The organism is Streptomyces sp. NPDC002787, from assembly GCF_053592095.1.
The window spans coordinates 1-113859 of the sequence record NZ_JBSFVC010000016.1 but is presented as its reverse complement, the minus strand read 5'-3'; the positions used below and the strand labels follow the sequence as shown (position 1 = coordinate 113859).

Here is a 113859-nt window from a genome sequence, read left to right as displayed (position 1 = left end):
GAGGTCATGCCCCACCTGTAACGGGGTCAGCGCCTCCGGGCCGTCGGCCGCGCCGGGGCCGGGCCGTGTGTGCGTCCGTACGCCCTTACGGCTCCCCGGCGCCCGGGGCACGCGCCTCAGCGCGCCGGTTCACGGCTTGCGCGCGGGTTCCCGGGTCGCGGTGAGGTGGGCGAAGACGACGACGTTGCTGGCGTAGCCCTTCCGCCGGTCGTACACCCCGCCGCAGGTGATCAGACGCAGCTCGGGCCGATTGCGGTGGCCGTACACCTCCTTGTCGGGGAAGCGGTCCTTCTCGTACGTCTTCACGGCGTCCACCGTGTAGACGGCGATGCGTCCGTCGGCCCGCCGGACCTCCACGGTGCGGCCGGGCTTGATCATCCCCAGCGCGGCGAAGACGGCGGGACCGGTCCGGGTGTCCCGGTGACCGACGACGACCGCGGTGCCGGGCCCCCCGGGCGCGGGCCCCTCCGCGTACCAGCCGACCGTCTTGGGCTTGTCGTCCGGGGGCGCGGGCAGCCGCCGCCGGCTGTCGAGGTGGAGTTCCATCACCGGGGCCTTGATACCGAGGTACGGGACGGTGACGGTCTTCGCCGGGGAGGACGGGAGCGTACGGGGCCCGGCGGGCCGCTTCGGCTCGATCGGCCTGGTGGGCGCGGGTCTCACGGGGTCGGCGGGCGTCGACCTGGCGGGAGACGTGGGCGTGGGTCGCGTGGGCTCGGCGGGCACCGGCCTCGTGGGGCCGGTGACGTCCGGTGCCGTGGGGCCGGTGGGGTTCGGCGCCGTGAGGTCGGTGGGATCCAGTGCCGTGGGGCCGAAAGGTGTGGACCGCGTCGGCCGGGCGGGCGTCGGGCTCGCCCAGCCGGTCCGCCCCGGCCACTCGCTCGGGTCCGTCCACCGCCTCGGCTCCATCCGCTCACTCGGCTCCGTCCGTTCCGTCCGCTCGGCAGGGGTGGCCGGTTCGGCAGGTGTCGTCGTCGGGGCGGCGGTACGGGAGGGTGCCTCGGGAGACGGCGGTGAGAAGTACTGGGCCGCCGGGTCGCGTGGTGCCCCCGCACCACGCGACCCGGCGTCGGCCCAGGCGGAGCCGGCCTCGGCGGAATCGGTCCGCTCGTCGTCCTCCGCCAGATGGACGCCGCCCACCACCAGGGCCACGGTCATCACGACCGTCCGCGTCAGGCGGTAGGCGCGCGTCCGGTACCAGGGCCTCGGCCGGCGTCTACGCCGCGCCATCGGCGCGACGCCGGCGCAGCCGCAGGTAGGTCACTCCCCCGACCGCGACGAGGCCCACGGCGGCCGCGCCGGCGACCGGCGAGAAGTCCTGGGTGAGGGCGAGACCGCCGCCGCCGGCCGGGACAGCGCCTTCGGGACCGGCGAGCGGGCAGTTGACGTTGAGGGTCCGGGTCCCTTCGTCCAGCGGCGCCCCGACCGTCCTCCAGGTCAGCACATAGTCCCCGTTGGGAAGCCGCGCCGCGTTCTCGGGCGCCACGGGCGTACTGTGCCCGCTGCCGTTCTCCTCGAGCGTGATCTCACCGGAGGCGATCGGGTCGGTGGCCCGTGAAGGGGGCTGCCTGTCGATCGTCCAGCTGATGCGCCCCGGCGGCGTGTCGGGTGTGGGGAAGTTGAAGGCGGCGAGGTAGAAGTCGCAGACCAGCGGCTGGTTGAGCTGGTTGTCGAACGGGAAGCCCACCTTGTGGATCACGACGTCGGGGTCGCCCGGGGCGGCGACGGCGGCCGGTGCCGTGATCAGGCTGGCTCCCGTGACGGTGAGTGCCGCGAGGACGGCGGCGGCACTCGCGCGCACTCCGGCGGGGCGCGGGCGGGACGAGGTGGACATGCAGAACCTCCGAGTCAGACGATTTTCACACAAATCGCTCTTTCGCCTGACTCTCTGTCACATCACACCGGGTCCGGGGGGAGCCGCGCCCGACGCCCCGTCAGATATCCCCCTTACGGCCCAGGGAGACCCCGGGCTGCGGACTCTCGCCCTGCGTCTTCTCCGGCTCGCCGCTCCCCCGCCCCGGCTGCGCCGGCGAGCGCAGGGCGATGCCCGACGACACCAGCAGCAGGACGCCGAGCATCACGAACGGCGCGGCCACGCCCGCGACACCGGCGATCAGTCCCGCGGCGGCCGGTGCCCCGGCCTGCCCCAGCCGGTTTCCCGTGAGCCTCAGCGCGAGGGCGGTGGAACGGGCGTCGGCCGGCGCGGCCTGCACCACCGTCGTCATGGACAGCGGCTGCCCGGCCCCGAGGCAGAACCCGAGGGCGGCGAGGATCAGGGCCAGCGCCCACACCGGCACGGGCAGCGCGATCCCGGCGCACAGCACGGCGCCCAGCGCACAGGTGACGGTGAGCAGTGCGGTCCGGCCGAGCAGCCGCAGCATGGGCGTCATCACCAGACGGCACGCGATGGTGGCCGCCGCGCGCAGGCTCAGCAGGAGACCGATCACCGAGGGAGCGATGCCCCGGTGCTCGCCGACCACCGGCAGATACGCGGTGAGGATGTCGGTCGCCGACAGCACGGCGAGGCTGATGAAGATGCCTCCCGGCACTCCCCTGGTGCGGAGTATGCGGTGTACGGGCACCCGCTTGCCCTGCGCCGTACGGGACTTGGGCTCAACCGGCCGCTCTATCCGCCACAGCGAGGTGAACGCGACCGCCGCGCCCGCGCCCGCGACCACCAGCGCCAGGGCGCTCGTACGGGCCATGTCCGGGCCGCCGATCAGGGCGCCCGCGGCGATCGGGCCGACCAGTTGGCCGAGGGAGGCGCCGATGGTGAAGTGGCCGAAGTTGCGGTCGTGTTCGTGCGGGGCGGACTGGCGGGCGACCAGGGACTGGGCGCCGATCACGAAGGAGAGGTGGCCGAGGCCCATCACACCGCTCCACAGGGCCATCGCCACCAGGGAGTTCGCGAGGCCGCTCAGCACACAGCCGCCCGCTATGAGGACGACGCCCACGGGCAGCAGGGGCGCGCATCGGCCCTGGTCGGTTCGGCGGCCGAGCGGGACGGCGGCGAACAGCGGGAGCAGGGCGTAGACCCCCGCGATCACGCCGACCGCCCGCTCGTCGGCGCCCAACGCGAGGGCCCGGTAGGACACGGCGGGCCGTGCCATCGACACCGCCCCCTGCGCGAAGCTGAAGGCGATGACGAGGCGGAGCAGCCAGCCGCGGTTCCTACCGGGCCTCACGATGCGGGTCCTCCTTGAGGAAGTTCACGCCGGTGCGAGCGAACTTCGCTCCGGGGCGGGGGAGTCGGGCTCCACGGTTCAGATGATGCCGAACAGTACGCCCGCCGCGAGGATGATCAGCGAGGTCGCGGCCGCCCACTTCACCACGAACTTGGTGTGGTCGCCGAACTCGACCTTCGCCATACCCACCAGCACGTACACGGCCGGCACGAGCGGGCTCGACATGTGCAGCGGCTGACCGACGAGGGAGGCGCGGGCGATCTCCAGCGGCGAGACCCCGTGCGCGGCGCCCGCCTCGGCGAGGACCGGCAGGACACCGAAGTAGAAACCGTCGTTGGACATGAAGTAGGTGAGCGGCAGGCTCAGGAAGCCGGTGACGAGGGCCATGTGCGGGCCCATGCCGGAGGGGATGCCGTCGACGATCCACTTGGCCATCGAGTCGACCATGCCGGTGCCCTGGAGGACGCCGGTGAAGACGGCGGCGGCGAAGACCATGCCGGAGACGTTGAGGACGTTGTCGGCGTGGGCGGCCAACCGGGCCTTCTGGTCGGGGATGTTCGGGAAGTTCACCGTCAGGGCGAGCGCGGCACCGAGGATGAACAGCACCGGGATCGGCAGCAGTTCCATGATCATGGCGGTGAGCAGCGCGACCGTGAGCAGCGCGTTGAACCAGTACAGCTTGGGGCGCAGCGTCGGGCGGTTGGGGTCCAGGCCCTGGAGACGGACGTCGTCCGCGTCGTCGTCCGCCGGGTCCTCGGCGTCGGTGCCGGATCCCGCGCCGCCGGTGGTCTTCGTCGTACGGGCCTTGTCGTCACCGGAGCCGGCGGCGGAGGCGGACGAGGCGCCCGCGCCGACGAGGACGGTCTCCTCGGTCTCCGACTTCTCCTCGTCCTTGACGATCTTCTCCTGCTCCAGCACCTCGTCGAGGCTCAGCACACCGAGGCGCTTGCGCTCCCGCAGGCCGAGGCCGTAGGCGAGGATGAAGACGAAGAGCAGGCCGACGAGGAGCGCGGGGATCATCGGGACGAAGATGTCGCCGGCGTCGAGCTTGAGCGCGGTGGCGGCGCGGGCGGTCGGACCGCCCCAGGGCAGCGTGTTCATCACGCCGTTGGCGGTGGCGGCGACACCGGTCATGACGACCAGGCTCATCTTCAGGCGCTTGTACAGCGGATACATCGCCGAGACGGTGATCATGAAGGTGGTCGAACCGTCACCGTCCAGCGAGACGATCGCGGCGAGCAGGGCCGTGCCGACGACGATGCGCAGCGGGTCGGCCTTGCAGAACTTCAGGATGCCCCGGACGATCGGGTCGAAGAGACCGACGTCGATCATGAGGCCGAAGTAGACGATGGCGAACATCAGCATCGCGGCGGTGGGCGCGAGGTTGCCCACCCCCTCGATGACGTAGTCGCCGAGATGGGCTCCCTTTCCGACGAACACGCAGAAGAGTGCCGGGATCAGCACGAGCGCCGCGATCGGCGACATCTTCTTCATCATGATCAGGACCAGGAAGGTCGCGATCATGGCGAAGCCGAGGATGGTCAACATGTGGATACCTAACGTTCGCCCTTGAACTCCCACCAGGGCACCGGCGGTGCGACGACGTTAGGGCGGCTCCACAAGCGTTAACAAGACGTTGACATGCGAGCAATAAGCGCAGAACTCCAGGTCACAGCGTTGCGCCTGCTCGGGACAGCTCCACGGATATGCCATTGAGGACCGCGTTGCCGGACAGCGGGTCGAGCAGGGAGCCGTCGAGGAGCTGGTTGACGTTCACCCCCGGGTCGATCGCGGCATGGCTCATCCGGGTGCCGGGACGGTCGTGTCCCCAGCCGTGCGGAAGGCTCACGACACCGCGTCGTACGACGTCGGTGACCTCGGCGGGGGCGGTGACCTCTCCCCCGGCGCCCTTGATCCGTACGGCGTCCCCGTCGGCGATGCCGAGGCGTTCGGCGTCGTCGGGGTGGAGGTGCAGGGTGCAACGGTTGGTGCCGCCGGTGAGAGCGGGGATGTTGTGCAGCCAGCTGTTGTTGGACCGCAGATGCCGGCGGCCGATGAGGACGAGGCCGTCCGGGCGCTCCCGCAGGGCGGCGCGCAGCCTCGGCAGATCGTCGACGATCGGCCCCGGCAGCAGTTCGATCCTGCCGCTGACCGTCTTCAGCGGCTGGGGCAGACGCGGCTTCAGCGGCCCGAGGTCGATGCCGTGCGGGTGGGCGAGGAGCTTCTCCAGAGTCAGCCCGTCCTGATCGGCGCCGAATCCGTCGCCGTACGGGCCGAGGCGCAGCATCATGTCGAGCCGGCGCTCGGGGCCGGTGTCGCCGAGGAGTTGGGCGGCGAGTTCCTTCGGGTCGCGGCCGTGGACGGGTGAGTGGGGCTCCTTCACGGCCTTGCCCAGGGTCTGGCCGATGACCAGGTCGTCCACGGCGGACGGGTCGGCGCCGTGCATGCCGGTGGCGGCGAGGGTCAGCCGTGCGAGGATCTCCGTCTCGGACATGCGCCCGTCCTCCAGGGGGACGGCGGCGCGGTTGTAGCGGACCTGGTTGTGCACGGCGAAGGCGTTGAACGCGAAGTCGAAGTGCGGGGCCTGGGAGGGCGGGGGCGGCGGCAGGACGACGTCGGCGTGGCGGGCGGTCTCGCCCAGGTAGGGGTCGACGCTGACCATGAAGTCCAGCGAGTCGAGCGCCTTGTCGAGGCGGTCGCCGTCCGGTGCGGAGAGCACGGGGTTGGCGGCGACGGTGATGAGGGCACGGATCGGGCTGCCCTCGGGAGTGGCGGTGTCGATCTCCTCGGCGAGCGCGGACAGCGGCAGTTCGCCCTTGGCCTCGGGGTGGCCGCTGACCCGGCTGTGCCACCGGCCGAGCGCGAAGCCGCGGCCGGGCCCGGCGGGCCGGGGCGTCTTGTCGGTCGCCGACTGCGGGAAGAGGGCGCCGCCGGGCCGGTCGAGGTTGCCGGTGAGGATGTTGAGCACATCGACCAGCCAGCTGGCGAGGGTGCCGTGCGGGACGGTGCAGCTGCCGATGCGGCCGTAGACGGCGGCGGTGGGCGCGGCGGCCAGCTCGCGGGCCATCCCACGGATCGTGTCGGCGTCCACGTCACAGGCGTCGGCGACTCCCTCGGGCGTGAAGTCCCTTACGGTGGCGGCCAGTTCCTCGACGCCCCGCACATGTGGGGCGAGGTTCCCGAGGTCGACGAGGTCCTCCTCGAAGAGGACGTACGCCATCGCCGCGAGCAGCAGCGCGTCCGTGCCGGGGCGGATCGCCACGTGCCGGTCGGCGAGCTTGGCCGTACGGGTCAGGCGCGGGTCGACGACCGTGAGGGTGCCGCCGCGTGCCTTGAGGGCCTTGAGCTTGCCGGGGAAGTCGGGGGCGGTGCACAGACTGCCGTTGGACTCCAGGGGGTTGGCGCCGAGGAGCAGAAGGTGGTCGGTGCGGTCGAGGTCGGGCACGGGGATGGCGTGGGCGTCGCCGTAGAGCAGTCCGCTGGAGACGTGCTTGGGCATCTGGTCGACGGTGGAGGCGGTGAACAGGCTGCGGGTGCCGAGGCCGGCGAGGAGGACGGGCGGGTAGAGGGCGCCGGCCATGGTGTGGACGTTCGGGTTGCCGAGGACGACACCGACGGCGTGCGGTCCGTGCGCCTCGACGACGGGCCCGAGGCCGGCGGCGACGGCGTCGAAGGCCTCCTCCCAGGTGGCCTCCCGGAGCTCCCCGTCCTTGCGGACCAGTGGGGTGCGCAGCCGGTCGGGGTCCCCGTCGGCCGCCCCGAACGAGGCGCCCTTCGGGCAGATGAACCCCTTGCTGAACACATCGTCCCGGTCGCCGCGGGCCCCGGTCACCCGGGTCCCCTCGATGGTGAGGGTGAGCCCGCAGGTCGCCTCGCAGAGCGGGCAGACGCGCAGGGCGGTGCGGGAGTCGGTGGTGGTGGACACGGGTCCTCCCGGAGGGGCGGCGGCGACGGTGACGCTCGGACTGGGCCGCGTGCGTCACGGCACGCGGCACCGGGGCCGAGCATACCGACCGGTATGCACCGCGGGGAGGCCCCGCCGGGGGTCAAGTCGGGAAATCGCGGGGACCGGCGGCTCCGGCGTCAGTCCAGCACGCGTGCCAGATAGGCCCGGAGCAGTTCCCGCATCTCCTGGATGATCCGCTCGTCACCGTCCGGGGAGACCCGGAAGGCGAGATGGACGAGGGTGTCGGCGGTCTCGACGGCGATGAGGAACGTACGGCGCAGATCCTCGTCGGGGGTACGGTCGATGAACGCCGAGAGCAGTTCCGACAGTCGGTCGGCGACACGGTGGTTGGGTTCCTGGCGGCTGCCGCCGACGGGGATCTGGTTGCCGAAGTCGATGAGGGCGAAGCCGGGGGCGTTGCGCTTCATGTCGAGGTACTCGTCGAGGACGGCGTCCATCGCGGTGCGCCAGTCCCGTCCGCCCGTCGCCTCCAGGCGGCGGGTGACGCGGTCGGTGAAACGGTCCAGGTTGCGTTCGGCGAGCGCGTCGGCCATCGCGCGCTTGTTGCCGAAGAAGCGGTAGACGGAGCCGATGGGCACACCCGCGCGCAGCGCGACCGCGCGGGTGCTCAGCGCGTCGTAGCCCACCTCGTCGAGGAGGTCGGCGCAGGCGTCGAGGATCCTGGTCAGTCGTTCGGCACTGCGCCGCTGCACGGGTGCGCGGCGCAAGGAGGTCGCCTGGGACACGGGCTTCATGATGCCTTTCCGCCGAGGTCCGATGAGCTTCCGAATATCAGTACGGGCGGTACCGCCGCTCCCGCTCAGCCGTGGACGGACGAACGGCGCACATCCGCACGTCCACAGCCTGTCGGGAGAGTAGAGCACCGCACTGACAAGACGGATCCCCTCCCGGTCCGGTTCTCCCGCTCCGCCCGATGCACCCGATCTGTCGACGGCCTGCCGACGTCCGGTTGGCGTCCTGTCCCGTTCCGGTTGTCGTCCTGTCCCGTTCCGGTCGTCGACCTGTCCCCTTGCGCCCGCGCCGACCGAATCCTACGGTGAAGCATAGGAATCAGGATCGCGAGGGAGCGGGCATGAGCGGGGACGCGAGGAAGACGGCCGAGGGGCTGGAGTACCTCTCCGGATTCGGCAACGAGCACGCCTCGGAGGCGGTCCCGGGCGCGTTGCCGCAGGGCCGCAACTCGCCGCAGCGCGCCCCGCTCGGCCTGTACGCGGAGCAGCTCAGCGGCACGGCGTTCACCGAACCGAGGGCCCACAACCGCCGCTCCTGGCTCTACCGGATCCGCCCGTCGGCCGCCCACCCCGCCTTCACGCGCACGGACAACGGCACCCTGGCCACGGCCCCCTTCACCGAGACGGTCCCCGACCCCAACCGCCTCCGCTGGAACCCGCTCCCCGATCCCCCGGCAGGCACCGACTTCGTCGATGGCCTTTGGACGCTCGGCGGCAACGGCGACGCGGCCCAGCGGACGGGCATGGCGGTGCACCTGTATCACGCCAATTCGTCGATGCGGCGTGTGTTCAGCGACGCGGACGGCGAGCTGCTGATCGTCCCGGAGCGCGGCGGCCTCCTCCTGCGCACGGAGTTCGGCCTGCTGCGCGCGGAGCCCGGCGAGGTCGCCCTGATCCCCCGGGGCGTCCGCTTCCGCGTCGACCTCCTGGACGCCGCGTCCGAGGCCGGGCAGAGCCCGACCGCCCGCGGCTACGTCTGCGAGAACTACGGCGCCCCCTTCCGCCTCCCCGACCTGGGGCCCATCGGCGCCAACGGCCTCGCCAACCCGCGTGACTTCCGGGCGCCGGTGGCCGCGTACGAGGACGTCGAGGGCTCGGTGGAGGTACTGAACAAGTTCTGCGGCAACCTCTGGACGGCCACCTACGACCATTCCCCCCTCGACGTGGTCGCCTGGCACGGCAACCACACGCCGTACGTCTACGACCTGCGCCGTTTCAACGTCATCGGGACGATCTCGTACGACCACCCGGACCCGTCGATCTTCACGGTGCTGACATCGCCGTCGGACACCCCCGGGCTTGCCGGGGTGGACTTCGTGGTCTTCGCGCCGCGCTGGCTGGTGGGCGAGGACACGTTCCGGCCGCCGTACTTCCACCGGAACGTGATGAGCGAGTACATGGGCCTGATCGAGGGGGCGTACGACGCGAAGGCGGAGGGCTTCGTGCCCGGGGGCGGCTCGCTGCACAACATGATGTCGGCGCACGGTCCGGACCGGGAGACCTTCGACAGGGCGAGTGATGCGGAGTTGCGGCCGCAGCGGGTCGACGACGGGCTGGCCTTCATGTTCGAGACGCGCTGGCCGATCCTCACGACCGCGCGGGCGGCCCGGGCGGAGCATCTGCAGCGGGGATACGACGACGTGTGGTCCGGGCTGCGCCGCCACTTCGTCCCGTTGCACTGAACGCGCCGTGCCGGGTACGGATACCGTCGTGACCTCCTTCGCTCCGGACTCGATCGTCCTGAACCGCAAACTGCCGCTCTGGTACCAGGTGTCGCAGTCCCTGCGCGCCTCCATACTCGGCCGGTCTCCCCAGGCCCCCCTGCGACTGCCCACCGAGGAGCAGTTGGCGGGGCACTACGGGGTGAGCGTGCTGACCATGCGGCAGGCGCTGAAGGAGCTGGAGGACGAGGGGCTGATCACCCGGCACCGCCGGCGCGGCACGTTCATCGAGCCGAGCGCCCAGCGGGGCTCCCCCGTCCGCCTGCTCGGCTCGGTGGACGCGATCGTGGCCCAGCAGTCGGGCATGACGACCGAGCTGCTGGACCAGGGCAGCACCCCTCTGTCGGGTGAACTCATCGAGTACTTCCCGGACTTGACGGAGGTGGCCACGTACCACCGGCTGCGCGGCGACGAGAGGACGGGCGAACCCACCAACCACGCCCGCAACTACGTCCGCCCCGAGCTGGCCGAACGCATCGACCGAAACGACCTGCTGCGCTGGCCGATGACGAAGGTCCTCCGCGATGTCGTGGGCGTGGCCATCGGCCGTATCACCGACACGGTCGAGGCCCGCATCGCCGACCCGGAGACCGCCCGTCTCCTCCAGGTGCCCCTGCTCAGCCCGATCCTCCACTACACGGGCGTGACCTACGACGAGTCCGGCCGCGTCCTCGACGTGGCGGTCATCCACTACCGCGGCGACCGTTTCTCGTTCACGGTCACCCTCGACGCGCATTGACCGGGGAGCGTGCCGCACGGGACCTGCGGCACACCCCCCGGGGTCGTACGATGCCCAGCGTGACGCCCGACGCTCCGCTGCTCGCGGACCTCATGCCGTGGTCCGTCGCACCGCCACGGCTGGGCCGGGGGTGGCCGACGGCCCCCGACGCGGCATCCCTGAAAGCCCGCTGGGACGCCCTGGTGAAGGCCGACGGCCCGGACCGCGAGGCCCTGTTCGCCCCCACCCGCTCCCGTACCCTCACCTCGGCGGTGCCCCAACTGCCGGGACAGTCCACCGGCACCGGCCGGCTGGCCCGCGAATCGGGTCCCTGCCCCGAGCCCGTCCGCGTCCTGGCCGCCCCCTTCGACGAGCAGTGGCTCATCCCCGACCACCGCCTGATCGACGCCGCCCGCCCCGAACTGTGGCGCGTGGCGGACGACCACCAGGTCTTCGTGGTCGAGCAGACGGTCGCGCCGGATTCCACCGGCCCCCTCCTCCTCGCGTCGTCCGTACTCCCGCTCGCCCCGCTCCACGGCCCCCGCGTCGGCCGCGTCCACCCGCTGTACCGCCGCCCGGGCGCCCTCGAACCGAATCTGGCACCCGGCCTGCGGGAGTACCTCGGTGAGCGCCTCGCCACCGGCCCCGTGGACCCCCTCGACGTCCTCGCCTGGATCCTGGTGGCCGCACGTCCCGGCCCCAACCGCGTCGAGGTCCCCCTCACTTCGGACCCCGGAGTCTGGTCGCGAGGCGTCGAGCTGGGCCGCCGCACCCTCTGGCTGATGCGCCGCGACGGCGACCGCCCCAAACTCCCGGGCGGCCGCCGCCCCTACGTCCGCGCCCCGCTCCCCTCCCGCCCCGTGGCATGCGTCTACGACCGCGACGAGGAGGCCCTTTTCATCGACGAGGGGCGTATCTCCCCCGTACCGGCCGAGGCCTGGGACTTCCACGTGGGCGGGGTCCGCGTCCTGGAGGAGTGGTTCACCCGCCGCACGACAGCCGCGGAACCGGGCACGCTGGAGGCGGTACGTCCGACGACCTGGCCACAGCCATGGACGTCGGAGCTGCTGGAACTGATCACCGTGCTGGCGCTCCTGGCGGAACTCGGCCCGAGGCAAGCCGACTTGACGGTCCAGGAACCGATCACCGCCACCGACCTGCGCGAGGCCGGCGTACTCCCGGTCCCGGAGGCGGCCCGCAAGCCCGCCTCGGTCCTGGACCACCACGAGGAGGGCCCGGAGGGCCAGTTCACCCTGCTGTGAGGAGGGGCGACCTCACGCACTTCGCGGACTTGCCGAACTTCGCGAACTTCGCGGGCATCACGAACTTCGCGGCTCCGCGAACATGCTTCACGGGCGGGTGTCGACACCGGGCCTCATCAGCAACAGGTCCTCGCCCCAGGCATCCAGGGTGGACCCGTGGCCGGCCTCTCGTGCCGCGGTTTCAACCTGGCGGAAGAGCTGTCGTTGCAGGGTCGTGTCCGCGCTCTCCGTGATCCGCCCGATGGTGTCGAGCAGGACCGCCGTCTCCCATCCGGGCAGCGGAAACCTCTCCAGTTCCCACTCCAGGTACTTGTTGTAGGGACGCGGACGGTCGTCGACGGCGAACAAGAACTCCAGCAGGAAGCGCGTGCTGTCGGCCGCGTCGAGCCGGGCGGCGAGGAGATGGCCGTCGCGGGCGTTCTTGACGGACCGGTAGAGGGAGTTGGCGTAGGCGTCCAGCCAGTCGGCGGCCTCCCGGAACGCCTCGCCGGAGGCGCGCCGCCCCTTGGCGGAGACGATCTCGGCGATCCCGCCGTCGAGTCGGTCGAGCAGCACCCGGGCGCGGGCGAGGGCGTAGCGCTCGAATCCGTCGAGCCGGCGGAACGCGTCGAGCGTGGTGACGACCAGGTCGAGGTCTGCGGAGCGGTGACCGTGGAGGCCGATGAGGTCTGTGTCCGCGCCCTCTTCGAGGATGACGTACACATCGTGGTCGGAGTGCTCGGTTGCCATGCCGTCATGGGCATGGGAGCCCTTGAGGACGAGCCCGACGACATCGGGATCGGCAGCGGCGGTGGCGAGGAACGCCTCATAAGTGAGCGCGGGCTTGGGGGCCATGGGTGATCTCCGGGAGGTTCGGAAGTCGAACAGGTCGGATCGCCCTCGCCGTCGGACCGACGGGAGGACAGTCACACCGTCCGCGACAGCTGTGATGCCATCGCCGGGGAGATCAACACACGTCCACCACGCTATCCGGCCCGGTCGGTCCCTCGCGACCTTTTCACCCCTCCTACGGCTCGAACGAATCCAGCACCCGCCCTAGCAACCACTCGAACGCGGCCTCCAGATCGATCGGCCCCGAGTCCTCCATGAACGCCTCCGCCAGCCGCGGGTACGCCCCGCTCGCGATCTGCCCCCCGAGGTAGGCGATCCGCACCTCGTTCTCCCGCTCCTCCGACCACGGCAGTGACCGCACCCGCTCAGCCGTCGCCAGCTCGTTCGCGACGTACGTCGTCACACACCCGTTCACCATCGCGAGGAGCTGCATCTTCGTCCCGTACGGCGCGTCGAGCGAGTCCATGCAGGTCATGCAGTGCTCCAGATACCGCAGACCGTTGGGGCTGAACCCGTAGACCGGCGACATCAGCCGCGGCAGCCAGGGATGCCGGTGCATGAGCTCGCGCGTCTGATACGCCACCCGGCGCATGTCGGCCCGCCAGTCCCCGCTCGGCTCCCAGAGCTCGTGCTCCCCGCCGACCGCGTCGACCATCAGCTCGTACAGGTCTTCCTTGCGCGGCACGTAGTTGTACAGCGACATCGTGCCGCAGCCCAGCTCGGCCGCGACGTGCCGCATGGACACGGCGTCCAGTCCGCCCGCGTCGGCGAGCCGCACGGCCGCCGCCGCGATGTCCGCACGGCTGAACGCGGGCCTCGGGCCTCGGCCGGTGCGCTCGGGGCGCGCCCAGATCACTTGGGGTACGGCCGGTCGGCCAGCCATCGATCATCACCTCGGGCACCATCCTAGTTACGTACAGCGTACGTAATGCGCTATGGTCGAGCCATGACTTCTACGTACGCTGTACTTAGTGAGGGTCTGGAGAGGCGTTTCGGGGATGTCCATGCCGTCCGTGGCCTCGATCTGGCCGTGTCGGAGGGCACTGTGGTCGGGATGCTCGGCCCGAACGGGGCGGGCAAGACGACGGCCGTACGGCTGCTGACGACGCTGCTGCGGCCGGACGCGGGCTCGGCCCGGGTGGCAGGGCACGACCTGGTGCGGGAGCCCGGCGCGGTCCGGCGGGTGATCGGGGTGACCGGGCAGTACGCGTCGGTGGACGGCGATCTCACCGGGCGCCAGAACCTGCGGCTGTTCGCCCGGCTGCACCGCGTCCGCGACGCGGCCGCCCGCGCCGGCGAACTCCTCGACCGCTTCGGCCTGACCGAGGCCGCCGACCGGCCGGCCTCGACCTACTCGGGCGGCATGCGCCGCCGGCTCGACCTGGCGGCCAGCCTCATCCGGCACCCGGCGGTGCTCTTCCTCGACGAGCCCACCACCGGGCTCGACCCGGTCAGCCGCAGCCAGATCTGGGACGCCGTGCGCGCCCTGAAGGCGGAGGGGACGACCGTGCTGCTGACGACGCAGTATCTGGAGGAGGCCGACCAACTCGCTGACCAGATCGTGCTGATGGACCGGGGCCGCATCGCGCACAGCGGCTCGCCGCCCCAGCTCAAGGCGCTGATCGGCTCCTACGCCGAGGTCGTCGTCGCCCACGCGGACGCGATGACCGGGGCGGCCGGTGTCCTCGACCAACTCACGGGCGCCGAGCCCTCGTTCGACCACGGGCGGCACGCGGTCGGCGCGGTCACCGTCGACCCGACGCTGACCCTCCCCCGGCTCGTCCGTGAACTCGACGCGGCGGGCGTGCCGCTGGTCGACGTGAGCCTGCGCCCGCCGACCCTCGACGACGTGTTCCTCCGCCTCACCGAGGGGACCCCCGTCGACCTGACCGACCTCAAGGAGCCTGCGGCATGAGCGCGTTGGCGTACGACGGCACGGCGATGCTGGGCCGGCAGTTGCGGCGGGTCCGGAACAACCCGGGGCTGCTGATCCTCACCCAGACCATGCCCATCTCGATGCTGCTGTTCTTCGGGTACGTCTTCGGCAGCGCCCTCGCGGTGCCGGGCGAGGAGTACCGGCGGTTCCTGGTGCCCGGTCTGCTGGTGGCGACCGCCGCCGGCGGGATCATGACCGGCATGTTCCAGGCCGCCGGGGACACGCACCGGGGCGTGATGGACCGCTTCCGGACACTGCCGATGAGCCGGGCGGCCGTGCCGTTGGGCCAGGCGATGGCGGACGTGGTCGTCACGGCCGCCGGGACGGTGCCGTTCCTGCTGGTCGGGCTCGCGGTGGGCTGGCGGATCGAGGGGAGCGCCCTGGCGGCGGTCGGCGCGTTCGGGCTGTTGCTGCTGTTCCGGTTCGCGGCCGTGTGGATCGGCATCTTCCTGGGCCTGCTGACCCGGAGCGAGGAGGCGGCCGGTCAGCTGGGCGGCGCGACGTTCCTGCTGCCGTTGCTGTCCAACGCGTACATCCCGGCCGAGGGTCTGCCGGGCTGGCTGCGCACGGTCGCCGAGTGGAACCCGATCAGCGCCGTGACCACGGCCCTGCGCGACCTCTTCGGCAACGCGCCGGTGCCCGACGGCGCCGCCTGGCCGGTGGCCCACCCCGTCGCCGGCTCGCTGGCCTGGTGCGCCGTGCTGCTCGCGGTGTTCGTCCCGCTCGCCGTCCGCACGTACGCGGCCGGCCCCAAGTGACCTCCGGCCCGTTCGGGGGACGGGCCGGAGGCGGAGGAGCCGGGGCGCGGAACAGAACAGGGGCACGTGCCGCTCGGCACGCCCTGATGACGACCGCGCCCCGGCGGGAAAATGATGGGGCCCTCGCCGGTGGGCGGAAGGACTGGGAGTCGGCGGCGGCTCGCCGAACAGGTGCCGGAACGACCGGCGGTCGGCGGCGGCTCATGAACAGGTTCCGTGGCGGCCGGGGTTGGCGGCCCGGGACCGGTGGCGGGAAGCGGGTTCACCGGTGGGGCCGCTCAGGGCACTGCTGCCACCCTCCCCCATCGCTGCCGGGCGGGGACGAGGCGCGGATGGGTGCGGTGCCCGCGCTCGGGGAGCACACCGGGTCGCTGCCGCGTGCCGTTGGGGATGACGGACGACGAGATCGCAGCGCTGCGCCGGGACGGTGTGGTCGGCTGAGCGCGGGCCCTCAGCGGGGAAAGCCCTTGGTGCTGTGGTGCTAGCGGCTGCCGAACAGCGAGCGGCGCAGCCTCTTCAGGGGTGCGAACAGCGAGACCCTGCCGACGCGCGTGTCCTTGCGGCCGCTGCGCTCCTGCGGGGAGCGTGACGTTATCTCACGCATCAGCGACGTCGCCTCGGCCGCCTCGCGCTGCGGCACGGCGGGGCCGCTCAGCACCGAGAGATGGCGGTCCAGACGCGAACTGGTCGCGCTGCTCCCGCAGGTGATCGCAGGGACCCGTGCCCTGCGCACTGTTATCTGTTCCATGTCACTCCCCACCCGTACGAGTCCACCCGGCCCGGGCAGCGTAACCATATCGCCCCACCCAAGCACTCGGGAATCACGGTCCTGGTATTCACCTACCCCGTAAGGGCGTTGTTGACTACTCTCCGAATCCGACCGATTTCAGGGCGAGTTGGACAACCGGCTGGCTGGTGGGCTGTGGTGATCCGCCGTCGGGTTCGACGGTCACGGCGAGTGACGTCGCGTCGGTGTTCATTCCGCTCGTGACCAAGGGCGTGTCGCCGTCGAACAGTCCCAGGGAGCGCGGCTGCACGTCGGGGCGCATGAGCCAGAGCTGATGCACCTGGTCGCCCGGGAGGTCCTCGAATCCGCTGAGGGTCACGATCGCGCTCCCCTCCTCGGCGGAAGCGATCACTCCGATTTGATGGCCCTCCGTGTCCCGGTCGCTGGTCGCGCGGGCGTCCGGCGCGGCGAGAACGTGGGCGATCTCACTCGCCTGCGCGCGCTCCGCGTCCAGTTGGTCCCGGGTGCGGTCGGCCTGCACGGCGAAGAGGGACGCGACGACGAGCGCGGCGGCGGCCGTGGCGGTGGCCAGCGGCGCGAACAGCGAGCGCATCCGGGGCGCACGGGCACGCGCCTTCGGCGGCGGCGCGGTGCCCCACACATGCGGCGGCAGATGCTGCTGGGGCCGCGCCTGGGCCGGAGCCTCCTGGGGTGTGCCGCGTACGGCGGCGAAGACCCGGTCGCGCATCGCCGCCGGTGCCGGGGCGGCCGTCGACCAGGCGAGGCGGACCGCGTCCTCGGACAGGGCGCGCACCTCGGCCGGACAGTGGTCGCAGCGCTCCAGGTGCTTCTCGAAGCGGCGCCGCTCGGCGGGCTCCAGGGCGTCGAGCGCGTAGGGAGCGGCGAGCGAGTGGAGGTCCTCGCGGCGGAACAGGCTCATGCCGCACCCCCCTCGGGCACGCGCGCCCCGCGCACCGCCGAACCGAACGGGACCTCATGTGCCATGAGGCCGGTCAAGGCGCTCATGCGACTCCTCCCAGGCATTCGCGCAGCCGTGTGAGTCCGTCGCGCATACGGGTCTTGACCGTGCCGAGCGGCAGGGAGAGCCGCTCGGCCACTTCACGGTAGGTGTAGCCGTCGTAGTAGGCGAGGGTGACGGACTCGCGCTGGAGTGTGGTGAGCCTCTCCAGGCAGTGGCGCACCCACTGGCGTTCGAGTCCGGCCTCGACCTCCTCGGCGACCTGGTCGAAGGCGGGGTGGTGGTTGCGTCGCCCTTCCCGCTGTTCGCGCTCGGTGGCGGCGCGGGCGCTGCGCACCCGGTCGACCGCGCGCCGGTGCGCGAGGGTGAGTATCCAGGACAGGGCGCTGCCGCGGGCGGGGTCGAACCGGGCGGCTGAGCGCCAGAGTTCGAGCAGCACCTCCTGAGCCACCTCCTCCGACTGTGCGGGGTCCCGCACGACGCGGCGGACCAGCCCGAACACCGGGCCGGACACGAGTGCGTACAGCTCCTCGAACGCTCGTTGGTCGCCTCCGGCCACCCGGACCAGAAGCTTGTCCGCCTCCACTCGCTCCCCCTCGCCTCCGGCCGAGCACGGCCATCCCCGCGCGTAAGGCATTCGCAACGAACCCACCTCCGGATGGGGTTACGGATCAGCCTGCCCAAAACGCGGGTCGTCGGTCGACGGATCCGAACGTGTGGGTTCACGGATCGGATCACGGATCGGATCAACTAATCGCGCTCTCCGCTGAAACAACCTTTCAAACGCGCCGTAAGAACGTTTGGGATTCGACCAATCCACCCTGCCGACCGCTCCGAATGGCGTTCGTCAGGCAAGTTGGGACAGAGGACGGACGGCATGACGACACCTACTTCCAGGAGCGGCGCGGGGCGGCGGAGCATCGCGTCCCTCATCTGTGCTTCGCTGGCCGCCGGAGGGCTCGCAGCCGCCGGCGTGACCGTGCTGGAACCGAAGGCGGCCTCCGCCTCCAGCCACCGCGAGGCCCCGCTCATCTCGGGCGAACCGCAGTTCGACAACACGGACGTGTACGCGTTCGTCAGCCCGGACAAGCCGGACACCACGACGATCATCGCGAACTGGATCCCCTTCGAGGAGCCGGCGGGCGGCCCGAACTTCTTCCCGTTCTCCGAGGAGGCCCAGTACGACATCCGCGTCGACCAGGACGGCGACGCGCAGGAAGACCTCATCTTCCGCTACACGTTCAAGACGAAGACGAAGAACGACAAGACCTTCCTGTACAACACGGGCGTCGTGGAGAGCCTCGACGACCCCGACCTCAACATCACGCAGACGTACGACATCGAGCTCATCCAGCTGAAGAACCGCAAGGCGGTCTCCAAGACGCAGCTCGCGGACGACGTGTGGGTGGCACCGTCGAACGTCGGCAAGGCGTCGATGCCGGACTTCAAGAAGCTGCGCGACGAGGCCGTCTACAAGACCGCGAGCGGGGTGACGACGTACGCCGGACAGGCCGACGACCCCTTCTTCCTGGACCTGCGCGTCTTCGACCTGCTGTACGGCGGTGACCTCTCCGAGGTCGGGCGGGACACCCTCAAGGGCTACAACGTCAACTCCATCGCCCTGCAGGTGCCGAGCGACGCGCTCGTCCAGTCCAAGGACCAGCCGATCGTCGGCATCTGGTCGACGACCCAGCGCCAGGGCGCCGACGGCCAGTACCACCAGGTCTCGCGTCTGGGCATGCCGCTGGTGAACGAGGTCGTCAACCCCATCAAGGACAAGGACAAGTTCAACGCGTCCTCGCCCGTGGACGACGCCCAGTTCCTGAACAACGTCACCGAGCCCGAGCTGCCCAAGCTCATCGAGGCGATCTACAAGATCCCGGCGCCGAAGACACCGCGCAACGACCTCGTCGACGTCTTCCTGAAGGGTGTCGAGGGCCTCAACCAGCCGCCGCACGTGACCCCGTCGGAGCAGCTGCGCCTCAACACCTCCATCGAGCCCACCGCGAAGCCGAAGCGGCTCGGTGTGCTCGACGGCGACAACCAGGGCTTCCCGAACGGGCGCCGGCTCACCGACGACGTGATCGACATCGCGCTGCAGGTCGTCGAGGGCGAACTGGTCGACGCGCCGAACGACCTGGGTGACGCGGTCGACAAGAACGACAAGAAGTTCGGCAAGTCCTTCCCGTACGTCGGTCTGCCGACGGCCGGTTCGCGCGGCAAGACCGTCCAGGGCAACACGACGAACAACGTCCGCAGCGCGATCGGCGGCAGTGTCACCGAGAGCGGCATGGACGACACGTCGCTGATCGCGGCCTCGGCCGGTGCCGGCGCGGCCGGTGTCCTGCTCATCGGCACGGGTCTGCTGTGGTGGCGCCGTCGGAACGACCGCGCGTACTACTAGCCGACCCCGACCGGGCCCTCCCCCACGGGCCCGGTCCCTCGACCGGCGCGGCCCGCTCGTATCCATCCCCCACGGCGCGGGCCGCGCCTCACGATCGCAACCACCGCACTCGGCAAGGACGTTGAGGAGAGGGCATGTCCCCGCGTACGAACGACAGCGCGTCGGAGGACGGGCGTCCGCGCCCCGACGAGGGGGCTCCCGAGGCCGACCGGCGCGACACCGCCGCGCCGGGCCCCACGTCCGACGACGACCGCGACACCGCCCAGTCCGGCCCCACAGCCGACGACCGGCACGACACCGCCGAGTCCGGCCACGCTTCCGATGCCGGACCCCGTCCGGTGTCCGCTGCCGAGGGCGGCCGTCGGTCGGGGCACGAGCCGGTCCGGCGGCGGCTGTTGCGGGTCACCGCGTGCGCGGCCGCGCTGGCCGTCGCGTTCACCGGGTTCGCGGTGGCGCTGGGCGCCCGGGACGACGACCGGACGGTGGCCATGTCGAGCTCGCCCGGCGTCTCGGCGGCCCAGCTCGCCGGGGGTGACCTCGACACGGCGGTCAAGGCTCTCCAGGCCCATCTCAAGGAACAGCCCAAGGACTTCGGCTCCTGGTCCACGCTCGGTCTCGCCTATGTCGAGCAGGCCCGCGTCAAGGGCGACCCCTCCCGCTACCCGCAGGCCGAGAAGGCCCTGAACCGTTCGCTGGAGCTGCGTCCCGACAACGACCCGGCGCTAGCCGGTCTCGCCGCCCTCGCCGCCGCACGCCACGAGTTCGAGGACGCGCTGCGCCACGCGGACCGGGCGCTGAAGGAGAACCCCTACAGCGAACGGGCGTTGTGCAGCCGGATCGACGCGCTCGTCGAACTCGGCCGCTACGACGAGGCGTTGGAGGCGGTGCGGCTCGCCGACACCCGACGCCCCGGCATCCCCGTCTTCACGCGGTACGCCTACGTGCACGAGCTGCGCGGCGACGTGAAGACCGCCCGGCGCGTGCTGGAGAGGGCCCTCGCCTCGGCGGTGACCCGGGGCGACATCGCCTACGTGGCCACCCAGCTCGGCCAACTCGCCTGGAAACAGGGCGACTACGAGACTTCGCTCGACCACTACGCCCGCGCACTCGGCGCCGACGACACCTACCTCCCCGCACTGGAGGGCCGCGCCCGCGCCCAGGCGGCGAGCGGCGACACCGCGGACGCGATCCGCGGTCTGGAGCAGGTCGTCTCCGCCTACCCGCTGCCGGGACCGCTCGTCGTGCTCGGCGAGCTGTACGAGGCGAAGGGCGACAGGACCAAGGCGGGCGACCAGTACACCCTGGTGGACGCCTACACCGCCATCGCCCGCGCCAACGGCGTCAACGCCGACCTGGACACCGCGCTCGCCGCCGCCGACCACGGCGACAGGAAGGCCGCGCTGCGGGCGGCCGAGGCCGAGTGGAAGCGCCGGGAGACGGTGCACACGGCGGACGCCCTCGCCTGGGCACTGCACGTCAACGGCCGCGACGACGAGGCCCTGCCGTACTCCCGCCGGGCGACCGCCACCGGGTACAAGGACGCGACGTTCCTGTACCACCGGGGCATGGTCGAGTACGCGGCCGGCGACAAGAAGGAGGCCAAGGCCTCACTGCGGGCGGCGCTCGACCTCAACGCCGGCTTCTCGCCCCTCGGCGCGGCCGAGGCCCGCAGGACCCTGAAGGCTCTGGAGGCCGCCAAGTGACGTCCCCCCGGCGCGTGTTCGCCTCCGCCACAGCGGTCTTCCTGGCCGTCTGCGCGCTCGTCCTGGTCCCCACCGGGTCGGCGAGCGCCCACCCGCTCGGCAACTTCACCGTCAACCGGTACGACGGTCTGGTGGCCGCCCCCGGACAGCTGAAGATCTTCCATGTCGAGGACCTCGCGGAGATCCCGGCGACCCAGGCCGCGCCCGCCATCGAGCGGCAGGGGAGGGAGAGTTGGGCCCGGGAGCGGTGCGAGACGGCCACCGAGGGCAGCGAGGTCACGGTCGACGGACGTGCCGTCGGGGTGACCCTCAAGTCGAGCCGGGCCGAGATGCGCCCGGGCCAGGCGGGCCTGAAGACGCTGCGTGTGGAGTGCCGGCTGACCGCTCCGCTGCCGGACCGGGCCACCGACGTACGCTTCCACGCCGCCGTCGACTCCGGTCCCGGCTGGCGCGAGGTCACCGCCCGGGGCGACCGGATGACACTGACCGGGTCGGACGTGCCCGAGGAGTCGATCTCCGACCAACTCACCAGCTACCCGGCGGAGTTGCTGCAGTCGCCGGAGCAGACCGCGACGGCCTCCCTGCAGGTGGAGCCCGGCGGCCCCGCACTGGCCGAGCAGAAGAGCGACGCGCCCGGCGCCTCGATCCTGCCGCGCGGCGCCGACCGCTGGACCAGGGCCCTCGACGACCTGGTCTCCAGCCAGGACCTCAGCCTCGGCTTCGGCGCCCTCGCCTTCGGTATCGCCATGTTCCTGGGTGCCATGCACGCCCTCGGCCCGGGCCACGGCAAGACCCTGATGGCCGCGACGGCCGCCGCGCGCGACCGGGCCCGGATGCGCGACGTCCTCCCCATGGCCGCGTCCGTGACGGTCACCCACACCCTGGGCGTCGTCGCCCTCGGCCTCCTCGTCCTCGCCGGTTCCGCCGCCGCCCCGGCCGTGATCACCTGGCTGGGCATCGCCAGCGGCCTCTTCGTGATGGCGGCGGGGGTGACACTCGCCCGACGCGCCTGGCTGAACCACAAGCTGGCACGCACACACGGACACGGGCACGCTCATGGGCATGGGCATGGGCACGGAGACGGGCACACGCACGACCACAGCCTCGATCATGACCACGAGCACCACCACGACCACGGTCACGACCACAAGCACGGCCACAGCCACGGCCACGGCCACGGCCACGAGGACGGCCACTCCCACACGCACGACCACGCGCCCGAGCCCAGCCGAGAGCTCGTACTCGCCCACGCCCAGGCGCCCACCCACACCCACACGCACGGCGAGGCCCACGCATCGGTCGCGGCCCACACCCATGAGCCCGCACCAGCGAAGGCCCACGACCACAGCCACAGCCACAGCCACAAGCACGGCCATGACCACGAGCACCACCACGACCACGACCACGACCACAGCCACGACCACCAGCACAGCGACGCCCACGCCCCCGACCAGAAGCGCTCCCTCTTCGGCGGCGGTATCACCCACACCCACGGCGGCTTCACCCACACGCACCCCACCGCGCCCACCCTGCGCGGCACGATCCTGCTCGGCTTCGCGGGCGGAATGGTGCCGAGCCCCTCGGCCGTGGTCGTGCTGGTCGGCGCCGCGGCGCTGGGCAAGGCGTGGTTCGGGCTGCTGCTCGTGCTGGCGTACGGCATCGGGCTGGCGCTCACGCTGACGGCGGCCGGGTACGCCGTGGTGAAGGCGGGCGGCTGGGTGACGCGGGTGATGGACAAGGGCGAGGGCCGGCTCGGCGGCCCGACGGCGGCGCTGGTGCGCCGTACCGTGCCGCTGGCGTCGGCTCTGCTGGTCGTCGCGCTGGGGGCCGCCCTGGTGTTCAGGGGGGCAACATCCGCACTCGGCTGAGCTACTTTTGGGAAGAAATCACACGGAGTGGAGATTTCAGGCGGATACGAGTGACGGGGGATGGCCGTGTCCGAAGACCCGGGCAGTGAACGTGTGATCGCGGGCCGCTACCGGCTGCTGTCCCCGCTGGGCGAGGGCGGCATGGGAACCGTGTGGCGGGCCCGGGACGAGGTGCTGCACCGTGAGGTCGCCGTCAAGGAGGTGCGGGCGCCGGGCGGGATCGCGGTGTCCGACGTCGAGCGGATGTACGCCCGACTGGAGCGGGAGGCATGGGCGGCCGCGCGGGTCGACAGCCGCAATGTGGTCACGGTGTACGACGTGGCCATGGAGGACGGCCGCCCGTGGATCGTGATGGAGCTGGTGCGCGGTATCTCCCTCGCCGATCTCCTGGACGCCGAGGGCCCCCTCCCCCCGCAGCGCGCCGCGCACATCGGCGCCGAGGTGCTGTCCGCGCTGCGCGCCGCGCACGAGGCCGGGGTGCTGCACCGGGACGTGAAACCGGCCAACGTGCTCATGTCCAACGACGGCCGTGTCGTCCTCACCGACTTCGGCATCGCCACGGTGGAGGGCAGCTCCGCGCTGACCATGACCGGCGAGGTCATCGGCTCCCCCGAGTTCCTCGCCCCCGAGCGCGCGCTCGGCCGTGCCTTCGGCCCCGAGTCGGACCTGTGGTCGCTCGGCGTGCTGCTGTACGCGGCGGTCGAGGGCAACTCCCCCTTCCGGCAGACCACTCCGCTGAGCACCCTGCGCGCGGTCGTCGACGAGGAGCTCCCGCCGCCGCGCCGGGCGGGCCCGTTGGCCCCGGTGATCGAGGGGCTGCTGCGCAAGGACCCGGCCGAGCGGACCCCCGCCGAGCAGGCCGAGCAGGACCTGCGGATCATCGGCGCCGGGGGCACCCCCTCCGGGGGAGGCACCTTGCGCACGGACACGGCCGCTTCGGCCCCGTACAGCCCGACGGTGGCAGCCTTCCCCGGCCCGGGTGCGCGCACGGGCCCGGGGCCCGGCACGAACCGGTTCGGGCCGCCGACCCCGCCGCACCCCGCCCCGGCCGCCGCGACCCACCCCTCCCCGGTGCCCGCCGCCGAGCCGGCTCGCAACCGTCGCGCCCTCGTCTTCCTGATCGCCGGTATCGCGGCGATCGCCTTCGCCATCGCCGGTCTGACGTACGCCCTGGTCAACCGCGACGACGGCGGGAACAACGGCAACCCCACCAACGGGACGGGCACGGTGGGCGGCACCAACGACCAGACGGGCGACGGCGGTACGGGCGAGGAGCCCGGCGGGGGCACCACGAGCGACGAGGGTGACACTCCCTCGGACACGCCCTCCGACGAGGGACCGTCCAGTGAACCTCCCCCACAGTCCGTCGAGGTGACGGTCGAGGGCGCGAACACCGACTACTCCGGTACCTGCCCGCCGTCGGACGCCGAGGCGCCCACCTTCACCGCCACGTTCACCGTGGGCAGTGTCCCCGTCGACGTCGACTACCGCTGGGTGGCGAAGAGCGGCGAGGTCGAGGATCCCGGCTGGAAGACGCTGTCGTTCACGTCGGGCGGGGAGCGGACCAAGCAGGACCAGGTCGTCGTCTCCACGAACGGGAGCCACGCGGACGAGATCGGTGTCGAGGTCCGGGGGCCGGTGGACACCAGGTCCAACTCCGTGGCGTTCTCGGTGACGTGCGAGTCGGAGGGGGAGGACCCGACCACGGGCGGGACCTCGCCCTCCGACTCGGAGAACCCTGACGACAACAGCGACTACGAGAACGAGGCCCGAGACCTCGGCGGGGCCGTCAGGCCACGTTCCTGAACACCGGCAGATATCCGCCCGACTGCCCGGCGGCCTTGGGGTGGTACGACTCGCCGACGTTCAGCAGGTTGAGGCTGTGCAGCCACGCGCTGCCCGAGCACAGTTCGTGCCCGGTGAAGGCGGAGCGGACGTCGCCGAAGGTGAAGCCGTGGTCGGCGGCGCGTTTGGCGATCGCGGTGTTCAGGTAGTCCGCCGCGTTGTTGATGGCGGACCGCTTGGCCTGGGACAGGCCGGGGCAGGTGCCGCCGAGCTGGTAGAAGCGGGGATAGCCGAGCACGACCACATGGGCGGCCGGTGCCTTCGCGCTGATCGCCGAGTAGACCTTGTCGAGTTGGCCGGGGAGCGTCGAATCGACGTACGTCTTCGCCGTGTTGATGCGGGAGACGCAGGCGCTGTCGGACTGCAGGACACAGGTGGTCATCACGTCGGCGAACCCGGCGTCGTTGCCGCCGACGGTGATCGAGACCAGCCCGGTACTCGGGCCCAGCGGCCCGAGTTGACTCGCCAGAACATCACCCGTTCGGGCGCCCGAGCAGGCCGTGAAGTCGAAGGACGAGGGGGCGTTGGCGGCCGCCCAGAGGTGCGGGAAGGCCTTCGTGCTGCGCTTGCAGTCGCCGCTGGAGGAGATGTAGCTCCCCGCGCCGACACCGGAGGAATAGGAGTCGCCGAGGGCCACATAGCCGGTGGCGGCGGCCTGTTGGGACGCCTGCGCCGTCGTGGCCCCGGTGAGGGCGACGCCGACGGCGAGGAGGAACGAGGTCATGCATGCCGCGAGTCGGGAACGTCTCATGGAACCTCCCTTTAGCAGGATCTCTGCCTCATTCGTCGTAGCAACTACGCGCATTGATCGGAAGTGTTCATGTCAATACTTTCCCGCTCTCAACACCACGTATCCGCCGCGTTCAACCGCCGTTCGATTACGTACGTGTGACAGAAACATGACAAGGGTTCAACTCTCTTGAGCTACACCCGTAGATCACCCAGTCTGCTTACAGCCACGAGCGGAACGCGACGCTCCCGGCCGTGAGTGCGATCCCGCACGCACCCCCCACAGACGCGCACCCCACCCAGGCGCGCGCCGCCAATGAGGAGGAATACCTCGTAATGGCACACCTGCGTATCAAGAACTTCCGTGTCGCCGCCGTCACCACACTGGCGACCACCGCCCTGCTCGGCGGCCTCACCGCGCTCCCCGCCCAGGCCGCGCCGGCCGAGGGCAAGGTGCTCGCGGCGGACTCCCCCACCGCCGTCAAGGACAGCTACATCGTCACGCTCAAGAAGGGCGCGGGCCTCAAGGCCGCGTCGAGCGCCGGCAAGGACCTGGTCGAGGAGTACGGCGGCACGGTGAAGCGGACCTACAAGTCCGCGCTCAACGGCTACTCGGCCGAACTCTCCGCCACCGAGGCGAAGAGACTCGCGGCCGACCCGGCGGTCGCCTCCGTCGAGCAGAACCAGGTCTTCACCGTGGACGCCACGCAGTCCAACGCCCCGTGGGGCCTGGACCGCTCCGACCAGGCGTCGCTGCCGCTCTCCGGCACGTACACCTACCCGGACAGCGCGGGCAGCGGTGTGACGGCATACGTCATCGACACCGGCGTACGCATCTCGCACGCCCAGTTCGGCGGCCGGGCCTTCAACGGCTACGACGCCGTCTCCAACGACAACGTGGCGCAGGACGGCAACGGCCACGGCACGCACGTCGCCTCCACCATCGCGGGCTCGACCTACGGCATCGCCAAGCAGGCGAAGATCGTGGCCGTCCGTGTGCTGAACAACTCCGGCTCGGGCACCACGGCCGGTGTCGTCGCGGGCATCGACTGGGTGACCGCGAACCACAGCGGCCCCTCGGTCGCCAACATGTCGCTCGGCGGCGGCGCCTCCACCGCCATCGACACCGCCGTCCGCAACTCCATATCCAGCGGTGTGACCTACGCCGTCGCGGCCGGCAACAGCAGCGCCAACGCCTCCTCGTACTCCCCCGCCCGCGTCACCGAGGCGATCACGGTCGGCGCCACCACCAACACGGACGCCCGGGCGAGCTACTCCAACTACGGCTCGGTCCTGGACATCTTCGCCCCGGGCTCGTCGATCACGGCCGGCTGGCACACCAGCGACACCGCGACCAACACCATCTCGGGCACCTCGATGGCCACCCCGCACGTCGCGGGCGCGGCCGCCGTCTACCTGGCCGGCCACACCTCGGCCACCCCGGCCCAGGTCGCCTCGGCCCTGACCGCCGGCGCCGTCACCGGCAAGGTCACCAGCCCGGGCACCGGTTCCCCGAACCGTCTGCTGCAGATCGTCCCGTAAGCACCCCGAAGGCAACTGCCCTTCTGCGAACGGAAGTTTCCCTGGAGGCACTGTGCGCCTCCAGGGATTCTTCGTACAGGGCGGCGCAATCCTTTGCCGACGCATGACAAATGAACGTCCGGTCGCGTTCCGCGTCTTGACGCCCCCGCGCCCCCTGAGCGACATTGAAGCCCGGCATCCGGCGCTTCAGGGGGCAAAGTCGCCAATGCAGACCATAGGTATCAAGCCATCTCTGTCCGGCGGTGGCGGACCACTGCTCGCGGGCGTGGCCGTGGCCGTGGCGGGGGTCGGCGCGGTACTGGCGTTCGCCGACGCGGACTCGGTGCTGCGCGGCCCGTTCACCCTGTTCTTCCTCCTCTTCGCGCCAGGAGCCGCCATCGGGGCCGTGCTGCGCGGGCTGGAGCCGTTCGGCCGTGTCGTGGCAGCCCTCGCGGGCGCCGTCGCGGTGAACCTCCTCGTCGCCCAGGGCATGATCGCCACCCATTCGTGGTCGGCGCCCGGTGGGATCACGGCCGTGACCGTGATCAGCTCGCTCGTCCTCCTGCCGAGTCTGGTACGGCGCCTGCGGGGCCGTACGGAGAGAAGACGGACCTGAGACGTGGACATCAGTGTGTACCGCCCCGGCGAACTGACCGCCGCCGACCGGGCGGCCTGGACCGCTCTGCAGTCGAAGGCCCATCTCCACGGCGCGCCCGAGCTGGCGAACCCGTTCCTGTCCCCCGAGTTCGCCCTCGCGGTGGGCCACTGCCGCGGCGGCGTACGCATCGCCGTCGCACGGGAGAACGGCGAAGCGGCGGCCTTCTTCCCGTACCAGAGAACCGCCCTCGGGGTGGGCAGAGCCGTCGGCCTCGGCCTCTCCGACTGCCAGGGCGTGGTCCACCGCCCCGGCTTCACCTGGGACGCCCAGGCGCTGCTGCGGGCCTGCGGGCTCGCCGTGTGGGAGTTCGACCATCTGGCGGAGGGCCAGACGCCGTTCGCGGCCCACATCACCGGTACCTTCCCGTCCCCGGTCATGGATCTCGAACAGGGCTACGAGGCCTATCTCGGCCAACTTCGCGCCGACTCAGCGAAGTTCGTCCGGTCGACGTTCGCCAAGGAGCGCAGGCTCGGCCGCGCGGTGAACGAGGTGCGCTATGTGCACGACGAACGCGACCCGAAGGTCCTGCGCACACTGATGGCCTGGAAGTCGGCCCAGTACCGCAGGACGGGCCGCAGCGACCGCTTCGCGCACCCGTGGATCACCCGGCTCGTGCAGCGGCTCTTCCACACCCGCTCCGACTCCTTCGCCGGCCAGCTGTCGGTGCTCTACGCCGACGGCAAGCCGGTCGCGGCCCACTTCGGGCTGCGCTCCGAGCGGGTGCTGACGTGCTGGTTCCCGGCGTACGACCCGGCGTTCGCGAGGTTCTCGCCGGGGCTGCTCCTGCATCTGCACATGGCCGAGGAGGGCGCCGCCGACGGGATCGCGTACCTGGACCTGGGCAGGGGGCAGAAGCAGTACAAGGATTCCCTGAAGACACGGGAGATCTCCGTGTCGGAGGGGTGGGTCACCCGGCGCCATCCGGTGGCACTCGGGCACCGGGCTCGCCGAGCCCCGGTCCGGGCGCTGCGCAACACGGTGCTGGCGCGGCCGGAGCTGTTCGAACCGGCCGACAGGCTACTGAAACGGATGGGAAGAATCCGGTCGGGAGGACAGGTAACGGACACAACAACAAAAACGTGAGGCCTAGGAATAGGCCTTGCCATACGGGCTCAACCATCAATACCGTCTTACATCGTTGTACATCTACCCGCATCGGTACGTCGGCACATGCTCCAAGGGGAGGGCTCGAGGAGCGCGACGGTCCCGGCGCGGGGCGCGGTAGGGGGGTGCCGTGCTCGGTGACCGCACCATTTGCCGAGTCGTGCCGCGCGACCGACTGCCGAGTCGCGACAGTCGGCCGGCTTTGCCAGCTCACCCGGCATGCACAGAAGATCGATACGGAGATCGATCTCGCATGCCGTGAGTGAGAACCCCCCTTTCGAACCGGACCATGGCCGGACCACCCAGGGGCGGGTGGTTCACCGGACGAGAGGGACCAGACTCATGAGCTCAGTTCTGCGCCCGGCGGTATCCGAATCCGAAGCTGAATCCGATACGAAGAGCGCCGGGACGCCGGCGCTCGCGAAGTACCGGCCGATCTCCAACCACCTGGCCATCGCGCCACCGGTGAGTGTGGTGATCCCCGCCATGAACGAGGCGGAGAACCTTCCGTACGTCTTCAAGACGCTGCCCGGCTGGATCCACGAAGTGGTCCTGGTCGACGGCAACTCCACCGACGACACCGTCGAGGTGGCCCGCGAGCTGTGGCCGGACGTCAAGGTCGTCCCGCAGCAGGGCAGGGGCAAGGGGGACGCCCTGATCACCGGCTTCGAGGCGTGCACCGGCGACATCATCGTGATGGTCGACGCGGACGGCTCGGCCGACGGCCACGAGATCGTGTCGTACGTCTCCGCCCTCGTCTCGGGCGCGGACTTCGCCAAGGGCTCCCGCTTCGCCAACGGCGGCGGCACCGACGACATGACCCTGATCCGCAAGCTCGGCAACTGGGCGCTGTGCACCACCGTGAACCGCAAGTTCGGCGCCCGCTACACCGACCTGTGCTACGGCTACAACGCGTTCTGGCGGCACTGCCTGGACAAGATCGACCTCGACTGCACCGGCTTCGAGGTGGAGACCCTGATGAACATCCGGGTCGTCAAGGCGGGCCTGAAGGTGCAGGAGATCCCCAGCCACGAGTACCTGCGCATCCACGGCGCGAGCAATCTGCGGGCCGTGCGCGACGGGCTGCGCGTGCTGAAGGTGATCCTGAAGGAACGCTCCAACCGGCGTGCGCTGCGCCGCCGTTCGCATTCCCCGATGCTCATCTCGGGTCGAGGAGAGGCGTCTTGAGCGAGCCGGCCGTCTCGGTCGTGATCTGTGTGTACACCGAGGACCGCTGGGAGGACATCCTCGCGGCGGTCGCCTCGGTGCGCGCACAGTCCCGGCCGGCCCTGGAGACGCTCCTGGTGGTGGACCACAACCAGGCCCTGCTGGAGCGTCTCACCAGGGAGTACAAGGAACACCAACAGAGCGGTGAGGTCCGGGTGCTCGCCAACGCGGGCCCCCGCGGCCTGTCCGCGGGCCGCAACACGGGCATCGCCGCCTCGTACGGGGAGATCATCGCCTTCCTCGACGACGACGCCGTCGCCGAGCGCGACTGGCTGCGGTACTTCGTCGAGGGGTACAGCGACCCCCGGGTCATGGCCGTCGGTGGCCGTACGGTGCCCATCTGGGCGTCCGGCCGCCGCCCGGCCTGGTTCCCGGAGGAGTTCGACTGGGTGGTGGGCTGCGCCTACAAGGGCCTGCCCGGCGGTGTCGCCGAGGTCCGCAACGTGCTCGGCGGCAACGCCTCGTTCCGTCGCAGCGCCTTCGACGCGGCCGGGGGCTTCGCCACCGGCATCGGCCGCGACGGGGACAAGCGCCCGCTGGGCTGCGAGGAGACGGAACTGTGCATCCGTCTCTCCCGGGCCCGACCGGACGCGGTCCTGCTGCTCGACGACCGTGCCGTGATCCACCACCGGGTGCCCGACGCACGGGAGCGCTTCGGGTACTTCCGCACGCGTACGTACGCCGAGGGCCTGTCGAAGGCGCTGGTGGCGCGGAGCGTCGGCGCCGGCAAGGGGCTGGAGTCGGAGCGCCGGTACACCACCCGGGTGCTGCCCGCCGGGGTGGCGCGCGGCCTGCGCGACGCGCTGCTCGGCCGCCAGGGGGGCGCGGGACGCGCGGGCGCGATCGTCGCGGGGGTGGCGGCGGCGGCCGGAGGGTACGTTGTCGGGAGCGTCCGGGCCCGCAGGGGTGACGTCACGTTCTCCGTCGGCGAACTCACCGACGGCACCGTCGGCGCGGCCGGCAAGGGGGGCGAGGGGGGCTCGTCATGACCGAGACGACGGAGACGGCGGGGACGACGGGGACCAGGTGTGCGACGCACACGACGGATCCAGCCGTACCGATCCTGATGTACCACGCGGTGTCCAGCGCGCCGAACGACGCCACCCGGGACCTGTCGGTGACCCCGCGGGCCTTCGCGGAGCAGATGGCGCTCATCGACGAGCTGGGCTTCACCCCGGTCGACACGGCCGAGCTGGCGGCGAGTTGGCGGCTGGGGCGTCCGCTGCCGGCCCGACCCGTGCTGGTCACCTTCGACGACGGGTACGAGGGCGTGCACCGCCACGCCCTGCCCGTCCTCGTCAAGCACGGCTTCGCGGCCTCGCTGTTCGTCACCACGGGCTGGATCAAGGGCCCGTACGACGACGGCGGCGCCCTCGACACCATGCTCGACTGGAACCAGGTGCGGGAACTCGCCGACAGCGGCGTGGAGATCGGCGGGCACAGTCACACCCACCCGCAGCTCGACATGCTGGACGACGACCGGCTCCGGTTCGAGCTGCGGCGCTGCCGCCAGATCGTCGCCGACGAACTGGGCACCCGGCCCGTCTCGTTCGCCTACCCGTACGGCTACTCCAGCCGCCGGGTGCGCGTCGCGGTGCGGGAGACGGGGTTCGCCCAGGCGCTCGCGGTCGGCAACGCGCTCGCCCGGCGCCGGCAGGGCCCGTACGCGCTGCGACGGGTCACCGTGCGGCGCTCCACCGGGGCCGCGGAGTTCGAGCGGCTGATCGAGGGCCGCGCGATCGCCCGCGACTTCGCCCGGGACCGTGCCCTCACCAAGGGGTACGCCATGGTCCGAAGAGCACGACAGGTCCGGAAGGCCATCCGTTCCCGTGTCTGACACGACGACCACCACGGCCGGGCAGGCCGGGACCACCACGACCGAGGAGACCGAGCAGCAGTCCGGTGCCGGCCGCAGGCTGCGGCTGCCCGGCCTGGGCAAGGGGGCGGGGGGCGACCAGCTGTTCCGCAACGCCTACGCCCTGATGCTGAACACCGGTATCTCGGCCGTGCTGGGCCTCGGCTTCTGGCTGGCCGCCGCCCGCTACTACACCGAGGCCTCGGTCGGCCAGGGCTCCGCCGCGATCGCCGCGATGAAGCTCCTCGCCGGGCTCACCGCGCTGACGCTGACCGGTGCCCTGGCCCGGTTCATCCCGGTCGCGGGGCGCGGCACCGGTCGGCTGATCTTCCGTACGTACGCGGGCAGTTCGGTGGTCGTGGCGCTCGCGGCGGGCGTGTTCCTGCTGACGCTGGGCCTGTGGGGGTCGTCGTACAGTTTCCTGCACGATCCGGTCAACGCCGTGTTCTTCGTGCTCGCGGTGGTCGCCTGGTCGGTGCTGACGCTCCAGGACGGGGTGCTCACCGGGCTGCGCAGCGCGGTGTGGGTGCCGGTCGGCAACACCGTGTTCTCGGCGGTGAAGCTGGTGCTGCTGGTGGTGTTCGCCGCCGCCGTCCCGACCATGGGCGTGTTCGTGTCCTGGGTCGCGGCGATCGCGATGTCCGTGCTGCCGCTGGGCTGGCTGGTGTTCCGGCGGCTGATCCCGAAGCATGTGAAGGCCACCGAGGACCACGCGCGCCCGCCGTCGTGGAGGGAGATCGGCCGCTTCCTCGCGGGCGACTACACCGGCTCGCTGTTCTCTCTCGCGGTGGTCTACCTGGTCCCGGTGATCGTCGCCGCCCAGGTCAGCTCCGCCGACAACGCGTACTTCTACATCACCACCACCATCGGCGGCACGGTCAATCTGCTCGCCATCAACATGGGTGCCTCGCTGACCGTGGAGGGCGCGCACGACCCGGCCCGCCTCGCCTCCAACACCCGGGCCGCGCTGAAGCGGATGGCGCGGATCATGCTGCCGGTGTGCGCGGTGCTGTTCTTCGGGGCGCCCTGGATCCTGGCCGTCTTCGGTCAGGGCTACGCGGACGCGGCGACCCCGCTGCTGCGCTGGTTCGCGGTCGGCGCGGTGCTGCGGGTCGTGATGGAGACGTACTTCGCGGTGCTGCGCGCCCAGAGCCGTACGGCCGGACTGGCCTGGCTGCAGGGCCTGCTGTGTGCCCTGGTCCTCGGCCTGACCCTGCTGCTGCTCCCCCGCATGGGTCTGACCGGAGCCGGTGTCGCCGAGATCTCCAGCCTCGCGGTGATCGTGCTGATCGCCGCGCCCCGGCTGTACCGGATCCTGCGCACCGCCGGGCCCGCCGAGGTGCCCTCGGGAGCGGCGCCGGACGGGGACCTCGCCGACCTGGGCCGGGTGGCCTCCGCCGCGAAGAAGCAGAGCGGCGCCTGGTCCCGGCGGCTCGACTCCGACACCCTCGCGCTCGGCGTCCACGTCGACTTCGACCATCTGGAGCGCCGCCCGGACGTACGGCCCGGCCCCGGCACCCCGCCCACCGGAACCGCGTCCGTGAGCAAGGACCACCGGCCGACCTGGGCGCAGGACCGGCCGACCCGTCCGCTCGGGATGCCACTCGCGTTCGGGCTGCCCGTGGAAGAGCGCGAGCCGGGATCGGAGTCCTCCCTGGGCCCGGCGGAGGTCCCGGAGGTGGACGCCCCGTTCGAGGAGGCCGTACGGGAAGCGGCCCAGGTACGAGAGGCCGGGGACCTGGAGAAGCCTGTACGGGAGCCGGTGAAGCCGCCGGTCCACGAGGTGCCGTCCGCCGAGGAGGCACCGCGTGTGACCCTGCGGGAACGGCTGTCGCGCCCCACGATCACCGGTGTGGTCCTCGGCTTCCTGCTGCTGTCCGCGCTCCTGCTCTACTGGGTGCCCGCGCTCGCGCTGGACGACTCCGACCTGGACCGCATGGGTGGCCTCGGTCTGATCTCCGTGCTGCCCACGCCGACGCTGGTCGGGGCGGCGCTGCTGGCCACGGTGTTCGCCTCGCTGCTGTGGCCGGCCCGTGAGCACCGGGGGCTGCTGCTGATCACGCTGCTGGCCACCGTGTTCTCCTTACACGCGCTGCCCGCCGTGATCGAGACGGAGCCCCGGTTCGCGACGGCCTGGCAGCACCTGGGCTTCATCGACTACATCGACCGCACCGGCTCGGCCGTACCCGACCTGGACGCCCGCTGGAGCTGGCCGGGCTTCTTCGCGGCGGCCACGTTCGCCGCCCAGGCCTGCGGGATCACGGACTTCACCGAGATCATCCGCTGGTGGCCGACGGCCGTCCAACTCCTGTACCTGCCCCCGCTGTTCCTCCTCACCCGCCATATGCGGGCGGGCTGGCGGGCCAAGTGGACGGGCATCTGGATCTTCGTCCTCAGCGGCTGGGTGGGCCAGGACTACTTCTCCCCGCAGGGCTTCACCTACCTCCTCTATCTGGCGTTCGTGGCGATCCTCCTGGTCTGGTTCCGCGCCCCGCACATGCTGTGGGGCAAGGTGCGCCCGGGCGAGGCCGAGGTGGAACCCACGGACCGCCGGCAGCGAGCCGTGCTGCTGATGGTCCTGATCGCGCTGTACGCGGCGACGGTCCCGGCCCACCAGCTCACCCCGTTCGTGATGCTGGGCGTCCTCGCGGTCCTCGTCCTGATCGGCCGCTGCGAACTGCGCGGCCTGCCCATCCTGTTCGCGGTCATGGTCGCCGTCTGGGTGGGCTTCCTCGCCGAGCCCTACTGGTCCGGCCACTTCGACGAGCTCTTCGGCGGCGTCGGCGGGGTGGGCGGGAACGTCACGTCCTCGGTCTCCGGCCGGATCGGTGAGGGCAGTTCGACCCACAAACTCGTGCTGTACGCCCGTGTCGCCCTCGCCGGCCTGGTCATGCTCCTGGCCTGCTACGGCTTCCTGCGCCGCCGCGAGAACAAATACCGCGAACGCTCCCTGCTGGTTTTGACCTTCGTGCCGTTCCTGGGCTTCGGCATGCAGTCGTACGGCGGTGAGATGGCCCTGCGGGTCTTCATGTTCGCGCTTCCGGGCGCTGCCCTGCTGGCCGGTCTCGCCCTCTTCCCGCGCACCGGCGCCACCGCCGAGGAACGCGACAAGGACCGGGTGAGCCTCGCCCCGCTGGCCGCGCTCATGGCCGGCCTGGTCCTCGTCGGCGGCTTCCTGGTCGCCCGCTGGGGCAACGAGCCCTTCGAGCGCGTCCGCCCGGGCGAGGTCGCCGCCATGGAGTACGTCTACGCCCACGACGACCCGACCGTACGGCTGCTCTGGCTCAGCGACGACCCGGTGAACAACGTGACGCCCGCGATGCCGTGGGGTGCCCGGGACATGGAGAAGGTCGAGTACGTGCCGACGCTCGCGCCGAGCGACCCGGTCCTGGTCTCCGGTGTGGCCAAGGCGCTGAAGGACGCCGGCGCCAACTCGTATCTGATCATCAACCGCAGCCAGGTCACCAACCTCCAGATGGACGCCGGTTACTCCAGGAACTGGGAGTCGCGCCTCATCCAGAACCTGGACAAGCGCGACGACCTCAGGCAGGTCTTCTCCAACGCCGACGCCACGATCTTCGCCCTGCGCGACCAGACCGGAACGGCCCCCGAGCCCGACCCCGGCCCGATCGGCCCCCAGGTCACCTGGACCCCGTGGTCGGTCGTGGGCGGCCTCGCCGCGATCGCGCTGATCGTGCTGCTGAGCGTCCGCGAGGTCGTCCGGGTGGCGGTGCGGCCCAGCGTCCGCCAACTCCGTTGGCTCCAGAGCAGTTTCTGGTTCAGTCTGCCCCTGCTGGCGCTGCTGCTGGCGTCGCTGGTGCAGAGGTTCCTGACGATGGGCTCGTCGTGAGGATCACCTCTTCAGCCACTTCACCTCGTACGCGCCCATCTCGAACTTCTCGCCGTCGATGTCCGCACTGATCCGGCGGTCGAGCGTGTTGACCACCAGCACGGCCCTGTCGTCCGCGAGCACCCGCACGTTGGGCTTGTCGTCGGCGGCGACGGCGACCGTCTCGTACCTCGTCCCCGGCGGGAACTCCTCGCCGAACCGGGACAGCAGCCCGTACATGGGCAACTCCTGCCCACCGTCGCTCTTGTCGGTCGGGGTCCACAGACACCCGGGGCACTCCCCGCTCTTCTCCTCCGGATTCCAGTAGAACCCGGAGGTCGCCCCGCCCTTGGCCATCCCGATCAGCCCGGAGGCCTGGACGGCGACCCGCCGGGTCTCGGACCAGCCGTGCCGGTTGTCGTCGCCGTCGGCGGGCTCGACGTAGTACTCGGCCCACCACAGCGGCAGACCGGCGGAGCGTTCCCGCACCCATTCGCCCACGGCCGTGAACTTCTCCGTGGCCGCGAACTCGTCGGGGATCAGCTCGTCGTCCTTGCTGTAGCTGGACCCGTCCACCACCACGAAGTCCGCGCCGGCCTTGTTCTTGTTCCAGTAGTCGAAGGCGTCGAGAACCCGCTGGTCCATGGCCCCCCAGGGACCCTTCAGCGACGTCGACGCGTCCTGCTTCTGCCGTGGGTCGAGACTGTCCATGACCAGATACGGCCCGCCGACCATGATGTCCTCGTCGACCTTCTTCAGGGCCTTGTAGACGAGGTTGTACAGCTCGGTGTACCCCTCGTAGTCCCAGCGGGCCTCCGCGTTGTTCCAGAAGCCCTTGAACTCGTTCCAGACGATGAAGTGCCGTACGTCGGGGTACCGCTTGGCGACCGTCGCGGCGAGGGCGGCGTAGTCCGCGAAGTGCTCGGGCTCGGGCGCGGTCTCCAGCGCGGCCTGGCTCCAGTCGGTGTTGTCGGCGCCGGACCTGCCGCCCTTCATCCAGTCGGGCGCGCAGCACAGGGTGACGACGGGGGTGCCGCCGGTGGCGCGGACGAAGTCGACGCGCCGGTCCATCTCCTCGAAGTCGTAACGCCCCTCGACGGGTTCGGGGTTGCCGGCGCCCCAGCCCATGATGTGCTGGATCTGCGGCAGGGGCCGCTCACCGAGACGTTTCTCGACGCGCTCTACGGCCGCCCCGCTGCCCTCGTCGGCGCTGAACTGGGTGTGGGTGAAGCCCCAGCCCACGTCGGGGCCGGTGTCCTCGGACGGGGTGGCGGGTGTGCCGTGCACCTTGTCGCCGTCACGTGTGGTGCCGGCGGTGCTGCCGCCGCCTCCGGGAAGTGTGTGGAACAAGGTCACGACGAGGGCAAGAGCCGCCGCCCCCACGCCGAGAAGCGCGGTGAGCCGCCACCGCCGGTCCCCCGAATTCCACCCATGACGTCCCATCATGGGCAACAGTAACCGCGCGGACGGGCGGTAGGGGAGCTTCCGCCGTGAAGTCCTGGGCAATCGGACCGACCGTGTGGACGGGAAGCACGGACGGCGGTGGACACGGCCGGCGCGGCACGGAACGGGGCAGGGACGGACACGACCGGCACACTACGGAAAGCGGATGCACGGGGCGCCCTCGGTGACGGATCATGGCGGCATGTCTGCCAACCCACACGACGCACTGCCGATCCGGCTCAACGTCGACGACAGCGACTCCCCGTCCGATGTCGTCGACGCGCTGTTCCTCGGCCGTTTCGCGACGGGCGAGCAGCCGTACGCGCACGCGGCGAACATCGACCGGGTACGGTCCGGGGCCACCCTGCTGCCGCCGGGCGCCCGGGTGCTGCGCTCCGCACGGGACGACGACCGCAGCGCGACCCTCGCCGAGGGCGACGGCTGGACCGTGCTGATCTCCCGCTGGAACCGCGGCGCCGACGTCACGGTCACCGCGACCACCGCCGAGCTCGCGGAGAAGGTGCTCGGCCAGGCCACCGACGGCGCGGCCGACGAGCCCGAGCCGCAGCCGGAGAACGTGACGATGGGCTTCTGGTACGTCTCGCCGCGCCGGGGCCCGCACCGTACGACCCGGCAGATCTCGGCGGGCACCTGGGAAGAGGTACGGCCGAACTACACGGCGCCGGTGGCGGACGCGATGGACCGCCTGATGAAGACGACCCCCGAGGACATCGCGGGCCGCCTCCTGCTGCTGCACGGCCCGCCCGGCACCGGCAAGACCTCCGCGCTGCGTACGCTGGCCCGTTCCTGGCGGGACTGGTGCCAGGTCGACTGCGTCCTGGACCCCGAGCGGCTCTTCTCCGACGTCGGGTATCTGATGGACATCGCGATCGGCGAGGAGGACGCGGCGGGCAAGGGCCGCTGGCGGCTGCTGCTCCTGGAGGACTGCGACGAGCTGATCCGCGGGGAGGCCAAGCACACGGCGGGCCAGGCGCTCTCCCGCCTGCTGAACCTGACGGACGGCCTGCTCGGCCAGGGGCGCAACGTCCTGGTCGGCGTCACCACCAACGAGGACCTGGAGCGCCTGCACCCCGCCGTGGTCCGCCCCGGCCGCTGCCTCGCCCGGATCGAGGTGGGCGCCCTGACCCGCGCGGAGGCGGTGAACTGGCTCGGCACGGACGAGGGCGTCGGCCGCGAGGGCGCGACGCTCGCCGAGCTGTACGCGCTGCGTCGCGGCACGTCACCGACGTCACTGCCGGAGCCGCGGGGCGGAGCGGACGCGGGTCTGTACCTGTAGTGCTTTGATAGCCGTATGACCCTGTTCGTCGGCACGTCGGGGTGGCAGTACAAGGACTGGCGGGGCGCCCTCTACCCGGAGGGCTGCCCCACCCGGCTCTGGCTGGAGGAGTACGCGGCGCGGTTCGCGACGGTCGAGCTCAACAACGCGTTCTACCGGCTGCCCACGCGGGAGAACTTCGAGGCGTGGCGGGCACGGGTGCCGGAGGACTTCGTGGTCGCGGTGAAGGCGAGCCGGTATCTGACCCACATCAAGCGGCTGCAGGACCCCGAGGAGCCGGTGCACCGGCTCCTGAGCCACGCGGAGGGGCTGGGTGACCGTCTGGGGCCGGTCCTGCTCCAGCTGCCGCCGACGCTACGGGCCGACGCGGGGCTCCTGGACACCTGCCTCGGCTGCTTCCGCCCACGCACCCGGATCGCGGTCGAGCCCCGCCATGACTCCTGGTGGACGCCGGAGGTCCGCGAGGTCCTGGAGTCCCGCGGTGCGGCCCTGTGCTGGGCCGACGTACGGGCCCGCCCGGCCACACCGCTGTGGCGCACCACCGACTGGGGCTACCTCCGCCTCCACCAGGGCCGAGCACGTCCCTGGCCCCGCTACGGCCGTCAGTCCCTCACCACCTGGGCCGTCCGCATCGCCGACACCTGGCCCGCCGACGCCGACACCTACGTGTACTTCAACAACGACCCCCACGCGGCGGCGGTGGAGGACGCGATGACGTTCGCACGGGCGGCGAAGAAGACGGGCCTGAACCCGACCCGCGTCCCGGACCACTTGTCCCGGACGTGACCGCTCACCTGTGTCCACCGCGACGACGCTCAGCCACAGCGGCGCGTTTCGGTGGTGCCGAACCCGCCTCAGCCCCCGGTGGCCCTCTCTACTGCGCGTACGCCGCCCGCAGGGCATCGCGGGCCACCGCCAGGGCCTCCGCCTCGCTCAGCCCCAGCCGGTGCGCCCTCTCCGCGTACGCCGCTGCCCCTGCCGCGGCCTCGCGCTCCGCAGCCGAGCCGGCGGCAGCCACGAACGTCCCGTTGCGCCCCCGCGTCTCGATCACCCCGTCCGTCTCCAGCGCCCGATACGCCTTGGCGACGGTGTTGGCGGCGAGCCCGAGCTGCTCGGCGAGCCCCCGTACGGTGGGCAGCCGGTACCCCACGGGGAGCGCCCCCGAGCGGGCCTGTTCGGAGATCTGGGCGCGCACCTGCTCGTAGGGCGCGGCCCCCTCCACGATGCGAATCTTCAAGGTCACGCGGTGATTGTCCCGTACCCGCCGGAAATTCGGAGGCAGCCGCCGTGCGCCCCGCGTAGCGTGCGCTCCCATGACACTGATCGTGCGCGACCTCCGCGCCGCCGACACCGCGGACGCCGAGGCCTTCGTCGAGGTACGACGGCTGGCCCTGCCCTTCATGGTCAGCACCGCCGAGTCCCTCCTCCACGACGCCACGCACGCGACTGCCGATGCCCACTACCAGCAGCTGGTCGCCGAGGCGGACGGCGAGGTGATCGGCACCGTACAGATGGGCATCGCCGACGACAGCCCCGTACCGGGCCAGGGCTACCTGAACGTGTACGTGCACCCGGAGCATCTGCGCCGGGGTGCCGGCGCCCTGCTGGTGCGCACCGCCGAGCAGCGGCTGACGGCGGTGGGGGCGAAGCGGCTGCTGTCGTGGGTGCTGGACACTCCGGCGAACCGCGCGTTCGCCGAGCGGCGCGGCTACACTCCCAGCCGCTCCGCCCACTTCCTCCGCCTGGACCTGGCGCACGGCGCCCTCCCTCCGCTGCAGCCCCCGCCGGAGGGCGTCGAGCTGCGCACGGCCGCCGACTTCGCCGAGGACCCGCGCCCCCTGTTCGACTTGGACGCGGAGGCCTCGGCGGACGAACCCGGCGACCTCGACGCGGAGTTCGACGACTACCGGCTGTGGCTCGCGGAGACCTTTCGCCACCCGCTGCTGGACCACGGACTGAGCACGGTGGTCGTCGTGGACGGCACGCCCGTCGCGTTCACCGCCGTCCGCACGGACGGCCGGGACCGCTACTTCACCGGCATGACCGGCACCGCCCGCGCATTCCGCGGCCGGGGCCTCGCCAAGCTCGCCAAGAACGACTCCCTGCACCGAGCCCGCGCCGCCGGCTACAGGGAGGCGTTCACCGGCAACGACAGCGGCAACGGGCCGATGCTCGCGGTCAACAAGTGGTTCGGTTACGAGGTGTGCGCCACGGAGGTGCGGTATGTCCGAGAACTCGGCTGAGTCCCTGGAGGAGTTGGACGTCGTCCTGCTCAAGGCGGGCCGTACGAAGATCCGTTATCCCGCGCGGCTGTTGAGCGACGACGGCACCCGGATCGCGGTCCGCGCCTCCTGGGCGAGCGACGGCGTACGGGACTTCGGCTTCGTACGGTTCGAGCCCGGTGACGTCTTCACCGAGTACTACTGGCGCGACCGGTGGTACGCCGTGAAGGAGGTCCGGGACGCGCGCGGCCGGCTGAAGGGCTGGTACTGCGACATCACCCGCCCGGCGACGCTCTCCGGCGGGGAACTCGTCGTCGAGGACCTCGACCTGGACCTGTGGCGCTCCGCCGACGGCACGACCGTACTGCGGCTGGACGAGGACGAGTTCGCGGAGAGCGGGCTCGCGGAGAGCGACCCCGAGGCCGCCGGGGCCGCCGTCACCGCCCTCGACGAACTGGAAGTGTTCGCCACCGTCGATGGGGGCCTGGAGTCGCTCCTGGCGTAGACCGAGCCGGGAGCTGGCGGACGGTGCCGACATGGACGGTGTCGGCGTGGACGGTGCCGACATGGACGGTGTCGGCGCGGGCGGTACGCGGGTGGGCGCTCAGAGACGGGCCAGCACCGCGTACCGCTCGTCCTCGACCTCCTTGCCCCACAGGGGCGAGTCGTCCCCCAGCCACTCCACCACCGCCTCGGGCACGAGCGGCGCGACCAGCGCGTGCAGCCGCTCGGCGGGTATGCCGACCGGGCTGACCGTGCCCCAGACACCCTCGACCAGCACGAGCCGTCCTCCGGGCCGGAGCAGTCCGCACCAGCGGCGCAGGACGCGCCCCGGCTCGGGCAGGGTCCACAGGACATGGCGGACGAGGATCACGTCGAACCGCTCCTCCCCCACGGGCGGTGCCGCCGCGTCGCCGACGAGGAACACGGCGGGACGCCCGGCGAGTTTGGCGCGGGCGAGGGCGACCATGGCCGGCGAGGAGTCGACTCCGGTCACCCGGTGCCCCTGCTCGGTCGCGAGGAGTGACAGGCTGCCCGTGCCGCAGCCGAGGTCGAGGACGTCGGAGGCGCGACTCGGCAACCAGTCCCGCAACCGGGCCTCCCAGGCCTCCCGGACGACAGGTTCCCGCAGGCCATGATCGGGTTCGTCGTCGAAAGCGGCGGCTTCCGCGTCCCAGTCGACGGCCGCCGGGGCGTCATCCGCCGCCGCGTTCTTCGCTGTTTCAGGGGCTCGGGAGGTTTCACCGTCGTCGATGTTGGTCATGCCGCCAGAGTGACACCTGCCACTGACAGTCCCGATGGTGACAGCCGCCACTGACAGAGCACGAACGATGAGGAACGCTCCCGGAACATGTCTATCTCCGTGAAACCGCGGAACACGGTAGACGCAAGGAGGCAGCCATGCGCCGTACGACCGTGCAGAAGCCCCTGAGGAAGTCCACGTCCCGCCGCGTGCGGGACGAGGCAGAGGAACGCCCCGTCGAGCGCCGGGAAGTGCGGAAGGACATCGCGCGCACCTGGTGGCCGGACGGCTGAGCACACGCTGCTGGGCCGCCCGACCGGCGTCGTGAGCGGGCTACCGCAGGGTGCGGTCCAGCAGGTCCAGCAGGGCGGCCCAGTGGCGTTCCGCCGCGTCGGCGTCGTAGGAGGCGGTGTCGGCCTGGGTGTAGCCGTGGGGTGCGCCCGTGTAGACCTCGGTGCGGTGGCGGACGCCCGCCGCGGTGAGGGCCTTGTCGAGCAGCTCGATCTGCTCCGGAGGCAGGGACGGGTCCTGGTCGGCGTGACCGAGGTACACCTCGCCGGTGATCCGGCCGCCGCGAGGTGCGGGCTGTCCGGGTCTTCGGTCGCCAGGCGGCCACCGTGGAAGCCGGCCGCCGCGGCCACCCTCTCCGGGAAGGCACCGGCGGTGTACAGCGCCAGCCGGGCGCCCATGCAGTAGCCGGTGATCCCGACGGGCCCGTCGGCGGCCCGCGGGTTCTCGGCCAGCCACCCCAGGTACGCCGCCGCGTCCCGCTGCGCGAGTTCCGGCGTGAGCGTCAGCATGACCGGCAGGATCTGGTCCCACAGCTCCGGACGTACTGCAGGGTCGATGAACTCGGGCAGGTCGAACACCGGGGTACGTCTTGAGCGGTAGAAGACATTGGGTACGAGGACCGTGTACCCGGCACCGGCCAACCGGTCGGCCATGGCCTTCAGATGCGGTCGCAGCCCGAACGCGTCCATGTACAACAGGACCGCCGGATGCGAGGCGTCGTCGTCGGGATGGACGAGATAGGCGTCGGCCGTACCGTCCTCGGTGGCGATGTCCACGGATGTTCCACGCACGGCGGTCATGGCCGCTCCTCTTCTTCTCGCTCTTCTCACCGGCTGATCGTTCCGATCGCTCAACCCATCACCAACTGACGTGAACGGGCGCATTGTTCCGCGCCCAGGTAAGAATCGGATCACCGGCCGGTACGGGACCCCGCTTTCCTGAGCCCTCGGTTAGCCCCTCCTTAACGCGACCATAAGGATCTCCCGCACCGGCCCTCAGTAGGCGATTTCACGGTTCCTCGGGGCTAGTTTGCTGATCGCCCCCGGCGCCCGGGTCCGATCCGGTGCCGTCCAGGACCGCTTCGAGGAGTGCCCCCATGCCCGCTGCCCGCCGCAAGGCCGCCGCGGCCGCCGGTGCCGTCGGTGTCGCCCCGCTCGCCCTGACCGCGTTCGCCGCCGGGCCCGCCGTGGCGCACGGTTCGCTGGGCGACCCGGTGAGCCGGGTGGCGCAGTGCTACGCGGAGGGCCCCGAGAGCCCCAGGTCGGCGGCCTGCCGGGCGGCGGTCGCGGCCGGCGGCACGCAGGCGCTGTACGACTGGAACGGCGTACGGATCGGTGACGCGGCCGGCCGCCACCGGGAGCTGATCCCGGACGGCAAGCTGTGCGCCGCCGGCAACGAGGCGTTCAAGGGCCTCGACCTGGCCCGCGCGGACTGGCCGGCGACGAGTGTGCGCGCCGGGTCGCACACCTTCAAGTTCCGGGTGACCGCCCCGCACAAGGGCACTTTCACGGTGTACGTCACCAAGGCCGGCCACGACCCGTCCCAGCCGCTCGCCTGGGACGACCTCGACCTCGCGGACCCGGTCGCGACGGCCACCGCCCCGGCCGCGTCGGGTGGCTTCTACACGTTCTCCGGCACCCTCCCGCAGCGCTCCGGCAGGCATCTGCTGTACGCGGTCTGGCAGCGCTCGGACAGCCCGGAGGCGTTCTACTCCTGTTCGGACGTCACCTTCGGCGGCGGCGGTGCGGGCGACGGCAGCGCCTCCGCGCCCTCCGAGGAGCAGATCGAGGACGGTGCCGACGAGTCGACCGTCGAGCACGGCGGCCACGGCGACGACGACGCGGACACGACGACGGGCCCGACCCCGAAGGCGTCGGAGAAGGCGACGGAGAAGCCGTCGGCACAGGCGTCCGCCGACACGACCTCCGCCGACGTGTCACCTACCGCGAAGTCGACGACGGCCGACGGGTCGACCGCGGGTACCGGCCTCGCGGAACCCGCCGGCGGCAAGGAGGGCCTCGCGGACACCGGTGGCGACGGCGGGACCGCGTACCTGGCCCTCGGCGGCGCGGCCGTCCTGGCGGCCGGTTCCTCCCTCCTCTTCGCCGCGGCCCGCCGCCGTGCGACGAGCGGCGGGCGGCACGGCCGCTGACGACTTCCGGGGCCTGCCCGGCGGCTCAGGCCGGACAGGCCCCGGCGGAACGTACCGGCACGTGTCAGCCGACGGCCGAGAGACAGGTCGTCGGGGTGGCGCGGGCCGGGTCGAGGGCGTTGGCGACCTCGTGGAACGCGATGCGGTCGAGGAGGCCGATCGCCGCGTGCTCGGAGAGGTCGAGCGAGCAGAGGTCCTGGATGAGGATGTTGCGGACGTTCGGCCCGTCGAGGAACTGGGTCCGGTACGGCGTGACCACCTCGTCGTACTTGGTGGCGAGGACCGTGTAGGCGACGCCGGGCACGGTGTCGCCGCCGGCGTTGAGCTTGGTCATGAAGGCGGACCCGGCCACCTGGTCGGCGAGGGCCGGTGTGGCGCCGGACAGGAGGTCACCGGCGCCGGGGAAGTACTCCAGGAGTTCGGTGAGACCGTTCAGGGTGGTGCCGTGGTTGGAGGGCGCGATGCCGACGAGGGCGTTCACCTCCGCGGCGCCGCCGAGGAACTTGAGGTAGTAGCGGGGCATCATGCCGCCCTGCGAGTGGCCGACGAGATCGGCCTCGGCGGCGCCGGTCGCGGCGAGCACCTTGTCGACGAAGGCGTCCAGTTGTTCCGCCGACTTGTCGATGGGGCCGAGCCCGTTGAAGAAGGCGACGCCGGGGAGTTGTCCGTAGTCGAGGGAGTAGACGCAGTAGCCGCGGTGGACGAGGTACGGCGCGAGGCCCAGCCAGTTGTCGACGGAGTTGGCGAAGGTCCCGTGGACGAGGACGACGGGGCGGGGGTGGGCGCTGGAGGGCTCGCAGGTGTAGTCGTTCCAGCCACGGCTGGGCGCGGCGGCCGTGTCGGCGGCCTGGGCGGCGGTGACGGGGACGAGGGTCGCGGCGGCGGCCAGACACAGGGCGGCCAAGGGTCTGAGCAGGCGCTTCCAGGGCAGCATCGGGTGATCTCCTTGCGGCTCAAGGGACGTGCGACGACGTTCGCCCTGTGATCCGGATCACGAGGATGCTGTTCTTCTTCGCCAAGTTACGGGCGAGTAGAAAAAGTGGGAAGTTACGCGTCAGTAAAAACTTCAAGTGATGCCCGTGGCCCACTGACACGTGACGCCGAACCGTCACCAGACGGTTGGCGTCACGCGGCCAGCGTCCCCGGCATCACCGCGTGGGGGCCGAACTTGGCGCGAGCCAGGTCGGCGATCTCCTCGATACGGCGGAGCTTCTCGTCGACGGGGTCGAAGGCGAGCTGATGGGAGGCCTGGTCGGCGGGGATGAGGCCCTCGGCGCGCAGGGCTATCGCGCGCACGCGGGCGCGCTGGAGGCCGAGGGCGTCGTACATGGCGTAGGCCGCCGCCGTCAGCGCCGGGGAGTGGGCGGTCGGTTCCTTGAGCGTGCGGGTGCGGATCGTCGAAGAACGGTCGGCGTAGCGCACGGTGAGGGTCAGGGTGCTGCAGACCTTCTCCAGGGCGCGCAGCCGGGAGCCCAGTTCCTCGGTGCCGGCGAGCAGCGCACGGCGGTGCCGGTCCGGGTTCAACTCGTCGTGGAGGAAGGGCTGTTCGGTGGCGAGGGCGCGGGAGACGGCGTTCGGTACGACCCGGCCGCGGTCGACGCCGTTCGCCTTCTCGTGCAGCTCACGGCCGGTCCTCGCGCCGACCAGGCGCTGGAGTGTGGACAGGGGCGCGCCGGCGACCCCGCCGAGGGTGTCGAGGCCGTACTCGCACAGCGTGCGGGCGGTCGCGGTGCCGACGCCGGGCAGCGCGGCGACCGGCAGTTCGGCGAGGAAGTCCACGACGAGGTCCTCGGGGACCGCGCACGGCGATCCGGGCATCGCCGCCCCCAGCGCGAGCCGCGCCAGCAGCGGTCCGGGCCCGGCGCCGATCACACAGTCGACGCCGTACAGCGCGAGGGCGCGGACCCGGATCAGCCGGGCCAGTTCCTCGGCGTCCCGGCCGAAGTACCGCTCGGCGCCCCGCAGATCGGCCAGCGCCCCGTCCGGCGGCAGCGCCTCCACGACCGGGGTGAAGTCCTCGAGCAGACCCAGCAGTCCGGGCAGGGCCGCCTCGTACCCCGGCGGCAGCTGGAAACGTACACAGAGGATGGTCATCCCGCACTCCCTGGGCTCTGGTGCCACAACTTCCGTACTCGTGAGGGGCCTTGTGAAGGCTCTTCGCCCGCGGGCCGCAGATCGGCCCACGGGTGCATCTCGTAACCGGTGGACATGTGGATACGGCGGCCGGTGTCGCCGCCTCGTCCGCCATCGGGGGCGCTGCCGGTGTCGCCGCTCGCCGGAACGCCATCGGTGTCGCCGTCCGCCGCGCCCCCGGCGCCCACGCGCTCCGCCAGCCGGGGCGCCACCGCGTCGAGGCCGCCCTCGCGCCGCAGCTCCACCAGTTCGGCGAGGTTCCAGGCGGCCGCGCCCACCACGCTGAGGCTGCGCGGGCCGCGCCGCTGCACCACCCCGCGCACCAGCAGCAGCCAGGAGTGGAAGACGGTGTGGGCGCACGCGTCGTGGGAGTCGTCGAAGAAGGCGAGGTCGACCAGGCCCGTGCCGTCGTCGAGGGTGGTGAAGATGACCCGTTTGCCGGAGCGGATCGGCGGGGTCTGGGTCGCCACCCGGGCGCCCGCGACCAGCACCGTCTCCCCGTGCCGCGCCTCGCGCAGCCGCCGGGCCGACACCACGCCCAGCTCGTCGAGGAACACCCGGTGGTCGTCCATCAGATTGCGCGAGACGTCCATCGAGAGCACGCCCAGCTCGGCGCTGAGCCGCTCGGCGGAGGACAGGTCCGGCAGACCGGCCGACGCGGTCCGCCGCCCGCCCGCCAACGGCAGCTGACCGCCGCCCGCACCCCGGCCACCCCGGTGCAGCTCGGTCAAGTGCAGTTGCAGATCACGCCGGTTGGCCCCGAACGCGTCCAACGCGCCCACCTGTGCCAGCCGTTGAGCGAGCGGCCGACTCGGCCGGGCCCGCTCCCAGAAGTCCAGCAGCGAGGCGTACGGCTGCCCGTCCGCGATCCGCGCCGCCTCGGCCTCGCTGATGCCGTGCACATCGGAGAGAGCCAGCCGCAGCCCCCAGACCTTGGTCCCCGTTGCCCCTTCCGTCCTCGCCCCTTCCCGCCCCGGTCCTTCCGACCCCTCCGACTCCCCCGATTCAGACACCAGTTCGATACGGTGAGCGACCGCCGACCGGTTCACATCCAACGGCAGGATCGGCACCCCGCGCCGCCGCGCGTCCGCCAGCAGCAGCCGCTTCGGGTACATGCCGGGGTCGTGCGTGAGCAACCCGGCGTAGAACGCCGCCGGATGATGCGCCTTCAGCCACGCCGACTGGTACGTCGGCACCGCGAAGGCCACCGCGTGCGCCTTGCAGAAGCCGTACGACCCGAAGGCCTCGACGATCTCCCAGGTCCGGGCGATCGTCTCGGTGTCGTACCCCTTCGCGGCCGCGTGCTGCGCGAACCAGACCCGGATCCGCCCCTGCGACTCGGGGTCGGAGAGCCCGCGCCGCACCTGGTCCGCCTCGTCCCGGCCGCAGCCCGTCATGAGGTGCACGATGTCGATGATCTGCTCGTGGAAGACGACCACGCCGTACGTCTCCCGCAGCGGCTCCGCCAGGTCGGCGTGCGGATAGCGGACCGGCGCCCGCCCGTGCCGGGCCGCGATGAACGGCCGCACCATGTCGGCGGCGACCGGACCGGGCCGGAAGAGGGAGATGTCGACCACGAGGTCGTGGAAGGTGGCCGGCTGGAGCCGCCCCACCAGGTCCCGCTGCCCCGGCGACTCGATCTGGAAGCAGCCCAACGTCTCGGTGGAACGGATGAGTCGATACGTCGCCGGGTCGCCGGCCCCGCGCTCGAAGTCGAGCGCGTCCAGGTCGACCCGCTCCCCCGTCGCCCTCGCCACCTCCGCCACCGCGTGCGCCATCGCCGACTGCATCCGCACCCCCAGCACATCGAGCTTGAGCAGCCCGAGGTCCTCGACGTCGTCCTTGTCGAACTGGGACATGGGGAACCCCTCGCCGCTGGTCGGCATCACCGGCGTACGGGCGAGGAGGGAGGCGTCGGAGAGGAGCACCCCGCACGGGTGCATGGCGACTCCGCGCGGGAGGGCATCGAGGGACTCGACCAGCTCCCACAGTCGGCCGTACTTCTCCTTCTCGCCCGCCAGCCGACGCAGTTCGGGCAGCTCCTCGAGCGCCGCCCGCGCGTCCCGGGCCCGGATGTGCGGGAAGGACTTGGCGATCCGGTCGATGTCGGCGGGATCCAGGGAGAGGGCCGCGCCCACGTCGCGGACGGCGTGGCGGACACGGTACGTCTCCGGCATCGCGACGGTCGCGACCCGCTCGGTGCCGAACCGGTCGATGATCGCGCGGTAGACCTCCAGGCGGCGTGCGGACTCCACGTCGATGTCGATGTCGGGCAGCGCGACCCGCCGCTTGGACAGGAACCGCTCCATCAGCAGCCCGTGTTCGACGGGGTCGGCGTGGGCGATGCCGAGGAGGTGGTTGACGAGGGAGCCGGCGCCGGAACCGCGCGCGGCGACCCTGATCCCCATCTTCCGTACGTCGTCGACGACTTGAGCGACCGTCAGGAAGTAGGACGCGAAGCCGTGGTGGGCGATGACGTCCAGTTCCCGGTGCATCCGGTCCCAGTACGCGCGCCGGGTGTCGTAGCCGTGCGACAGCATTCCGGCCGCCGCCCGGGAAGCCAGCGCCCGCTGGGCGGTACGGCGGTCCGCGCCGACGAGGTGCGGCTCGGGGAAGTGGACGGTGCCGAGGCCGAGGTCGTCCTCGGGGTCGACCAGGCACTCGGCGGCCGTGGCCCGGGTCTGCTCCAGCAGCCGGTGCGCGGTGTCGCGGCGGTAGCCGGCGGCCTCGACGACCCGCTCGGCGACGGCCAGCATGGCGTCCCCGCCCTTGAGCCAGGCCTCACCGGAGTCCAGCTCGCCCCGGGGGTCGACGGGGACGAGCCGCCGCGCCGCGTCCAGGACGTCGGCGACCGGGCCCATGCCGGGGTCGGCGTACCGGACCGCGTTGCTGAGCACGGGCCGTACCCGCTGCTCGGCGGCGAAGCCGACGGTCCGGGCGGCCAGCCGCAGCGAACCGGGGCCGGTGCCCTCGCGGCCGTGCCACACCGCTTCGAGGCGCAGGGCGTCGCCGTAGATCTCCCGCCAGGGCGCGAGGAGCTTCGCGGCGCGGTCGGGGCGCCCGGCGGCCAGCGCGCGCCCCACGTCGGAGGCGGGGCCGAGGAGCACGGTCAAACCCTCGGAGGCGCACTCCGCCCAGGGCAGCAGCGGCGGTGCGGTGCTTCTCACCGCACCCTCACCGTCCCCCGCATGCGCCGCCGAAACGATTCTGCACAGCCCGGCCCAGCCCTTGGCGCCGTCCCGGGCGAGGAACACCACCCGGGGTGTCGACTCATCGATGAAGGCACCCCCGCGCACGGGAGTACGCCGCCGCGCAGTCCGCCCCACGGAGGGTGTGGGCGTCTCCACCGCCAGCTCCGCCCCGAACAGCGGGCGGACCCCCGCCTTAGCGCAGGCCTTGGCGAACCGGACGGAGCCCGCGAGGGTGTCCCGGTCGGTGAGGGCGAGGGCGTCCATGCCCCGTTCGGAGGCGCGCTCGGCCAGCCGCTCCGGGTGCGAGGCGCCGTAGCGCAGGGAGAACCCGGAGGCGGTGTGCAGATGTGTGAACGCCGACACCCACACCTCCCACCTTCGGTCAACCACTCGGCTCGAACATCAGTTCACAACCTTCCCGCCTCCACCATAGACCACTTTTCGAACTTCTGTACGATCACTGTTCGGCCCCGTCCCACCTGCGCAAACGCCCTCCGACCCGGACCGCGGGGACATGACACAGACGGCCGGCCCCGCTCCCCGCTCCCTCCTTCGGCGAGCTCAAGGACGGCGTCACCCCACGGGCCACGCTGCTCGCCATCGGGGTGCTCGCCCTGCAGTTGCTCTTCATCGCCTCGTACGTGGGGGCGCTGCACAGTCCGAAGCTCAGGGACGTACCGTTCGGTGTGGTCGCGCCGCGGGCGGCGGCCGAGGAGGCGGTGGCCCGGCTGGAGCGACTGCCGGGTGAGCCGCTGGACCCGCGCACGGTGGCCGACGCGGCGGCGGCTCGCGAGCGCATCAAGGACCGGGAGATCGACGGCGCCCTGCTGATCGACCCGGCCGGCACCACCGACACCCTGCTGGTCGCCTCTGGTGGCGGCCGCACCCTCGCGGGCGCGCTGACCACGCTCGTCGCCGCGCTGGAGAAGTCCGAGGGCCGCACGCTGCGGACGGTGGACGTGGCCCCGGCCGACACCGGTGACGCCAACGGGCTCACGTCCTTCTATCTGGTCGTGGGGTGGTGCGTGGGCGGCTATCTGTGTGCGTCGGCGCTGGCCATGAGCGCGGGGGCGCGACCCACCAACATCCGGCGCGGGGTGATCCGGCTCGGCGCCCTGGCGCTGTTCGCGATCGTCGGCGGCCTCGGCGGCGCGGTCATCGCCGGGCCGGTCCTGGGCGCCCTGCCGGGGAGCGTGGCGGCCCTGTGGGGGCTGGGGGCGCTGGTCGTCTTCGCGGTGGGCGCGGCCACACTGGCGCTCCAGTGCGTCTTCGGGATCGCCTGCATCGGAGTGGCCGTGCTGCTGGTGGTGATCGCGGGCAACCCGAGCGCGGGCGGCGCACTGCCGCCACCGCTGCTGCCGCCGTTCTGGGCGGCGATCGGCCCGGCACTGCCACCGGGCGCGGGTGTGTGGGTGGCCCGCTCGATCGCCTACTTCGAGGGCGACGACACCACCGGGCCGCTACTGGTGCTCTCCGCCTGGGCAGCGGCGGGGGCCGCCATCACCGTGGTGATGGCGGCCCTGAGGAAGAAACCGGAGCGCCGGCCCGCCGAAGCCTGAGGGCGATCAGCCGATCTGCGTACCGGTCGCCGACAGTGCCTCGGTGACGGGCTGGAAGAAGGTCTCGCCGCCCGAGGTGCAGTCGCCGCTGCCGCCGGAGGTGAGACCGATGGCCTTGTCGCCCGAGAAGAGCGAGCCGCCGCTGTCGCCGGGCTCGGCGCAGACGTCGGTCTGGATGAGGCCGTTGACGATGTCGCCGCTGCCGTAGTTCACGGTGGCGTCGAGGCCGGTGACCGTGCCGCTGTGGACCTGGGTGGTCGAGCCGCTGCGGGTGACCTTCATACCGACGGTCGCCTCGGCGGCCCCGGAGATGGCCTGGGTGGAGCCGTTGTAGAGGTTCACCTCGCTGGGGTGGTCGACGTCCGCGGTGTACTTGACCAGGCCGTAGTCGTCGCCCGGGAAGCTGGAGGCCTCGTTCTCGCCGATGACCTGGCCGCCGGCCGACCAGGTGGAGATGCCCTCGGTGCAGTGACCGGCCGTCAGGAAGAACGGCTCACCGCCCTTGACCACGTTGAAGCCGAGGGAGCAGCGGCCACTGCCGCCGGTGATGGCGTCGCCGCCCGCGACGAAGGGCTTGTACTCGCCCTTGGTGCGCTTGAGTTCGGCCTTCGTACCGAGGCCGTCGACGACCTTGGTGAGTCTCGCCAGCTCGGTCGCGGAGACGGTGCGGTCCGCGGTGACGACGACCTTGTTGGTCGTCGGGTCGGTGGCCCAGGCGGTGCCGGGGATGGTGGCGTCCTCCTTGAGGGTCGCCCTGGCGCTCTTCAGCTCGGCGAGGGAGTTCTCGACGATGCGGGCCTTGGCGCCGGCCGCCTCGACCGTCTCGGCGGCGGCCTCGTCGAGGACGTTCACGACGAGGAGCTTGCTCTTCGCGTCGTAATACGTTCCCGCGGCGTCGGCGCCGAGGTCCGCGTCGAGAGTCAGGGCGAGCTTTCCGGCCGCCGTGATGGAGAGCGCTTTCGGCTCGGGGGTCGGCGCGGTCTCGCTCGCGTTCGCAGTCTGGAAGGTCACTCCCGCGGCGACCAGCGCGGCGATGCCCGCACCCGTCACGACGGCACGGCGCCTGGGTATACGTCGGTGCTTCAACTCACGTCCTCCTGTGGGGGTTGGACGAAGAGGGCCGTGGGGACCCCCTTCGACCGGAAGGCGTACGGGCAAGGAGGCGGCGGACGAGAAAAAACGCCGCGTCCATGCCAACTGTGCGGCGCCAACTATTCCTAGGCGCACAGGGGGCACACAAGGTCGAGTTCAGGCCGAGCACACAACGCGGGCGCACGCCCCCTATGTCATTACCGTCCGGTAACGCCCCACCTGACGGTCCCTGGAATTCGCACTGCAAACACAGGAAGCAACGACCCCTTCAGCAACGGGTGAGGTCTAGTCCTGTCTGAAACTCGCCCCAGGGAGGTCCGGATGCAAACGTGCCCCGTGGGGCGGGAGTTGCTTCCGCATCGGCTTTGCCCTCGAGTGCGGGTTCGGTGAGGGCTTCTCGCGCAGTTCCCCGTGCCTCTCAATGCCTGCGCCCTCAAGGCCCGCGCCCCCGAAGGCCCGCGCCCCTCAGGCCCGCGGCCCTTCGGGGCGAAAAAGCACGGGCGGGCGGTGGGCGCGGGGAAGCCGAACGAGGGCGAGCCCCCGCACATCATGCGTGCGGGGGCTCGCCTGCTGCTGGCCGCAGCTGAGTGGGACCGGCGCCGGGGGGAAGTGCGCCGGTTTCCCATTCGACCTGTTGGACGGGTTGGACGTGTTGGACCTGTGAGGCCATTGGACCTGTTCCGCTGTTCTGCCTCTCAGGCCTGTTCGGGCCTCGCAGACCTGTTCGACCTAGTAGACCGCGACGCCGTACGCGCTCAGGGCCTCGGTGACCGGCTGGAAGAAGGTCGTGCCGCCGGAGGTGCAGTTGCCGCTGCCGCCGGAGGTGAGACCGTACGCCACACCGTTGCTGCCGTAGAGCGGACCGCCGGAGTCGCCGGGCTCGGCGCAGACCGTGGTCTGGATCATGCCGTAGACGATGTCGCCGCCGCCGTAGTTCACGGTCGCGTTGAGGGCGGTCACCCGTCCGGTGCGCGTACCGGTGGTGGAGCCGGTACGGATGACGTTGGTGCCCACGCTCGGGGTGGCGGCGCTGGTGATGTCCACGCTGCCGGCGGTGCCGTCCTTGGCGATGGACGTGTTGCTGTAGCGCACGATGCCGTAGTCGTTGGTCGGGAAGCTCGACCCGGTGGTCGGGCCGAGGACCGTGGTGCGGCCGGAGTTGGAGTACCAGGTGCCCGCGCCGTCGGTGCAGTGACCGGCGGTCAGGAAGTAGTAGGTGCTCCCGCTGCGAACGTTGAAGCCGAGGGAGCAGCGCCAGCTACTCGCATAGATGGCGTCGCCACCCTTGATCAGCTTGTTGAACTTGCCGGGGGTCCGCTTGATCGTCAGGGCGCCGGCGTTCTCGCCCGCCGCCTCCTGGATCTTCGCGAGCTCGGCCTGGGAGACGGTACTGTCGATGGTGACGACGACCTTGTCCGTCGCCGGGTCGATCGCCCAGGCGGTGCCGGGGATGTCGGCCTTGAGCACCGAGGAGCTGGCGCTCTTCAGTTCGGAGGCGCTGAACGTCTGGGTGTTCGCCGCGCTGGCGGTGGGGACGGTGGCGGCGGCCGCGGCCACGAGTCCGGTGGTCACGGCGATCAGCCGGGTCCGTCTCGCTATGCCGCTGCGGGGGGTGGTGCGCTTGATCCTCACTGTTCGTTCCCTCCAAAGGGAAGTCGGGGGCCCGCGTGGGGTCGGGGCCCGTGAGGCGCAGATCAGGGGCATCGGTCCGGATTCCGAACACGCCGTGCCCCTGACAAGGCGCTGGGGGGAAGTATTCGGCCGTACCGCCGACCCACGCAAGAGTGCCTTTCGGCCTCTCGGAATCCAACCGGCGTGCCGTCCACGACAGTTGATCCCACCAGGCCATATGTGCGGGTTATGTGTGAATGTTGAGCGCCCCTCAGAGAGACCGGCGAACGGGTCGTCGGAGCAGGCCGCAAGACCCGCGAGCACCGACCACCATCATCATCGGCCGGTACTCCCCGCACCCCTCGAGGCAGCCGCTCGGAGTACCCGACTGGGCCACCCGGGGGTGTCCTGAACCCATTCGTCGGGTTGTCCAGGCTCCCCGGGGCCAGGAGTCGTCAGCAGTCGCAGCCGCAGTCACAGCAGTCGCAGCAGTCGCAGTCCCGGCAGCAGCCCTCCCTCTTCTTCCGCGACCAGGGACCTTCGTACTCCTTCGCACAGCACAACTGGCAGGTGCAGCACAACAGCCAGAACATCCCGCACCCCGCCCAGAACCCCCGCCGCCTCGGCGGCTGCGGCGCCGGCACCCCACCGAAGCCGCCACCCCCGCCACCGCCACCGAACGGATTCCCACCACCGCCGGCATACGGATTCCCCCCGCTCCCGCTCCCCTCATATGGAATCCCGCCGCCCGCCGCATACGGATTGCCCGGCACCGGTCCACCGCCGCCCGACTTATGGGACGAGCACACCGGCACGGTCCCGAACGCCCGGTCCACCGACCTGCGCAGTTCGTGCACGAGCAGCAGATGGGCCAGCTTGCCGTCCACGAAGTCGGTCTCGCGCAGGGCGAGCCGGATGCCGTGCAGGGCGTCGTCGGCGAGCCGCCGGGCCTCGGCCAGGGAGGTCCCCGTGGCGGTCAGCGGGTTCCACGCGCCGGAGGCGGCGTCGGCGGCCTGGTCCTCCACGGCGTCCAGCAGATGGGCGAGCCGCCCGAAGAGCCGGCCGGCCTCGGCGAGCGGTTCGGCGTTCCCCGGCCGTCCGGCCAGTGTCGCGGTGTACGCGAAGGCCGCCGCGGTCGCCGTCTCGGTCGGCTCGGTGACCGTCAGCAGCGGAGTGCCGAGACCGGCGAGCGCCTCGATGCCGACCTGCCGGTCCACGGCGTCGACCAGCACCGCCGTGTCGAACCCGACGTCCGCTCCCGTACGCGCCCCGGCGCGTCCCCAGTTCGTCGCGACCCGGCGCGCGGCGCGCGCCACCGGCTTGCGCGCCAGCAGTCCGTCCCCGTCGGCCACGTGGTCGCGCACCTTGGCCGAGGCGAGCACCAGCGAGACGGCGGCGGCGAGCCGCGCGCCCTCCCCCTGTGCCACGGAGGCGGTGCGCATCCCGCGCAGCGGGCAGGGCCCGGCGGTCCGCCGCCAGTCGGTGCTCCGCTCGGCCTGAGCCTCTGTCAGAACCGAGACCAGCAAACCGTCATAATTGGTGACGACCCGGGCGAACTGCCCGTGGTCTCCGCGCAGCGCGAGACAGAGCCCGCACAGATGTGCCATCCACTGCGTCCGAAGCCCTTCACCAAGCCGATGGCTACAGGGCCTGACTATTCCGAACACGACACTCCCCCGTGTCTCCGTGCGCTCGTCGATCGTGCCGCATCGTAGCCGCCGGAACGTTCACCCGGACGCACCGCCACTCACCCAAACGCCGCGAACAATATTATTTCACTCCCCGTCAGCAGGTGTGTACAGCGAAGCCCTTGGGGCACATGGACTCTCGACGAATTCGTTCTGCACCAGTACCGTCACGAAACCCCCGTGCGGCGTCTATCCACTTGGCGAGACATCCGCATCATGGACGACGATAGGGATGCGGAAAGCACGAAAGACCGCTGCGAGAGGAGGCGTCCATGGGATCGGTGCGCAAGGCGAGTGCCTGGCTTGGCCTCGTCGACGACAACGATGACGAGCGTTACTACGACGACGACTACGCCGATGAGCGGGAGTCCGGCTCCGGCGAGGCCTGGGTCACCGACCCTCGCGTCAAGGTCGCGTCCGAGTCCGCGCAGGAGCAGGGCCGCCGGATCGGCACGGTCACACCGGACAGCTTCCGTGACGCCCGGCACATCGGCGAGCTCTTCCGGGACGGCGTCCCGGTGATCATGAACCTGACGAACATGGAGGCCGCCGACGCCAAGCGTGTCGTCGACTTCGCGGCCGGCCTGATCTTCGGGCTGCGCGGTTCCATCGAGCGGGTGTCCAACCGCGTGTTCCTGCTGACCCCCGCCGACACGGAGATCGTCAGCGGCGAGGTCGCGAGCCGTCCGGTCGACGGCTTCTTCAACCAGAGCTGAGGCAGGGCCGCTCGCCGGCCCCGTCTTCCGGTGCGCGGGTCATGCGGCGCGGCTCACCGGAAGGCGTCGACACCGGTGAGCGCCTTGCCCAGCACAGTTGGTGCAGACCCCGATCGCCTCGCGGCCCAGCACAGTTGGTGCCGGCAGACCCCGATCGCCTCGGGACGTTGTGCGTCTTGCCGAAGTTGATCTGCTCGGGACGGAGCCGTCCCGCGTCCATTCGCCGCCCCCGTTGGTGGGCGAGCAGAATCCCCTTGTGCAACTCGGTTGCCGCGTCGGCGAGTTCGGCCCGAGTGAGCTGGAAACCACCGATCGGATTTCCGAACTGCCCCGCGTCTGCGCGTATTCGACGGCCGCCTCGAATATCACCCGCGCGCCCCCGTCGAGCCCCACACGATTCCGCAGCGGGCGCGCGAAGGACAACTCAGCGGTCCTTTCCGCCCCGTGACCTCCGGCATACCTTCCGCCCGCCCACCCCACCCATCGCCGTGCCCACCCTGCCCAACTGCGGGCAGTCGTGCCGCTGGGACGATGGGGGCACCTCCCGCTCGAGCGAAACCGAGAGTGGGGGAGGGTGGTCGCAGCGGCACCCGGCAAGCGCCGGTGAGCGAAACCCCGGCCGGCCCCAGCACCAGCAGAGGGCGCCGGACACACTTCAGCGCACCGACTCCGCCCGCACCGGCGTGGCCGCCTTGGCCTCCCGCGGCCCCGGAACCTCCGCCCCGCACTCCATCCCCCGCGGCAGCCGCAGGGCCATCACCGCGCCGAGCACGAGCAGCGCCGCACTCACCAGCAGCGTCACATGCAGCCCATGGACGAAGGAGTCGCGGGCGGCGTGCCGGAGGGCCTCACCCGAGGACCCGCCCAGCCGGTCGGCGACCTCGTACGCCTCCCCGAGCGAATGCCCGGCGGCGGCGGACGCCGAGCCGGGAACCCCCGGCACGGACGACAGCCCGGGCGCGTACGCCGCGTTCATCACGCTGCCGAGGAGGGCGATCCCGATGCCGGCGCCCAGCTGGTAGGACGTCTCACCGATCGCGGCCGCCCCGCCCGCCGAGGACGCGGGCGCCTCGCTCAGCATCGACTCGTACGCCCCGAAGAGCGTCGTCTCCAGACCGAAGCCCAGCAGGACGAACCCGGCGAGGAGCAGCCCCGCGTTGTCATGGCGCCCCATCGCCGTGAGCAGGACGACGGCGAAGGCGGTGAGGCAGAAGCCGAGGGACACCATGCGGCGCGGCCCGAAGCGCTGCAGCATGTGGGAGCCGACGAGCCCGGCCGCCATCGCGGCGATGGTCAGCGGCAGGAGTCGCAGACCCGTCTCCAGGGGGGACAGCCCGAGGACCAGTTGCAGATACTGCGCGGCGATCAGCTCCAGGCCCACCAGCGCGAGCATCGCGAGGACGATGCAGCCGACGGACGTGCTGAACGCGGGGCGCGCGAACATCCGCAGGTCGACCAGTGGATGCGTCCGGCGCCGCTGCCGTCGTACGAACGCGATCAGCAGCCCGCCGCCGACGAGGAGCGCCGACGCCGCGCCGGGGTCGAACGGCGGGTGTCCGCCGCCGAGCCGCTTCACGCCGAAGACGATGCCGAAGAGGCCGACGGCGGCCATCAGGGCACCGATCACGTCCCACGGACCGTCGCGGTCGCCCGTCGACTCGGGCAGCAGCAGCCGTCCGATCGGCAGGCTGACCAGCATCAGCGGGATGTTGACCAGGAAGACCGAACCCCACCAGAAGTGCTCCAGCAGGAACCCGCCGAGCAGCGGCCCGACGGCCGCGCCCACGGCGGCGACCGCGCTCCAGACACCGATGGCGAGCGCCCGCTCGCGCCGGTCGGGGAAGACCTGGCGCAGGATCGACAGCGTCGCGGGCATGATCATCGCGCCGCCGACGCCGAGCAGGGCGCGGGCCGCGATCAGGACCTGCGGGTTGTCCGCGCAGGCGGCGAGCCCGGAGGCGACGCCGAAGAGGGCGTAGCCGAGCAGGAGGATCCGTCTGCGGCCGACCCGGTCGCCGAGCGTGCCGAAGAGGATCAGCAGCGAGGCGCAGACCAGCGGGTAGACGTCGACGATCCAGAGCAGCTCCATGCCGCTCGGCCTGATGTCCTCGGTGACGGCGGGGACCGCCACGTGCAGCACGGTGGCGTCGACGGCGACGAGCAGCAGGCTGACGCAGAGGACGACGAGGACGACCCATCGGTTTGCACCGGCGCCGGCACCGGCCCCGCGACGGCGTCGTGCGGCGGCCGTGGGCGTCCCGGACATGTACGTACCTCCCAGATGCTCTCGCGTTCGGCGGAACCACGGGGCGGGGACTCCCCGGCGGCTACGGTCCAGGAGGAGCGGTGTCCCGGACCCGCGCTACGAAAGGCGAGCGAGCGGTCAGCGTACGCGAGTTCCGGCCGGTGAGGCGTGGCGGGTCTCTCATGGAACCCTCATGTGACGTGTGGCATGCGCCACGCCGTGGGGCCGGCCACCGGTCCTCCATGACTCCTTCATCACTCGTCCGCGGCCCGTCCGGGGCCCGTCTGTCACGTTCCCTCACGGTCCCTCACGTGACGGCGTCCCGGCCGGTTCCTGGCTCCGCCGATAATCGAGCGCGTGACCGATCTTGCTACGCGCCCGGCGCCGCCCCTTCTGCGGCGGGCCGCCCCCGCACTCCTCGGGTACGCCGCCGTGCGCACCCTGGGCCTCGTCGCCCTCGCCCTGTGGAGCGCGGCGCGCGGCAAGAGCGCCCTGACGCTGCTGTCGGCCCGCTGGGACTCGCTCTGGTACACCCGCGTCGCCGAACTCGGTTACGGCTACGAGGTGCGTCTGCCGAACGGCGACGTCCACTCGAACCTGGCCTTCTTCCCCCTGCTGCCGTGGCTGGAGCGGGCCGTGTCGTCGCTCACGCCGCTGTCGTACGCCCATGCCGGCCTCGTCGTGGGCACGCTGGCCTCGCTCGCCTCGGCCTGGGGGATCTTCGCGGTCGCCGACCATGTGTACGGGCACCGGGTCGGGGTGTGCGCGGTGCTGCTGTGGGCGGTGCTGCCGGTCGGGATCGTGCAGTCGATGGCGTATACGGAGTCCCTGTTCACCGCTCTGGCCGCCTGGTCGCTGTACGCCGTCCTGACCGGTCGCTGGGTGACGGCGGGGGCCCTTGCGGCGCTCGCCGGGCTGACCCGTCCGGTGGGACTCGCGGTGGTCGCGGCCGTGTGGGCGGCGGCGATCACGTCGTACATACGGGCCCGGCGGCACGACGATCCGCCGCTCGCCGGAGACCCGGTCCCCACTCCCCCGTTCGTACGGATCCGGAGCGCGGAAGCACAGGACGGCGCTCTCCTTTGGGCACGCGCCCTCGGAATGCTCCTGGCGCCCCTGGGTGCCGCGGGCTACGTCCTGTGGGTCGGCCACCGCACGGGCAAGGGGCTGTTGGGCTATCTGGACGTCCAGGCGGGGTGGCGCAACGGTTTCGACGGCGGCTACGCGTTCGCCCGTTTCGTCGCCGAAAAGTTCACGTCGTTCCCGTCGGCTTTGGCGGGTGTCGGGCTGATCATCGCAGTGGCGTCGCTCATCTGGCTGTACGTCACGTGCCTACGTCAGCGGCAGCCGCTGACGCTGCTGGTCTACACGGGGGTCGTCGTCGCGCTGGCGCTGTGCGCGTCGAGCTACTTCGGCTCCAAACCCCGTCTGCTGATGCCCGCCTTCCCTCTGCTGCTGCCCCTCGCCCGCGCCCTGGCCCGCGCGCGTACGCCCAGGTCAGCGGTGATTTTCGGTGGTGTCGCGGTGGTGTCGGCGGTCTACGGCGCGTTCTGGCTGAATGGCTCCGGTCCCCCCTGACCGGTCGCCACGGAGGGCGAGCAGGCGGGTAATTCCATGCAAGCTTTCGGTGAACGAATTCAAAAGGGCTCCAAAACGACCGCTCTCTATTGCACCATGGAATTGAAGGCGAAGCGGCGCAGCGATTCGCCATTCAGCAGAAATAAACATCAATCTGAGAGCAATCCCACATCACGGCGTCATCACAAAGCCGGTGATTCACGCCGCGTCGGAGCTCACTCGCTGTAACGTCGATTGAGTGCGTACCGAACTAAAGCCGACCCGTCTGGACCGGGTCTTCTCCAGGCTGGACCGTGAGCCGGAACGGCCGGCCCACATCGATGTACCGGTGATGACCCGGCACCGGGTGGTGCTGTTCTCCTCCACCCTCGCCTTCTACGTCGCCATCGTGTGGGCCGTCCTCATCACCTCGTGGCTCGTGCGGCTCGACTGGCAGATCATGTTCTTCCGGCCGTACCAGCAGTGGCCGGAGATCCACGCGTTCCTCGACTACTACGTGGTCCTGGGCCAGCGCGGCCCCACCGCCGTCATGGTCGCCGCCTGGCTGGGCTGGCGCTCCTGGAGACAGCACACCCTGCGCCCGATGCTCGCGCTCGGCGTCTCGCTGCTGCTGCTCAACATCACCGTCGGCGCCGCCAAGCTCGGCATGGGCCGGCTCGGCCCGCACTACGCCACCGAGATCGGCTCCAACGAGATGTGGCTCGGAGGCGACATATTTCCTTCGGGGCACACCGCGAACGCCGTGGTGACGTGGGGCATCCTGGCCTATCTGGCATCGACACCGAGGGCCCGGCGCTGGCTGTCCGCGCTGTCGGCCGTGACCTCGCTCGGCGTCGGTCTCACCACGGTCTACCTCGGTACGCACTGGTTGAGCGACGTCCTGCTGGGCTGGGCCGCCGGTCTGCTGATCCTGCTGGCGCTGCCCTGGTTCGAGCCGCTGATCGCCCGCGCCGAGGCCTGGCTCTTCTCCCTGCGGGACACCTGGCGCGACCGTCGTACGGCGCCCGTGCCGGTGGCAGCCCCGACGCCCGCCGCGGTGGGCACGGCCTCGCTGCGGGGGCCCGAGGAGGAGCCCGCGAGCGTCCGCGACACCGGTGCCGCGGCCCGCGCCCCCCATCCCCCGATCGTGCCCGTGCACCTGGCGCCGGGACCGCACCTGACCAGGCCGGAGCGGACTCCGGTGACCCCGGTCGGCTCCCGCCGACCGCCCCACGCGGACCGGGTCGCCCGCAACGCGACCTCGGCCCGGCCCGTCGCGGGCGGCTGACACGAGACAGCGGGGCCGGTACGCACACCCCAGGCCCCGCACGACCGAAGGCCCGGCTCTCCACGAGCCGGGCCTTCGGTCGTCCAAGCCGATTCAGCCCTTCCAGGCGCGCTTCACCCGGCCGTCCTCGACCTCGAAGTTCAGCCGGCCGAAGCGGTACTCCATGGTGATGATCGCCCCCGGCGGCAGCTTTCTGACGGTGGACCAGCCGCGCTCCCCGGCGCGGCGCTCGGCGCTCGGCGCCTCCAGTCCGACGTAGTCGTCGAGGTTGTCCTGGGGCTCTTCGGGAGAGGGGGGAATGGGTGCCATGACCGCCACGGTAGGCGGCCGAAGGGCTCGCTGTCCTCTCGCAGTCACGCTTCTGTCACAGAACCACGACACGCGTTTCGGCCCAACTCAGTCACACGTACGAGCGGTTCCGTACGCCTTCCGCGCGCTGCCGAGTGCAATTCCCGGTCACTTCGGCACCATCGCCAATAGCCCGTCGGAAAGCATGTCGTGGGCCGTGTGTCCGGTGCGTGTCCGGCCTTTTCCCACCGATTCCCGGACGGCTCCCCGGAAGCCCCACCTCACGGGAAATACACGGTTCCCGCACAGTTCCCCCCTACGCCCTCTGTCGGAGCGGCCGGGGCGCGAGCATCATGGCGTGCATCACGGGCCCAGAACGCGGCAGCGAAGGGGCGAGCGATGGGGACCGAGACCGTACAGGCGCCGGCACGACCCGTACGGGCGAAGGCGCCGGGGCGGCTGGTCGTCGACTGGCTGACCACGACGGACCACAAGAAGATCGGCCACCTCTACCTGGTCACGTCGTTCCTGTTCTTTCTGGCCGCCGGTCTGATGGCGCTGGTGATGCGCGCCGAACTGGCCCGGCCGGGCACGCAGATCGTGGACAACGAGCAGTTCAACCAGCTGTTCACACTGCACGGCACGATCATGCTGCTGCTCTTCGCGACACCGACGTTCGCCGGGTTCGCCAACGAGATCATGCCGCTGCAGATCGGCGCTCCCGACGTCGCCTTCCCCCGGCTCAACATGCTGTCGTACTGGCTGTTCCTGTTCGGCGGACTGATCGTGACGGGTTCGCTGCTGGTGCCGTCGGGGCCCGCCGACTTCGGGTGGTTCGCCTACGCGCCGCTGAACAGCCTGGAACGGTCACCGGGGATCGGCGCCGACATGTGGATCATGGGGCTGGCACTGTCCGGCTTCGGGACGATCCTCGGCGCGGTGAACTTCCTGACCACGATCATCGCGATGCGCGCGCCCGGCATGACGATGTTCCGGATGCCGATCTTCACCTGGAACACGCTGTTCACATCGATCCTCATCCTGATGGCGTTCCCGGTGCTGGCGGCCGCGCTGCTCTGTCTGGAGGCGGACCGGCGCTTCGGCGCGCAGATCTTCGACGCGGACAACGGCGGCGCGCTGCTGTGGCAGCACCTGTTCTGGTTCTTCGGGCACCCGGAGGTCTACATCATCGCCCTCCCCTTCTTCGGGATCATCACGGAGATCATCCCGGTCTTCAGCCGCAAGCCGATCTTCGGCTATCTGACGCTGATCGGGGCGACGATGGCGATCACCGGGCTGTCGGTCGTGGTCTGGGCGCACCACATGTTCGCCACGGGCGCGGTGCTGCTGCCGTTCTTCTCGTTCATGAGCTTCCTGATCGCCGTGCCGACAGGGGTGAAGTTCTTCAACTGGACGGGGACGATGCTGAAGGGCTCGCTGTCGTTCGAGACGCCGATGCTGTGGGCGACCGGCTTCCTGGTGTCGTTCCTGTTCGGCGGGCTGACGGGCGTGATCCTGGCCTCGCCGCCGATGGACTTCCACGTCACGGACACGTACTTCGTGGTCGCGCACTTCCACTACGTCGTCTTCGGCACGGTCGTCTTCGCCACCTTCGCGGGGTTCTTCTTCTGGTGGCCGAAGTTCACCGGGAAGATGCTCGACGAACGGCTCGGCAAGATCCAGTTCTGGACGCTCTTCGTCGGCTTCCACACCACGTTCCTGGTGCAGCACTGGCTGGGCGCCGAGGGCATGCCGCGGCGGTACGCGGACTATCTGGACGCCGACGGCTTCACAGCGCTCAACACGGTCTCGACGATCGGCGCGTTCCTGCTGGGCCTGTCCACGCTGCCCTTCCTCTACAACGTCTGGAAGACCTCCCGGTACGGCGTGAAGGTCGACGTCGACGACCCGTGGGGCTACGGCCGGTCGCTGGAGTGGGCGACCTCGTGTCCGCCGCCGCGCCACAACTTCGTGACGCTGCCCCGGGTGCGCTCGGAGTCCCCGGCGTTCGACCTGCACCATCCGAAGTTCGCGGCGATCACGCCGCCCCAGACCAGGAAGGGGCAGGAAGGAACTCCGCACCCCCGGTTCGGTCAAGAGCGGCCGACGGGCGGTCCCGAAGAGTCCTGATCGTTTCGAGACCGGAGGAGGCCGAGGACAGGAAGTGCCCTCGACCACCGACCGCCGACTGCCGACCGCCGACCGCCGACCGCCGACCGCCGACCGCCGACCGCTCAGCTCAGGTCGGCTCCGCTCACGGCGTCGACCGTCACGGACAGGTCGTTGTCGGCCGTGTAGTACGGCTCGGCCTCCACCGGTCCGTGCTCGGTCTCGGCGCGCGTCCTGGGATAGACGAAGACCGGGTGCTTCTCGACGATGTCGTCGAGCAGCCGCGCGATCCGCACCCGCGGGCCGGTCTCCCCCTGGGGACGCAGCCACAGGTCCCAGCTGCCGGGCCGCAGGTCGCCGTAGGCCACGGTGAAGCGGAGGCCGCCCCGGTCGTCGTCGTGGGTGAGGTCGGCCCGTACGGCGGGCGCCACCCCGTTCTGGTCGGTGAGTTCGGCGTACGCGTCGGACGTGGTCCCGGCGCCGTACGTCTGGACGGTCACCTCCAGCTCGCCGTCGCCGATGTGGAGTTCGCCCGCCTCGGCGTGCGGGGAGCGCTCCCAGCTGCGGAGGGTGAGGTTGCCGTGCTTGGTGCCGTACGGGATGCGGACGGCGATCCGGTCGGCGGTGGCGCTGGGGGCGCGGTCGACGAGGGAGCGCAGGTCGTTGACGCCGGGGGACAGTCGGCGCGGTTCGCCGTCGGCCACCTGGAGGTAGGCGTCCCAGCGGCCCTCGGGGAGGTCCACGCTGCTGGGCAGCGCGGCCCGCAGACGGCCGTCGCCGGCCGGGGTGAGGGGCAGGCGCACCTGCTGGTCGCTGTCGCGGAGGAAGAGGACCAGGTGGGCGGGGCCGGACTCGCCACGGTCGGCGACCTCGAAGGTCAGGCCGCCCGCGAAGTCGGCGACGCAGTCGGTGCGCGGCGGCGTGATCGTGTCCTCCTGGTCGTCGCGGCGGGCGGGCTGCTGTGGAGCCAGCGTCATCACGCGGTGCGCCCCTTCTGGAGAACGGAACGTCCGGCATCCCGGACGGCGTACGCGCCGCCGAGCAGTGCGCCACGGGTGCGGTGCAGGGAGCCGCGCATCCTGCCCACCGACGAGGCGCCGCCGCGGGCGATGAGGTCGCCGAAGAGCGTCTCGTAGCGTTCGGCGATGCGGGACGGGTCGAAGCGCTCGGAGTCCTTGAGCGCGGCGTGGGCCATCCGCTGCCGCTTGTCGTCGTCGTTGATGAGTTCGAGGAGACCGTCGGCGATGGCCTTGACGCTGCCGACCTTGACCAGGCGGCCGTCGACGCCGTCGTCGATGATCTCGCGGGGGCCGTGCGGGCAGTTCGTGGAGACCACCGGCAGGCCGCAGCGCATGGCCTCGACGATCGTCATGCCGAACGACTCCAGGCTGGAGGTGACGGCGGCGATGGAGCCCTTGGCCCACTCGGGCTCGATGGGGTTGGCCGGGCCCATCAGGTAGACATGGTTGTAGAGGCCCAACTTGTCGACGAGGGCGCGGAGTTTGTCCTTCTGCTTGCCTCCGCCGTAGATCCGCAGGCGCCAGTCGGGCCGCTCCTCGCGCACCTTGTCGAAGGCCTTGATGAGCAGGTCGTAGCGCTTGACGGGGGCGAGACGCCCGGCGGCGACGACCCACTTGCCGGTGCCGTCGGCGGGGTCGATCCCCGGCGCGGGCACCGGGTTGGGCACGGCCTGGAGGCGGACGCCCGGCAGCCGCATCTTCGAGCCGTACGCGCGCGCGTCCGCCTCGGTGGTGGTGGTGAGCGCGTCGAGCCGCGGGTAGACGCCGCGCAGGGTGGCGCGCAGGGCCGGGGAGTGGCTGTCGAGCGTGAGGTGCTCCTGGCCCACGCGGACCGGGCCGCGGCGGGTCTGCCGGGCCATGTGCACGTTCAGCCCGGGCCGGGTACCGACCAGGACGTCGGCGTCGACCGAGGCGAGGTGCTCGGCGATACGCCGGTCGGTCATGACGCTGTACTGCCCGTAGCGGCCCTCGGCGCGCGGGAAGACCTTGGCGGGGCGCTCCAGGTCGGCGTGCCCCTTGTCGGCGCCGTCCGGACGGATGTCGACGAGGCCACGCAGCCGGACCCTCGGGTCCACGTCGAAGACGGGCTCGTCGCGGTGGCGGAAGACGGAGACGATCTCCACGTCGTGCTGTTCGGCCAGGGTGTTCGCCAGGTTGTACGTCGTCCGGATCGTCCCCCCGATTCCGTACGCGTTATGTATGAGGAAAGAAATGTGCATGTGTCCCCCGAACCCCCTGTTTTCCCTGGTCATCCATCAATCGCGGCCCTGGTCCACCGCCACACGGTTAGACACGGCATCCCGGGGAATGGTTGGACATCATCATCAACTTGTTCTCCAACAGTTGCCTGATCGATAGCCGGAAGAGGGAACCTGTTCGCTTCCAGACGCATCAGGGCCGGTAAGGCAGCTGTGGTACGTCGAAGCAGTTGGTGTTCATGTCCCCCTGGCTCACCCACCCCTTCTCGTCCTGCCAGCGGGCCACCGACACGCAGGACCTGCGTGTTCTCGGGGGCTCGGCGAGCCGTTCGAAGCGGACGGGGAGGAGCAGTCCGTCGGCGCTGTAGGGCTCGTCGCGGTTCATGAACCGGTCGACGCACGCGCGCGTGACGCCTTCCTGGCTCCCGGCACACGCCCTCGCCGCGTCCGTGAACCACATCGCGGCCGCCCAGCCCTCCAACTGCCACTGTGAGCGCGTCTTCAGACCCTTCGTCGCGTCCCGGAACTCCCGTACGGCGTCGTCGCCGTCGTCCTCGTAGTTGCGGCTGGACCCGGTGGCCCACAGGGCGTTGCGGCAGTGCGGGGCGTCCGCGTAGTCCTCGGCCACCGTGGAGGTCCAGTTCTGCACATTGGTGACCTTGGCGGTCACCTTGGCGCCCACCTCGTCCATCGCCTGGCAGAGCCGGGCGTTGCCGTGGCCGTCGATGGCGTCGAAGACCAGGTCGGCGCCCTGCTCCTTGATGTCGGCGGCTGCCGCGCGGAAGTTGGGCAGCGCGAAGTCGACCTGCTCGGTGACCACTTCGTACCCCTCGGCCTTCAGTCCCTGGACGACCAGCCGCGCGTACGCGGCCGACGCGGACTGGTTGTACGAGACCACCGCGGCGGTACGGGCGCCGTGCTCGCGCTTGAAGTAGCGGTAGACCTCGGTGCCGCCGTACTGCCGCCCGTCCCAGCCGGTGGTGCCGTTCCGGGGCGCGAGGCTGCCGTAGACGCTGTACAGGTGCGGATACGTGTCGTATGCCGGGCCGATGGGCTGGCCGCCGATGTCGGGCACACGCGCGCGTGCGACGCGGGAGGCGCCCGCGTAGTCGAGGGCGGTGGTGGCGACGAGGGCCACCACACCGTCCTCCTCGACGAGCCTGTGCACGCACTCGTTGTTGCCGACGCCGCTGCCCCCGTCGTCGCACTCGCGCACCTCGACCCGACGGCCGTCGATGCCGCCGCGCGCGTTGAGGGCGGCGAAGTACGCCTTGGCCCCGTCGCGCGGGCCGGTGAACGCGGCGCCGCCGACCGGGCTGGTGACGCTGGTGACGATGCCGACCCGCAGCGGTTCACGGCTCCGCGGTGCGGACGTGGTGCCCCCGCGCTCGAAGTCGCTCTCCGGCAGCCGGCTGCCGCAGGCCGTGGACAGCAGGAGCAGCAGGCCTACGGCGGCGGTCTCAGCAGCCCGGGCCCGGCGTCGCATTGCCGCTCAGCGCGACCAGTCCGCACAGCGTCCTGACGGACACCTTCCAGGTGCCGTCCTGCTCGACGGCCGTGCCCGCCGCGTCCGGCAGGGCCGTGGCGCCCTCCAGGAGCAGGGTGTACGTCACGTCGGCGCCGGTCGCCGAGGTGAACTCGACCTTCCGGACCTCGGCCTCCACCTGCCCGCCGCGCTCGTCACCGCTGAACGCCGCCAGGACCGGACCCATCTCGTCGCCGTTCTCCAGAACGGCCTGTTTCTCCTCGGTGGAGGTGGCCGGGTCGAAGAACTTCTTCCAGTTCTCCTTGATCTCCTTCTCGGCGGCGGCGGTGTCCGCCGGCGCGCTCGCGCTCGCGCTTGGCTCGGTCGGCTCGCTGGTCGTCCGCTCCACGGAGGGGGTGGGCGGTGGGGCGTCGCCGCCGCCTCCGCCGTCGTCGCCGCACGCCGCGAGGGCCGGGGCGAGGAGGAGGACCAGGGCGGCGGCCAGTGCCGTGCCCCGTCCCGCCGACCGTGGGCCGCGGCCCCGCCGTCCGTTCGCCCGCCTGAGGTCGCTCCCGAGAACCATCTGGCTCACCACCGGGTGTCGGTCCGGGCAGTAGGTGCCCGGTTCTTTCAGGGTCAGGTTGCAGAAGGCATAGTGCAAGCCATCGGCTGGGATGGACAGACACACGACGTGTGGGAGCCCCGATGCGGACAGCCCGACTGCGGACCGTGCACCCCGTCCTCTGGGCCGGCTGGGCCGCGCTCGCCGGCGGGGCGGTGCTGTGCGTCGTCGGCTGGTACGGCGTCTCCGGCGAGCGCTTCGCCGAACGGCAGCTCCCCTACCTGGCCTCCTGCACGGTCCCCGGCGCCGCGCTGATCATCGCGGGCGCGGTCCTCCTCACCCACGGCCGGAGCGCCCTGGCCGCCACACGGGTCGAGGAGTTGTACGGCCTCCTGGTCGCCGCCGAGCCCACCGACACCGACGGATCGGGGCAGGCGGCGCTCACGCCCCTCGCCACCAGCGGCACACTGCTCATGGTGCCCGGCGGCACCCTCTGGCACCGGGCGGACTGCCCCCTGGTGGCCGGCAAGCCCGAGGCGGTGCCGGTGGACTCCCGGGTGGCGGCGAGCGGCGAACTGCGGCCGTGCCCGATCTGTGAGGCCCCCTCCGAGAGCGACTCCGCCGAGCCCGCGGAGGGCTGATGGCGTCGCTGACGTACGACCTCACGCTGGCCGGGCTGTCGGTCGGCGGCGCGGCGGCCCTCACCGGCATCGGTCTGATCGTGACGTACCGGGCCACCGGCGTGCTCAACTTCGCGCACGGGGCCATCGCGATGGTGTGCGCGTATCTGCTGCGCCAGTTCACGGTGGAGTGGGACTGGCCCCTGTGGCTCGGCGCCCTCGTGACCCTGCTTCTGGTCGCCCCCGCCATCGGCCTGGTCCTGGAACGCTTCGTCTTCCGTCCGCTCGCCGTGCTCGGCGGCGACCCGGCGCAGACCCTGGTGGCCTCCCTCGGCGTCTTCGTCCTCCTCGTCGGCGGGGCCGCGCTGCTGTGGGGCCAGGGCGCCCGGGCCGACGCGCCCACGCTGGTGTCGGCGGACCCGTGGGGCCAGTTGGCGGTGGCCGTCGCCGTCGCGGCGGCCGTGGGTGCGGTGCTGCGTTCGCCCCGGGGACGCACCCGGCCCCCCGGGCTATGGACGCGCTTCGGCCGGGAACTGCGTGCCGTCGTGGACGACCGGTCCCTCGCCGTGCTCGGCGGCATCGACGCGGACCGGGTCGCCGCCGCGGGCTGGGCGTTCGGCTCCTTCACGGCGGGCCTGACGGGCGTGCTGCTGGCCCCGTACGTACGCCTCGACCCGTACGGCATGCCGCTGCTGGTGATGGAGGTCGTCGCCGTGGCGGTCGCCGCCCGGATGCGCAGCCTCCCGGTGGCCGTGCTGGTCGCGCTGGGCATCGGGATCGCCCAGAGCCAGCTGACCCGGCTCCACCCCTCGGGCTGGGCGGAACCGCTGCTCCAGGCCGTCGGCGCCAACCTCTTCGTCGTGGCCCTCCTGATCGCGGCCCTCGTGCTGCCCGGCGTGGGCACCCGCGACGCGCTGCCCCCTACGGCGACGGCCCGCGCGCAGCCACCGGCCGCCGCATGGATCGTGGCGGCCCTGCTGTTCCTGATCCCGCTGGGCTTCGCGGGCCGGGACCTGCACACGGCCGTGCAGGTACCGGCCCTCGGCGTGGTCCTGCTCTCCCTGGTGGTGGTGACGGGCCGGGGCGGCCAGATCTCCCTCGGCCAGGCGGCGTACGCGGGCCTGGGGGCGCTCTTCACGGCACTGCTGTCGGCCGGCCGCTTCCCCTTCCTCCCAACCCTCCCCGAACTGACCGCCCTCCTGGTGGCCGTACTCCTGGTGGCTCCCCTCGGGCTGCTGACCGGCTGGCCCGCCATCAGCCGCCACGGCCTCGCCCTGGCCCTCGCCACGTTCGCGGTGGGTGTCGGCGTGAGCCGCTTCGTCTTCGCCCAGCCGTACGCGACCTCGGGCCTCACGCTCACCCGTCCCCGGGGCTTCGAGGGCGACCGCGCGTACTACGTCCTGGAGCTGGGCCTCCTGTCCTTCGCCCTGCTGGCCACCCACGCCCTGCGCCGGGGCCGCGCGGGCCGGGCCCTGGCCGCCCTGCGGGACCACGAGTCGGGCGCCTCTGCGGCGGGCGTACGCGTGCCGTCCTTGAAGCTGGCGGCGTTCGTGGCGGGGGCCGCCCTGGCCGCCCTCGGCGGCGGCATGCTCGCCATGGGCGTCCGCGCCTTCGACCCCTCCGCCTACGACCCCGTCCGCGGCCTCCTCTGGTTCGCCGCGATCGTCGTCCTGGGCGCCGACAGCACGCTCGGCGCCCTAGCGGCGGCCGCCCTGCTGGTGGGGCTCGACGCAGGCACGAGGGGAGGCGTCGCGGCAGCGGTGATCGGCGTCCTCGCGGTCCTGGTGGGCCGCTTCCCCGGCGGCCCGTACGAGGCGGTGCGCGCGGGGGTCGTACGGCTGCGATCCGGGGCGGGGCGGCGGAGCGAGCTGACGCCGACGGGGGTACGGGCCAGGGAGCGGGTGCGGGGGCGGGCGGGCACACCGGCTCGGGTGGACCGGCGGAGGCCTACCGCTCCGGGCGGGGCCACGGCGGTGTCCGCCCGCGGCGGGGAGCAGCCCCCCACTCCGGAGCAACCACCCCCTCGGCACGCCGGCCTCCACCCCCGACGCGAACCCGAGGTCGCCCCGAACCGCCGCCCCCTTCAGCCGTCCAGGCCCACCCCTCCCCACAGCGCCGCGCTCTCCGGTCCTCCTCCCGGCCCCCGCCTCCAAGCCCGCGGCCTTCACCTCCGCTACGGCGAGTTCACCGCCCTCGACGGCGTGGATCTCGATGTCCTCCCGGGACGGGTCAGTGCCGTCGTGGGGCCCAACGGGGCCGGAAAGAGCACCCTCTTCCACTGTCTCGCCGGAACGCTGCGGCCCGGCGCCGGACATGTGCGCCTCGGCGGGCGGGACGTCACGCGGTTGCCGGCGCATGCCCGTACGCGGCTCGGTGTCGCACGGACGTTCCAACAGCTGGCTGTTTTCCCGTCGTTGACCGTGGCCGAGAATGTCAGGGTGGGCGCCGAGCAGGGGCGGGTCGGCGACCCCGCGGCCGTGGAGCGGGCGCTGCGGCTGTTCGGGCTGGACGGGCCGGTGCGGGCGTCGCCCGCCGCCGGGCTGCCGACCGGGACACTGCGGCGGGTCGAGGTGGCGCGGGCGCTCGCCGGGAGTCCGCACGTACTGCTGCTCGACGAGCCCGCCGCCGGGCTCGACACGGCCGAGGTGGCCGCCCTCACCCGCGTGCTGCGCGCCCTCGCCGACGACGGCATGGCCCTGCTCGTCGTGGAGCACGACCTCGACCTCGTCGCGGACCTCGCGGACGTCGTGCACGTCATGGCGGCGGGCCGGATCGTCACCTCCGGCCCCACCGGCCACGTCCTGCGTTCACCGGGCGCACCCGACCCGCTCGACCCGGCGGCCGGACGATGACCCTCATCTCCCTCCGGCACGCCCGCGTCCGCTACGGCCCCCTGGAAGCCCTGCACGGCCTGACCCTCGCCGCCCCGGGCCCCGGCCTGACCGTCCTGCTCGGCCGCAACGGCTCCGGCCGTACGACCGCGCTGCGGGCCCTCGCCGGCACGGTCCCGCTCTCCGGCGGCGCCGTGGTGTGGGACGGGGCCGACGTCACGCGGACGCCGGCCCACGAGCGCGCCCGGCGGGGCCTCGTCCTCGTCCCGGAGCGACGGGCCGTCTTCGGCTCGCTCACCGTGCGCGAGAACATAGAACTCGCCGCGCCGGACGTCTCGTACGCCCTGCGCGCCTACCCTCACCTCGAACCGCTGCTCCCCCGCCGCGCCGGCACCCTCTCCGGCGGCGAGCAGCGCATGCTCGCCCTCGCCCGTGCCCTGCTGTCCCGCGCGCGTGTCGTCCTCGTCGACGAGCCCACCCAGGGCATGTCACCGGCGGTCGCGGCCCGCACGTACGAACTGCTGAGCGGCCTCGACGCCTGTGTCATCGTCGCCGAACAGCGCCTGCCACCGGCACTGCGCGAGGCGCCGACCGCTCTCGTGTACGAACTCCGGCGCGGGACACTGGCATTCGGCGGCGAGGCGGGGGAAGTGCCGTGAGGGCCGGTGGAGCGGTCAGAGGTCGAGGCGCTGTCCGGGCACGATCAGGTTGGGGTCGCCGCCGATGACGGCCTTGTTGGCGGCGTAGACCTGCCGCCAGGTGGTCTGGTGCCGGGCGGCGATGCCGCTCAGCGAGTCGCCCTGCCGGACCGTGTAGTCACCGCGGGACGAGCCGCGGTCGGGGTGGCCGGTGGAGCGCGCCGGCGGGTTCGAGGAAGCCGTCCCGGCCGTCTTCCCGGAACCGGTCGACCTGGTCGGCTGGGTGGACTTCGTCGAGGGCGCGGCGGGCGCGCCGCCGTACGCTCCGGCGCGCTGGGAGCATGTGGGCCACGCTCCCCAGCCCTGGGCTCGCTGGACCTTGGTGGCGATCGCGATCTGCTGGGTCTTGGAGGCCTTGTCGGCGGTGGCCGCGTAGGCGGTGCCGCCGTAGGCACGCCAGGTGGTGGCGGCGAACTGGAGGCCGCCGTAGTAGCCGTTGCCGGTGTTGATGTGCCAGTTGCCGCCGCTCTCGCACTTGGCGATGCGGTCCCACACTCCGCTGTCGGCGGCCGAGGCGGTGCCGGTGACGGTCAGGAGTCCGAGCGGGGCGAGGAGTGCCGCCCCGGCGAGGACCGCCGTCGTACGCGTCTTTCGAGCGCTACCGCGCGTGGTATCGCCACATCCGGACATGAAGATCCCTCTCCACGGACCCGGGATCCCCCAAGGCGGGGCGCTTCCCGCGCACGGACGCGGGTGTCGCGCTCCGCCCCGTCCGCCGAGGTGGTGCTGCGCGCTGTCTGACTCTGCGCGGCCGACGGACGTACCCGAGCGGTGCTCGCTGCACACGGCCGGGAATCTAGGGAGAGTGGCGGGTTGTCAGCAAGGAATCGCTTGTCGTGCGAGGCCAGTTCACCGTTACCCGGAGTAGCAGCCAGTTTCGGCCACCCACTTCATTCCCTGATTTCCGGATATATCGGCCAGCGCCTCCGGCGCTCTGTGACCCACTTCACCAGGTCAACTCCGCCGTGCCCTTGGGAAGTTGGCGCGGAGTAACCGATTCCGCCCGTGGACTCACCCTGCGCGCCTGATGGTTCGATTCCGTTCGTCGTCGAGCGTGACTCCGGCCACAGATCGTCCGTTGTCTTCTTCATGAGCCGGAACCTCCGCGCTCATGGGCCGGGCGCCACCCGGCACCGACACGCACCGCATCCCGAGGAGCCACCCGTGCCGCGCATGCTCGAGGTCAGCGACGAGGTACGCGCCGAGATCGGCGACGAAGAAGCCGACCGGCTGCTCGCCGGCGAGAACGCCCCCGGCGGCTACGACTGCACGTCGTGCCGCACCCCCGGCGACTCCGAGCAGGAGAGCACCAGCACCGTCCTCTTCGTCGGCGACGAGACCGCCGTGCTCGCCTTCGCCCACGCCACCTGCCTGCCCTCCCAGGTCGTCCAGGTCACCGAGGAGCAGCTGCAGGGCGCCGCCCGTTCCATCGTCGGGGACAGCCCGGCCCAGGCCGCGCCGGAGCAGGCCGTGCTCGGTGTCACCAGCGGACTGATCCTGCTCAGCGGCGAGTTGCACCCGGCACTGGTCGTCGAGCCGACCGCCCCCATCGCGCGCCCGGGCACGTCCGGGGCGGGCGACGACTTCCTGCCGCTGCTCATCGAGCAGGGCTTCATGCCGCTCCCCCAGATCGACTCCGTCCCGCCCGTGCTGCACGGCTGGTCCGTCCTGCTCGCCATGGGGCAGCTGCACGCCATCCTGCAGCCGGGTGGCTCCGGTGGTTCGCCGGTCGCGTGGTGGCAGGCACATCAGGCGCTGCAGGTCGCCGACGCGTGGCGGGCGGCGGCGAACAAGCACCAGCAGGTGCTGATGTTCGCGGCGCCGGTGGGGTCGATCGGGCGGCAGCCGCGGGAGGATCTGCTGCGGGACGCGCTCGACAAGGCCGCGGCGAACGGGAAGCTGGTGGCCGCCACCCTGCCGCTGGCCGGTACCTGATCACTTCACCGGGGGTGCCTTTCCGGAGGCTGAATGGTGGAGGTAGCGCATCCCTTGCGCAGTGGGGTCGTTGGCACAGACGTGCACGCATACGACGTTCCTCGCCGCCAGTCCTACCAGTCGATCCCGTCCATGCGGCCGACTCAGGAACCTTCGGGCGGCCCATCGGCCACGCCCATCTACGACTCGCTCTACGCGGAGTGGGTCAAAGCGTATCGGGCCCTGCCGGGAGACCGGCACGGGGAGGAGGAGCTGGGGTTCACGGGCTTCGGGACCATCTCGCACGGCTCGGGCGGACAGCGCGGTACGGGGTCGTACAACTCCGGTTCGTACGGTGCCCGGCACGCGGCGGGGCATCTGGCCACGCAGCGCGAGAGCCAGCCCGGTCACACGGCCACGACGACCGCCATGTGGCAGCCGGTCGGACGCATCCCCACCGGGCACACGGGGATGCACCACATCCCCTCCCCGCTCCCGCCGGGCCCACGCCGAGGTCTTTGAAGCGGGCACATGAAGAGGCGGCCACCCGGATGTCCGGGTGGCCGCCTCTTCATGTCGTACTGCTGGCAGGTGCCGTACGGCCGCTGTCTACTTCTTCCTACTTCTTCCTACTTCTTCTTGCCGCGCTTCTCGCGCACCCGGACCGAGATGTGGATCGGGGTGCCCTCGAAGCCGAACTCCTCGCGCAGACGGCGCTCGATGAAGCGGCGGTAGCCCGCCTCGATGAAGCCGGAGGCGAAGAGGACGAAGCGCGGGGGCTTGGTGCCGGCCTGGGTGCCGAAGAGGATGCGGGGCTGCTTGCCGCCCCGGATCGGGTGCGGGTGGGCGGCGACCAGCTCACCGAGGAAGGCGTTCAGCCGGCCCGTCGGGACGCGGGTCTCCCAGCCGGCGAGGGCGGTCTCGATCGCGGGGACCAGCTTCTCCATGTGCCGGCCGGTGCGCGCCGAGACATTGACCCGGGGCGCCCAGGCGACCTGACCGAACTCGGTCTCGATCTCCCGCTCCAGGTAGTAGCGGCGCTCCTCGTCGAGGGTGTCCCACTTGTTGTACGCGATGACCATCGCGCGGCCCGCCTCGACGGCCATGGTCACGATCCGCTGGTCCTGGACCGAGATGGACTCGGAGGCGTCGATGAGGATCACGGCCACCTCCGCCTTCTCGACGGCGGCGGCGGTGCGCAACGAGGCGTAGTAGTCGGCGCCCTGCTGGAGGTGGACGCGCTTGCGGATACCCGCCGTGTCGACGAACTTCCAGGTGACGCCACCGAGTTCGATCAGCTCGTCGACCGGGTCACGGGTGGTGCCTGCGAGCTCGTTGACGACGACGCGCTCCTCGTTCGCCACCTTGTTGAGGAGGGAGGACTTGCCCACGTTCGGGCGGCCGATCAGGGCGATGCGGCGCGGGCCGCCCACGGCCGTGCCGAAGCTCTGCGCGGGCGCTTCCGGCAGGGCCTCCAGGACGGCGTCCAGCATGTCGCCGGTGCCGCGGCCGTGAAGCGAGGAGACCGGGTGCGGCTCGCCGATGCCGAGGGCCCACAGAGCGGTCGCGTCGGCCTCGCCGCTCGGGCCGTCGACCTTGTTGGCGCAGAGCACCACGGGCTTGTTGGCCTTGCGGAGCAGCCGGACGACGGCCTCGTCGGTGTCGGTGACGCCGACCTTGGCGTCGACGACGAAGACGACCGCGTCGGCGGCCTCGATGGCGTACTCGGCCTGGGCGGCGACGGAGGCGTCGATGCCGAGGACGTCCTGCTCCCATCCGCCGGTGTCGACGACCTTGAAGCGGCGGCCCGCCCACTCGGCCTCGTAGGTGACGCGGTCACGGGTGACGCCGGGCTTGTCCTCGACGACCGCCTCCCGGCGGCCGATGATGCGGTTCACCAGGGTCGACTTGCCCACGTTCGGGCGGCCGACGACGGCGAGGACGGGCAGCGGGCCGTGACCCGCCTCCTCGATCGCGCCCTCGACGTCCTCGATGTCGAAGCCCTCTTCCGCGGCGAGCTCCATGAACTCCGCGTACTCGGCGTCGCCAAGCTCTCCGTGCTCGTGCTCGGAGGGAAACTGGTCGTTCATGAAGTCCGTACCTCGTAGTTCATCGTGGTGATCGGTGGAGCGGCCGGGTTTCCGTCGGCTGATCCACTACTCAGTGTCGCCCAGCGCCCGATCGGACGCCCGGCGTTTTACCGGCGGCCGGTGAGCCGCCGGGCATGGTCCAGATGCGCGCCGAGCTGCTTCTGGATGCGCTCGGTGGCCTCGTCGAGCGCCTTGCGGGTCCGCCGTCCGCTGCCGTCGCCCGCCTCGAACGGGTCGCCGAAGACGACGTCGACACGGGAGCGCAGCGGGGGCAGCCCCTTTATCAACCGTCCGCGCCGCTCCGTGCTTCCCAGTACGGCGACCGGGACGATCGGCGCCCCGCTGCGCACGGCGAAGTAGGAGAGCCCGGCCCGCAGCGAGGCGAAGTCGCCCTCGCCCCGGGTGCCCTCCGGGAAGATGCCCAGCACACCGCCGTCGGCCAGGATGTCGAGCGCCTGGGTGATGGCGGTGCGGTCGGCGGTCGAACGGTCCACCTTCACCTGCCCGATGGCGAGCAGGAACGGGTCGAGGGGACCGATGAACGCCTCCTTCTTGATCAGGAAGTGCGTCGGGCGAGGTGCCACGCCCATGACCATCGGGCCGTCGATGTTGTGGGAGTGGTTGACGGCGAGGATCACCGGACCGGTCGTGGGGACCCGCCAGGCGCCCAGCACGCGCGGTTTCCACAGCCCGTACATCAGGCCGACGCCGATGCGCCGCCCGACCTCGGCACCCATCTCGGAGGGAGCAGTCACTTCCCCGCCCGCTTCTCCTCGATGAGCGTGACCACGCACTCGATGACCTGCTGGAGGGTGAGGTCCGAGGTGTCCACCTCGACCGCGTCGTCCGCCTTGGCGAGCGGCGAGGTCTTCCGGCTGGAGTCGGCCGCGTCCCGCTTGAGGAGGGCCTCGCGGGTCGCCTGGACGTCGGATCCCTTGAGCTCACCGCTGCGGCGGGCGGCGCGGGCCTCCGGGGAGGCGGTGAGGAAGACCTTCAGGTCGGCGTCCGGCAGCACGGTCGTACCGATGTCGCGGCCCTCGACGACGATGCCGTTCTCCGCGCCCGACGCGATGGAGCGCTGCAGCTCGGTGATCCGGGCCCGCACCTCCGGTACGGCGCTGACCGCGCTGACCTTGGAGGTGACCTCCTGAGTGCGGATCGGGCCGGCGACGTCCGTGCCGTCGACCGTGATGGTCGGCGCGGACGGGTCGGTACCGGAGACGATGTCCGGCTTACCGGCGACGGCGGCGATCGCGGAGGGGTCCTCTATGTCGATGCCGTTGTTGACCATCCACCAGGTGATCGCCCGGTACTGGGCGCCCGTGTCCAGATAGCTCAGCCCGAGCTGCGCGGCCACGGCCTTCGAGGTGCTCGACTTGCCCGTGCCGGAGGGGCCGTCGATGGCAACGATCACTGTGGCGCGTTCCACTGGGGAGCACCTTTCCTGGTCCGAGGTGGTGGGGCGGGACGGGAAAGCGCCCCGGACAAGGGTACTGGGTGCGCGTAGCCCGTCCGGCCGCCCCTCCAGCCCGTCCGGCGGCGCCTCCAGCCCGTCCGGCGCTTGCGGACGAGGCCGTTCGGGCCGAAGCGGGGGCCAGACCACGTCGGCCCCACACCCCCGCACCCGTCCCTACTGCCGGATCGCCCAGCCCCGCTCGCGCAACGCCCCCGTCAGCACCACCGCCGCCTTCGGCTCCACCATCAGCTGCACCAGACCCGCCTGCTGGCCGGTGGCGTGCTCGATGCGGACGTCCTCGATGTTGATCCCGGCGGCCCCCGCGTCGGCGAAGATACGGGCCAGCTGCCCCGGCTGGTCGTCGATCAGGACGGCCACGACCTCGTAGGCGCGCGGAGCGGACCCGTGCTTGCCCGGGACGCGGACCTGACCGGCGTTGCCGCGGCGCAGGACGTCCTCGATGCCGATGACGCCCTCGCGGCGCTTGGCCTCGTCGGAGGCCTGTAGGGCGCGCAGGGCCTGGACCGTCTCGTCGAGGTCGGCGGAGACGTCGGCGAGGAGGTCGGCGACCGGGCCGGGGTTGGCGGAGAGGATGTCGATCCACATGCGCGGGTCGGAGGCGGCGATCCGGGTCACGTCCCGGATGCCCTGCCCGCACAGCCGTACGGCCGACTCCTCGGCGTGCTCCAGGCGAGCGGCGACCAGGCTGGAGACCAGGTGCGGCATGTGGGAGACGAGGGCGACGGCCCGGTCGTGGGCGTCGGCGTCCATGACCACCGGGACGGCCCGGCAGTGCGAGATCAGCTCCAGCGCCAGGTTCAGGACCTCGGTGTCGGTGTCCCGGGTGGGCGTCAGCACCCAGGGGCGGCCCTCGAAGAGGTCCCCGGTGGCGGCCAGCGGGCCTGACTTCTCGCGGCCGGACATGGGGTGCGAGCCGATGTAGGAGGAGAGGTCGAGGCCCAGCTCCTCCAGCTCCCGGCGGGGGCCGCCCTTGACGGAGGCGACGTCCAGGTACCCGCGCGCGAGGCCCCGGCGCATGGCGTCGGCGAGGGTCGCGGCCACGTGGGCGGGCGGGGCGGCGACGATCGCGAGGTCCACCGGGGCGTCGGGCACCTCGTCGGTGCCGGCGCCGAGCGCGGCCGCCGTACGGGCCTGCTCGGGGTCGTGGTCGCTCAGGTGGACGGTCACGCCGCGCTGGGCGAGGGCGAGGGCGGCGGAGGTGCCGATCAGCCCGGTGCCGATGACGAGGGCGGTCCTCACTGGGCGATGTCCTTGCGGAGTGCGGCCGCGGCCCCCAGGTACACGTGGGCGATCTCGGAGCGGGGCCGGTCGGACTCGATGTGCGCGAGGATCCGTACCACCCGGGGCATGGCGCCCTCGATGTCCAGCTCCTGCGCGCAGATCAGGGGCACGTCGACGATGCCGAGCTTGCGGGCCGCGGCGGCCGGGAAGTCGCTGTGCAGGTCGGGGGTGGCCGTGAACCAGATGCTGATCAGGTCGTCCGGGGTGAGCCCGTTGCGCTCCAGGACCGCGGTCAGCAGCTCGCCGACCTGCTCGTCCATGTGCCCCGCCTCATCCCGCTCGAGTTGGACGGCGCCCCGGACCGCTCGTACCGCCACGGCTGTGCTCCTCGCTGATGTACATCCCGGCTCTCTGTACAACCAGCCTAGTCAGCCCGCTCCGAGCCGGGACGCGACGCCCGCCTGCCGAGACGCCCGGGCCCCGGCGGAGGCGCCGTGGTGCCGGCGTCAGCGGCACGGTCGACGTCGGTGGTCAGCTACCGCGCGACCGACGACGTTTCCCAGGGAGCTGCTCATGACCCTCGACCCCCTCGGCTTCCGGATGCACGAATCGCTCCTTTTGCGGCACTCTCTCCTGGGTTGTTTATTCTTCGGTGCTTTCAGTGCGAAGATGCCGCTGCTCCGCTCGGGGCGACTCCCCGGCCGGCTCTTCCGCACGTTCGGAGTGACGACATGACGATGGATTCGACGCGGCGCACGGTTCTGGCGACGGCTGCCGCGGGCACGGCGGCACTGCTCACGGGGTGCGGGGGGTCCGGCGACGACAACAGCGGCGACCGCGTGGAGGAGGCCTCGCCCGGCGACGCCGGCACGGGCGCCGGTGAGGAGCTGGCGAGGACGGCCGACATCCCGGTGGGCGGCGGCAGGATCTTCACGGACCGGAAGGTCGTCGTGACCCAGCCCGAGGAGGGCGACTTCAGGGCCTTCTCGGCGGTCTGCACACACCAGGGCTGCATCGTCAGCAGCGTCTCCGACGAGACGATCGACTGCGCCTGCCACGGCAGCAAGTTCAAGATCACGGACGGGGCGGTGGCGCGGGGTCCGGCCACCGAGGCACTGCCCGCCGAGGAGATCAAGGTCGCGGGAAATTCGATTCAGCTGGCCTGAGCCACCACGTACGCTCCCGGGCATGCAGCCCCCACACCCGCACGCCCTGGTCCGTGACCACACGATCTACGCCTGTGTGATGGGTTCGCGCGCCTTCGGTCTCGCGACGGACGGCAGCGACACGGACCTGCGGGGTGTCTTCCTGGCTCCCACCGAGCTGTTCTGGCGCTTCGAGAAGCCGCCGACCCATGTGGAGGGGCCCGCGGAGGAGCAGTTCAGCTGGGAGCTGGAGCGCTTCTGCAATCTGGCTCTGCGCGCCAACCCGAACATCCTGGAGTGCCTGCACTCCCCCCTGGTGGAGCACGTCGACGCCACGGGCAGGGAACTGCTGGCCCTGCGCGAGGCGTTCCTCTCCCGACAGGCCCACGAGACGTTCGCCCGCTACGCCCTCGGCCAGCGCAAGAAGCTCGACGCGGACATCCGCACGCACGGCGCCCCCCGCTGGAAGCACGCCATGCATCTGCTGCGCCTCCTGATGAGCTGCCGGGACCTGCTGCGCACGGGCACGCTGATCATCGACGTGGGCGACCAGCGCGAGCCCCTGCTGGCGGTGAAGCGCGGCGAAATGCCGTGGTCCGGCGTCGAGTCCTGGATGACCCGGCTGGCGGCGGAGGCCGAGGAGGCGGCGTCGCGCAGCCCGCTGCCGGCGGAGCCGGACCGGCCCCGGGTCGAGGACTTCGTCGTCCGGACCCGGCGTGCCTCAGCCCTGCGGGACGTCTCAGCGGTGCGGGACGTCTCAGCCGTGCGGGAGGTCTCAGCCCTTCAGCCCGTCCAGGCGGACCCGGACGACGAAGTCGTGCAGGGCGGCGTACGCGGACGGGTTCTCCGGCAGCACTGACAGCGCCTGCTCCTCGTCGAGCACCCCGTGCAGCCGCTCCACGTCCTCCGCGACGCGCTCCTGGTCGACGTCCGCCTTGCCGTGCTCCTGGGCCGCCTTCGCCGCGACGAGCTCCGGCAGATAGGCGGGGGCCTCGTCGATCCGGGGCAGCAGGGTGGGCAGATGGGCCTGCACCTCGCCGCTGCGCATCAGGTGGATGCCGGTGAGCAGCACCCGGAACGTGTAGAGCAGCGGCTTGAGTTCACCGGTCTTCTCGAAGAGGCGCCACTGGGTGATGGCGAATCCCCGGTAGTGGTGGGCGTGATGGCGGGTGAGGACCCCGGGGGCGAGCGCGATCAGTTCGCGGTGCGCCTCGCTGGTGTGGACGACGAGCGGGGAGAGCAACTGCTCCAGCACATAGCCGTTGCGGCGCAGCAACAGCCGTGCGAACTTGCGCAGATCGTGCGTGACGAGATCCATCTCGACGCCGTCCCGGTCCCACATCCTCGACCGGGTCTCCTCCGGCTCGCGCAGCCCGACCAGTTCGGCCGTGGGCAGCAGATGCACTCCGCGCAGGTCGACGTCCGAGTCGCGCGAGGGGAAGCCGTAGAGATGGGCTCCGGAGACGGTGGCGAACAGCAGGGGGTCGGGCTGTTCGGCGACCACGGGAGCCAGGTCGATGTCGAGGGTGTCGGTCATGCCCTCAAGCGTCCCAGAGGGCCCCCAACGACACGAGGTCGCTCTGGTACTCGATCCGGTCGGCCCACCCGGCCGGCCAGGCGTCCGGGCCGTGGTAGGCGCCCGCGAAGGCACCGGTGAGGCAGGCGATGGAGTCCGAGTCGCCCTGGGTGCAGGCGGCGCGGCGCAGCGCGGTGACGGGCTCGTCGACGAAGAGTAGGAAGCACAGCAGCCCGGTGGCGAGGGCCTCCTCGGCGATCCAGCCGTCCCCGGTGGCCAGGCACGGGTCCTCCTCGGGCGACGGGAGCCGCAGGGCCCGCTGGACGCGGTCCAGGGCCTCCAGGCACTCGTCCCAGCCCCGGGCGATGTAGTGCTCGGGCGAGGGGTCCTGGCTGTAGGTCCACAGGTCGCCGAGCCAGCGCGCGTGGTACCGGGAGCGGTTCTCGTACGCGTACGAACGCAGCCGGCCGATCAGACCCATGGGTTCGGCGCCCTGGGCCAGCAGCCGTATCGCGTGGGCGGTGAGGTCGGAGGCGGCGAGCGCGGTGGGATGGCCGTGGGTGAGGGCGGCCTGCAACTGGGCGGCCCCCGCGCGCTGTTCGTCGCTGAGCGGGCCGATCAGGCCGAGGGGCGCGACCCGCATGTTGGCGCCGCAGCCCTTGGAGTGGATCTGGCTGGCGAACTGCCAGGGGTGCCGGTCGACCGCGAGGAGCTCGCAGGCGACCATGCAGGTGTGGCCGGGGGCGCGGTTGTTCTCCGGGGAGCGGGACCACTCCACGAACTCCTTGCGGACGGCCCGCACCAGGGCTTCGGGGGCGAGCACCCCTCGGTCCATGGCCGCGCGCAGCCCGTGCCCCAGCGCCAGCGTCATCTGGGTGTCGTCGGTGACGATCGCGGGCTTGGGCAGCTCCATGCTCCGCCAGGGGCCGCACTTGGCGAGGATCGACGGGACGTCGTTGAACTCCGTCGGGAAGCCGAGGGCGTCTCCGAGGGCGAGTCCGATCAGGGAGCCGGTGGCGGAGCGCTTCGTACGCAGCGTCATGGTCATCAGGGCCGTCCTTCCGTGGTGGGTCGCAGCAGGGGCGGGTGCAGGGCGGTGGCCCCTCCCGCTCGATACAGCGCGGCGGGCTTGCCGCGGCCGCCGGTCAGGCGGGCGGCGCCGGGCACCTGTTCGACGAAGCCCGGCGTGGCCAGCACCTTGCGCCGGAAGTTGGGCCGGTCGAGCGGAGTGCCCCACACGGTCTCGTAGACCTGCTGCAGCTCGCCAAGCGTGAACTCGGGCGGACAGAAGGAGGTGGCGAGACAGGTGTACTCGAGCTTGGCGCCGACGCGTTCGTGGGCGTCGGCGAGGATGCGGTCGTGGTCGAAGGCGAGCGGACCGATGGCGTTGAACCGCAGCCACTGGGCCTGTGCCGCGTCACCTCCGCCGTGCGGGACGGGCGGGTCCGGGAACAGCGCGGCGAACGCGACGGTGACGACCCGCATCCGGGGATCTCTGCCGGGCTCGCTGTAGGTCCGCAACTGCTCCAGGTGAAGCCCGGCGACGTCCTTGACGCCGGTCTCCTCCGCCAGCTCGCGCCAGGCGGCCTCCTCCGCGGACTCGTCCGGCAGCACGAACCCGCCGGGCAGCGCCCAGCGGCCCGCATACGGCTCCTGCCCGCGCTCGACGAGCAGCACCTGCAGGGCGCCCGCGCGGACGGTGAAGACGGCCAGGTCGACGGTGACGGCGAAGGGTTCGTAGGCGTACTTGTCGTATCCCTCGGGTGAGGTCATCTCCACCACCCCCTTTATGGTCACGATGACTAATAGTCATATCGACTATAAAAGCGCGGGCGCCTGGGCACAACCCTTTTACGGGGAAAGGAAAGCCAAGAACGTCGCCAAGAGCGGCGCCGGGGACGGCAAAGGGCCGGCCCCGATGGCAAAGCCGGGACCGGCCCACTGCTCGAACACGGCGGAGGCTCTAGAGGTCGACCTCCTGCATCAGCATCCCGACCTCGGTGTTGGACAGGCGGCGCAGCCAGCCCGACTTCTGGTCGCCGAGGGTGATCGGCCCGAAGGCGACCCGCACCAGCTTGTCGACCGGGAAGCCGGCCTCCGCCAGCATCCGGCGCACGATGTGCTTGCGCCCCTCGTGCAGGGTCACCTCGACGAGGTAGTTCTTGCCGGTCTGCTCGACGACCCGGAAGTGGTCCGCGCGCGCGTACCCGTCCTCCAGCTGGATGCCGTCCTTGAGCCGCTTGCCCAGGTCGCGCGGGATGGGGCCGACGATGTGCGCGAGATAGACCTTCTTCACGCCGTACTTGGGGTGGGTCAGCCGGTGCGCCAGCTCACCGTGGTTGGTGAGCAGGATGACACCCTCGGTCTCGGTGTCGAGCCGCCCGACGTGGAACAGCCGCGTCTCGCGGTTGGTCACATAGTCGCCGAGGCACTGCCGGCCCTCGTTGTCCTCCATCGTCGAGACGACACCGGCCGGCTTGTTCAACGAGAAGAACTGGTACGACTGCGTGGCGACGGTCAGCCCGTCGACCTTGACCTCGTCCTTCTCCGGGTCGACCCGCTTGCCCTGCTCCAGCACGATCTCGCCGTTGACCTCGACCCGCGCCTGCTCGATCAGCTCCTCGCAGGCCCGCCGCGAGCCGTAGCCCGCGCGTGCGAGGATCTTCTGCAGCCGCTCGCCCTCCTGCTCGGCGCCCGGGAAGGTCTTGGGCAGCTTGACGTCCTTCTTGCCCGCGTACCGCTCCCGGTTGCGCTCCTCGGCCCGCGCGTCGTACTCACGGGAGGTGGCCGGCACGGAACGGCCCCGCCCGGTGCCCTGGCCCTGCCGGGGTCCGCCCTTGGCGCCTCCGCGCGCGGAGGCGCCGCGCCCTGACTTCGGCCCTTCCGGGGAGGCGCCGGGGCCCACGTCGTAGCGACGCTCCTCGGGGCGCGGCTTCTTCGGCCGGCCGCCCTGCCTGTCGTCGCGGTCGTTCCCGGCACCGCGGTAATTACCGCGACCACCGCTGCTCCCGCCGCGGCCACCGCTGTTCCCACTGCGGCCACCGCTGTTCCCACCGCGGCCGCCGCTGTTGCCACCACGGCTCCCGCCGTTGTTTCCGCTGCTGTTCCTGCCGCTGCTGCTTCGCATCAAAGTTCCGTCTTGTCGTCTGCGTCCTCGGAATCCGGAGCGTCCGGATCGAACGACGGTACGGCTTCCTGGGTCTCGGCCTCGATCGCCTCCGCCTCCGGGAGGAAGGGCGCGAGCTCCGGGAGCTCGTCCAGGCCGCGCAGGCCCATCCGCTCCAGGAAGTAGTTCGTCGTCCTGTACAGGATCGCACCTGTTTCGGGTTCCGCGCCCGCCTCCTCGACCAGCCCCCGCTGCAGGAGGGTGCGCATGACCCCGTCGCAGTTGACTCCGCGCACGGCCGAGACCCTGCTGCGGCTCACCGGCTGCCGGTACGCGACCACGGCCAGCGTCTCCAGCGCGGCCTGGGTCAGCCGGGCCTGCTGCCCGTCGAGCACGAACCGCTCGACGGCGGCGGCGTACTCGGGCCGGGTGTAGAACCGCCACCCTCCGGCGATCAGCCGCAGCTCGAAGCCACGCCCCTGCGCCGCGTACTCGTCGGCCAGCTCCCGGAGCGCCTTGGAGATCTGCCGCTTCGGCCGCTCCAGGATCTTGCTCAGGTGCTCCACCGTCGCGGGTTCGTCCACGACCATGAGGACGGCCTCCAGGGCGGGCTTGAGGTCGAGGCCGGCGACGGTACGCAGCCCCGCGGGCGGCTCGGTTCTCTCCTCGCTCACGCCTTCTCCTCCTTGCGCGGCTCGTCCTTGGACGGCTCGTCCTTGGGCGGCTCGGGCGGCCGGTCGAACTCGTCCGTGACCACGGGCTCCGCGTCCCCGTCCCCGCCGGTCCACCGCACGATCAGATCCCCGAGCGCGGTCTCCTGATCGAGGGCCACGGCCTTCTCCCGGTAGAGCTCCAGCAGCGCGAGGAACCGGGCGACGACAGTGAGCGTGTCGTCGGTGTCCTCGACGAGCACCCGGAAGGAGGCCTCGCCCAACTCCTTCAGCCGGGCCACGACGATCCCGGCCTGCTCCTGCACGCTCACCAGCGGCGCGTGGATGTGGTCGACGTACACCTGCGGCTTCGGCTTCGGCTGCATCGCCTTCACCGCCAGCTTGGCGAATCCTTCCGCCCCGATGCTGATGACCACCTCGGGCAACAGCTCGGCGTGCTGCGGCTCCAGCCCGACGGTCCGGGGATAGCGCCGCCCCTCCTCGTCCAGCCGCCGGTTGAAGATCTCCGCGATCTGTTTGTACGCGCGGTACTGCAGCAGCCGCGCGAACAGCAGGTCCCGGGCTTCGAGAAGCGCGAGGTCCGCCTCGTCCTCGACCTCGGCGGCGGGCAGCAGTCGCGCCGCCTTCAGATCCAGCAGCGTCGCGGCCACGACGAGGAACTCGGTGGTCTCGTCGAGGTCCCAGTCCGGCCCCATGGCTCTGATGTGCGCCATGAACTCGTCGGTGACCTTGGAGAGGGCCACTTCGGTGACGTCCAGCTTGTGCTTGGAGATCAGCTGCAGCAGCAGGTCGAAGGGCCCCTCGAAGTTGGCGAGCCGAACCTTGAAGACCCCGTCGTCGGCCGCCGCTTCGGGTTCGACAGCGGAGGGAGCCTCATCGGCCCCGCCCGCGTGGTGCCCATCGGCCTCGGCCGAAGAGCGCTCCTCGACCGAGAACTCGCTCGAAGCCGAAGAGCGCTCCTCGACCGAGGACTCGCTCGAGATCGGCTCGACCGGCGAAGCCGAGGGCGGAGCCAGCGCCCCCCTCCCCAGCGCACGCCGACGACCACCGGACGCACCGGAAGCCGAGCCGGAGCCAGAGGAGTCAGACGAGGTCATAGCCCCCGCAGGCTACCCCTACCGCCCGCGCAGCCGTCGCACGAGGATGCTCGCGTCCCCTCGGGACTCCAGATCCGCCAGGACCACGGCGACCGCCTCCCGCACGATCCGCCCACGGTCGACGGCCAGCCCGTGCTCCCCGCGCAGCACCAACCGCGCGTGTTCGAGATCCATCAGCTCCTCGGCGGAGACATACACGGTGATCTTCTCGTCGTGCCGCTCCCGCCCACTGGGCCGGCGCCCGGAGGCCCGCCCCTTCTTGCGGGGCGCGGCGGTGGCAGAACCTTCCTGCGGCCTCGGCTGCCGCCCGGCGGCAGCGGCCCGCTCGGCCCCCGCCGCGGCGGAGCGACTGCGCGGCTGCTCACCGTCGGACTCGGCGTCCGCGGCCACATGCTCGGACCCCTCGCCGTCACCGCCCTGCACGGGCACGGACGGCGGCGCGTCCTCTGCGGTGGCCGCCCCGTCGCTGTCCCCGGCGGGAGCGGGCACACGGGCTTCCCCGCCCGGCCCCCGCCGGGGAGTGGACGGCTGCAGCGCCATTCCCCCTGTCGTACGGAAGAGTTCGTCGGCCCCCGGCAGACTCACTCGGCGTGACACCGGGCGAGCACCTCCCTGGCGAGCTGGCGGTAGGCGGCGGCGCCGACGGAGTTGGAGGCGTACGTGGTGATCGGCTCACCGGCGACCGTGGTCTCCGGGAAGCGGACCGTGCGCCCGATGACCGTGTGGTAGACGTGGTCGTCGAACGCCTCGACGACACGCGCGAGCACCTCTCTGCTGTGCACGGTGCGCGAGTCGTACATCGTGGCGAGGATGCCGTCGAGCTCCAGCTCGGGGTTGAGCCGCTCCTGGACCTTCTCGATGGTCTCGGTGAGCAGGGCGACACCTCGCAGGGCGAAGAACTCGCACTCCAGCGGCACGATCACCTTGTGCGCGGCCGTCAGGGCGTTCACCGTGAGCAGACCGAGCGAGGGCTGGCAGTCGATCACGATGTAGTCGTAGTCGGCCATCAGCGGCTTCAGCGCCCGCTGGAGCGTCGACTCGCGCGCGACCTCGGAGACCAGCTGGACCTCGGCCGCCGAAAGGTCGATGTTGCTCGGCAGCAGGTCCATGTTGGGGACCGCCGTCTTCAGCAGCACCTCGTCGGCCGACATGCCCCGCTCCATGAGCAGGTTGTAGACCGTGAGGTCGAGCTCCATCGGGTTCACACCGAGGCCGACCGAGAGGGCGCCCTGCGGGTCGAAGTCGACGAGCAGGACCCGGCGGCCGTACTCCGCGAGCGCGGCACCCAGGTTGATGGTCGACGTCGTCTTGCCGACGCCACCCTTCTGGTTGCACATCGCGATGATCTTCGCGGGGCCGTGGTCGGTCAGCGGGCCGGGGATCGGGAAGTACGGCAGCGGGCGACCGGTGGGACCGATGCGCTCGCGGCGCTGGCGGGCCGCGTCGGGCGCGAGCGTGGCCGCGTACTCCGGATCGGGCTCGTACTCGGCGTCGGGGTCGTAGAAGTGCCCGTCGGGCAGCTCGTCGTAGTCGGCGAAGTGGTTGTGGACCCCGCCACTTCCGTCGCCGGCCATGGCGTTCACGTGTTGGCCATCCATGCTCTGGAGTGCTGTCTGAGTTGCCTGCGGGCTCTGGTGGGCTGCGAAGGTGCGGACAGCGACGGAGCCGACAGCCGCGAACCCCGTGGGACCCGAGACCGGCGCAGGCATTCCTGGTTGACCACCCCCGGGAGTAAATGTCGACTCATTCACAAGTCGTCTTACCTCCTTGGTGACCAGGAAACTTCTAGATAGGTCAGCGTGGCACCATGCCGACGGTTGGCGACTCTATGGCGTGTCGGCGGTCCGCAGCAACACAATCCGCCGGACCCGGCCCGATGTGTCGGCAATGAAACATGCGGCTGTCAAGGGCGTAGGGCCGTCGCACAGCAGGTTTCACCGGTGCACGAAACATCCGAACGGTTACGTTCGAGGCGAGTTGCGCGAGTGTCGCAAAGTGACCATACACACATCCGGCCGGACCTTGTCGGGCAAGATCCGGCCGGGAAAGCGCTGTTGACGACCTGTGTTGACGTATCGCCTTTTACCGAAAGGTGACTTAAAGCAGCCGGTCAGCGGCCGTTCGCCGGCTTCGCTCGCGTCCGGTCAGCCGAGCAGCGACGCCAACTCGACGTGCTCCAGACCGTGGGCCTCGGCGACCTCGCGGTAAACGACCCTGCCGTCATGGGTGTTGAGCCCCCTGGCCAGCGCGGGGTCGCGCCGCGACGCCTCGGCCCAGCCGTGGTCGGCGAGTTCCACGATGTACGGCAGCGTGGCGTTGGTCAGGGCGTAGGTGGAGGTGTTGGGCACCGCGCCGGGCATGTTGGCGACGCAGTAGAAGACCGACTCGTGGACGGGGAAGGTCGGCTCGGCGTGGGTGGTGGGCCGCGAGTCCTCGAAGCAGCCGCCCTGGTCGATCGCGATGTCGACAAGGACACTTCCCGGCTTCATCCGCGACACCAGCTCGTTGGTGACCAGTTTCGGCGCCTTGGCGCCCGGGATGAGGACGGCGCCGATGACGAGGTCGGCCTCCAGGCACGCCTTCTCCAGTTCGAAGGCGTTGGAGACGACGGTCTGGATCTTCGTGCCGAAGACCTTGTCGGCTTCCTTGAGCTTGTTGATGTCCTTGTCGAGCAGGGTCACGTGGAAGCCCATGCCGATGGCGATCTGCGCGGCGTTCCAGCCCGACACGCCGCCGCCGATGACGACGGCCCGCCCGGCCAGCACACCCGGCACGCCGCCCGGCAGCACACCGCGGCCGCCGTTGGCCCGCATCAGGTGGTACGCGCCGACCTGCGGGGCCAGCCGGCCCGCCACCTCGGACATCGGGGCGAGCAGCGGGAGCGCGCGGCTGGGCAGCTCGACGGTCTCGTACGCGATCGCGGTGGTGCCCGACTCGACGAGGGCGTCGGTGCACTCCTTGGAGGCGGCCAGGTGCAGGTAGGTGAAGAGCGTCTGGTCCTTGCGGAGGCGGTGGTACTCCTCGGCGATGGGTTCCTTGACCTTGAGCAGCAGGTCGGCGGCGGCCCACACCTCGTCGGCCGTCGCCAGGATCTCGGCGCCGGCGGCGACGTACTCGGCGTCGGGGATCGACGAGCCGACTCCGGCGCCCTGCTCGATGACGACCTGGTGGCCGTGGCGCACCAGCTCGTGCACGCCGGCGGGGGTGATGGCCACCCGGAACTCGTTGTTCTTGACCTCGCGGGGGATGCCGACCTTCACGTCGATCACGGTCCTTGGCTCGGAGGGGTGTGGGGTCTCGCACGCACGGGCGGAACATGCTCACGCAATGCGGGACATACCCGTACGCATCGGAGCGCACCGGGAGACACCGCAGGAGAACCGGCGGCGCAGCCAGTCTAATGAAGGTATCCCCGCTGTCCAGCCTTTCAATGCATCAATCTTTTGGGGATGCGCTACGGATTTCGCAGGCGTTAGCACCGTGTTCCGGCTCGATCTCGCTGGTTTCGGGGTCTGCGGCCCCGTCGCTCAGCAGTCGCTCGGCCGCCGAACGGTGCAGCCGGGCCGCCGCCGGGTCGCCGAGCCGCTCCAGGGTGTCGGCGAGCCGGAGCTGGAGCGCGGCCTGCAGCCGGGCGTCGTCGGCGCGCCGCGCCCACTCCACCGCCTCCTGGCAGGTCCGCAGCGCCTCGTCGGGCCGTCCGGCGTACTCCTGGACGCGTGCCATCTCGCTCAACACCCTTGCCTGGCCGCCCACATCGCCGAGCCTGCGGTGGCCGGTGAGCGCCGACCTCCAGTGGCGCAGCGCCTCGCCGTAGCGGCCGGCGTAGGTGTGTGCGGCGGCGATCCGGCCGTACAGCCGGGTGGCGTCCTCGCGCTCGTCCCGGGCGAGCCGCTGGGCGAGCGCCCTGCCGTACCAGTCGGCGGCCCGTTCGTAGTCCTCCAGCTCCTGGTGGGCGCCGCCCACGGATTCCATCGCGCGCCCGGTGGCGTACGGGTCGTTCGCCCGCCGTCCGGCGTCGAGCGCGGCCCGGTAGCGGGCGAGCGCGCCCTTCGTACGGCCGGTCCGGGCGTCCAGGTCGCCGAGGTTCAGCAGCGCCGCCGCCGCCTCGCGGGGCAGGTCGCGGCGCTCGGCGACGTCGAGGACGAGCCCGTGGATGTCGTACAGGTCGGGGGCAGCGGCCCGCGTGCCGAAGTGCGCCACCATGGCCCGGACCAGCTGGGACATCAGGCGCCGGGCGAGGGTGTCCAGCTCCCCGTCGGCGACCGCGAGCCGGGCGGCGGCCAGCAGCGCGGGCCGGCGGATGCGCAGCCATTCCTCGGCGGCCCGGGGGTTCGGGAACCGCAGCGCCTTCGGCATCTCCAGGAGCTTCCCGCGGGCCAGCGGGCTGTCGGTCTCGGTGATGGCCCGGCAGGACTGCAGCAGCCGTACCGTCCGCTCCAGCATGCGCGCGCGGGCCAGCTGCAGCTCGCCCGGCCGCTCCTGGCGCTCGGCGAGGGACCGCAGCAGCGGCTGGAGGCAGCCGGGGACCTCGTACTCCGGCAGCGGCGACTCGACCTCGTGGAGGAACCCGAGGGCCACGAAGTCGTCCAGGGTGGTGCGGGCCGCGCCGACCGAGCAGCCGGCGAGCCCGGAGGCGATGTGCGGGTCGACCAGGCCGGCCGGGGCGAGCGCGAGGAGGCGCAGTATCCGGGCGGCGGTGGTCGGCAGCGAGGCGTACGACAGCTTGAAGACCCTGGCGAGGGGCGGGCTGTCGTCTTCCTCGGCGCGCAGCTGTTTGGCCAGGTCGGAGAGGGCCGCGGTGGGCCGGGCGGCCAGCCAGCCCCCGGCGAGCCGCAGCGCGGCGGGCTGGGCCCCGCACACCTCGGCGAGCCCCTCGGCCGAGCGCGGGTCCACGGTGACGCGCACGGAGCCGGTGAAGCGTTCCAGTAGCTCCACGGCGGACTTGGTGTCCAGTCCTCCCAGCGTGCACGGGCGGACGTCGGAGATGCCCGTCAGCGGCCCCTCGGAGACCGCCACGACGAGGGAGTCGGGTGTGTCCGGCAGCAGCGCGTCGACCTGCTCGGCATCGGCCGCGTCGTCCAGCAGGAGCACCACCCGGAGGTCGGCCAGCGCCTCCCGCAACGCCTCACTGAGGTCGTCCTCGTCCGCGCCGGCCGGTGCCGGCAGTCCGAGCTCCGCGAGCAGGTCCCGCGCCGCGCGTCCGACCGGCACCCGGGTTCCGTCGGGTTCCGTGAGCCGGGCCCGCAGCACCCCATCGGGGTAACCGTCGGTAACTTGCCGTACGAGTTCCTCGGCGAGCGCGGTGCGGCCGAAGCCGGGCCGGCCGGCGATGAGCAGCACGCGCGCGTGGGGCGCCTTGCGGCCCGCGAGGGTGTTGAGCCCGGCCCGGCCGATGTCGGCCCGCAGTTCCTTCAACTCTCTTGTCCGGCCGAGGAACTGACTGTCCGTGGGGGCGGCCTCGACAGCCGGGGGCCGCCCTGTTCCGGACACTCGGGCACCCCCGAGGTCCACCGCCTGATCCGCCACGGGCCACACTCCCGTCCCACCGCACGCGCAAGCCCGCCGGGACTCCGGTTCGGGCGTTTCCCGAGCCTAGTTCACGCTCTGCGACGATCTGGGCGGAGCAGGGCGGGCAGGTCGCTCGATCGGATCAGCAGATCGTACGACTGGTGGTGTGTGGATGCCGTGAGGGCGGGTTCAGGACTCGAACGGCCGCGCAGGCCACGGCGCCTCGGCCGGTCGCAGCGCCTCCACACCGTCCCCGCTCCTCGCCGCCACCAGCGAAAGCGCCCCCACCACCAGGCAGTTGTTGTGCAACTCCCCGGCGAGAACCCCCCGCACCAGCTCATCCAGGGGCACCCGGGCCACCTCCATGTCGGACTCCTCGTCCTCCACCTCGAACCGCTGCCCCTCGGCCTCGGAGAGGTCCCGCGCGAGGAAGATCCGCACGGCCTCGTCGCAGCCGCCGGGCGTGGTGTAGACGTCGGTCAGCACCCGCCAGTCCTCGGCCTTGACGTGCGCCTCCTCGTACAGCTCGCGCTGGGCGGCGTGCAGCGGGTTCTCGCCTGGCACGTCCAGGAGCCCCGCCGGGATCTCCCACAGCTTCTCCCGCACGGGGTGGCGGTACTGCCGGATGACCAGCACCCGGTCCTGGTCGTCGACGGCGAGGACGGCGACGGACCCGGGGTGGACCTGGTAGTCACGGCGGGCGACCGACCCGTCGGGCATGACCACGTCGTCGGTGCGCACGGAGGTCTTGTTACCGACGAACGGCGTCTCGCTCGCCCGGACCTCCCACTCCTCGACGGTGTCCTTGATCGTCATGTCGACTCGTCCTCCCACATGTGCAACAAAGAAACCGGGGCGCGCCTCCCGAAGGACGCGCACCCCGGTCACCGTACAGCTCTCGTGCCGCACGGATTACTTGGCGGTCTTGCGCTCCACCGCGGCCCTGACCAGGCCCGCGAAGAGCGGGTGCGGCCGGGTGGGACGCGAACGCAGCTCGGGGTGCGCCTGGGTCGCGACCAGGTACGGGTGGACCTCGCGCGGGTACTCCACGTACTCGACGAGCTTCCCGTCGGGCGAGGTTCCGGTGAACTGCAGACCGGCCTTCTTCTCCAGTTCCGCGCGGTAGGCGTTGTTCACCTCGTAGCGGTGGCGGTGGCGCTCCTCGACGTACTCCTTGCCGTCGTACACCTCGCGCACGATCGAGCCCTCGGCGAGCTTGGCCGGGTACATGCCCAGCCGCATCGTGCCGCCCATGTCGCCCTCACCGGCGACGATGTCGAGCTGCTCGGCCATGGTGGAGATGACCGGGTGGGCGGTGGCGGAGTCGAACTCGGTGGAGTTGGCGTCCGGGATGTCGGCGAGGCTGCGCGCGGCCTCGATCACGATGCACTGCAGGCCGAGGCAGAGACCGAGCAGCGGGATCTTGTTCTCGCGGGCGTAGCGGATGGCACCGACCTTGCCGGAGACACCGCGGTCGCCGAATCCGCCGGGGATGCAGATCGCGTCCACGTCGGCGAGCTGCGCCGCCGCGCCGGCCGGGGTCTTGCAGTCGTCCGAGGTGACCCACTTGATCTTCACGCGGGCCTTGTTGGCGAAGCCGCCCGCGCGCAGTGCCTCGGTGACCGAGAGGTAGGCGTCGGGCAGGTCGATGTACTTGCCGACCAGCGCCAGGTTGATCTCGTGCAGCGGGTTGTGGACGCGGTCGAGCAGGTCGTCCCAGGTCGTCCAGTCCACGTCGCGGAACGGCAGGTCCAGCTTGCGGACGACATAGGCGTCCAGGCCCTCGCCGTGCACGGTCTTCGGGATGTCGTAGATCGAGCGGGCGTCGGGGCAGGCGACCACGGCGGCCTCGTCGACGTCGCACATCAGGGAGATCTTGCGCTTGATCGCGGCGGGCACCTCGCGGTCGCAGCGCAGCACGATCGCATCTGGCTGAATACCGATGTTGCGCAGCGCCGCAACCGAGTGCTGGGTCGGCTTCGTCTTCAGCTCTCCCGAGGGCCCGATGTACGGCAGGAGCGAGATGTGCACGACGAAGACGTTGTCGCGGCCGACCTCGTGACGGACCTGGCGGACGGTCTCCAGGAACGGCAGCGACTCGATGTCGCCGACGGTGCCGCCGACCTCGGTGATGACGACGTCCACCTCGTCGGAGGCCATGCGCCGGATGCGGTGCTTGATCTCGTTGGTGATGTGCGGGATGACCTGCACGGTGTCGCCCAGGTACTCGCCGCGCCGCTCCTTGGCGATGACGGTGTTGTACACCTGGCCGGTGGTGACGTTGGCCGAGCCGTCCAGGTCGCGGTCGAGGAAGCGCTCGTAGTGGCCGATGTCCAGGTCGGTCTCGGCGCCGTCGTTGGTGACGAACACCTCACCGTGCTGGAACGGGTTCATCGTGCCCGGGTCGACGTTCAGGTAGGGGTCGAGCTTCTGCATCACGACGCGCAGGCCACGGGCCTTGAGCAGCATGCCGAGGCTGGAGGCGGTCAGACCCTTGCCGAGCGAGGAGGCGACACCCCCGGTGACGAAGATGTGCTTGGTCGTCGTGTTTCGAAAAGCAGCGGGCGGCATGGCCAAGAGGGGGCTCCCGTGGTCGCGGTTCGGTGTGCGGGTCGGCCGCCGCCCGATCGGATCCGTCGGGGGTGCCTTCGCTGCGGTTCGGGGGTCCCTCTGGCGATCTTCGACGTGGGGCGCCCACCGGTCCACGGGCTACCAGGGTATCAGCGACAGGACACGATCGCTTCCGGCCACGCTCCGCGCACGGGCCGACACGGACCTCGTACGACAGTCGGCGAATCTCGGTCGGACATCACCCCTGGCTCACTCGTTCGGCCCACTTACGTTGCCTGGAGCGGCACGCGCAGCCCTCCGGTGCGTCGTATCCTCTTCGGACACTCACTGCCGAGCCCGTCCGGCGAAACGGCAACACCCCCGCCCGTCTCCGGTTTTCACGAGAGCTCGACAGTCCGTTGAGCAACGATCGCCTCATATGCGTTGAGGATCGTTGAGCGACATCGCATGACACCGTCCCTTGGATCACTCTGGAAATATGGATCCTTTGTCGATCCCATGGGTCCCTTGACCGCACACCGCACAGCGACCGCCCCTCGGGGGGCGACGTGGCCGTTCGACTGGAGTTGCACGTGGCCGGGCGCATCGAAGACTACGCACTCATCGGAGACATGCAGACCGCGGCACTGGTCTGCCGGGACGGCACGGTCGATTGGCTGTGCCTGCCCCGCTTCGACTCCCACGCCGTCTTCGCCGGACTGCTCGGCACCGAGGAACACGGTTTCTGGAGACTGGGCCCCGCGCACGCGTCGGACGCCCAGCCGCCGACGGCCTCCCGCCGCCGGTACCGCGGCGACTCGCTGATCCTGGAATCCGAGTGGGACACCCCCCGCGGCACGGTCCGTGTGACCGATTTCATGCCGCCGCGTGACGGCGCCCCGCAGCTGATCCGGATCGTGGAGGGAATCAGCGGCCGGGTGCCGATGCGCTCCGCGCTGCGGATGCGGTTCTCGTACGGCCGCGTCGTGCCCTGGGTGCACAAGCACGAGGGGCGCACGGTGGCCGTCGCCGGCCCGGACTCCGTGTGGTTCGACACGGAGTGCGAGACCTACGGCAAGGCGCTGACCACGTACGCCGACTTCACCGTGACACCGGGCGACCGCATCGCCTTCACGATCTCCTGGGAACCCTCGCACAAGCAGCCCCCGCCGCTGCCGGAGCCCGAGCCGTCGCTGCAGGCCACCGAGGAGTTCTGGCGCGACTGGGTGGAGCAGTGCACGTACCACGGCCCGTACCGCGAGGCCGTGATCCGCTCGCTGATCACTTTGAAGGCCCTGACGTACGCCCCGACCGGCGGTATCGTCGCCGCGCCGACCACCTCCCTCCCGGAGCACATCGGCGGCGTCCGCAACTGGGACTACCGCTACACGTGGCTGCGCGACGCGGCCATCACCCTCTCCTCGCTGCTGCGCACCGGCTACCGCGACGAGGCCCGCGCCTGGCGCGAGTGGCTGCTCCGCGCGGTCGCCGGTGACCCGGAGAACCTGCAGATCATGTACGGCATCGCCGGTGAGCGCGAGCTGGGCGAGGCCGAGCTGGAGTGGCTGCCCGGGTACGAGGACTCGGCGCCGGTCCGCGTCGGCAACGGCGCCGCGCACCAGCTCCAGCTGGACGTGTACGGCGAGGTCACCGAGGCCCTGCACCTGGCCCACATGACGGGCCTGGCCCGCAACGACTACGCCTCCCTCCTCCAGCTGAAGCTGATCCGCTACCTGGAGGACCACTGGGACGAGCCGGACGAGGGCATCTGGGAGGTGCGCGGCCCGCGTCGCCACTTCGTGCACTCCAAGGTCATGGCCTGGGTCGCCGTCGACCGCACGATCAAGCTCATCGAGTCCGGTGACGCGGACGGCCCGCTGGAGAAGTGGCGCGAGCTGCGCGACGACATCCACCGGGACGTGTGTGAGAAGGGTTACGACAAGGAGCGCAACACCTTCACGCAGTCGTACGGCTCGAAGGAGCTGGACGCCTCGCTGCTGCTGATCCCACAGATGGGCTTCCTGCCGCCGGACGACAAGCGGGTCATCGGCACCATCGAGGCGATCCAGCGCGAGCTGTCGACCCCGGACGGCTTCATCCTGCGCTACCCGACGCAGGGCGAGAAGGAGGGCGTCGACGGCCTGCCCGGCGACGAGGGCGCCTTCCTTGCCTGCTCGTTCTGGATGGCCGACGACCTGGCGATGATCGGCCGCGTGGACGAGGCCCGCAAGCTCTTCGAGAAGCTGCTCTCCCTCCGCAACGACCTGGGCCTCCTCGCCGAGGAGTGGGACCCGGTCCTCAAGCGCCAGGTCGGCAACTTCCCGCAGGCGTTCAGCCACGTGCCGCTCATCGACACGGCCCTGCGGCTGACCGCCTCGGGGGCGTACGGCGGCTGAGCGCGCCCCTGAATCCGCCGCGCACGGCGGCGGATCGGGGCGCGAGGCAGGCGCACACAACAAGCGCTTGCGCCCACCTGAACCAACGACTGTCCCGGTCGGCCCCGGCCGCAACTGCGGGCAATCGTGCCGCTGGGGCGGCACGGGTGGACGCGGCGGCACCTCGCAACCGCCGGGCTGCGGAACCTCTCCCGGCCGACCCCCGGCTCCGGGTGACCGCCCCACCGTCACTCGCCGAGCAGGCCCGATCCGCCGCCCCCGCCTAGCCTGGAAACAGCCCTGTCCCCTGTCCGGAAGGGGGCGGCTCACCATGGCTCCCCTCTCGAAGGCGCACGCGGCCCTGGCCGCGCTGCGCGAGGATCTGGCCGGCGATGTCCACGCCCCGGGGGACCCGGGCTACGACGACGCCCGCACGGTCTTCAACGCCATGATCGACCGGCGCCCGGCCGTGATCGCGCAGTGCGTGGACGAGACCGATGTCGTCCGTTCGGTGCGCTTCGCCCGCGATCTGGACCTGAAGATCGCGGTACGCGGCGGCGGCCACAGCGTGGCCGGAATGGCACTGAACGACAACGGCCTCGTCATCGATCTGCGCCGGATGCACGCGGTCACGGTCCATCCCGGGTCCATGAGCGTCCGGATCGAGGGCGGCGCCACCATGAGCCATCTCGACCGCGCCACCGAGCCCCACCACCTCGCGACCACCGGCGGCCGGGCGTCGACCACCGGAGTGGGCGGCTTCGTCCTGGGCGGCGGCAGTGGCTGGCTGGACCGCCTCTTCGGGCTCGCCGTCGACAACCTCCTCGGCGTGGAGCTGGTGACCGCCGACGGTCAGGCGGTCCGGGCGAGCGCCGAGGAGAACCCTGACCTGTTCTGGGCCCTGCACGGCGGCGGCGGGAACTTCGGCGTCGCCACCGCGCTCACCCTCCGGCTGCACGAACTGCCCGCCTTCGCCATCGCCCTGCTGCTGTACCTCCCCGAGCACGGCCCCGAGGCGGTGCGGGTGTACCGCGAGGTCATCGAGCACGGCCCCCGTGAGGCCGGCGGCGGCGTCATCTACCTCACCGCCCCGCCCGATGACTTCGTCCCCGGACACCTCGTGGGCCGACTGGCGTGCGGTGTCCTCCTGACGTACGCGGGCACCGAGGACGACATGCGCAAGATCGCCCAGCCGCTGCTGGCGATGCCGCACGAGGCAGAGATCGTCGGCGCGATGCCGTACGCGGACGTGCAGTGCATGATCGACGACCCGCCGGGCATGCGGAACTACTGGTCGGCGGAGTATCTGACCGGTCTGCCGGACGAGTTGGTGGACGTCTTCGGCGCCCGCGCCTGGACGATGCCCGTGCCGACGGGCACCCAGCACGTGCTCTTCCCCCTGGGCGGCGCGATCGCCGACGGTCCCGCCCACTATCCCGTGCCGTACCGGGACTCCCCCTGGGTCGTGCACCCCTTCGGCGTCTGGTCGGACCCGGCGGACGACGCGCGATGTGTCCAGTGGGTCCGGGACGTACGCGCCGATGCCCGGCCCTGGAGCACCGGCGCGGTCTACCTCAACTTCGTCGGCGACGAGGGCGCCGACCGGGTAGTGGCCGGCCACGGTGTGGACAGCTACCGGCGGCTGACGGCGGTGAAGACCCAGTACGACCCCGACAACGTCTTCCGCTTCAACCACAACATCCCGCCGGCATGACGACCGGGTACCGTCCGCTCCATGGACACCCGTGACGGCCGCGAACCAGGTGAGGGCCACGAGGCGCAGGGCGGCATCACCGTGCGGCGGGCGCTGGAGCTGCCCGGGCTGCGCGGCGGGCTCCCGGAGATCCTGGCGGGCGCCGACCGGCTGCACCGGACCGTGCGCTGGGTGCACGCGGGCGAGGTCCCGAACATCGCCTCGCTCCTCAAGGGCGGCGAGCTCCTGCTGACCACCGGGTACGGACTCGGCACCCGGCCCGCCGACCAGCGCGCGTTCGTCCGCACCCTCGCCGAGCGCGGCATCGCGGCCCTCGTCGTCGAGCTGGGCCCGCGTTTCACCCGCCTTCCTAACGCCCTGGTCGAGACGGCACGCTCGGCCGGTCTCCCTCTCGTCCAACTGCACCGCGAGGTGGCGTTCGTGACGGTCACCGAGGAGATCCACACCGAGATCGTCAACGGCCACTACGCGCTCCTCCAGCGGGCCGAGGAAGTCCACCGGCGGTGCACCGAGGCCCTGCTCGGCGGCGGAGGGGTCCCCCAGGTCCTCGGCATCCTGGCCGACTTCAGCGGCAACCCGGTCTTCCTGGAGACCGCCGACGGCCGGCTCCTGTACGCCGCCGGGACCGGCCCGGCGGACACCGATCCGCTCCAGGTGTGGGAGGGGCTGCGCGCACAGCATCAGGACCAGCCACCGGCCGGGACGGCCCTCGTCGACGTACCGGGCGGCGGCCCGGGAACCGGCTCGGTACGGGCCCGTCTGGTCCTCCTCCCCGTCGTCGCCCCCTTGGCCCCCGTGCACCGGATGGCCGCCGAGCGCGCGGCCGGCGTCCTGGCCGTCGTCCTGATGCAGGCCCGGCAGGAGGAGGAGCTGGCCGCGCGCGGTCGCGGCGACTTCCTCACCGACCTCGCCGAGGGCCGCGTGCAGGCCTCGGACGCCCCCGCCCAGGCCCGCGTCCTGGGGTTCAAACCGGGCGGTGGCCCCCTGCTCCCCGTGGTGATGCGGCTCGCCGACGGCCTCTCACCGGGCGGAGGCTGGGCGGTCCTGGCCCGCGCGGTGGCCGAGGAGCTGGCCTCCGTCGGCGTCCCCGCCCTGCTCGGCGTCCGCCCCGTCGAGGGCCGTGTCCCCCTGCTGCTGGGCCTGCGCGCCGAGTCGGAGCGCCCGGCGGTGGCGGACAAGGTCGCGGCGGCGCTGCGGGCGGGCGTGGAGCGCGCCGGGATGCGGTCACCCGGCGGACCGCCGCCCGTAGTGGTCGTCGGGGCGCCCGGCGGCTGGGCGGCGGCCTCGGCCGGCCTGAGGCACGCGGCGGAGACGGCGACGGCCGCCCAGGGCCTGGCGGACCGCCCCTGGTACGACGCCCGGAGCCTGGACATCGACCTGCTGCTGTGGCGGCTGCGCGACCACCCCGACCTGGCCGCCTTCGTGGACCGGGCGATCGGCCCCCTCCGCGACCACGACGACCGTGCCAAACCCCCGCTGCTGCCCACCCTGGAGACCTACCTGGCCCACGCGGGCCGCAAGGCGGAGACCGCCCGTGAGCTGCACCTCAACCGGCAGACGCTCTACAACCGCCTCGCCCGCATCGGCGAGTTGCTCGGCACCGACCTGGACGACCCCCGGGCGGTACTGGCCCTGAGCCTGGCGCTGCGGGCCCGCAGACACGTCGGCTGAGGCCGAGCAGGCCTGTCAGGTGAGCGGCCTCCACCGCGTCAACTCGTCGTAGACACTGAGCACCTGGGCCACCGTCTCGTCCTCGGTCGGCCAGGTGGCGGCCTGCCGGGTACCCCTGTCCTTCAGCGCCTCGCACAGGCCGGGGTCGCCGAGCAGGCGCACGACCGCCGCGGCGAACGCCTCGGCATCGCCGTGCGGGACGAGTTCGGCGCCGTCGCCGACCAGGTCAGGCACCGATCCGACGGCGGCCGCGACGAGCGGCACGCGCGCGTGCAGGGCCTCGTGGGCGAGGACGGAGCGGGCCTCCGGGCCGCCGGGCAGCAGCGCGAGGTCGGCGGCGCCGATCAGCTCGGAGATGTCGTCGCGCCGCCCGACGAGCCGTACCGGCAGCTCCTCGTCCTCGATGCGCCGCTGCAGAACGCTCCGCAGCGGCCCCTCGCCCGCGATGACGAGCAGCGGCGCCGGGTCGAGGGCGCGCCATTCCCGGGCGGCGTCGAGCAGGGTGTCGTACCCCCGGTGGCGGTCGAGCGCGCCGACGGCCATGAGCAACGGGCGGTCCGTGGCGCCGAGTTCGGCCCGGACCTTTGAGGGGGGCCGGTCCGGGTCGTCGGTCCGGCGCGGCACCGGCAGGGCCACGGCGGCGAGCCGGGCGTCGCGCGCGCCCCGGCTGCGGGCCCGGTCGACGAGCTCGGAGGAGGTGCCGAGAACCACGGCGGCGGCCTTGGCGACCCGCCGCTCCAGCAGCCTCAGCAGATGCGCCCGCGCCCCCTCCGCGTAGGAGCGCGTGTGCCAGGTGACGACGAGCGGGGTGGTGCGCCGGCCGAGCGCGAGGGTGGCCCGGAAGCCGGCGTGCAACCCGTGCGCGTGCACCAGGTCGGCGTCCGCGCAGGCGCCGCGCAGACTGGCCACCGAGGCGGGATCGCTGCTGCGGGGCACATGGACGTGCTGGGCGCCGACGCCGGTGAAGTCGTACACACCGTCGGTCTCGCCGGGGGCGCACACGGTGACCCGTACGCCTCGGGCGACGAGACCCGAGGCGAGCGACCGCACATGGGCACCGCTCACCGCGCTGCCGCCGCCGAGCACTTGCACGGTTCGCAGCGGCGACTGGCCGTGCGGTGAGTGGCTGCTCACGTGGCTCACGTGGCCGGGGCTCCTGTTTCGGGGTGGACGGTCACGAAGAAACGTACAGAAGGATCCCGCGGTGGGGGTGGACCGTACGAAGCGCCTTCGCGCGGTCCACGCAGCACGTCCTGCTACGTCGTTCCTGTCCAAGGATGCCAGGCCGCAAGGGTGTTCCGGGACACCCGGACGGGGCGGGTGCCGGAGTGCCGGGCAACCCCGGACCCAGGGTCACCCACACGAGTGAACTCCCGCACGAGGTTGCCCCTCGGCACGACTCCCGCCCCACTCCATTCCCGCCGCGTTCACCGCCCCGTTCACTCACGGCCGACGAACGGGGCGGCCTCGTCCCTGTCCTACGCGTCCGCGCGGGCCGTCGCCAACAGCTCCTCCGCGTGCGCCCGCGCCGTCTCCGAGTCCTCCTGCCCGGCGAGCATCCGCGACAGCTCGCGCACACGGTCCTCGCCCTCCAGGACCTTCACACCGGACCGGGTCACGGACCCGTCGTTGGTCTTCTCCACCAGCAACTGCCGGTCGGCGAAGGCCGCCACCTGCGGCAGGTGCGTGACGACCACGACCTGGGCCGACTTCGCGAGCCGGGCGAGGCGCCGGCCGATCTCGACCGCGGCCTTGCCGCCGACACCCGCGTCGACCTCGTCGAAGAGGTACGTCGGCACGGGGTCCGTCCCCGCGAACACCACCTCGACGGCCAGCATCACCCGCGACAGCTCACCGCCGGACGCGCCCTTGGCGATGGGCCGGGGCGGCGCCCCCGGGTGCGGGGCGAGCAGCAGTTCGACCTCGTCGACACCGGACGGCCCGTACGCGACCGTACGCCCGCCCACCTCGACGCCCTCGGGATCGTCCGTCTGCCGGATCTCGAACGACACGCGCGCGTGCGGCATGGCGAGCGAGGCCAGCTCGGCGGTCACGGCCGCGGCGAACCGCTCGGCGGCCTCCGCCCGGGCGTCCGTCAGGGCCTGGGCCAGCCCGCCCAGTTCGGCCCGCAGCGCGTCCCGCTCGGCGGTCAGCTCATCGATCCGCTCGTCGTCGCCGTCGAGTTCGGTGAGCCGCTGGGCGCCCTGCTCGGCCCAGGACAGCACGGAGGCGATGTCCACGCCGTACTTCCGCGTCAGCGCGTTCAGCGCGGCCCGCCGCTCCTCCACGGCCGCCAGCCGCAGCGGATCGGCGTCCAGGTCGTCGGCGTACCCCGCGAGCTCTCCGGCCACATCGCCCAGGAGGATGCCGACCTCCCCGATCCGGTCGGCGAGCGCCGCAAGCGCCGGGTCGTGCGACCGTACGGCCTCCAGCGCCCGGTGGGCCCCCGCGACGAGCGTCGAGGCGTCGACTCCCTCGGGGTCCTCGGGATTGCCCGCGAGCGCGGCGTGCGCGGCCGTCGCCGCCGACGCCAGCGCCTCCGCGTGCCCGAGCCGCTCGGCCTCCTCGGCCAGCTCCACGTCCTCGCCGGCCCGCGGCTCGACACCCGCGATCTCGTCGAGCCCGTACCGCAGCATGTCGGCTTCCTGGGCCCGCTCACGCGCGCGTGTGACGATCTCGTCCAGCTCGACGGAGACGGCCCGCAGCCGCCGGTAGGCCTCGCCGTACTTGGTGAGCGGCACGGCCACCGCGTCCCCCGCGTACCGGTCGAGCGCCGCCCGCTGCCGGGACAGCTTCAGCAGCCCCTGCTGGTCGGTCTGCCCGTGCACGGCCACCAGTTCGTCGGCCAGCTCGGCGAGCACACCCACCGGGACGCTGCGCCCGCCCAGGTGCGCCCGCGACCGTCCCTCGGCCGAGACGGTACGGCTGATCAGCAGCGCCCCGTCGTCGAGTTCGGCCCCGGCCTCCTCGGCCCGGACGACCGCCGACGCGCCCTCGGGCACGGCGATCCGGCCCTCCACGACGGCGTTCTTCGCGCCGATCCGCACGAGCGCCGGGTCCGCCCGCCCGCCTAGCAGCAGGCCCAGGCTGGTGACCACCATGGTCTTGCCCGCACCGGTCTCACCCGTCACGGCGGTGAAGCCGGGCGACAACTCGACGACAGCGTCGTCGATGACTCCGAGCGACCGTATCCGCATCTCCTCCAACACGGACACGACCTTACGAGGTCGGGGAGCCGGACCGCGACGCCCCCCGGCACCTATGTCACTCCCGGGGGGTACAGCGCGCCCCTTCAGGGGCGCGGGGAACGGCGCGAGCAACCACAACGAAGCCGCAGCCGCTGACGAGTCCCCACCATCCCCCACATCGCGCTAGTGCCGAGCCCCCCGCCATCCGGAAACGGGCAAAGCGAACTTGGCCACCAGCCGGTCGGTGAACGACGCATGGTGCAGCCGCGCCAGCCGCACCGGCACGGCCCCCCGCCGCACCTCGACCCGCGCCCCCGGCGGCAACTCGACGGTCCGCCGCCCGTCACACCAGAGAACCCCCGGCGGAATGTGCGGCAGAACCTCCACCGCCAGCACCGAGTTCGGCGACGTCACCAACGGCTTGGCGAACAGCGCGTGCGCACTGATCGGCACCATCAGCAGCGCCTCGACCTCGGGCCACACCACGGGCCCACCCGCGGAGAACGCGTACGCCGTGGACCCGGTGGGCGTGGACAGCACGATCCCGTCGCACCCGAACCCGGTGACGGGCCGCCCGTCGATCTCCAGCACCACTTCCAGCAGCTTCTCGGCGCCCGCCTTCTGCACGGCCGCCTCGTTCAGCGCCCAGTCCGTGTGGACGATGTCCCCGTTCTGATGAACGACGACATCGACGGTCATCCGCTCCTCGACCTCGTACGACTTGGTCACGACCCGGTCGACGACCTTGTCGAGGTCGTCCCGCTCGGCCTCCGCGAGGAACCCGACGCTGCCGAGGTTGACGCCGAGCATCGGCACCCCGGACGCGCGGGCGAACTCGGCACCGCGCAGCAGCGTGCCGTCACCGCCGAGGACGATGAGCAGCTCGCACCCGTCGAGGCACTGCGGGGTGGCCTCCTTGACGAGTTCCACCTCCTCCGGCAGCGGGATGTCCTCGGCCTCGTGCGCCAGAACGCGCACACCGAGGCCATGGTGAAGCAGCCCCTTGACGACGAGCTCGGCGCTGCGGATCGCCGCCGGCCGCCCGGTGTGGGTGAGCAGGAAAACAGTTCGAACTCGGTCCTGAGTCAACGCGGCCCCTCCGCAACTGCTCGGTCGACGTCGGCCGGGTCCAGCGCGGGTGCCCCGGCACGCAGCCACAGAAAGTACTCGACATTGCCCGAGGGCCCGGGCAGCGGACTGGCCGTCACACCCTTCACCCCGAGGCCCAGCTCCCCGGCCCGCCGGGCCACCCCGCGCACCGCTTCGGCGCGCAGTTCCGGACTCCTCACGACTCCCCCACTGCCCAGCCGCTCCTTCCCCACCTCGAACTGCGGCTTGACCATCATCACCAGATCGGCGTCCGGCTTCACGCACCGCACCAGTGCGGGCAGTACCAGGCCGAGCGGGATGAAGGACAGATCCCCCACGACAAGATCCACAGGCTCCCCATCGATCGCTTCGAGCGTCAACTCGCGTACGTTCGTACGGTCCTTGACGGTGACGCGTTCATCGCTCTGCAGAGTCCACGCGAGTTGTCCGTATCCGACGTCCACGGCGACCACGTGCGCGGCTCCGGCCCGCAGCAGTACGTCGGTGAACCCGCCGGTGGAGGCCCCCGCGTCCAGCGCTCTCCGGCCCTCGACGGCCAGTCCCCGCGGGACGAAGACCTCCAGGGCGCCCGCGAGCTTGTGGCCGCCTCTGGAGACGTACTCGGGGTCGCCGTCGTCGGTCGCCACCACGATCGCGGCCGCGGTCTCCACCTGCGTGGCGGACTTGGTCGCGACGGTCTTGCCGACGGTGACCCGCCCGGCGGCGATCAGCTGGCTCGCGTGCTCACGCGACCGCGCGAGCTTCCGCCGGACCAGTTCGGCGTCCAGACGGCGGCGTGCGACTCCTGCCACGGTGGGTTCAGCTCCTGCTCTCGTTCATACGAGGGGGCGCCGGAGGTCCCGGGCGGGCGTCGAGCGCGGTGAGCGCGTCGCGCAGCCCCCGGTGTACATCCTCGTACACCTCCATGTGCCCGTCGGTGGTGAGGTGGTCGGCGTCGGCCAGCCGGTCGAGGGCGGCGTCGACATCGGGGTGGCCGGTGGCGCTGCGGGGCACGTTCAGCGGGGCCGGAGCGGCGGGGTCGTACTCCGCTTCGACGACCGCCACCGGCATCCCGGCCCCCGCATCCGGAACCACTGCTTCCGCCCCGGCCTCGACCTCGGGCAAAGAGTCGCTCATGCCCAGACGCTACCTCGAAGCCCTGGGGTACCGTCGATCGCGATGGCAACGATTGAGGAGTGCCGCGCCGCACTCGAAAAGCTCTCGGACAACATGGCAGGCGCCCAAGGAGACGTGCGTGAGGCGACGGCACTCGACCGCTCGGTGAGCTGCCACATCAAGGACCTCGACGCCACCTTCGTGGGCCGTATGCGCGACGGCCGGATCGAGGTGCACGACACCCTTGAGGGGCCGCCCCGCGAGAAGGCCCAGATCAGACTCGCCATGACGGGCGACGACCTGGTGGCCCTCGTCCACGGCGAACTGAACTTCGCCAAGGCGTGGGCGTCGGGCCGGGTGAAGCTGGAGGCGAGCTTCCGGGACCTGCTCCAGCTCAGGAAGCTTCTGTAGCGACCGTTTCCTTTTCTCGCGTCCTGCGAGCCGCAGGCACGATCAGGGGTGTCCCCGTCTCCGGGTCGTCGATGACCTGGCAGCGCAGTCCGAAGACCTCCTCGACCAGCTCTGCGGTGACGATCTCGGAGGGCGCGCCCTCGGCGATCACCGAGCCGCCGCGCAGGGCGATGAGGTGGGTGGCGTACCGGGCGGCGTGGTTGAGGTCGTGCAGCACCGCCACCAGCGTGCGGCCCTGCCCCTCGTGAAGCTCGGCGCACAGGTCGAGGACGTCGATCTGGTGCTGGATGTCCAGGTAGGTGGTCGGCTCGTCGAGCAGCAGCAGCGGGGTCTGCTGGGCGAGCGCCATGGCGATCCACACGCGCTGGCGCTGACCGCCGGACAGCTCGTCGACGTAACGGTCGGCCAGCTCGGCGACCCCGGTCGACTCCATCGACTCCCGGACGATCCGCTCGTCCTCGGCCGACCACTGCCGCAGCAGCCCCTGGTGCGGGTACCGGCCGCGCCCCACGAGGTCGCCGACCGTGATCCCGTCGGGCGCGATCGACGACTGCGGCAGCAGGCCCAGCGTCCGGGCGACCTTCTTCGCGGGCATCGACTGGATGACCTGCCCGTCGAGCAGCACCCGCCCCTGGGCCGGCTTCAGCATCCGCGAAAGGGCGCGCAGCAGCGTGGACTTGCCACAGGCGTTGGGGCCGACGATCACCGTGAACGAGTTGTCGGGGATCTCCACCGACAGCTGCTCGGCGATGACCCGCTGGTCATAGGCGAGGGTGACGTTCTCGGCGGACAGGCGGTTCACAGTGCTCCTCTTGTTGTTCTCGTTCGCCGACGTGCTCATATCCGCCCGGCCTTCCTCTCGGTGACCAGCAGCCACAGCAGGTACACACCGCCGAGTACGCCGGTGACGACGCCGACGGGCAGCTGGTCGGCTCCGAACGCCCGCTGCGAGGCCCAGTCGGCGACGATCAGCAGGGTCGCGCCCATGCACATGGCCGGCACCAGGTTGGGGCCCGGGGAGCGGGTCAGCCGCTTGGCGAGCTGGGGCGCGGTGAGGGCGACGAAGCTGACCGGCCCGGCGGCCGCGGTGGCCCCGGCGGTGAGCAGCACGGCCGACACCATCAGCAGCAGCCGTACGCGCTCGACGCGGACCCCGAGGGCGTACGACACGTCATCGCCCATCTCCATCATCCGCAGGCCGCGCGCGTTGCCGAGCACCAGCGGTACGAGGAGCGCGCACATGATCAGCAGCGGCCAGACCTGGGCCCAGTCGCGGCCGTTGAGGGAGCCGGTCATCCAGACGACCGCGCGAGCCGCGTCGACGAGGTCGGCCTTGGTGATCAGATAGCCGTTGACCGCCGTGACGATCGCGGAGACACCGATACCGACCAGCACGAGCCGGTAGCCGTGCACGCCCCGCTTCCACGCCAGCACATAGATCGCGAAGCCGGTGACCAGACCGCCGACCAGCGCCCCGAGGGCGACCTGGTTCGCGCTCCCGGAGAACAGCACGATCATGACCAGAGCCCCGGCGGTGGCGCCCTGCGACAGGCCCAGTACGTCCGGACTGCCCAGCGGATTGCGGGAGATGGACTGGAACAGCGCCCCGCCGAGCCCGAGAGAGGCCCCGACGAGGAGCCCGACCAGGACCCGCGGCAGCCGCAGCTCGTTGACGATGAACTCCTGGCCGGCGTCGCCGTTGCCGAACACCGTCCTGAGGACGTCGCCGGCCGGGATCGGGAAGTCGCCCGTCCCGATCAGTACGACACTCGCGGTCAGCGCCGCCACCAGCAGCAGCGCGACGACGGTGAACGCCCGTACGTCCAGCCGGACCGACAGCCCGCCGGGGGTGCGGACCGCCCGGTTGCGTACGGCGGGCTTGCCCGTCACCTGTGTCTTCCTCATGACCCGCGTCCTCACAGCTGCGCCGTCCTCCGCCGTCGTACGAGAAAGATGAAGACCGGCCCGCCGAGGATCGCGGTGACGATGCCGACCTGAAGCTCCGCGGGCCGCGCCACCATCCGGCCGATGACATCGGCGCCGAGCAGCAGCACCGGCGACAGGACGGTCGCGTACGGCAGGATCCAGCGCAGGTCGGGCCCGGTGAAGGAGCGCACGACGTGCGGGACCATCAGCCCGACGAAGACGATCGGCCCGCAGGCGGCGGTCGCGGCACCGCACAGCACGGTGGCGGCGGCCATGGAGAGCGCCCGGGTGCGGTTGAGGTTGGCGCCGAGCGCGCGGGCGGTGTCGTCGCCCATGGCCACCGCGTTCAGCGGCCGGGCGAGCAACAGCGCGACGAGGGTGCCCACGACGAGGAACGGCAGCACCTGCGCGATGGTCTCGTCGTTGGCCGAGGCCAGCGAACCCACCGTCCAGAAGCGCATCTTGGAGAGCGCCGCGTCATCCATGATCATCACGGCCTGCAGATAGCCGTAGAGCGCGGCGCTGATCGCCGTACCCGCGAGCGCGAGCCGCACGGGGGTCGCGCCCCGGCTTCCGCCGAGGAACCACACCAGCGCCCCGACCACGGCCGCCCCGGCGAAGGCGAACCACACGTACCCGGTCAGCGAGGTGACACCGAAGTAGGTGATGGCCGTGACCACGGACGCGGACGCGCCCGCGTTGATGCCGAGCAGTCCGGGGTCGGCCAGCGGGTTCCGGGTGAGCGCCTGGAGCACGGCGCCGGCCAGCCCGAGCGCGGCTCCCGCGAGCAGCCCGAGGAGGGTGCGCGAGATCCGCTCCCCGACGACGACGTCGCCGTACGTTCCCGTGTCCTTGAACAGGCCGTGCCAGACCTGCTCCAGTGACAGCTCTTTCGCACCGATCGCGATACTCGCCAGGGCCACCAGGGCGAGGATCACGAGGGCCACGAGGAGCCCGACGGCTCGTACCGTCCGGCGGTTCGGGGGCGCGGGGGCGGTCTCCGCGCTCGTTTCAGGAGGACTGTCGACCAACACCCGGTTAGGTTAGCCTATCCTCTCCTTTTGGCTCGAACCCGTCCACCCACACCACCAGGCGTACGGGACGTGCGGTAGAAAAGCCCGCTCATCCAGGCCACTGGCACCACACCGCCCCGACAGCTCACCAGCCCCGGGGAGTCACAACCCCAGCCGTGCCAGCGCCTTCCCCCCATCCAGGTCGCACGAACCCTCCCCGGCCGCCGTCCATGCCGCCGCGCACAGCGCCCGCAGCCCGTCCAGCGCCTCGCCGTCGCCGTCCAGTTCCAGCCGCTCCCCGCCGGCGGTCGCCGTCCAGCCGCCGCAACGGAAGCCCGCGCCCGCCGCGACGACCTCCGGCTGCCCGGTGAGCATGCCCCGCAGATCGGCGTCGACATACGTCGGCCGGTGCTGCGGCGGCGCGGCCAGCAGCTGTGCGCCGTCGGTCACGCCGGTCAGCACTAGCAGCGAGTCGACCTCGCCGTTGAACGCCCCCTCGATGTCCGTGTCCAACCGGTCCCCGACCACCAATGGCCGCTCGGCACCCGTCCGCAGGATCGTCTCCCGGTGCATCGGCGGCAGCGGCTTGCCCGCCACCTGCGGTTCGGCCCCGGTCGCGATCCGCACGACCTGCACCGCCGCTCCGTTACCGGGCGCGATCCCGCGCGCGCTCGGAATCGTCAGATCGGTGTTGGACGCGAACCACGGCACCCCACGCGCGATGGCGTAGCTGGCCTCCGCGAACCGCCCCCAGGGCAGATCGGGACCGCCATACCCCTGCACCACCGCCACCGGATCGTCGTCCGCCGACTCGACGGGCTCCAGCCCCCGCTCGCGCAGCGCCACCCGCAGCCCCTCACCGCCGATGACCAGCACCCGAGCACCGGCGGGCATCCGCTCGCTGATCAGCCGGGCCACGGCCTGCGCCGAGGTGATGACGTCACCGGCCTCGGTCGGTATCCCGAGGTCCGTGAGATGCGCGGCCACCGTGTCGGGCGTCCGCAGCGCGTTGTTCGTGACGTACGCCAGGCGCATACCCCCCGCGCGCGCCGTACCCAGGGACTCCACGGCATACGCGATCGCGCTGCCGCCCGCGTACACCACCCCGTCCAGATCGAGCAGCGCCGTGTCGTACGCCTCGCTCAGGGCCTGCCCGCTGCCGTCGGGCCGTGTCCTGACTGCCTGGCTCATATGTACACCGCTCCTCGCTCGGTCGGTCAACAATCGGTTCGGATCGCTTTCTCCGATCATCCCGCACGGCACTGACACCCATACGATGCATCAATGAACTACGCAGGTCCCGCGGAGGAGATCCCGGCGCGCAGCGGCCTCGAACTGACCCCGTTCAGGGGCCTTCGCTACGACCCCGACCGGGTCGGCAGCCTGGCCGCCGTGACATCACCGCCATACGACGTGGTCGTCCGGCCGGACGGTCTGCTCCACCTCGAATCCGCCGATCCCCACAACATCGTCCGCCTGATACTCCCCCAGGCCGGAACGCCCGCCGCCCGCGACGCACAAGCAGCCGACACCCTGCGCCGTTGGCTCGCCGACGGCGTCCTGGCCCCCGACGCCGAGCCCGGCCTCTACGTCTACGAGCAGGCGGACGGCACCATCCTGCAGCGCGGCCTCATCGGCGCCCTGCGCCTCTCGGAGCCCTCCGACGGCGTGGTCCTCCCCCACGAGGACGTCATCCCCCACGTCATCGCGGACCGCGCGGCCCTGATGCGCGCCACCTCCACCAACATGGAGCCCCTGCTCCTGACCTACCGGGGCAACGGCGCCACGGCCGGGGCGACAGCCGTGGTCGAACGCACCACGAAACGCGCCCCGCTCCTCGCCACGACCACGGAGGACGGCTTCAGCCACCGCCTGTGGGCGGTCACCGCCCCCGCCGACCTCGCCGAGATCCAGTCGGACCTCGCACACCACCAGGCCCTGATAGCCGACGGCCACCACCGCTGGGCGACATACCTCCGGCTACGCGCGGAGCACTCCTCCCCCAGCCCCTGGGACTACGGCCTGGTCCTCCTGGTGGACACCGCCCGCTACCCCCTGCGCGTCCGCGCGATCCACCGCCTCCTCCACCAACTCCCGCTCCCCGCCGCACTGACCGCCCTGGACGGCCTCTTCCGCGTACGCCGTCTCGACGTCGCGCTCCCCGAGGCCCTGGAAACCCTCGCGGACGCGGCCGCCGCCGGCAACGCCTTCCTCCTCGCGGGCGACGACTCGTTCCACCTCGTCGACCGCCCGGACCCGGGCCTCCTCGCCCGTACGATCCCGGCCGACCGCCCGGCCGCCTGGCGCACCCTCGACGCGACGGTCCTGCACGCCACCCTCCTCGACCACGTCTGGCACATCCCCGAGGACTCTCCGGCGCACGTCGCCTACATCCACGACACGGCCGCCACCGTCGAGAAGGCCCGACGCGACGGCGGCACGGCCGTCCTCATGCACCCCGTCCGCGAGGAGGTCGTACGCGACCTCGCCCGCCAGGGCGTCACGATGCCCCGCAAGTCGACGTCGTTCGGCCCGAAGCCGGCGTCGGGGCTGGTACTGCGCGCGCTGGACCTCTGAGGAACGCGAAAGGGTGGGATCCCGGGGTCGGGATCCCACCCTTCACCAACACTGCCGGACGTCAGTCCTTGTCGCCGTCCTCGGCGTCCTCGCCGTTCTCAGCGACCTCCCCGTTCTCAGCGACCTCGCCGTTCTCAGCGACCTCGACGACCTCGGCTTCCACGCCGTCGGTGTCATGCTCAACGCCGACTTCGCTGTCCTTGCCGTCCTCACCCTCGTCCTCGCCCGCATCCTCGACGAGGGCGTCGACGAACTCGACACCGTCCATCTCCGCGAGCCGGTCCGACGCGTCCGTGCTGCCGTCCTTGTCGGCCTCGATGGCCTTGGCGAACCACTCCCGCGCCTCGCCCTCCCGCCCGGCCGCGAGCAGCGCGTCGGCGTAGGCGTACCGCAGGCGCGCGGTCCACGGCTGTACGGAGCTGGAGGCCAGCTCCGGGCTCTGCAGCGTCACGATGGCCGCGTCGAGCTGGTCCATGTCACGCCGCGCGCCGGCCGCCACGAGCCGCATCTCGACCTGACCGGCCTTGTCCAGCTTGTGCACCTCGGGCGCCCCGGCCATGTCCAGCGCCTTCTCGGGCCGCCCGAGACCACGCTCGCAGTCGGCCATCACGGGCCACAGGTCCACGCTGCCGGTCATCCGCCGAGCCGCCCGGAACTCCGCCAGCGCCTCGCTGTACTTCTGGTTCGCGTACGCGGCGAAACCGGCCGCCTCACGCACGGCCGCCACACGCGACGCCAGCCGCAGCGCCACCCGGGAGTAGCCGTACGCGCCCTCGGGGTCCTCGTCGATGAGCCGGGCGACCATCACCAGGTTCTTGGCGACATCGTCGGCGAGCGTCTTGGGCAGGCTCTGCAGCTCCTGCCGTACGTCCTTGTCGATCTCCTCGCCGGTGACGTCCTCCGGGATCGGCAGCCGCTTGATGGGCTCGCGGTCACGGTCCCGCTCGTCACGGAAACGTCCACCACCGCGCCGGTCGTCGCCGCCCCGCCGGTCGTCCCGGCCACGGAACCCACCGGGCCGTCCGCCACGGTCATCACGACGGGGCCCACGGCCACGGTCGTCCCGGCCGCGATCGTCGCGCCCGCGGAACCCACCGCGCTCACCGCCACGGCTGTCGTCACGGCGGAAACCGCCACGCTCACCGCCACGGCTGTCGTCACGGCGGAAACCGCCACGCTCACCGCCACGGGTGTCGTCACGGCGGAAGCCACCGCGGTCGTCGTCACGACGGAACGAGGGGCGGTCGCCCTCACGACGGTCACCACGGTCGTCCCGACGGTCATCCCGTCGGTCGTCGCGACGGAAGGCCGGCCGGTCCCCGTCCCGGCGCTCGTCACGCCGGAACTGCGGACGCCCACCTCGGTCATCGCCGCGCCGGTCATCGCGTCGGTCGTCACGGCCGCGATCGTCACGGCCACGGAATCCGCCGCCACCGCGCTGGTCACCACGGTTGTCGTCACGGCGGAAGCCACCGCGGTCGTCGTCACGACGGAACGGGGGGCGGTCGCCCTCACGACGGTCACCACGGTCGTCGCGCCGGAAGCCGCGGTCACGATCCCGGTCACGATCCCGATCGCGGTCCCGGTCACGGTCGTCCCGGCGGAACCCGCCACGGTCCCCGCTGTCGCGCCGGTCATCCCGACGATCGTCCCGGCGATCATCCCTACGGTCGTCGCGGCGGAACGCGGGACGGTCATCGCGACGGGCGAAGCCGCCACGGTCGTCGCCACGACGCTCGTCGCGTCGGTCGTCGCGCCGGAAGGCCGGCCGGTCCGCGTCCCGGCGGAAGCCGCGGTCGCGGTCGTCACGACGCGGTCCGCTGGGACGGTCGTCACGACGGAACGCGGGACGAGGCCCACGGTCGCCCTCACGCCGGTCGTCACGGCCACGGAACCCGCCGCCACCGCGCTGGTCACCACGGCTGTCGTCACGGCGGAAGCCACCGCGGTCATCGTTGCGGCGGAAACCGCGGTCGTCACCTCGACGGTCGTCGGTGCGGCGGTCGTCGTCGCGGCGGAACGCAGGACGGTCGTCACGCCGGCCGTGTCCGCCGCGGTCGCTGTCGCGCCGGTCGTTGTCCCGACGCGGTCCACCGCGGTAGCCGCCACGGTCACCACTGTCCCGTCGCCGCTGGTCGCGCTCCGGTCGATCGTCGGGAGAGTTGGTGGACATGGTGACTCCTGTCTTCGGTACCGCAAGTCATTCTCGCGCAGCCGGGTACCCGGCGCGCTCCGGGATGTGCTTGTCTCGAAACAACAAAAAAAGGACCCCCAGTCCCAGCTGAACGCTGGTGACCAGGGGTCCTTCAAAGATTGTTCGGCGGTGTCCTACTCTCCCACAGGGTCCCCCCTGCAGTACCATCGGCGCTGTAAGGCTTAGCTTCCGGGTTCGGAATGTAACCGGGCG

Annotated in this window: 96 protein-coding genes, 1 rRNA gene and 4 pseudogenes (1 of these 101 only partly in view); 41 read left to right on the top strand and 60 right to left on the bottom strand. The window is 71.6% G+C overall.

The window, feature by feature from the left end:
* From ACWD26_RS23235 to ACWD26_RS23205, 7 genes are all read right to left on the bottom strand, one after another.
* Positions 1-8, bottom strand: the start of a protein-coding gene (locus tag ACWD26_RS23235) for a DUF3574 domain-containing protein (protein ID WP_451272955.1). Its footprint begins 481 nt before the window's first position; only the first 8 of its 489 coding nucleotides appear in the window; the start codon lies at positions 6-8; its stop codon lies beyond the left edge, outside the window.
* Between the two features lie 121 nt (positions 9-129).
* Positions 130-1230, bottom strand: coding sequence for a class F sortase (locus ACWD26_RS23230; RefSeq protein WP_451272953.1), 1101 nt, complete (start codon positions 1228-1230; stop codon positions 130-132).
* Positions 1217-1834 carry a hypothetical protein gene (locus tag ACWD26_RS23225; protein ID WP_451272951.1) on the bottom strand — a complete coding sequence of 206 codons (618 nt, stop codon included), beginning with the start codon at positions 1832-1834 and terminating at the stop codon, positions 1217-1219. The genes ACWD26_RS23230 and ACWD26_RS23225 overlap by 14 nt, the downstream gene beginning before the upstream one ends.
* Positions 1835-1934: 100 nt before the next feature.
* On the bottom strand, positions 1935-3185 hold the full coding sequence (locus ACWD26_RS23220) for an MFS transporter (RefSeq protein ID WP_451272949.1): 1251 nt from the start codon (positions 3183-3185) through the stop codon (positions 1935-1937).
* Positions 3186-3263: 78 nt separating this feature from the next.
* A complete protein-coding gene (locus ACWD26_RS23215) occupies positions 3264-4733 on the bottom strand; it encodes a CitMHS family transporter (protein WP_451272947.1) in 1470 nt (489 codons plus the stop codon).
* Between the two features lie 121 nt (positions 4734-4854).
* Positions 4855-7110 carry a molybdopterin oxidoreductase family protein gene (locus tag ACWD26_RS23210; protein ID WP_451272945.1) on the bottom strand — a complete coding sequence of 752 codons (2256 nt, stop codon included), beginning with the start codon at positions 7108-7110 and terminating at the stop codon, positions 4855-4857.
* A 158-nt stretch (positions 7111-7268) separates the two neighbouring features.
* Positions 7269-7886, bottom strand: a complete 618-nt coding sequence (locus tag ACWD26_RS23205; protein ID WP_451272943.1) for a TetR family transcriptional regulator — start codon at positions 7884-7886, stop codon at positions 7269-7271.
* A gap of 338 nt (positions 7887-8224) precedes the next feature.
* Here ACWD26_RS23205 and hmgA point away from each other — a divergent pair, with 338 nt between their 5' ends.
* The 3 genes from hmgA to ACWD26_RS23190 are packed head-to-tail and all read left to right on the top strand — an operon-like array spanning position 8225 to position 11584.
* Positions 8225-9565, top strand: a complete 1341-nt coding sequence (gene hmgA, locus ACWD26_RS23200; RefSeq protein ID WP_451272941.1) for a homogentisate 1,2-dioxygenase — start codon at positions 8225-8227, stop codon at positions 9563-9565.
* A gap of 28 nt (positions 9566-9593) precedes the next feature.
* The gene (locus ACWD26_RS23195; RefSeq protein WP_451272939.1) at positions 9594-10343 is read left to right on the top strand and encodes a GntR family transcriptional regulator; all 750 of its coding nucleotides are present in this window, start codon (positions 9594-9596) and stop codon (positions 10341-10343) included.
* 50 nt (positions 10344-10393) lie between these two features.
* Positions 10394-11584, top strand: a complete 1191-nt coding sequence (locus ACWD26_RS23190; RefSeq protein ID WP_451272937.1) for a type ISP restriction/modification enzyme — start codon at positions 10394-10396, stop codon at positions 11582-11584.
* Positions 11585-11671: 87 nt separating this feature from the next.
* Here the strand turns inward: ACWD26_RS23190 and ACWD26_RS23185 are convergent, their stop codons facing one another.
* Positions 11672-12418, bottom strand: a complete 747-nt coding sequence (locus ACWD26_RS23185; protein WP_451272935.1) for a hypothetical protein — start codon at positions 12416-12418, stop codon at positions 11672-11674.
* A 172-nt stretch (positions 12419-12590) separates the two neighbouring features.
* A complete protein-coding gene (locus ACWD26_RS23180) occupies positions 12591-13298 on the bottom strand; it encodes a TetR/AcrR family transcriptional regulator (protein ID WP_451272934.1) in 708 nt (235 codons plus the stop codon).
* Between the two features lie 63 nt (positions 13299-13361).
* On the opposite strand from ACWD26_RS23180, the gene ACWD26_RS23175 reads away from it, so the two are divergent.
* From ACWD26_RS23175 to ACWD26_RS23165, 3 genes and pseudogenes are all read left to right on the top strand, one after another.
* Positions 13362-14330 carry an ATP-binding cassette domain-containing protein gene (locus ACWD26_RS23175; protein ID WP_451272932.1) on the top strand — a complete coding sequence of 323 codons (969 nt, stop codon included), beginning with the start codon at positions 13362-13364 and terminating at the stop codon, positions 14328-14330.
* A complete protein-coding gene (locus ACWD26_RS23170) occupies positions 14327-15109 on the top strand; it encodes an ABC transporter permease (RefSeq protein ID WP_451272930.1) in 783 nt (260 codons plus the stop codon). Before ACWD26_RS23175 ends, ACWD26_RS23170 begins: the two co-directional genes overlap by 4 nt.
* Before the next feature lie 223 nt (positions 15110-15332).
* A pseudogene (locus ACWD26_RS23165) lies at positions 15333-15550 on the top strand (CoA transferase); the annotation flags it as partial.
* Between the two features lie 40 nt (positions 15551-15590).
* Here the strand turns inward: ACWD26_RS23165 and ACWD26_RS23160 are convergent.
* From ACWD26_RS23160 to ACWD26_RS23150, 3 genes are all read right to left on the bottom strand, one after another.
* Entirely contained in the window at positions 15591-15857 is a 267-nt protein-coding gene (locus ACWD26_RS23160) for a hypothetical protein (protein ID WP_451272929.1), read from the bottom strand.
* Positions 15858-15972: 115 nt separating this feature from the next.
* Positions 15973-16776, bottom strand: coding sequence for an anti-sigma factor (locus ACWD26_RS23155; RefSeq protein WP_451272927.1), 804 nt, complete (start codon positions 16774-16776; stop codon positions 15973-15975).
* Positions 16777-16858: 82 nt separating this feature from the next.
* Positions 16859-17401, bottom strand: a complete 543-nt coding sequence (locus tag ACWD26_RS23150; protein ID WP_451272925.1) for a sigma-70 family RNA polymerase sigma factor — start codon at positions 17399-17401, stop codon at positions 16859-16861.
* A gap of 291 nt (positions 17402-17692) precedes the next feature.
* Here ACWD26_RS23150 and ACWD26_RS23145 point away from each other — a divergent pair, with 291 nt between their 5' ends.
* The 4 genes from ACWD26_RS23145 (at position 17693) to ACWD26_RS23130 (ending at position 24596) form a co-directional block, all read left to right on the top strand.
* Entirely contained in the window at positions 17693-19219 is a 1527-nt protein-coding gene (locus ACWD26_RS23145) for a DUF4331 domain-containing protein (protein ID WP_451272923.1), read from the top strand.
* A gap of 134 nt (positions 19220-19353) precedes the next feature.
* On the top strand, positions 19354-20922 hold the full coding sequence (locus tag ACWD26_RS23140) for a tetratricopeptide repeat protein (RefSeq protein WP_451272921.1): 1569 nt from the start codon (positions 19354-19356) through the stop codon (positions 20920-20922).
* The gene (locus ACWD26_RS23135) at positions 20919-22790 is read left to right on the top strand and encodes a nickel transporter (RefSeq protein WP_451272919.1); all 1872 of its coding nucleotides are present in this window, start codon (positions 20919-20921) and stop codon (positions 22788-22790) included. Before ACWD26_RS23140 ends, ACWD26_RS23135 begins: the two co-directional genes overlap by 4 nt.
* Before the next feature lie 60 nt (positions 22791-22850).
* Positions 22851-24596 (top strand): serine/threonine-protein kinase, encoded by a 1746-nt coding sequence (locus ACWD26_RS23130; RefSeq protein WP_451272917.1) that lies wholly within the window; start codon positions 22851-22853, stop codon positions 24594-24596.
* Here the strand turns inward: ACWD26_RS23130 and ACWD26_RS23125 are convergent.
* Complete coding sequence (locus ACWD26_RS23125; RefSeq protein WP_451272915.1) at positions 24580-25386, bottom strand: SGNH/GDSL hydrolase family protein; 807 nt, start codon at positions 25384-25386, stop codon at positions 24580-24582. The genes ACWD26_RS23130 and ACWD26_RS23125 overlap by 17 nt on opposite strands.
* 314 nt (positions 25387-25700) lie before the next feature.
* On the opposite strand from ACWD26_RS23125, the gene ACWD26_RS23120 reads away from it, so the two are divergent.
* The 7 genes from ACWD26_RS23120 to ACWD26_RS23090 all read left to right on the top strand — a co-directional run bounded on the left by ACWD26_RS23120 (position 25701) and on the right by ACWD26_RS23090 (position 35579).
* On the top strand, positions 25701-26906 hold the full coding sequence (locus tag ACWD26_RS23120) for a S8 family peptidase (protein WP_451272913.1): 1206 nt from the start codon (positions 25701-25703) through the stop codon (positions 26904-26906).
* 205 nt (positions 26907-27111) lie between these two features.
* Positions 27112-27501, top strand: a complete 390-nt coding sequence (locus tag ACWD26_RS23115; RefSeq protein ID WP_451272911.1) for a hypothetical protein — start codon at positions 27112-27114, stop codon at positions 27499-27501.
* Between the two features lie 3 nt (positions 27502-27504).
* A complete protein-coding gene (locus tag ACWD26_RS23110) occupies positions 27505-28626 on the top strand; it encodes a GNAT family N-acetyltransferase (protein WP_451272909.1) in 1122 nt (373 codons plus the stop codon).
* A 363-nt stretch (positions 28627-28989) separates the two neighbouring features.
* The gene (locus ACWD26_RS23105) at positions 28990-29835 is read left to right on the top strand and encodes a glycosyltransferase family 2 protein (protein WP_451272907.1); all 846 of its coding nucleotides are present in this window, start codon (positions 28990-28992) and stop codon (positions 29833-29835) included.
* Positions 29832-30863, top strand: a complete 1032-nt coding sequence (locus ACWD26_RS23100; RefSeq protein ID WP_451272905.1) for a glycosyltransferase family 2 protein — start codon at positions 29832-29834, stop codon at positions 30861-30863. The genes ACWD26_RS23105 and ACWD26_RS23100 overlap by 4 nt, the downstream gene beginning before the upstream one ends.
* Positions 30860-31711: a polysaccharide deacetylase family protein gene (locus ACWD26_RS23095; RefSeq protein ID WP_451272903.1), complete on the top strand. Its 852-nt coding sequence runs from the start codon at positions 30860-30862 to the stop codon at positions 31709-31711. The genes ACWD26_RS23100 and ACWD26_RS23095 overlap by 4 nt, the downstream gene beginning before the upstream one ends.
* On the top strand, positions 31704-35579 hold the full coding sequence (locus ACWD26_RS23090) for a lipopolysaccharide biosynthesis protein (RefSeq protein ID WP_451272901.1): 3876 nt from the start codon (positions 31704-31706) through the stop codon (positions 35577-35579). The genes ACWD26_RS23095 and ACWD26_RS23090 overlap by 8 nt, the downstream gene beginning before the upstream one ends.
* A gap of 3 nt (positions 35580-35582) precedes the next feature.
* Here ACWD26_RS23090 and ACWD26_RS23085 read toward each other — a convergent pair whose 3' ends face one another.
* Positions 35583-37001 carry a GH39 family glycosyl hydrolase gene (locus ACWD26_RS23085; RefSeq protein ID WP_451273184.1) on the bottom strand — a complete coding sequence of 473 codons (1419 nt, stop codon included), beginning with the start codon at positions 36999-37001 and terminating at the stop codon, positions 35583-35585.
* A gap of 202 nt (positions 37002-37203) precedes the next feature.
* Here ACWD26_RS23085 and ACWD26_RS23080 point away from each other — a divergent pair, with 202 nt between their 5' ends.
* Together ACWD26_RS23080 and ACWD26_RS23075 are read left to right on the top strand one after the other, a co-directional pair.
* A complete protein-coding gene (locus tag ACWD26_RS23080; RefSeq protein WP_451272899.1) occupies positions 37204-38298 on the top strand; it encodes a DUF5925 domain-containing protein in 1095 nt (364 codons plus the stop codon).
* Positions 38299-38313: 15 nt separating this feature from the next.
* Positions 38314-39084 (top strand): DUF72 domain-containing protein, encoded by a 771-nt coding sequence (locus ACWD26_RS23075; RefSeq protein WP_451272897.1) that lies wholly within the window; start codon positions 38314-38316, stop codon positions 39082-39084.
* A gap of 88 nt (positions 39085-39172) precedes the next feature.
* Here the strand turns inward: ACWD26_RS23075 and ACWD26_RS23070 are convergent, their stop codons facing one another.
* Positions 39173-39541, bottom strand: coding sequence for a GntR family transcriptional regulator (locus ACWD26_RS23070; protein ID WP_451272895.1), 369 nt, complete (start codon positions 39539-39541; stop codon positions 39173-39175).
* A 70-nt stretch (positions 39542-39611) separates the two neighbouring features.
* On the opposite strand from ACWD26_RS23070, the gene ACWD26_RS23065 reads away from it, so the two are divergent.
* Positions 39612-40541, top strand: a complete 930-nt coding sequence (locus ACWD26_RS23065; RefSeq protein WP_451272893.1) for a GNAT family N-acetyltransferase — start codon at positions 39612-39614, stop codon at positions 40539-40541.
* The gene (locus ACWD26_RS23060; protein ID WP_451272891.1) at positions 40522-41025 is read left to right on the top strand and encodes a DUF402 domain-containing protein; all 504 of its coding nucleotides are present in this window, start codon (positions 40522-40524) and stop codon (positions 41023-41025) included. The genes ACWD26_RS23065 and ACWD26_RS23060 overlap by 20 nt, the downstream gene beginning before the upstream one ends.
* Positions 41026-41124: 99 nt before the next feature.
* Here ACWD26_RS23060 and ACWD26_RS23055 read toward each other — a convergent pair whose 3' ends face one another.
* Positions 41125-41784 carry a class I SAM-dependent methyltransferase gene (locus tag ACWD26_RS23055; RefSeq protein WP_451272889.1) on the bottom strand — a complete coding sequence of 220 codons (660 nt, stop codon included), beginning with the start codon at positions 41782-41784 and terminating at the stop codon, positions 41125-41127.
* A gap of 137 nt (positions 41785-41921) precedes the next feature.
* On the opposite strand from ACWD26_RS23055, the gene ACWD26_RS23050 reads away from it, so the two are divergent.
* Positions 41922-42056, top strand: a complete 135-nt coding sequence (locus ACWD26_RS23050) for a hypothetical protein (protein WP_267892331.1) — start codon at positions 41922-41924, stop codon at positions 42054-42056.
* Between the two features lie 40 nt (positions 42057-42096).
* Here ACWD26_RS23050 and ACWD26_RS23045 read toward each other — a convergent pair.
* Positions 42097-42854 (bottom strand): annotated as a pseudogene (locus ACWD26_RS23045) (dienelactone hydrolase family protein).
* Positions 42855-43150: 296 nt separating this feature from the next.
* On the opposite strand from ACWD26_RS23045, the gene ACWD26_RS23040 reads away from it, so the two are divergent.
* Positions 43151-44206, top strand: a complete 1056-nt coding sequence (locus ACWD26_RS23040; protein WP_451272887.1) for a lytic polysaccharide monooxygenase auxiliary activity family 9 protein — start codon at positions 43151-43153, stop codon at positions 44204-44206.
* Positions 44207-44270: 64 nt separating this feature from the next.
* Here the strand turns inward: ACWD26_RS23040 and ACWD26_RS23035 are convergent, their stop codons facing one another.
* The 3 genes from ACWD26_RS23035 to ACWD26_RS23025 all read right to left on the bottom strand — a co-directional run bounded on the left by ACWD26_RS23035 (position 44271) and on the right by ACWD26_RS23025 (position 49893).
* Positions 44271-45140, bottom strand: a complete 870-nt coding sequence (locus ACWD26_RS23035) for an esterase/lipase family protein (RefSeq protein ID WP_451272885.1) — start codon at positions 45138-45140, stop codon at positions 44271-44273.
* Positions 45141-45331: 191 nt separating this feature from the next.
* The gene (locus tag ACWD26_RS23030) at positions 45332-46300 is read right to left on the bottom strand and encodes a DNA polymerase Y family protein (protein WP_451272883.1); all 969 of its coding nucleotides are present in this window, start codon (positions 46298-46300) and stop codon (positions 45332-45334) included.
* A complete protein-coding gene (locus ACWD26_RS23025; RefSeq protein ID WP_451272881.1) occupies positions 46297-49893 on the bottom strand; it encodes a DNA polymerase III subunit alpha in 3597 nt (1198 codons plus the stop codon). Before ACWD26_RS23025 ends, ACWD26_RS23030 begins: the two co-directional genes overlap by 4 nt.
* Positions 49894-50044: 151 nt before the next feature.
* Between ACWD26_RS23025 and ACWD26_RS23020 the strand changes: the two are divergent.
* Positions 50045-51089 (top strand): annotated as a pseudogene (locus ACWD26_RS23020) (DUF3533 domain-containing protein).
* A gap of 6 nt (positions 51090-51095) precedes the next feature.
* Here the strand turns inward: ACWD26_RS23020 and ACWD26_RS23015 are convergent.
* From ACWD26_RS23015 to ACWD26_RS23005, 3 genes are all read right to left on the bottom strand, one after another.
* Positions 51096-52175, bottom strand: coding sequence for a S1 family peptidase (locus ACWD26_RS23015; protein WP_451272879.1), 1080 nt, complete (start codon positions 52173-52175; stop codon positions 51096-51098).
* A 735-nt stretch (positions 52176-52910) separates the two neighbouring features.
* Complete coding sequence (locus tag ACWD26_RS23010) at positions 52911-53813, bottom strand: S1 family peptidase (RefSeq protein ID WP_451272877.1); 903 nt, start codon at positions 53811-53813, stop codon at positions 52911-52913.
* 434 nt (positions 53814-54247) lie between these two features.
* On the bottom strand, positions 54248-55459 hold the full coding sequence (locus ACWD26_RS23005; RefSeq protein ID WP_451272875.1) for a DUF5685 family protein: 1212 nt from the start codon (positions 55457-55459) through the stop codon (positions 54248-54250).
* A 293-nt stretch (positions 55460-55752) separates the two neighbouring features.
* On the opposite strand from ACWD26_RS23005, the gene ACWD26_RS23000 reads away from it, so the two are divergent.
* Positions 55753-56196: a cell division protein SepF gene (locus ACWD26_RS23000; RefSeq protein ID WP_451272873.1), complete on the top strand. Its 444-nt coding sequence runs from the start codon at positions 55753-55755 to the stop codon at positions 56194-56196.
* A 140-nt stretch (positions 56197-56336) separates the two neighbouring features.
* On the opposite strand, the pseudogene ACWD26_RS22995 reads toward ACWD26_RS23000, so the two are convergent.
* Positions 56337-56654: pseudogene (locus ACWD26_RS22995) on the bottom strand (acyl-CoA dehydrogenase family protein); the annotation flags it as partial.
* A gap of 197 nt (positions 56655-56851) precedes the next feature.
* A complete protein-coding gene (locus ACWD26_RS22990) occupies positions 56852-58462 on the bottom strand; it encodes an MFS transporter (protein ID WP_451272871.1) in 1611 nt (536 codons plus the stop codon).
* A gap of 336 nt (positions 58463-58798) precedes the next feature.
* Between ACWD26_RS22990 and ACWD26_RS22985 the strand changes: the two genes are divergently transcribed.
* Both ACWD26_RS22985 and ACWD26_RS22980 read left to right on the top strand, forming a co-directional pair.
* Positions 58799-60019 carry a glycosyltransferase family 39 protein gene (locus ACWD26_RS22985; protein ID WP_451272869.1) on the top strand — a complete coding sequence of 407 codons (1221 nt, stop codon included), beginning with the start codon at positions 58799-58801 and terminating at the stop codon, positions 60017-60019.
* 238 nt (positions 60020-60257) lie between these two features.
* Complete coding sequence (locus ACWD26_RS22980) at positions 60258-61286, top strand: phosphatase PAP2 family protein (protein ID WP_451272867.1); 1029 nt, start codon at positions 60258-60260, stop codon at positions 61284-61286.
* Between the two features lie 93 nt (positions 61287-61379).
* Here ACWD26_RS22980 and ACWD26_RS22975 read toward each other — a convergent pair whose 3' ends face one another.
* The gene (locus ACWD26_RS22975; RefSeq protein ID WP_451272865.1) at positions 61380-61595 is read right to left on the bottom strand and encodes an I78 family peptidase inhibitor; all 216 of its coding nucleotides are present in this window, start codon (positions 61593-61595) and stop codon (positions 61380-61382) included.
* 378 nt (positions 61596-61973) lie between these two features.
* Here ACWD26_RS22975 and ctaD point away from each other — a divergent pair, with 378 nt between their 5' ends.
* The gene (gene ctaD, locus ACWD26_RS22970; RefSeq protein WP_451272863.1) at positions 61974-63704 is read left to right on the top strand and encodes an aa3-type cytochrome oxidase subunit I; all 1731 of its coding nucleotides are present in this window, start codon (positions 61974-61976) and stop codon (positions 63702-63704) included.
* 104 nt (positions 63705-63808) lie between these two features.
* Here the strand turns inward: ctaD and ACWD26_RS22965 are convergent, their stop codons facing one another.
* The 4 genes from ACWD26_RS22965 to ACWD26_RS22950 form a co-directional block, all read right to left on the bottom strand.
* Positions 63809-64660: a hypothetical protein gene (locus ACWD26_RS22965; protein WP_451272861.1), complete on the bottom strand. Its 852-nt coding sequence runs from the start codon at positions 64658-64660 to the stop codon at positions 63809-63811.
* Positions 64660-65922, bottom strand: coding sequence for a glycosyltransferase family 4 protein (locus ACWD26_RS22960; protein WP_451272859.1), 1263 nt, complete (start codon positions 65920-65922; stop codon positions 64660-64662). The genes ACWD26_RS22965 and ACWD26_RS22960 overlap by 1 nt, the downstream gene beginning before the upstream one ends.
* A 172-nt stretch (positions 65923-66094) precedes the next feature.
* Entirely contained in the window at positions 66095-67387 is a 1293-nt protein-coding gene (locus ACWD26_RS22955; RefSeq protein ID WP_451272857.1) for an ABC transporter substrate-binding protein, read from the bottom strand.
* Positions 67362-67949, bottom strand: a complete 588-nt coding sequence (locus ACWD26_RS22950) for a hypothetical protein (protein ID WP_451272855.1) — start codon at positions 67947-67949, stop codon at positions 67362-67364. The genes ACWD26_RS22955 and ACWD26_RS22950 overlap by 26 nt, the downstream gene beginning before the upstream one ends.
* A gap of 122 nt (positions 67950-68071) precedes the next feature.
* Between ACWD26_RS22950 and ACWD26_RS22945 the strand changes: the two genes are divergently transcribed.
* Genes ACWD26_RS22945 through ACWD26_RS22935 form a run of 3 tightly spaced genes read left to right on the top strand, consistent with a single transcriptional unit; the run spans position 68072 to position 72038 of the window.
* Entirely contained in the window at positions 68072-68569 is a 498-nt protein-coding gene (locus ACWD26_RS22945; protein WP_451272853.1) for a hypothetical protein, read from the top strand.
* Entirely contained in the window at positions 68569-71400 is a 2832-nt protein-coding gene (locus ACWD26_RS22940; protein ID WP_451272851.1) for a branched-chain amino acid ABC transporter permease/ATP-binding protein, read from the top strand. The genes ACWD26_RS22945 and ACWD26_RS22940 overlap by 1 nt, the downstream gene beginning before the upstream one ends.
* The gene (locus tag ACWD26_RS22935) at positions 71397-72038 is read left to right on the top strand and encodes an ABC transporter ATP-binding protein (RefSeq protein ID WP_451272849.1); all 642 of its coding nucleotides are present in this window, start codon (positions 71397-71399) and stop codon (positions 72036-72038) included. Before ACWD26_RS22940 ends, ACWD26_RS22935 begins: the two co-directional genes overlap by 4 nt.
* A gap of 15 nt (positions 72039-72053) precedes the next feature.
* On the opposite strand, the gene ACWD26_RS22930 is transcribed toward ACWD26_RS22935, so the two are convergent.
* Positions 72054-72707 carry a transglycosylase family protein gene (locus tag ACWD26_RS22930; protein ID WP_451272847.1) on the bottom strand — a complete coding sequence of 218 codons (654 nt, stop codon included), beginning with the start codon at positions 72705-72707 and terminating at the stop codon, positions 72054-72056.
* A 534-nt stretch (positions 72708-73241) separates the two neighbouring features.
* Here ACWD26_RS22930 and ACWD26_RS22925 point away from each other — a divergent pair.
* Together ACWD26_RS22925 and ACWD26_RS22920 are read left to right on the top strand one after the other, a co-directional pair.
* Complete coding sequence (locus tag ACWD26_RS22925) at positions 73242-74012, top strand: hypothetical protein (RefSeq protein WP_451272845.1); 771 nt, start codon at positions 73242-73244, stop codon at positions 74010-74012.
* 132 nt (positions 74013-74144) lie between these two features.
* Positions 74145-74513, top strand: a complete 369-nt coding sequence (locus ACWD26_RS22920; protein ID WP_451272843.1) for a hypothetical protein — start codon at positions 74145-74147, stop codon at positions 74511-74513.
* A 107-nt stretch (positions 74514-74620) separates the two neighbouring features.
* Here ACWD26_RS22920 and der read toward each other — a convergent pair whose 3' ends face one another.
* The 5 genes from der to aroH all read right to left on the bottom strand — a co-directional run bounded on the left by der (position 74621) and on the right by aroH (position 79156).
* The gene (der, locus tag ACWD26_RS22915; RefSeq protein WP_451272841.1) at positions 74621-76081 is read right to left on the bottom strand and encodes a ribosome biogenesis GTPase Der; all 1461 of its coding nucleotides are present in this window, start codon (positions 76079-76081) and stop codon (positions 74621-74623) included.
* Between the two features lie 107 nt (positions 76082-76188).
* On the bottom strand, positions 76189-76818 hold the full coding sequence (locus ACWD26_RS22910) for a lysophospholipid acyltransferase family protein (RefSeq protein ID WP_451273182.1): 630 nt from the start codon (positions 76816-76818) through the stop codon (positions 76189-76191).
* Between the two features lie 14 nt (positions 76819-76832).
* Complete coding sequence (gene cmk, locus ACWD26_RS22905; RefSeq protein ID WP_451272839.1) at positions 76833-77510, bottom strand: (d)CMP kinase; 678 nt, start codon at positions 77508-77510, stop codon at positions 76833-76835.
* A 201-nt stretch (positions 77511-77711) separates the two neighbouring features.
* Complete coding sequence (locus ACWD26_RS22900) at positions 77712-78797, bottom strand: prephenate dehydrogenase (RefSeq protein WP_451272837.1); 1086 nt, start codon at positions 78795-78797, stop codon at positions 77712-77714.
* Positions 78794-79156, bottom strand: coding sequence for a chorismate mutase (aroH, locus tag ACWD26_RS22895; RefSeq protein WP_257547092.1), 363 nt, complete (start codon positions 79154-79156; stop codon positions 78794-78796). Before aroH ends, ACWD26_RS22900 begins: the two co-directional genes overlap by 4 nt.
* On the opposite strand from aroH, the gene ACWD26_RS22890 reads away from it, so the two are divergent.
* From ACWD26_RS22890 to ACWD26_RS22880, 3 genes are read left to right on the top strand one after another with little or no spacing between them, the layout of a single operon-like run.
* Positions 79098-79514 carry a DUF6529 family protein gene (locus ACWD26_RS22890; protein WP_451272835.1) on the top strand — a complete coding sequence of 139 codons (417 nt, stop codon included), beginning with the start codon at positions 79098-79100 and terminating at the stop codon, positions 79512-79514. The two genes, aroH and ACWD26_RS22890, sit on opposite strands and share 59 nt — an antisense overlap.
* The gene (locus tag ACWD26_RS22885; protein ID WP_451272833.1) at positions 79511-79945 is read left to right on the top strand and encodes a Rieske (2Fe-2S) protein; all 435 of its coding nucleotides are present in this window, start codon (positions 79511-79513) and stop codon (positions 79943-79945) included. The genes ACWD26_RS22890 and ACWD26_RS22885 overlap by 4 nt, the downstream gene beginning before the upstream one ends.
* Before the next feature lie 22 nt (positions 79946-79967).
* Positions 79968-80783 (top strand): nucleotidyltransferase domain-containing protein, encoded by an 816-nt coding sequence (locus ACWD26_RS22880; RefSeq protein WP_451272831.1) that lies wholly within the window; start codon positions 79968-79970, stop codon positions 80781-80783.
* Here ACWD26_RS22880 and ACWD26_RS22875 read toward each other — a convergent pair.
* The 12 genes from ACWD26_RS22875 to ACWD26_RS22820 all read right to left on the bottom strand — a co-directional run bounded on the left by ACWD26_RS22875 (position 80700) and on the right by ACWD26_RS22820 (position 94393).
* Complete coding sequence (locus tag ACWD26_RS22875; protein WP_451272829.1) at positions 80700-81461, bottom strand: nucleotidyltransferase domain-containing protein; 762 nt, start codon at positions 81459-81461, stop codon at positions 80700-80702. The genes ACWD26_RS22880 and ACWD26_RS22875 overlap by 84 nt on opposite strands.
* A gap of 4 nt (positions 81462-81465) precedes the next feature.
* Positions 81466-82488 (bottom strand): ADP-ribosylglycohydrolase family protein, encoded by a 1023-nt coding sequence (locus ACWD26_RS22870; RefSeq protein WP_451272827.1) that lies wholly within the window; start codon positions 82486-82488, stop codon positions 81466-81468.
* Complete coding sequence (locus tag ACWD26_RS22865; protein WP_451273180.1) at positions 82488-83213, bottom strand: NUDIX hydrolase; 726 nt, start codon at positions 83211-83213, stop codon at positions 82488-82490. Before ACWD26_RS22865 ends, ACWD26_RS22870 begins: the two co-directional genes overlap by 1 nt.
* A gap of 190 nt (positions 83214-83403) precedes the next feature.
* The gene (locus tag ACWD26_RS22860; protein WP_451272825.1) at positions 83404-84567 is read right to left on the bottom strand and encodes a pseudouridine synthase; all 1164 of its coding nucleotides are present in this window, start codon (positions 84565-84567) and stop codon (positions 83404-83406) included.
* Positions 84567-85220 carry an SMC-Scp complex subunit ScpB gene (gene scpB, locus ACWD26_RS22855; RefSeq protein ID WP_451272823.1) on the bottom strand — a complete coding sequence of 218 codons (654 nt, stop codon included), beginning with the start codon at positions 85218-85220 and terminating at the stop codon, positions 84567-84569. The genes ACWD26_RS22860 and scpB overlap by 1 nt, the downstream gene beginning before the upstream one ends.
* Positions 85217-86314: a segregation and condensation protein A gene (locus ACWD26_RS22850; RefSeq protein WP_451272821.1), complete on the bottom strand. Its 1098-nt coding sequence runs from the start codon at positions 86312-86314 to the stop codon at positions 85217-85219. Before ACWD26_RS22850 ends, scpB begins: the two co-directional genes overlap by 4 nt.
* Before the next feature lie 18 nt (positions 86315-86332).
* The gene (locus ACWD26_RS22845; protein WP_451272819.1) at positions 86333-86911 is read right to left on the bottom strand and encodes a hypothetical protein; all 579 of its coding nucleotides are present in this window, start codon (positions 86909-86911) and stop codon (positions 86333-86335) included.
* Positions 86896-88023 carry a ParA family protein gene (locus tag ACWD26_RS22840; RefSeq protein WP_257547070.1) on the bottom strand — a complete coding sequence of 376 codons (1128 nt, stop codon included), beginning with the start codon at positions 88021-88023 and terminating at the stop codon, positions 86896-86898. The genes ACWD26_RS22845 and ACWD26_RS22840 overlap by 16 nt, the downstream gene beginning before the upstream one ends.
* A 435-nt stretch (positions 88024-88458) precedes the next feature.
* On the bottom strand, positions 88459-89583 hold the full coding sequence (gene ald, locus ACWD26_RS22835; protein ID WP_451272817.1) for an alanine dehydrogenase: 1125 nt from the start codon (positions 89581-89583) through the stop codon (positions 88459-88461).
* Positions 89584-89749: 166 nt separating this feature from the next.
* Positions 89750-91840: a tetratricopeptide repeat protein gene (locus tag ACWD26_RS22830; protein WP_451272815.1), complete on the bottom strand. Its 2091-nt coding sequence runs from the start codon at positions 91838-91840 to the stop codon at positions 89750-89752.
* A gap of 171 nt (positions 91841-92011) precedes the next feature.
* Positions 92012-92638 (bottom strand): NUDIX domain-containing protein, encoded by a 627-nt coding sequence (locus tag ACWD26_RS22825; RefSeq protein ID WP_451272813.1) that lies wholly within the window; start codon positions 92636-92638, stop codon positions 92012-92014.
* Between the two features lie 96 nt (positions 92639-92734).
* On the bottom strand, positions 92735-94393 hold the full coding sequence (locus tag ACWD26_RS22820) for a CTP synthase (protein WP_451273178.1): 1659 nt from the start codon (positions 94391-94393) through the stop codon (positions 92735-92737).
* A 572-nt stretch (positions 94394-94965) separates the two neighbouring features.
* Between ACWD26_RS22820 and ACWD26_RS22815 the strand changes: the two genes are divergently transcribed.
* The 3 genes from ACWD26_RS22815 (at position 94966) to ACWD26_RS22805 (ending at position 100132) form a co-directional block, all read left to right on the top strand.
* The gene (locus ACWD26_RS22815) at positions 94966-96768 is read left to right on the top strand and encodes a glycoside hydrolase family 15 protein (RefSeq protein WP_451273176.1); all 1803 of its coding nucleotides are present in this window, start codon (positions 94966-94968) and stop codon (positions 96766-96768) included.
* Between the two features lie 310 nt (positions 96769-97078).
* The gene (locus ACWD26_RS22810) at positions 97079-98461 is read left to right on the top strand and encodes an FAD-binding protein (protein WP_451272811.1); all 1383 of its coding nucleotides are present in this window, start codon (positions 97079-97081) and stop codon (positions 98459-98461) included.
* Positions 98462-98482: 21 nt separating this feature from the next.
* Positions 98483-100132, top strand: coding sequence for a PucR family transcriptional regulator (locus tag ACWD26_RS22805; protein WP_451272809.1), 1650 nt, complete (start codon positions 98483-98485; stop codon positions 100130-100132).
* Between the two features lie 15 nt (positions 100133-100147).
* Here the strand turns inward: ACWD26_RS22805 and ACWD26_RS22800 are convergent, their stop codons facing one another.
* The 5 genes from ACWD26_RS22800 to ACWD26_RS22780 form a co-directional block, all read right to left on the bottom strand.
* Positions 100148-101275, bottom strand: a complete 1128-nt coding sequence (locus ACWD26_RS22800) for a glycosyltransferase family 4 protein (RefSeq protein ID WP_451272807.1) — start codon at positions 101273-101275, stop codon at positions 100148-100150.
* 335 nt (positions 101276-101610) lie between these two features.
* Entirely contained in the window at positions 101611-103329 is a 1719-nt protein-coding gene (gene recN, locus ACWD26_RS22795) for a DNA repair protein RecN (RefSeq protein ID WP_451273174.1), read from the bottom strand.
* Positions 103330-103503: 174 nt separating this feature from the next.
* Entirely contained in the window at positions 103504-104409 is a 906-nt protein-coding gene (locus ACWD26_RS22790) for an NAD kinase (protein ID WP_451272805.1), read from the bottom strand.
* Positions 104406-105221 carry a TlyA family RNA methyltransferase gene (locus ACWD26_RS22785; protein WP_451272803.1) on the bottom strand — a complete coding sequence of 272 codons (816 nt, stop codon included), beginning with the start codon at positions 105219-105221 and terminating at the stop codon, positions 104406-104408. Before ACWD26_RS22785 ends, ACWD26_RS22790 begins: the two co-directional genes overlap by 4 nt.
* 7 nt (positions 105222-105228) lie before the next feature.
* Positions 105229-105546, bottom strand: coding sequence for a hypothetical protein (locus tag ACWD26_RS22780; RefSeq protein WP_451272801.1), 318 nt, complete (start codon positions 105544-105546; stop codon positions 105229-105231).
* 42 nt (positions 105547-105588) lie between these two features.
* On the opposite strand from ACWD26_RS22780, the gene ACWD26_RS22775 reads away from it, so the two are divergent.
* Positions 105589-105936, top strand: coding sequence for an SCP2 sterol-binding domain-containing protein (locus tag ACWD26_RS22775; RefSeq protein WP_451272799.1), 348 nt, complete (start codon positions 105589-105591; stop codon positions 105934-105936).
* Here the strand turns inward: ACWD26_RS22775 and ACWD26_RS22770 are convergent.
* From ACWD26_RS22770 to ACWD26_RS22755, 4 genes are all read right to left on the bottom strand, one after another.
* Positions 105920-106777, bottom strand: coding sequence for an ABC transporter ATP-binding protein (locus ACWD26_RS22770; protein ID WP_451272797.1), 858 nt, complete (start codon positions 106775-106777; stop codon positions 105920-105922). The two genes, ACWD26_RS22775 and ACWD26_RS22770, sit on opposite strands and share 17 nt — an antisense overlap.
* Positions 106774-107841 (bottom strand): FecCD family ABC transporter permease, encoded by a 1068-nt coding sequence (locus tag ACWD26_RS22765; RefSeq protein ID WP_451272796.1) that lies wholly within the window; start codon positions 107839-107841, stop codon positions 106774-106776. The genes ACWD26_RS22770 and ACWD26_RS22765 overlap by 4 nt, the downstream gene beginning before the upstream one ends.
* Positions 107842-107852: 11 nt before the next feature.
* Positions 107853-108896, bottom strand: coding sequence for a FecCD family ABC transporter permease (locus ACWD26_RS22760; RefSeq protein WP_451272795.1), 1044 nt, complete (start codon positions 108894-108896; stop codon positions 107853-107855).
* A 141-nt stretch (positions 108897-109037) separates the two neighbouring features.
* The gene (locus ACWD26_RS22755) at positions 109038-110066 is read right to left on the bottom strand and encodes an HAD hydrolase-like protein (RefSeq protein WP_451272794.1); all 1029 of its coding nucleotides are present in this window, start codon (positions 110064-110066) and stop codon (positions 109038-109040) included.
* Positions 110067-110159: 93 nt separating this feature from the next.
* On the opposite strand from ACWD26_RS22755, the gene ACWD26_RS22750 reads away from it, so the two are divergent.
* Positions 110160-111452, top strand: coding sequence for a DUF1015 family protein (locus ACWD26_RS22750; protein ID WP_451272792.1), 1293 nt, complete (start codon positions 110160-110162; stop codon positions 111450-111452).
* Positions 111453-111513: 61 nt separating this feature from the next.
* Here the strand turns inward: ACWD26_RS22750 and ACWD26_RS22745 are convergent, their stop codons facing one another.
* From ACWD26_RS22745 to rrf, 3 genes are all read right to left on the bottom strand, one after another.
* Positions 111514-112374 carry a hypothetical protein gene (locus ACWD26_RS22745; protein ID WP_451273172.1) on the bottom strand — a complete coding sequence of 287 codons (861 nt, stop codon included), beginning with the start codon at positions 112372-112374 and terminating at the stop codon, positions 111514-111516.
* Positions 112257-113762 (bottom strand): hypothetical protein, encoded by a 1506-nt coding sequence (locus ACWD26_RS22740; protein WP_451273191.1) that lies wholly within the window; start codon positions 113760-113762, stop codon positions 112257-112259. The genes ACWD26_RS22745 and ACWD26_RS22740 overlap by 118 nt, the downstream gene beginning before the upstream one ends.
* A 5-nt stretch (positions 113763-113767) precedes the next feature.
* Positions 113768-113859: ribosomal RNA gene (rrf, locus tag ACWD26_RS22735) — 5S ribosomal RNA — on the bottom strand; the annotation flags it as partial.

What these genes read in the sequence shown, in the direction of transcription:
- ACWD26_RS23230 (WP_451272953.1), bottom strand. Translation starts at nt 1,230, where the DNA reads ATGGCGCGGCGTAGACGCCGGCCGAGGCCCTGGTACCGGACGCGCGCC.
- ACWD26_RS23225 (WP_451272951.1), bottom strand. Translation starts at nt 1,834, where the DNA reads ATGTCCACCTCGTCCCGCCCGCGCCCCGCCGGAGTGCGCGCGAGTGCC.
- ACWD26_RS23215 (WP_451272947.1), bottom strand. Translation starts at nt 4,733, where the DNA reads ATGTTGACCATCCTCGGCTTCGCCATGATCGCGACCTTCCTGGTCCTG.
- ACWD26_RS23205 (WP_451272943.1), bottom strand. Translation starts at nt 7,886, where the DNA reads ATGAAGCCCGTGTCCCAGGCGACCTCCTTGCGCCGCGCACCCGTGCAG.
- hmgA (WP_451272941.1), top strand. Translation starts at nt 8,225, where the DNA reads ATGAGCGGGGACGCGAGGAAGACGGCCGAGGGGCTGGAGTACCTCTCC.
- ACWD26_RS23190 (WP_451272937.1), top strand. Translation starts at nt 10,394, where the DNA reads ATGCCCAGCGTGACGCCCGACGCTCCGCTGCTCGCGGACCTCATGCCG.
- ACWD26_RS23185 (WP_451272935.1), bottom strand. Translation starts at nt 12,418, where the DNA reads ATGGCCCCCAAGCCCGCGCTCACTTATGAGGCGTTCCTCGCCACCGCC.
- ACWD26_RS23180 (WP_451272934.1), bottom strand. Translation starts at nt 13,298, where the DNA reads ATGGCTGGCCGACCGGCCGTACCCCAAGTGATCTGGGCGCGCCCCGAG.
- ACWD26_RS23175 (WP_451272932.1), top strand. Translation starts at nt 13,362, where the DNA reads ATGACTTCTACGTACGCTGTACTTAGTGAGGGTCTGGAGAGGCGTTTC.
- ACWD26_RS23170 (WP_451272930.1), top strand. Translation starts at nt 14,327, where the DNA reads ATGAGCGCGTTGGCGTACGACGGCACGGCGATGCTGGGCCGGCAGTTG.
- ACWD26_RS23160 (WP_451272929.1), bottom strand. Translation starts at nt 15,857, where the DNA reads ATGGAACAGATAACAGTGCGCAGGGCACGGGTCCCTGCGATCACCTGC.
- ACWD26_RS23155 (WP_451272927.1), bottom strand. Translation starts at nt 16,776, where the DNA reads ATGAGCCTGTTCCGCCGCGAGGACCTCCACTCGCTCGCCGCTCCCTAC.
- ACWD26_RS23145 (WP_451272923.1), top strand. Translation starts at nt 17,693, where the DNA reads ATGACGACACCTACTTCCAGGAGCGGCGCGGGGCGGCGGAGCATCGCG.
- ACWD26_RS23140 (WP_451272921.1), top strand. Translation starts at nt 19,354, where the DNA reads ATGTCCCCGCGTACGAACGACAGCGCGTCGGAGGACGGGCGTCCGCGC.
- ACWD26_RS23130 (WP_451272917.1), top strand. Translation starts at nt 22,851, where the DNA reads ATGGCCGTGTCCGAAGACCCGGGCAGTGAACGTGTGATCGCGGGCCGC.
- ACWD26_RS23125 (WP_451272915.1), bottom strand. Translation starts at nt 25,386, where the DNA reads ATGAGACGTTCCCGACTCGCGGCATGCATGACCTCGTTCCTCCTCGCC.
- ACWD26_RS23120 (WP_451272913.1), top strand. Translation starts at nt 25,701, where the DNA reads ATGGCACACCTGCGTATCAAGAACTTCCGTGTCGCCGCCGTCACCACA.
- ACWD26_RS23115 (WP_451272911.1), top strand. Translation starts at nt 27,112, where the DNA reads ATGCAGACCATAGGTATCAAGCCATCTCTGTCCGGCGGTGGCGGACCA.
- ACWD26_RS23105 (WP_451272907.1), top strand. Translation starts at nt 28,990, where the DNA reads ATGAGCTCAGTTCTGCGCCCGGCGGTATCCGAATCCGAAGCTGAATCC.
- ACWD26_RS23095 (WP_451272903.1), top strand. Translation starts at nt 30,860, where the DNA reads ATGACCGAGACGACGGAGACGGCGGGGACGACGGGGACCAGGTGTGCG.
- ACWD26_RS23085 (WP_451273184.1), bottom strand. Translation starts at nt 37,001, where the DNA reads ATGGGACGTCATGGGTGGAATTCGGGGGACCGGCGGTGGCGGCTCACC.
- ACWD26_RS23080 (WP_451272899.1), top strand. Translation starts at nt 37,204, where the DNA reads ATGTCTGCCAACCCACACGACGCACTGCCGATCCGGCTCAACGTCGAC.
- ACWD26_RS23075 (WP_451272897.1), top strand. Translation starts at nt 38,314, where the DNA reads ATGACCCTGTTCGTCGGCACGTCGGGGTGGCAGTACAAGGACTGGCGG.
- ACWD26_RS23065 (WP_451272893.1), top strand. Translation starts at nt 39,612, where the DNA reads ATGACACTGATCGTGCGCGACCTCCGCGCCGCCGACACCGCGGACGCC.
- ACWD26_RS23060 (WP_451272891.1), top strand. Translation starts at nt 40,522, where the DNA reads ATGTCCGAGAACTCGGCTGAGTCCCTGGAGGAGTTGGACGTCGTCCTG.
- ACWD26_RS23055 (WP_451272889.1), bottom strand. Translation starts at nt 41,784, where the DNA reads ATGACCAACATCGACGACGGTGAAACCTCCCGAGCCCCTGAAACAGCG.
- ACWD26_RS23050 (WP_267892331.1), top strand. Translation starts at nt 41,922, where the DNA reads ATGCGCCGTACGACCGTGCAGAAGCCCCTGAGGAAGTCCACGTCCCGC.
- ACWD26_RS23040 (WP_451272887.1), top strand. Translation starts at nt 43,151, where the DNA reads ATGCCCGCTGCCCGCCGCAAGGCCGCCGCGGCCGCCGGTGCCGTCGGT.
- ACWD26_RS23035 (WP_451272885.1), bottom strand. Translation starts at nt 45,140, where the DNA reads ATGCTGCCCTGGAAGCGCCTGCTCAGACCCTTGGCCGCCCTGTGTCTG.
- ACWD26_RS23030 (WP_451272883.1), bottom strand. Translation starts at nt 46,300, where the DNA reads ATGACCATCCTCTGTGTACGTTTCCAGCTGCCGCCGGGGTACGAGGCG.
- ACWD26_RS23000 (WP_451272873.1), top strand. Translation starts at nt 55,753, where the DNA reads ATGGGATCGGTGCGCAAGGCGAGTGCCTGGCTTGGCCTCGTCGACGAC.
- ACWD26_RS22990 (WP_451272871.1), bottom strand. Translation starts at nt 58,462, where the DNA reads ATGTCCGGGACGCCCACGGCCGCCGCACGACGCCGTCGCGGGGCCGGT.
- ACWD26_RS22975 (WP_451272865.1), bottom strand. Translation starts at nt 61,595, where the DNA reads ATGGCACCCATTCCCCCCTCTCCCGAAGAGCCCCAGGACAACCTCGAC.
- ctaD (WP_451272863.1), top strand. Translation starts at nt 61,974, where the DNA reads ATGGGGACCGAGACCGTACAGGCGCCGGCACGACCCGTACGGGCGAAG.
- ACWD26_RS22965 (WP_451272861.1), bottom strand. Translation starts at nt 64,660, where the DNA reads ATGACGCTGGCTCCACAGCAGCCCGCCCGCCGCGACGACCAGGAGGAC.
- ACWD26_RS22960 (WP_451272859.1), bottom strand. Translation starts at nt 65,922, where the DNA reads ATGCACATTTCTTTCCTCATACATAACGCGTACGGAATCGGGGGGACG.
- ACWD26_RS22955 (WP_451272857.1), bottom strand. Translation starts at nt 67,387, where the DNA reads ATGCGACGCCGGGCCCGGGCTGCTGAGACCGCCGCCGTAGGCCTGCTG.
- ACWD26_RS22950 (WP_451272855.1), bottom strand. Translation starts at nt 67,949, where the DNA reads ATGGTTCTCGGGAGCGACCTCAGGCGGGCGAACGGACGGCGGGGCCGC.
- ACWD26_RS22945 (WP_451272853.1), top strand. Translation starts at nt 68,072, where the DNA reads ATGCGGACAGCCCGACTGCGGACCGTGCACCCCGTCCTCTGGGCCGGC.
- ACWD26_RS22940 (WP_451272851.1), top strand. Translation starts at nt 68,569, where the DNA reads ATGGCGTCGCTGACGTACGACCTCACGCTGGCCGGGCTGTCGGTCGGC.
- ACWD26_RS22935 (WP_451272849.1), top strand. Translation starts at nt 71,397, where the DNA reads ATGACCCTCATCTCCCTCCGGCACGCCCGCGTCCGCTACGGCCCCCTG.
- ACWD26_RS22930 (WP_451272847.1), bottom strand. Translation starts at nt 72,707, where the DNA reads ATGTCCGGATGTGGCGATACCACGCGCGGTAGCGCTCGAAAGACGCGT.
- ACWD26_RS22920 (WP_451272843.1), top strand. Translation starts at nt 74,145, where the DNA reads ATGCGGCCGACTCAGGAACCTTCGGGCGGCCCATCGGCCACGCCCATC.
- der (WP_451272841.1), bottom strand. Translation starts at nt 76,081, where the DNA reads ATGAACGACCAGTTTCCCTCCGAGCACGAGCACGGAGAGCTTGGCGAC.
- ACWD26_RS22910 (WP_451273182.1), bottom strand. Translation starts at nt 76,818, where the DNA reads ATGGGTGCCGAGGTCGGGCGGCGCATCGGCGTCGGCCTGATGTACGGG.
- ACWD26_RS22890 (WP_451272835.1), top strand. Translation starts at nt 79,098, where the DNA reads ATGTGCCCCGCCTCATCCCGCTCGAGTTGGACGGCGCCCCGGACCGCT.
- ACWD26_RS22885 (WP_451272833.1), top strand. Translation starts at nt 79,511, where the DNA reads ATGACGATGGATTCGACGCGGCGCACGGTTCTGGCGACGGCTGCCGCG.
- ACWD26_RS22880 (WP_451272831.1), top strand. Translation starts at nt 79,968, where the DNA reads ATGCAGCCCCCACACCCGCACGCCCTGGTCCGTGACCACACGATCTAC.
- ACWD26_RS22875 (WP_451272829.1), bottom strand. Translation starts at nt 81,461, where the DNA reads ATGACCGACACCCTCGACATCGACCTGGCTCCCGTGGTCGCCGAACAG.
- ACWD26_RS22870 (WP_451272827.1), bottom strand. Translation starts at nt 82,488, where the DNA reads ATGACCATGACGCTGCGTACGAAGCGCTCCGCCACCGGCTCCCTGATC.
- ACWD26_RS22865 (WP_451273180.1), bottom strand. Translation starts at nt 83,213, where the DNA reads ATGACCTCACCCGAGGGATACGACAAGTACGCCTACGAACCCTTCGCC.
- ACWD26_RS22860 (WP_451272825.1), bottom strand. Translation starts at nt 84,567, where the DNA reads ATGCGAAGCAGCAGCGGCAGGAACAGCAGCGGAAACAACGGCGGGAGC.
- ACWD26_RS22850 (WP_451272821.1), bottom strand. Translation starts at nt 86,314, where the DNA reads ATGACCTCGTCTGACTCCTCTGGCTCCGGCTCGGCTTCCGGTGCGTCC.
- ACWD26_RS22840 (WP_257547070.1), bottom strand. Translation starts at nt 88,023, where the DNA reads ATGCCTGCGCCGGTCTCGGGTCCCACGGGGTTCGCGGCTGTCGGCTCC.
- ACWD26_RS22825 (WP_451272813.1), bottom strand. Translation starts at nt 92,638, where the DNA reads ATGACGATCAAGGACACCGTCGAGGAGTGGGAGGTCCGGGCGAGCGAG.
- ACWD26_RS22820 (WP_451273178.1), bottom strand. Translation starts at nt 94,393, where the DNA reads ATGCCGCCCGCTGCTTTTCGAAACACGACGACCAAGCACATCTTCGTC.
- ACWD26_RS22810 (WP_451272811.1), top strand. Translation starts at nt 97,079, where the DNA reads ATGGCTCCCCTCTCGAAGGCGCACGCGGCCCTGGCCGCGCTGCGCGAG.
- ACWD26_RS22805 (WP_451272809.1), top strand. Translation starts at nt 98,483, where the DNA reads ATGGACACCCGTGACGGCCGCGAACCAGGTGAGGGCCACGAGGCGCAG.
- recN (WP_451273174.1), bottom strand. Translation starts at nt 103,329, where the DNA reads ATGCGGATACGGTCGCTCGGAGTCATCGACGACGCTGTCGTCGAGTTG.
- ACWD26_RS22780 (WP_451272801.1), bottom strand. Translation starts at nt 105,546, where the DNA reads ATGAGCGACTCTTTGCCCGAGGTCGAGGCCGGGGCGGAAGCAGTGGTT.
- ACWD26_RS22775 (WP_451272799.1), top strand. Translation starts at nt 105,589, where the DNA reads ATGGCAACGATTGAGGAGTGCCGCGCCGCACTCGAAAAGCTCTCGGAC.
- ACWD26_RS22770 (WP_451272797.1), bottom strand. Translation starts at nt 106,777, where the DNA reads ATGAGCACGTCGGCGAACGAGAACAACAAGAGGAGCACTGTGAACCGC.
- ACWD26_RS22765 (WP_451272796.1), bottom strand. Translation starts at nt 107,841, where the DNA reads ATGAGGAAGACACAGGTGACGGGCAAGCCCGCCGTACGCAACCGGGCG.
- ACWD26_RS22755 (WP_451272794.1), bottom strand. Translation starts at nt 110,066, where the DNA reads ATGAGCCAGGCAGTCAGGACACGGCCCGACGGCAGCGGGCAGGCCCTG.
- ACWD26_RS22750 (WP_451272792.1), top strand. Translation starts at nt 110,160, where the DNA reads ATGAACTACGCAGGTCCCGCGGAGGAGATCCCGGCGCGCAGCGGCCTC.